Source organism: Pseudomonas sp. TREG-RG-20F-10-E-6-01 (assembly GCF_022662455.1).
In the GTDB taxonomy this organism is placed as follows: domain Bacteria; phylum Pseudomonadota; class Gammaproteobacteria; order Pseudomonadales; family Pseudomonadaceae; genus Aquipseudomonas.
Genome location: NZ_JAKNQP010000011.1, coordinates 1 through 112,662, shown reverse-complemented (window position 1 = coordinate 112,662; position 112,662 = coordinate 1). Strand labels below are relative to the sequence as shown.

Annotated in this window: 110 protein-coding genes and 1 pseudogene (1 of these 111 only partly in view); 54 read left to right on the top strand and 57 right to left on the bottom strand. The window is 60.5% G+C overall.

What is annotated here, in order from left to right; translation table 11 throughout:
• On the top strand, positions 1-123 hold the 3' portion of the coding sequence (gyrB, locus tag L8K08_RS24875; protein ID WP_145158421.1) for a DNA topoisomerase (ATP-hydrolyzing) subunit B. Its footprint begins 2,295 nt before the window's first position; 123 of the gene's 2,418 nt are visible here — the last part of the coding sequence; the start codon falls outside the window, past its left edge; it ends in the stop codon at positions 121-123.
• A gap of 101 nt (positions 124-224) precedes the next feature.
• On the opposite strand, the gene L8K08_RS24870 is transcribed toward gyrB, so the two are convergent.
• Entirely contained in the window at positions 225-950 is a 726-nt protein-coding gene (locus L8K08_RS24870; protein WP_242200576.1) for a response regulator transcription factor, read from the bottom strand.
• Positions 951-1,283: 333 nt separating this feature from the next.
• Here L8K08_RS24870 and L8K08_RS24865 point away from each other — a divergent pair, with 333 nt between their 5' ends.
• Complete coding sequence (locus L8K08_RS24865; protein WP_242200573.1) at positions 1,284-3,545, top strand: CHASE2 domain-containing protein; 2,262 nt, start codon at positions 1,284-1,286, stop codon at positions 3,543-3,545.
• Between the two features lie 182 nt (positions 3,546-3,727).
• Here L8K08_RS24865 and L8K08_RS24860 read toward each other — a convergent pair whose 3' ends face one another.
• The 4 genes from L8K08_RS24860 to glyQ form a co-directional block, all read right to left on the bottom strand.
• Complete coding sequence (locus tag L8K08_RS24860; RefSeq protein ID WP_106575978.1) at positions 3,728-4,498, bottom strand: lysophospholipid acyltransferase family protein; 771 nt, start codon at positions 4,496-4,498, stop codon at positions 3,728-3,730.
• 82 nt (positions 4,499-4,580) lie between these two features.
• Positions 4,581-5,120: a D-glycero-beta-D-manno-heptose 1,7-bisphosphate 7-phosphatase gene (gene gmhB / locus L8K08_RS24855; RefSeq protein WP_177410061.1), complete on the bottom strand. Its 540-nt coding sequence runs from the start codon at positions 5,118-5,120 to the stop codon at positions 4,581-4,583.
• Positions 5,120-7,174: a glycine--tRNA ligase subunit beta gene (gene glyS / locus L8K08_RS24850; protein WP_242200570.1), complete on the bottom strand. Its 2,055-nt coding sequence runs from the start codon at positions 7,172-7,174 to the stop codon at positions 5,120-5,122. Before glyS ends, gmhB begins: the two co-directional genes overlap by 1 nt.
• Positions 7,171-8,124, bottom strand: coding sequence for a glycine--tRNA ligase subunit alpha (glyQ, locus tag L8K08_RS24845; RefSeq protein WP_003187265.1), 954 nt, complete (start codon positions 8,122-8,124; stop codon positions 7,171-7,173). The genes glyS and glyQ overlap by 4 nt, the downstream gene beginning before the upstream one ends.
• Positions 8,125-8,205: 81 nt before the next feature.
• Between glyQ and tag the strand changes: the two genes are divergently transcribed.
• A complete protein-coding gene (tag, locus tag L8K08_RS24840; RefSeq protein WP_106575980.1) occupies positions 8,206-8,763 on the top strand; it encodes a DNA-3-methyladenine glycosylase I in 558 nt (185 codons plus the stop codon).
• A gap of 40 nt (positions 8,764-8,803) precedes the next feature.
• Positions 8,804-9,691 (top strand): lysophospholipid acyltransferase, encoded by an 888-nt coding sequence (locus tag L8K08_RS24835; RefSeq protein WP_242200567.1) that lies wholly within the window; start codon positions 8,804-8,806, stop codon positions 9,689-9,691.
• A 136-nt stretch (positions 9,692-9,827) separates the two neighbouring features.
• Here L8K08_RS24835 and L8K08_RS24830 read toward each other — a convergent pair whose 3' ends face one another.
• The 5 genes from L8K08_RS24830 to def all read right to left on the bottom strand — a co-directional run bounded on the left by L8K08_RS24830 (position 9,828) and on the right by def (position 14,508).
• Positions 9,828-10,139, bottom strand: coding sequence for a hypothetical protein (locus L8K08_RS24830; RefSeq protein WP_242200565.1), 312 nt, complete (start codon positions 10,137-10,139; stop codon positions 9,828-9,830).
• Positions 10,140-10,276: 137 nt separating this feature from the next.
• Positions 10,277-11,650 (bottom strand): Trk system potassium transporter TrkA, encoded by a 1,374-nt coding sequence (trkA, locus tag L8K08_RS24825; protein WP_106575983.1) that lies wholly within the window; start codon positions 11,648-11,650, stop codon positions 10,277-10,279.
• A 21-nt stretch (positions 11,651-11,671) separates the two neighbouring features.
• Complete coding sequence (gene rsmB / locus L8K08_RS24820) at positions 11,672-12,982, bottom strand: 16S rRNA (cytosine(967)-C(5))-methyltransferase RsmB (protein ID WP_242200563.1); 1,311 nt, start codon at positions 12,980-12,982, stop codon at positions 11,672-11,674.
• Entirely contained in the window at positions 12,979-13,932 is a 954-nt protein-coding gene (gene fmt, locus L8K08_RS24815; RefSeq protein WP_242200561.1) for a methionyl-tRNA formyltransferase, read from the bottom strand. Before fmt ends, rsmB begins: the two co-directional genes overlap by 4 nt.
• A 69-nt stretch (positions 13,933-14,001) precedes the next feature.
• Positions 14,002-14,508, bottom strand: coding sequence for a peptide deformylase (gene def / locus L8K08_RS24810; RefSeq protein ID WP_016970668.1), 507 nt, complete (start codon positions 14,506-14,508; stop codon positions 14,002-14,004).
• A 135-nt stretch (positions 14,509-14,643) separates the two neighbouring features.
• Between def and L8K08_RS24805 the strand changes: the two genes are divergently transcribed.
• The 3 genes from L8K08_RS24805 to L8K08_RS24795 all read left to right on the top strand — a co-directional run bounded on the left by L8K08_RS24805 (position 14,644) and on the right by L8K08_RS24795 (position 17,181).
• Positions 14,644-15,411 (top strand): peptidoglycan-binding protein, encoded by a 768-nt coding sequence (locus tag L8K08_RS24805; RefSeq protein ID WP_242200559.1) that lies wholly within the window; start codon positions 14,644-14,646, stop codon positions 15,409-15,411.
• 63 nt (positions 15,412-15,474) lie between these two features.
• Positions 15,475-16,569 carry a DNA-processing protein DprA gene (gene dprA, locus L8K08_RS24800; protein ID WP_242200558.1) on the top strand — a complete coding sequence of 365 codons (1,095 nt, stop codon included), beginning with the start codon at positions 15,475-15,477 and terminating at the stop codon, positions 16,567-16,569.
• Positions 16,570-16,623: 54 nt separating this feature from the next.
• The gene (locus L8K08_RS24795; protein WP_106575988.1) at positions 16,624-17,181 is read left to right on the top strand and encodes an L-threonylcarbamoyladenylate synthase; all 558 of its coding nucleotides are present in this window, start codon (positions 16,624-16,626) and stop codon (positions 17,179-17,181) included.
• Positions 17,182-17,313: 132 nt separating this feature from the next.
• Here the strand turns inward: L8K08_RS24795 and L8K08_RS24790 are convergent, their stop codons facing one another.
• Positions 17,314-18,279, bottom strand: coding sequence for a quinone oxidoreductase (locus tag L8K08_RS24790; protein ID WP_242200592.1), 966 nt, complete (start codon positions 18,277-18,279; stop codon positions 17,314-17,316).
• A gap of 187 nt (positions 18,280-18,466) precedes the next feature.
• Between L8K08_RS24790 and hemF the strand changes: the two genes are divergently transcribed.
• Together hemF and aroE are read left to right on the top strand one after the other, a co-directional pair.
• Positions 18,467-19,399 (top strand): oxygen-dependent coproporphyrinogen oxidase, encoded by a 933-nt coding sequence (hemF, locus tag L8K08_RS24785; protein ID WP_145158446.1) that lies wholly within the window; start codon positions 18,467-18,469, stop codon positions 19,397-19,399.
• Entirely contained in the window at positions 19,399-20,217 is an 819-nt protein-coding gene (gene aroE, locus L8K08_RS24780; protein ID WP_242200555.1) for a shikimate dehydrogenase, read from the top strand. The genes hemF and aroE overlap by 1 nt, the downstream gene beginning before the upstream one ends.
• Before the next feature lie 128 nt (positions 20,218-20,345).
• Here aroE and L8K08_RS24775 read toward each other — a convergent pair whose 3' ends face one another.
• The 3 genes from L8K08_RS24775 to betC form a co-directional block, all read right to left on the bottom strand.
• Positions 20,346-21,914 carry a SulP family inorganic anion transporter gene (locus tag L8K08_RS24775; protein WP_242200553.1) on the bottom strand — a complete coding sequence of 523 codons (1,569 nt, stop codon included), beginning with the start codon at positions 21,912-21,914 and terminating at the stop codon, positions 20,346-20,348.
• 173 nt (positions 21,915-22,087) lie between these two features.
• Positions 22,088-23,002 carry a choline ABC transporter substrate-binding protein gene (choX, locus tag L8K08_RS24770; protein ID WP_242200550.1) on the bottom strand — a complete coding sequence of 305 codons (915 nt, stop codon included), beginning with the start codon at positions 23,000-23,002 and terminating at the stop codon, positions 22,088-22,090.
• 18 nt (positions 23,003-23,020) lie between these two features.
• Positions 23,021-24,535: a choline-sulfatase gene (gene betC, locus L8K08_RS24765; RefSeq protein WP_242200547.1), complete on the bottom strand. Its 1,515-nt coding sequence runs from the start codon at positions 24,533-24,535 to the stop codon at positions 23,021-23,023.
• Between the two features lie 103 nt (positions 24,536-24,638).
• Between betC and L8K08_RS24760 the strand changes: the two genes are divergently transcribed.
• The 6 genes from L8K08_RS24760 (at position 24,639) to L8K08_RS24735 (ending at position 30,377) form a co-directional block, all read left to right on the top strand.
• Positions 24,639-25,589 (top strand): LysR family transcriptional regulator, encoded by a 951-nt coding sequence (locus L8K08_RS24760; protein ID WP_242200535.1) that lies wholly within the window; start codon positions 24,639-24,641, stop codon positions 25,587-25,589.
• Between the two features lie 30 nt (positions 25,590-25,619).
• Positions 25,620-25,946 (top strand): DOPA 4,5-dioxygenase family protein, encoded by a 327-nt coding sequence (locus tag L8K08_RS24755; RefSeq protein ID WP_106575995.1) that lies wholly within the window; start codon positions 25,620-25,622, stop codon positions 25,944-25,946.
• Between the two features lie 162 nt (positions 25,947-26,108).
• The gene (locus L8K08_RS24750) at positions 26,109-27,068 is read left to right on the top strand and encodes a 2-dehydro-3-deoxygalactonokinase (protein WP_242200532.1); all 960 of its coding nucleotides are present in this window, start codon (positions 26,109-26,111) and stop codon (positions 27,066-27,068) included.
• Between the two features lies 1 nt (position 27,069).
• Positions 27,070-27,690, top strand: coding sequence for a 2-dehydro-3-deoxy-6-phosphogalactonate aldolase (locus L8K08_RS24745; RefSeq protein WP_242200530.1), 621 nt, complete (start codon positions 27,070-27,072; stop codon positions 27,688-27,690).
• A gap of 61 nt (positions 27,691-27,751) precedes the next feature.
• On the top strand, positions 27,752-28,900 hold the full coding sequence (gene dgoD, locus L8K08_RS24740) for a galactonate dehydratase (RefSeq protein WP_017137927.1): 1,149 nt from the start codon (positions 27,752-27,754) through the stop codon (positions 28,898-28,900).
• Between the two features lie 166 nt (positions 28,901-29,066).
• Positions 29,067-30,377 carry an MFS transporter gene (locus L8K08_RS24735; RefSeq protein WP_106575998.1) on the top strand — a complete coding sequence of 437 codons (1,311 nt, stop codon included), beginning with the start codon at positions 29,067-29,069 and terminating at the stop codon, positions 30,375-30,377.
• Positions 30,378-30,579: 202 nt separating this feature from the next.
• Here the strand turns inward: L8K08_RS24735 and L8K08_RS24730 are convergent, their stop codons facing one another.
• The 3 genes from L8K08_RS24730 to trpB form a co-directional block, all read right to left on the bottom strand.
• Positions 30,580-31,029 carry an anti-virulence regulator CigR family protein gene (locus tag L8K08_RS24730; protein WP_242200528.1) on the bottom strand — a complete coding sequence of 150 codons (450 nt, stop codon included), beginning with the start codon at positions 31,027-31,029 and terminating at the stop codon, positions 30,580-30,582.
• 138 nt (positions 31,030-31,167) lie between these two features.
• The gene (gene trpA / locus L8K08_RS24725; protein WP_242200526.1) at positions 31,168-31,977 is read right to left on the bottom strand and encodes a tryptophan synthase subunit alpha; all 810 of its coding nucleotides are present in this window, start codon (positions 31,975-31,977) and stop codon (positions 31,168-31,170) included.
• A complete protein-coding gene (trpB, locus tag L8K08_RS24720) occupies positions 31,977-33,203 on the bottom strand; it encodes a tryptophan synthase subunit beta (protein WP_242200524.1) in 1,227 nt (408 codons plus the stop codon). The genes trpA and trpB overlap by 1 nt, the downstream gene beginning before the upstream one ends.
• 109 nt (positions 33,204-33,312) lie before the next feature.
• On the opposite strand from trpB, the gene L8K08_RS24715 reads away from it, so the two are divergent.
• Positions 33,313-34,209, top strand: coding sequence for a LysR family transcriptional regulator (locus tag L8K08_RS24715; protein WP_242200522.1), 897 nt, complete (start codon positions 33,313-33,315; stop codon positions 34,207-34,209).
• Between the two features lie 8 nt (positions 34,210-34,217).
• Here the strand turns inward: L8K08_RS24715 and L8K08_RS24710 are convergent, their stop codons facing one another.
• Positions 34,218-34,544: a DUF883 family protein gene (locus L8K08_RS24710; RefSeq protein ID WP_003170746.1), complete on the bottom strand. Its 327-nt coding sequence runs from the start codon at positions 34,542-34,544 to the stop codon at positions 34,218-34,220.
• 154 nt (positions 34,545-34,698) lie between these two features.
• Here L8K08_RS24710 and L8K08_RS24705 point away from each other — a divergent pair, with 154 nt between their 5' ends.
• Positions 34,699-34,914 (top strand): dodecin, encoded by a 216-nt coding sequence (locus tag L8K08_RS24705; protein ID WP_145158472.1) that lies wholly within the window; start codon positions 34,699-34,701, stop codon positions 34,912-34,914.
• Between the two features lie 115 nt (positions 34,915-35,029).
• Entirely contained in the window at positions 35,030-35,257 is a 228-nt protein-coding gene (locus L8K08_RS24700) for a DUF1161 domain-containing protein (protein WP_145158474.1), read from the top strand.
• Between the two features lie 61 nt (positions 35,258-35,318).
• On the opposite strand, the gene L8K08_RS24695 is transcribed toward L8K08_RS24700, so the two are convergent.
• Positions 35,319-36,320: an LLM class flavin-dependent oxidoreductase gene (locus tag L8K08_RS24695; protein WP_242200520.1), complete on the bottom strand. Its 1,002-nt coding sequence runs from the start codon at positions 36,318-36,320 to the stop codon at positions 35,319-35,321.
• 216 nt (positions 36,321-36,536) lie between these two features.
• Here L8K08_RS24695 and L8K08_RS24690 point away from each other — a divergent pair, with 216 nt between their 5' ends.
• Both L8K08_RS24690 and L8K08_RS24685 read left to right on the top strand, forming a co-directional pair.
• Positions 36,537-36,968, top strand: a complete 432-nt coding sequence (locus tag L8K08_RS24690; protein ID WP_141156381.1) for an OsmC family protein — start codon at positions 36,537-36,539, stop codon at positions 36,966-36,968.
• Positions 36,969-37,217: 249 nt separating this feature from the next.
• Positions 37,218-37,457 carry a DUF1161 domain-containing protein gene (locus tag L8K08_RS24685; RefSeq protein ID WP_010207769.1) on the top strand — a complete coding sequence of 80 codons (240 nt, stop codon included), beginning with the start codon at positions 37,218-37,220 and terminating at the stop codon, positions 37,455-37,457.
• On the opposite strand, the gene L8K08_RS24680 is transcribed toward L8K08_RS24685, so the two are convergent.
• On the bottom strand, positions 37,458-37,880 hold the full coding sequence (locus L8K08_RS24680; RefSeq protein ID WP_106576005.1) for a hypothetical protein: 423 nt from the start codon (positions 37,878-37,880) through the stop codon (positions 37,458-37,460).
• A gap of 142 nt (positions 37,881-38,022) precedes the next feature.
• Between L8K08_RS24680 and L8K08_RS24675 the strand changes: the two genes are divergently transcribed.
• Entirely contained in the window at positions 38,023-39,066 is a 1,044-nt protein-coding gene (locus L8K08_RS24675) for an aminopeptidase (RefSeq protein ID WP_242200517.1), read from the top strand.
• Between the two features lie 95 nt (positions 39,067-39,161).
• Here the strand turns inward: L8K08_RS24675 and L8K08_RS24670 are convergent, their stop codons facing one another.
• A complete protein-coding gene (locus L8K08_RS24670; RefSeq protein WP_242200515.1) occupies positions 39,162-39,821 on the bottom strand; it encodes an HAD family hydrolase in 660 nt (219 codons plus the stop codon).
• Positions 39,818-40,360, bottom strand: coding sequence for a gamma carbonic anhydrase family protein (locus tag L8K08_RS24665; protein WP_145158480.1), 543 nt, complete (start codon positions 40,358-40,360; stop codon positions 39,818-39,820). The genes L8K08_RS24670 and L8K08_RS24665 overlap by 4 nt, the downstream gene beginning before the upstream one ends.
• A gap of 102 nt (positions 40,361-40,462) precedes the next feature.
• On the opposite strand from L8K08_RS24665, the gene prlC reads away from it, so the two are divergent.
• Together prlC and L8K08_RS24655 are read left to right on the top strand one after the other, a co-directional pair.
• Positions 40,463-42,514 carry an oligopeptidase A gene (prlC, locus tag L8K08_RS24660; RefSeq protein WP_242200513.1) on the top strand — a complete coding sequence of 684 codons (2,052 nt, stop codon included), beginning with the start codon at positions 40,463-40,465 and terminating at the stop codon, positions 42,512-42,514.
• Positions 42,511-42,783: a YheV family putative zinc ribbon protein gene (locus L8K08_RS24655; protein WP_065902760.1), complete on the top strand. Its 273-nt coding sequence runs from the start codon at positions 42,511-42,513 to the stop codon at positions 42,781-42,783. Before prlC ends, L8K08_RS24655 begins: the two co-directional genes overlap by 4 nt.
• A 6-nt stretch (positions 42,784-42,789) precedes the next feature.
• Here L8K08_RS24655 and L8K08_RS24650 read toward each other — a convergent pair whose 3' ends face one another.
• A complete protein-coding gene (locus tag L8K08_RS24650) occupies positions 42,790-43,476 on the bottom strand; it encodes a dual specificity protein phosphatase family protein (protein ID WP_242200510.1) in 687 nt (228 codons plus the stop codon).
• Positions 43,477-43,748: 272 nt separating this feature from the next.
• Here L8K08_RS24650 and L8K08_RS24645 point away from each other — a divergent pair, with 272 nt between their 5' ends.
• From L8K08_RS24645 to L8K08_RS24620, 6 genes are all read left to right on the top strand, one after another.
• Positions 43,749-44,501 carry a gluconate 2-dehydrogenase subunit 3 family protein gene (locus L8K08_RS24645; RefSeq protein WP_242200508.1) on the top strand — a complete coding sequence of 251 codons (753 nt, stop codon included), beginning with the start codon at positions 43,749-43,751 and terminating at the stop codon, positions 44,499-44,501.
• Positions 44,502-44,503: 2 nt separating this feature from the next.
• Positions 44,504-46,288 (top strand): GMC family oxidoreductase, encoded by a 1,785-nt coding sequence (locus L8K08_RS24640; RefSeq protein ID WP_145158488.1) that lies wholly within the window; start codon positions 44,504-44,506, stop codon positions 46,286-46,288.
• Positions 46,289-46,300: 12 nt separating this feature from the next.
• Positions 46,301-47,599 (top strand): cytochrome c, encoded by a 1,299-nt coding sequence (locus L8K08_RS24635; protein WP_242200506.1) that lies wholly within the window; start codon positions 46,301-46,303, stop codon positions 47,597-47,599.
• A gap of 70 nt (positions 47,600-47,669) precedes the next feature.
• The gene (locus L8K08_RS24630; protein ID WP_178119645.1) at positions 47,670-48,728 is read left to right on the top strand and encodes a PA0069 family radical SAM protein; all 1,059 of its coding nucleotides are present in this window, start codon (positions 47,670-47,672) and stop codon (positions 48,726-48,728) included.
• A gap of 228 nt (positions 48,729-48,956) precedes the next feature.
• Positions 48,957-49,688, top strand: a complete 732-nt coding sequence (locus L8K08_RS24625; RefSeq protein WP_106576015.1) for a carbonic anhydrase — start codon at positions 48,957-48,959, stop codon at positions 49,686-49,688.
• Positions 49,689-49,773: 85 nt separating this feature from the next.
• Positions 49,774-51,321, top strand: coding sequence for a SulP family inorganic anion transporter (locus tag L8K08_RS24620; protein ID WP_242200504.1), 1,548 nt, complete (start codon positions 49,774-49,776; stop codon positions 51,319-51,321).
• A gap of 130 nt (positions 51,322-51,451) precedes the next feature.
• On the opposite strand, the gene L8K08_RS24615 is transcribed toward L8K08_RS24620, so the two are convergent.
• The gene (locus tag L8K08_RS24615) at positions 51,452-52,099 is read right to left on the bottom strand and encodes a hypothetical protein (protein ID WP_145158496.1); all 648 of its coding nucleotides are present in this window, start codon (positions 52,097-52,099) and stop codon (positions 51,452-51,454) included.
• 369 nt (positions 52,100-52,468) lie between these two features.
• Between L8K08_RS24615 and coxB the strand changes: the two genes are divergently transcribed.
• From coxB to L8K08_RS24595, 4 genes are all read left to right on the top strand, one after another.
• Complete coding sequence (gene coxB, locus L8K08_RS24610) at positions 52,469-53,596, top strand: cytochrome c oxidase subunit II (protein WP_119741308.1); 1,128 nt, start codon at positions 52,469-52,471, stop codon at positions 53,594-53,596.
• A gap of 58 nt (positions 53,597-53,654) precedes the next feature.
• Positions 53,655-55,241: a cytochrome c oxidase subunit I gene (gene ctaD, locus L8K08_RS24605; protein WP_106576019.1), complete on the top strand. Its 1,587-nt coding sequence runs from the start codon at positions 53,655-53,657 to the stop codon at positions 55,239-55,241.
• Between the two features lie 150 nt (positions 55,242-55,391).
• Positions 55,392-55,943, top strand: coding sequence for a cytochrome c oxidase assembly protein (locus tag L8K08_RS24600; protein WP_242200501.1), 552 nt, complete (start codon positions 55,392-55,394; stop codon positions 55,941-55,943).
• A 35-nt stretch (positions 55,944-55,978) separates the two neighbouring features.
• Positions 55,979-56,866: a cytochrome c oxidase subunit 3 gene (locus L8K08_RS24595; RefSeq protein WP_145158502.1), complete on the top strand. Its 888-nt coding sequence runs from the start codon at positions 55,979-55,981 to the stop codon at positions 56,864-56,866.
• Between the two features lie 6 nt (positions 56,867-56,872).
• Here the strand turns inward: L8K08_RS24595 and L8K08_RS24590 are convergent, their stop codons facing one another.
• A complete protein-coding gene (locus L8K08_RS24590; RefSeq protein WP_016969525.1) occupies positions 56,873-57,076 on the bottom strand; it encodes a twin transmembrane helix small protein in 204 nt (67 codons plus the stop codon).
• A gap of 28 nt (positions 57,077-57,104) precedes the next feature.
• On the opposite strand from L8K08_RS24590, the gene L8K08_RS24585 reads away from it, so the two are divergent.
• From L8K08_RS24585 to L8K08_RS24565, 5 genes are read left to right on the top strand one after another with little or no spacing between them, the layout of a single operon-like run.
• A complete protein-coding gene (locus L8K08_RS24585) occupies positions 57,105-57,869 on the top strand; it encodes an SURF1 family protein (RefSeq protein WP_242200499.1) in 765 nt (254 codons plus the stop codon).
• Positions 57,835-58,419, top strand: a complete 585-nt coding sequence (locus L8K08_RS24580) for a hypothetical protein (RefSeq protein WP_145158506.1) — start codon at positions 57,835-57,837, stop codon at positions 58,417-58,419. Before L8K08_RS24585 ends, L8K08_RS24580 begins: the two co-directional genes overlap by 35 nt.
• A 10-nt stretch (positions 58,420-58,429) precedes the next feature.
• A complete protein-coding gene (locus tag L8K08_RS24575) occupies positions 58,430-59,509 on the top strand; it encodes a COX15/CtaA family protein (protein ID WP_242200497.1) in 1,080 nt (359 codons plus the stop codon).
• A complete protein-coding gene (gene cyoE, locus L8K08_RS24570) occupies positions 59,497-60,396 on the top strand; it encodes a heme o synthase (protein WP_242200494.1) in 900 nt (299 codons plus the stop codon). The genes L8K08_RS24575 and cyoE overlap by 13 nt, the downstream gene beginning before the upstream one ends.
• Positions 60,393-61,028, top strand: a complete 636-nt coding sequence (locus L8K08_RS24565) for an SCO family protein (protein WP_145158510.1) — start codon at positions 60,393-60,395, stop codon at positions 61,026-61,028. Before cyoE ends, L8K08_RS24565 begins: the two co-directional genes overlap by 4 nt.
• Positions 61,029-61,673: 645 nt before the next feature.
• On the opposite strand, the gene L8K08_RS24560 is transcribed toward L8K08_RS24565, so the two are convergent.
• From L8K08_RS24560 to L8K08_RS24550, 3 genes are read right to left on the bottom strand one after another with little or no spacing between them, the layout of a single operon-like run.
• Positions 61,674-62,447 (bottom strand): MetQ/NlpA family ABC transporter substrate-binding protein, encoded by a 774-nt coding sequence (locus tag L8K08_RS24560; protein ID WP_242200493.1) that lies wholly within the window; start codon positions 62,445-62,447, stop codon positions 61,674-61,676.
• A 50-nt stretch (positions 62,448-62,497) separates the two neighbouring features.
• Entirely contained in the window at positions 62,498-63,172 is a 675-nt protein-coding gene (locus tag L8K08_RS24555; protein WP_106576027.1) for a methionine ABC transporter permease, read from the bottom strand.
• On the bottom strand, positions 63,172-64,179 hold the full coding sequence (locus L8K08_RS24550; RefSeq protein ID WP_145158580.1) for a methionine ABC transporter ATP-binding protein: 1,008 nt from the start codon (positions 64,177-64,179) through the stop codon (positions 63,172-63,174). The genes L8K08_RS24555 and L8K08_RS24550 overlap by 1 nt, the downstream gene beginning before the upstream one ends.
• 265 nt (positions 64,180-64,444) lie before the next feature.
• Between L8K08_RS24550 and katE the strand changes: the two genes are divergently transcribed.
• The gene (katE, locus tag L8K08_RS24545; protein ID WP_242200491.1) at positions 64,445-66,586 is read left to right on the top strand and encodes a catalase HPII; all 2,142 of its coding nucleotides are present in this window, start codon (positions 64,445-64,447) and stop codon (positions 66,584-66,586) included.
• Positions 66,587-66,687: 101 nt separating this feature from the next.
• On the opposite strand, the gene L8K08_RS24540 is transcribed toward katE, so the two are convergent.
• The 4 genes from L8K08_RS24540 to L8K08_RS24525 are packed head-to-tail and all read right to left on the bottom strand — an operon-like array spanning position 66,688 to position 69,505.
• A complete protein-coding gene (locus tag L8K08_RS24540) occupies positions 66,688-67,407 on the bottom strand; it encodes a PA5502 family lipoprotein (RefSeq protein ID WP_119741320.1) in 720 nt (239 codons plus the stop codon).
• 37 nt (positions 67,408-67,444) lie between these two features.
• Positions 67,445-68,233 (bottom strand): zinc ABC transporter permease subunit ZnuB, encoded by a 789-nt coding sequence (znuB, locus tag L8K08_RS24535; protein ID WP_094949676.1) that lies wholly within the window; start codon positions 68,231-68,233, stop codon positions 67,445-67,447.
• Positions 68,226-69,011, bottom strand: a complete 786-nt coding sequence (gene znuC / locus L8K08_RS24530; protein ID WP_242200489.1) for a zinc ABC transporter ATP-binding protein ZnuC — start codon at positions 69,009-69,011, stop codon at positions 68,226-68,228. Before znuC ends, znuB begins: the two co-directional genes overlap by 8 nt.
• Positions 69,011-69,505: a Fur family transcriptional regulator gene (locus L8K08_RS24525; RefSeq protein WP_177410062.1), complete on the bottom strand. Its 495-nt coding sequence runs from the start codon at positions 69,503-69,505 to the stop codon at positions 69,011-69,013. Before L8K08_RS24525 ends, znuC begins: the two co-directional genes overlap by 1 nt.
• Before the next feature lie 46 nt (positions 69,506-69,551).
• Between L8K08_RS24525 and L8K08_RS24520 the strand changes: the two genes are divergently transcribed.
• The gene (locus L8K08_RS24520) at positions 69,552-70,481 is read left to right on the top strand and encodes a zinc ABC transporter substrate-binding protein (protein ID WP_242200488.1); all 930 of its coding nucleotides are present in this window, start codon (positions 69,552-69,554) and stop codon (positions 70,479-70,481) included.
• 110 nt (positions 70,482-70,591) lie between these two features.
• Here L8K08_RS24520 and L8K08_RS24515 read toward each other — a convergent pair whose 3' ends face one another.
• Complete coding sequence (locus L8K08_RS24515; protein ID WP_242200485.1) at positions 70,592-71,545, bottom strand: homoserine kinase; 954 nt, start codon at positions 71,543-71,545, stop codon at positions 70,592-70,594.
• Positions 71,546-71,601: 56 nt separating this feature from the next.
• Positions 71,602-71,892, bottom strand: a complete 291-nt coding sequence (locus L8K08_RS24510) for a DUF2782 domain-containing protein (RefSeq protein ID WP_145158523.1) — start codon at positions 71,890-71,892, stop codon at positions 71,602-71,604.
• A 74-nt stretch (positions 71,893-71,966) separates the two neighbouring features.
• On the opposite strand from L8K08_RS24510, the gene polA reads away from it, so the two are divergent.
• On the top strand, positions 71,967-74,762 hold the full coding sequence (polA, locus tag L8K08_RS24505; RefSeq protein WP_242200483.1) for a DNA polymerase I: 2,796 nt from the start codon (positions 71,967-71,969) through the stop codon (positions 74,760-74,762).
• 269 nt (positions 74,763-75,031) lie between these two features.
• Here polA and yihA read toward each other — a convergent pair whose 3' ends face one another.
• Complete coding sequence (gene yihA, locus L8K08_RS24500; RefSeq protein ID WP_242200480.1) at positions 75,032-75,673, bottom strand: ribosome biogenesis GTP-binding protein YihA/YsxC; 642 nt, start codon at positions 75,671-75,673, stop codon at positions 75,032-75,034.
• A 192-nt stretch (positions 75,674-75,865) separates the two neighbouring features.
• On the opposite strand from yihA, the pseudogene L8K08_RS24495 reads away from it, so the two are divergent.
• From L8K08_RS24495 to L8K08_RS24470, 6 genes and pseudogenes are all read left to right on the top strand, one after another.
• Positions 75,866-76,167 (top strand): annotated as a pseudogene (locus L8K08_RS24495) (c-type cytochrome).
• A gap of 33 nt (positions 76,168-76,200) precedes the next feature.
• The gene (locus L8K08_RS24490) at positions 76,201-76,827 is read left to right on the top strand and encodes a cytochrome c4 (RefSeq protein ID WP_106576039.1); all 627 of its coding nucleotides are present in this window, start codon (positions 76,201-76,203) and stop codon (positions 76,825-76,827) included.
• Between the two features lie 169 nt (positions 76,828-76,996).
• Complete coding sequence (locus tag L8K08_RS24485) at positions 76,997-77,635, top strand: thiol:disulfide interchange protein DsbA/DsbL (RefSeq protein WP_119741330.1); 639 nt, start codon at positions 76,997-76,999, stop codon at positions 77,633-77,635.
• Positions 77,636-77,645: 10 nt separating this feature from the next.
• Positions 77,646-78,524, top strand: coding sequence for an endonuclease/exonuclease/phosphatase family protein (locus tag L8K08_RS24480; RefSeq protein ID WP_119741332.1), 879 nt, complete (start codon positions 77,646-77,648; stop codon positions 78,522-78,524).
• Positions 78,521-80,578, top strand: a complete 2,058-nt coding sequence (locus L8K08_RS24475) for a GGDEF domain-containing protein (RefSeq protein WP_242200478.1) — start codon at positions 78,521-78,523, stop codon at positions 80,576-80,578. Before L8K08_RS24480 ends, L8K08_RS24475 begins: the two co-directional genes overlap by 4 nt.
• 88 nt (positions 80,579-80,666) lie before the next feature.
• Positions 80,667-81,443, top strand: a complete 777-nt coding sequence (locus tag L8K08_RS24470; protein ID WP_242200476.1) for an N-acetylmuramoyl-L-alanine amidase — start codon at positions 80,667-80,669, stop codon at positions 81,441-81,443.
• Positions 81,444-81,446: 3 nt separating this feature from the next.
• Here L8K08_RS24470 and L8K08_RS24465 read toward each other — a convergent pair whose 3' ends face one another.
• Together L8K08_RS24465 and algB are read right to left on the bottom strand one after the other, a co-directional pair.
• Positions 81,447-83,234 (bottom strand): KinB sensor domain-containing domain, encoded by a 1,788-nt coding sequence (locus L8K08_RS24465; protein ID WP_242200474.1) that lies wholly within the window; start codon positions 83,232-83,234, stop codon positions 81,447-81,449.
• 10 nt (positions 83,235-83,244) lie between these two features.
• The gene (gene algB / locus L8K08_RS24460; RefSeq protein ID WP_145158535.1) at positions 83,245-84,591 is read right to left on the bottom strand and encodes a sigma-54-dependent response regulator transcription factor AlgB; all 1,347 of its coding nucleotides are present in this window, start codon (positions 84,589-84,591) and stop codon (positions 83,245-83,247) included.
• A gap of 392 nt (positions 84,592-84,983) precedes the next feature.
• Here algB and L8K08_RS24455 point away from each other — a divergent pair, with 392 nt between their 5' ends.
• From L8K08_RS24455 to L8K08_RS24435, 5 genes are all read left to right on the top strand, one after another.
• Positions 84,984-85,268, top strand: a complete 285-nt coding sequence (locus L8K08_RS24455) for a hypothetical protein (RefSeq protein ID WP_106576045.1) — start codon at positions 84,984-84,986, stop codon at positions 85,266-85,268.
• A 78-nt stretch (positions 85,269-85,346) separates the two neighbouring features.
• Positions 85,347-85,511, top strand: coding sequence for a DUF1328 domain-containing protein (locus L8K08_RS24450; RefSeq protein ID WP_003170804.1), 165 nt, complete (start codon positions 85,347-85,349; stop codon positions 85,509-85,511).
• A 2-nt stretch (positions 85,512-85,513) separates the two neighbouring features.
• The gene (locus L8K08_RS24445) at positions 85,514-85,981 is read left to right on the top strand and encodes an inhibitor of vertebrate lysozyme family protein (RefSeq protein WP_242200473.1); all 468 of its coding nucleotides are present in this window, start codon (positions 85,514-85,516) and stop codon (positions 85,979-85,981) included.
• 727 nt (positions 85,982-86,708) lie between these two features.
• Entirely contained in the window at positions 86,709-88,040 is a 1,332-nt protein-coding gene (gene gltP, locus L8K08_RS24440) for a glutamate/aspartate:proton symporter GltP (protein ID WP_145158539.1), read from the top strand.
• A 97-nt stretch (positions 88,041-88,137) separates the two neighbouring features.
• Positions 88,138-89,367 (top strand): spore maturation protein, encoded by a 1,230-nt coding sequence (locus L8K08_RS24435; protein ID WP_145158541.1) that lies wholly within the window; start codon positions 88,138-88,140, stop codon positions 89,365-89,367.
• Between the two features lie 94 nt (positions 89,368-89,461).
• Here L8K08_RS24435 and L8K08_RS24430 read toward each other — a convergent pair whose 3' ends face one another.
• The 20 genes from L8K08_RS24430 to L8K08_RS24335 form a co-directional block, all read right to left on the bottom strand.
• A complete protein-coding gene (locus L8K08_RS24430; RefSeq protein ID WP_242200470.1) occupies positions 89,462-90,073 on the bottom strand; it encodes an ABC-type transport auxiliary lipoprotein family protein in 612 nt (203 codons plus the stop codon).
• Positions 90,070-91,008: an MlaD family protein gene (locus tag L8K08_RS24425; protein ID WP_242200469.1), complete on the bottom strand. Its 939-nt coding sequence runs from the start codon at positions 91,006-91,008 to the stop codon at positions 90,070-90,072. Before L8K08_RS24425 ends, L8K08_RS24430 begins: the two co-directional genes overlap by 4 nt.
• A gap of 1 nt (position 91,009) precedes the next feature.
• On the bottom strand, positions 91,010-91,813 hold the full coding sequence (locus L8K08_RS24420; protein WP_242200467.1) for an ABC transporter ATP-binding protein: 804 nt from the start codon (positions 91,811-91,813) through the stop codon (positions 91,010-91,012).
• Positions 91,810-92,958, bottom strand: coding sequence for an ABC transporter permease (locus L8K08_RS24415; protein WP_145158549.1), 1,149 nt, complete (start codon positions 92,956-92,958; stop codon positions 91,810-91,812). The genes L8K08_RS24420 and L8K08_RS24415 overlap by 4 nt, the downstream gene beginning before the upstream one ends.
• Positions 92,959-93,012: 54 nt before the next feature.
• Positions 93,013-94,044 carry a DUF5924 family protein gene (locus tag L8K08_RS24410; RefSeq protein ID WP_106576053.1) on the bottom strand — a complete coding sequence of 344 codons (1,032 nt, stop codon included), beginning with the start codon at positions 94,042-94,044 and terminating at the stop codon, positions 93,013-93,015.
• A gap of 70 nt (positions 94,045-94,114) precedes the next feature.
• A complete protein-coding gene (locus tag L8K08_RS24405) occupies positions 94,115-95,497 on the bottom strand; it encodes a pitrilysin family protein (protein WP_242200465.1) in 1,383 nt (460 codons plus the stop codon).
• A 57-nt stretch (positions 95,498-95,554) separates the two neighbouring features.
• A complete protein-coding gene (locus L8K08_RS24400; protein ID WP_106576055.1) occupies positions 95,555-97,213 on the bottom strand; it encodes a Na/Pi cotransporter family protein in 1,659 nt (552 codons plus the stop codon).
• Positions 97,214-97,423: 210 nt separating this feature from the next.
• A complete protein-coding gene (locus L8K08_RS24395; RefSeq protein WP_106576056.1) occupies positions 97,424-98,191 on the bottom strand; it encodes a TerC family protein in 768 nt (255 codons plus the stop codon).
• Positions 98,192-98,256: 65 nt separating this feature from the next.
• Entirely contained in the window at positions 98,257-99,564 is a 1,308-nt protein-coding gene (locus tag L8K08_RS24390; RefSeq protein ID WP_242200462.1) for a CitMHS family transporter, read from the bottom strand.
• Between the two features lie 274 nt (positions 99,565-99,838).
• Positions 99,839-101,800 (bottom strand): DUF4105 domain-containing protein, encoded by a 1,962-nt coding sequence (locus L8K08_RS24385; RefSeq protein WP_242200460.1) that lies wholly within the window; start codon positions 101,798-101,800, stop codon positions 99,839-99,841.
• Positions 101,797-102,117 carry a DUF2388 domain-containing protein gene (locus L8K08_RS24380; RefSeq protein WP_145158555.1) on the bottom strand — a complete coding sequence of 107 codons (321 nt, stop codon included), beginning with the start codon at positions 102,115-102,117 and terminating at the stop codon, positions 101,797-101,799. The genes L8K08_RS24385 and L8K08_RS24380 overlap by 4 nt, the downstream gene beginning before the upstream one ends.
• 26 nt (positions 102,118-102,143) lie before the next feature.
• On the bottom strand, positions 102,144-102,452 hold the full coding sequence (locus L8K08_RS24375; RefSeq protein ID WP_106576060.1) for a DUF2388 domain-containing protein: 309 nt from the start codon (positions 102,450-102,452) through the stop codon (positions 102,144-102,146).
• Between the two features lie 105 nt (positions 102,453-102,557).
• Entirely contained in the window at positions 102,558-102,878 is a 321-nt protein-coding gene (locus L8K08_RS24370) for a DUF2388 domain-containing protein (protein WP_106576061.1), read from the bottom strand.
• Between the two features lie 157 nt (positions 102,879-103,035).
• Positions 103,036-103,215, bottom strand: a complete 180-nt coding sequence (locus tag L8K08_RS24365; protein WP_145158557.1) for a DUF1127 domain-containing protein — start codon at positions 103,213-103,215, stop codon at positions 103,036-103,038.
• A gap of 262 nt (positions 103,216-103,477) precedes the next feature.
• A complete protein-coding gene (locus L8K08_RS24360; RefSeq protein ID WP_003214752.1) occupies positions 103,478-103,693 on the bottom strand; it encodes a DUF1127 domain-containing protein in 216 nt (71 codons plus the stop codon).
• 318 nt (positions 103,694-104,011) lie between these two features.
• Positions 104,012-105,505 (bottom strand): acetyl-CoA hydrolase/transferase family protein, encoded by a 1,494-nt coding sequence (locus L8K08_RS24355; RefSeq protein WP_145158558.1) that lies wholly within the window; start codon positions 105,503-105,505, stop codon positions 104,012-104,014.
• Between the two features lie 179 nt (positions 105,506-105,684).
• Positions 105,685-107,121 (bottom strand): NAD(P)(+) transhydrogenase (Re/Si-specific) subunit beta, encoded by a 1,437-nt coding sequence (locus L8K08_RS24350; protein ID WP_242200459.1) that lies wholly within the window; start codon positions 107,119-107,121, stop codon positions 105,685-105,687.
• The gene (locus tag L8K08_RS24345) at positions 107,121-107,441 is read right to left on the bottom strand and encodes an NAD(P) transhydrogenase subunit alpha (RefSeq protein WP_003187417.1); all 321 of its coding nucleotides are present in this window, start codon (positions 107,439-107,441) and stop codon (positions 107,121-107,123) included. The genes L8K08_RS24350 and L8K08_RS24345 overlap by 1 nt, the downstream gene beginning before the upstream one ends.
• A 15-nt stretch (positions 107,442-107,456) precedes the next feature.
• The gene (locus L8K08_RS24340) at positions 107,457-108,578 is read right to left on the bottom strand and encodes a Re/Si-specific NAD(P)(+) transhydrogenase subunit alpha (protein ID WP_242200457.1); all 1,122 of its coding nucleotides are present in this window, start codon (positions 108,576-108,578) and stop codon (positions 107,457-107,459) included.
• Positions 108,579-109,030: 452 nt separating this feature from the next.
• The gene (locus L8K08_RS24335) at positions 109,031-109,930 is read right to left on the bottom strand and encodes a LysR family transcriptional regulator (protein WP_242200455.1); all 900 of its coding nucleotides are present in this window, start codon (positions 109,928-109,930) and stop codon (positions 109,031-109,033) included.
• A 157-nt stretch (positions 109,931-110,087) separates the two neighbouring features.
• Between L8K08_RS24335 and L8K08_RS24330 the strand changes: the two genes are divergently transcribed.
• The gene (locus L8K08_RS24330) at positions 110,088-111,269 is read left to right on the top strand and encodes an acyl-CoA dehydrogenase (protein WP_053253703.1); all 1,182 of its coding nucleotides are present in this window, start codon (positions 110,088-110,090) and stop codon (positions 111,267-111,269) included.
• A gap of 12 nt (positions 111,270-111,281) precedes the next feature.
• Positions 111,282-112,502: a CaiB/BaiF CoA-transferase family protein gene (locus L8K08_RS24325; protein WP_242200453.1), complete on the top strand. Its 1,221-nt coding sequence runs from the start codon at positions 111,282-111,284 to the stop codon at positions 112,500-112,502.
• Positions 112,503-112,662 lie beyond the last annotated feature (160 nt).

Here is a 112,662-nt window from a genome sequence, read left to right as displayed (position 1 = left end):
GTGACCATCGAAGACGCCATTGGCGCAGACCAGATCTTCAACACCCTGATGGGTGATGCGGTCGAACCTCGCCGTGACTTCATCGAAAGCAATGCCTTGGCAGTGTCCAACCTGGACTTCTGATCAGGTCAGCCTGCTAAAACAAAAAGGCCAACGCTCAGCGTTGGCCTTTTTATTGGGTCCGAAAAAGCAGTTTTTCCAATGCTCCACGTGGAACATCGAGCTTATTGGCCCGGGTTTACCGCCGCCACACTCTCCAACCGATAACCGTACCCGTAGATCGTCAACAGTTGCCAGCCACGGTCGGCGGTCAGTCCCAGCTTGTTGCGCAGGCGATAGATATGAGTATCCAGCGGGCGCGAGGAGACCATCTCCTCATGAGACCAGAACCGTTCATACAGATATTCACGAGACAACGGACGCGCCAGATTGGCGAACAAGCAACTGGCCAAGCGGTATTCACGCTCAGTCAGGTTGATAGGTTTGCCCGCACGAGTGACGGTCAGCTCAGCATCGTCAAAGGTTAGATCGTTGAAGCTCTGCACTTCATGGGCCGTCGATTTTTGCAGACCATGGCGACGCAGCACGGCCGTGATCCGGGCTTTCAGTTCATTGGGCCGGAAGGGTTTGCTGACGTAATCATCCGCCCCACTGTTCAGCGCCGTGACGATGTCGCTCTCGGCGTCCCGACTGGTGAGCATGATCACGGCGGGCGGTGACTCCATGTGCTCGCGGGTCCAGCGCAGCAGCGCTATACCCGTGATGTCGGGCAGTTGCCAGTCGAGTATCAGCAAGTCAAAGGTTTCCCGGCGCAGCTGGCGTAGCAGGTCTTCACCACGCTCGAAGCAATGCACGGACCACGGCTGTTCCGCGGTGCTGGGAATCTGTCGCAGTGTCTGCTCAACCCGGCGCAACTCAGCGGGCTCGTCATCCAGTATTGCGACACGCATGGGTGGGTCCCTTCTACTAAAAAAACGGCGCAAATGCCGGCCATCGAATCTGAATAATTGTGGTCAGATTCAGCGGACCATGAATCTATCGATACGCTGATATCAAAGAGCCTTTAATCCGTTGGAAGACCTCGATACCTTGGAGGAAAGATACCCACTCCTGCCCGTAAGGAAAAGGTTCAGCATGAATCGCTCAGGAAAGTCTAACAGTGAGACCGATATGAGCTTCACTGGGTTCAGTACACCGCTCATATCGAAAAGGGAGAGGCCGGGGCATATGGCGCGTTCAACTATCCACTCTCGACACCTCTACACGCCTGCGACGGTGGCCCGGTGATGCTGTGGCGCAAATCCGAAAAACGCCAACCCACTCGAGCACAACTGCTGTTCCACGGTTTGATACGCGAGTGGCTATTGATTGGCCTGGTTCTGCTGCCCTTCACTGTTTACCTGTCCTTGAGCCCAGGCCTGGCCCTCAATAACCCGCTGTACGACAGCCTTCGTCGCCTGACCCCATTGCCGGTCGACCCGCGGATTCTGCTGGTGACCATTGATGACCAGAGCCTGAAAAAGCTAGGCCAGTGGCCCTGGCCGCGCAGCGTGCATGCTGACCTGATTGACCGGCTCAGTGCTGCTCGACCGGCAGGCATATTGTTTGATGTGATCTTCAGCGAGCCCGGCGATGCGGCGGATGACCAACGACTGGCCGACGCGGTGTGCAGGGCCGGGAATGTGTTGTTGCCCACGGCGAGTTCCGACGCGGCGGATGAGCAACTGTTGCCACTGCTCAAATGCGCCAAAGGCATGGGCCAGATCAATGTCGAAGCCGATAACGATGGTGTGGTACGCAGCCTGTATATGCGCGAGGGCCCGCCCGGCAACACGCTTGCGCAGCTGGCATGGCTTGCCTATGGGTTGAGTGGGCAAACCTCACCCATGCCGGGGCTCGCCAAGGAACCTGACGGTCAGCATTGGCATCGTGAACACGCGGTTCGTGTTCCTTACACCGCGCAGGGCCACTTTCCCAGCGTGTCCTACGTCAGCGTATTACAGGGCGAGGTACCGCCCGACGTGTTGCGTGGCCGGTTGATATTGGTCGGTGCCACGGCCTATGGAATGGGTGATCGCTTTGTCACGCCCCTCTCCTCCACAGTGGGCTCCACGGCCGGAGTGGAGATCCAGGCCAACATACTCAATGGATTGCTGCTGCGGCGCAGCATCGTCGATCTTCCAGGCTGGCTTGCCGCATTGATGGCCGCATCGCTGGTGGCGTTGCTGCTGGGGCTGCTGTTGTATCGGCCGCGCTATGCGCTGTGGATGACCCTGGCTTGCATGGTCACCGCACTGCTCGGCTCATGGGCCCTGCTGCGCCTGGGGCATTGGTGGTCACCCACAGCGTGTCTGATCGGGCTGCTGCTCAGCTACCTGATCTGGAATTGGCGCCGCCTGAGCGTGATCCTTGCTTACTTCGGCTGGGAACTGGCACGCCTGGATAACGAACCCAAAGTGCTGCCCGAGCGCCGCCGTGCGCCCGCCAGCAAAGGTGACGTGTTGCAGGGGCGGATCTTTGCGCTTGAGCAGGCGGTAAGCCGCACGCGCGACACGCGGCGCTTTATGGCGGACGGGTTGGAGTGCCTGCCGGTGGCTACCCTGATTACCGATCCCCACGGCAGCATCCTGCTGGCCAACCGCGTCGCCCGTGAGGTGTTCGGCAACGATCTGGTGGCCACAAATCTATTGGAGCAACTCGCCGACCTCGGCTACCCGCCGCTGCACAACGGCGTTCGCCCTGCCCTGTCGGCGCTGCAGCTTATCGAGTTCCGTGATATCCACCAGCGCAGCCTGCGCATGGAGCTGGCACCCTTGCTGCCGGCCGAAGGTGATGTCGCCCTTGGCTGGCTGCTGAGCCTTACCGACTTGAGCAAGGAGCGTGAAGCCCAACAACACCGCGAGACGATGTTGCGCTTCCTGTCCCATGACCTGCGTGCGCCGCACTCGGCGATCCTGGCATTGCTGGATGTGCACAACGGCGATTCACCGATATTTGCCCAGATCGAACAACAGGTGAAACGCGCATTGAGCCTCACCGAATCCTTCGTGCAGTTGGCCAAAGCCGAAGCCGACGGCTACCACTTCCAGCCGACGCTATTTGCCATGCTGGTCATGGATGCCTTTGACCAAGTGGCAGTGATCGCGCAGCTCAAGGGCATTCACTTGGTACACGACTTGGATGAGGCGGATGAGGGCATGGTGTCAGCCGATCAATCATTGCTGACACGGGCGCTGTTCAACGTGCTGGAAAACGCCATCAAGTACTCCCCGTCAGGCACCACCGTCACGCTGAGCCACGGCAGCGCGCAAGGTTGGTTGGAATGTCGCATCAGCGATCAGGGGCTGGGCATCGCGCCTGGGGATTTGCCGGAGCTGTTCAGCCAGTACCGACGCTTCGATTCAGCCCAGGGCAGTGAGGGTTTGGGTTTGGGGCTGACCATGGTCAAAGCCGTGATTGAGCGCCATGGCGGCCGTATTCTGTGCGAGAGCGAGTTAGGCAAAGGCTCGACCTTCAGCCTGAAACTGCCCCTGCTCGATACGTGAAAAACCTGGTTTTCTGCTGTGCATAAAAAACCGGTCAAAAAGACCGGTTTTTTAATGCGCAAAAAAACTTATGCACGTTTTTCGCGATTTTATTATCTTGAGAAATATGTAAGTAAATCAGCTTCTTACGAACCAAAACCGGCGATTCGCCAACAAACCGTACACAGGTTATCCACAGAAGCTCAAATCGCCGGCGTCTCTACCACCACAGGCTCGGGAGGCAATGAACCCATGGCCCGTTGCTGCGCTTCATTCCACGCTGCAGCGCGGTCATTCAATGCTGCAATGGCACGTGGCCCTTCGCCTTCTGCGTACATCGGCTCGCCAATCACTACCGTGATGGTGCCTGCGCGTTTGGCCCAACCGGTCTTCGGCCAGAACTTGCCGGCGTTATGCGCAATCGGCAATACCGGCAGGTTGGCATTCACCGCCAAAGCGGTGCCGCCCCGCGAGAATTTGCCTACGGTGCCGTAAGGCACACGCGTACCTTCCGGAAAGATCAGTACCCAAACGCCATCCTTGAGCAACTCATCGCCTTTTTTGGCGACGTGCTTGAGCGCCGCCTTGGGGTTGTCACGATCAATCGCGATCGGGCGCAACATGGCCATGGCCCAGCCGAAGAACGGCACATACAGCAGCTCGCGCTTGAGCACCTGGCTCAACGGCGAAAAGTACGCGGAGAGGAAGAACGTTTCCCAGGTGCTCTGGTGGTTCGACAGAATCACGCAGGGCTGCTCCGGGACGTTTTCAGCGCCCTTCACTTCGAAACGGATGTTCAGGAACACCTTGGTCAGCCACAACGCGCAGCGGCACCAATAAACGTTGATAAAGCGATAGCGCGCCTTGAACGGCAGGAACGGCGCAATAAAAAAGCTCAGGGTGCACCAGAGAAACGAACTGGTGCCCAGCAGCAGGTAAAAGAAAAAGGTTCTGATGGCCTGCAAGATCGACATGGCGGCATTTACCGTTGCGGGACACGGCCCGCCTGTTAAAAGCGCACTCCCGAACAGTCCTTGGTCAGGAAGTCGAGGGCGGCTAGTTGTTGATAAGTTCTGCGGCAACCGCCGCCAGATCGTCAAAAATCAAAGTGCCTACCGGCAGGTCTTTCGCCTGGGTCTTTTCGCCTTTCCCGGTCTTAACCAAAACTGGCTGAGAGTCGACGGCTTTGGCCGCCTCCAGGTCACCGAGGCTGTCCCCGACGAACCATAGCCCAGCCAAGGGCACCTTGTAATGTTCTGCAATGGTTTTCAACATGCCAGGCTTGGGTTTGCGGCAATCGCAGCCCTCATCCGGCCCGTGAGGGCAGTACACCACCAGCCCCACCTCACCGCCCTGCTCGGCCACCAACGTGCGCAAGCGCGCGTGCATGGCGTCCAGGGTGGCGATGTCGTAATAACCACGGGCGATGCCGGACTGGTTGGTGGCGATGGCCACCGTCCAGCCGGCTTTGCTCAACTGCGCGATGGCCTCGATCGAGCCGGGCAGTGGAATCCATTCCGCCACCGACTTGATGTAAGCGTCGGAGTCGTAATTGATCACTCCGTCCCGATCGAGAATCAGCAGTTTCAACATGATCAGCCCAGTACGGAAATGTCAGCGATGTTGATGAACAAACCCCGCAGACGCGCCAGCATGGCGTAGCGGTTTTTCCGCACGCCGGCATCGTCGGCATTGATCATCACGGCTTCGAAGAACGCATCCACCGGCTCACGCAAGGTGGCCAGGCGCGCCAGAGCTTCGGCGTAGTTACGTTCAGCGAGCAGCGGCTTCACTGCGTTTTCGGCCTTGGCGATGGCCGAGTTCAGCGAGAACTCCTTGGCATCGGCAAACAGGGACGGGTCGACTTCGGTATTGCCGAGGTTGTCGGCCTTGCTCAGCAGGTTCGACACGCGCTTGTTCACGGCAGCCAGTGCATCGGCTTCCGGCAGCTTGCGGAAAGCCTGTACGGCCTGCACACGCTGATCGAAGTCCAACGCCGAGCCCGGTTGCAGGGCACGGACCGACAGGTACACCGAAACATCTACGCCTTCGTCTTCGTAACGCGCACGCAGGCGGTCGAACACGAACTCCAGCACTTGCTCGGCCAAACCGGCTTGCTTGACCTTGCCACCGAACTGGCCGACCGCAAACACCACGGCCTGGGTCAGGTCGAGGTCGAGCTTTTTGTCGATCAGGATACGCAGCACGCCCAAGGCAGCACGGCGCAGGGCGTACGGGTCTTTGCTGCCGGTGGGCAACATGCCGATACCGAAGATACCCACCAGGGTATCCAGCTTGTCGGCGATGGCCACGGCCGCACCGGTCAGGGTGGTTGGCAGCTCAGCACCGGCACCGCGCGGCATGTACTGCTCGTTCAGCGCCAGGGCTACATCGTCCGGCTCGCCGTCGTTGAGGGCGTAGTAGTAACCGGCAACGCCTTGCATCTCCGGGAACTCGCCGACCATTTCGGTGGCCAGGTCGCACTTGGACAGCAAGCCAGCGCGGGCAGCCCAGGCAGCATCGCCACCAATGCGTGGCGCAATGTAGGCCGCCAGCTTGGAAACGCGCACGGCTTTGTCGTAGACGCTGCCGAGTTTTTCCTGGAACACCACGTTTTGCAGGCGCAGGTTGAAGTCTTCGAGCTTCTGCTTCTTGTCTTGCTTGAAGAAGAACTCGGCGTCGGTCAGACGCGGGCGCACGACTTTTTCGTTACCGGCGATGATCTGCTGCGGGTCCTTGCTTTCGATGTTGGCCACGGTGATGAAGCGCGGCAGCAACTTGCCGTCCACGTCCAGCAGGCAGAAGTACTTCTGGTTGTCCTGCATGGTGGTGATCAGCGCTTCTTGCGGCACGTCGAGGAAACGCTCTTCGAACGAGCACACCAGCGGCACTGGCCATTCAACCAGCGCGGTCACTTCGTCGAGCAGGCTTGGCGGCACGATGGCAGTGCCTTCCTGCAGGCGGGCCAGCTCTTCGGTGCGCTTGCTGATCAGCTCACGACGCTCATTGGCATCGGCCAGCACGTAAGCGGCGCGCAGGTCGGCGGCATAGTTGGCTGGCGAAGTGATGCGCACGGCTTGTGGATGGTGGAAGCGGTGACCACGGGAATCACGGCCTGCCTTTTGAGCGAGGATCGTGCAGTCGATGACCTGGTCACCGAGCAGCATCACCAGCCATTGGGTTGGGCGTACGAATTCTTCTTTGCGAGCACCCCAGCGCATGCGCTTGGGGATCGGCAGGTCGTTGAGGGAATCTTCAACGATGGTCGGCAACAGGCTCGCCGTCGGTTTGCCGGTGATGACCTGGCTGAAACGCAGTTTCGGGCCGCTCTGGTCGATCTCGCTCAGCTCGACGCCGCACTTCTTGGCAAAACCCAGGGCTGCTTGAGTCGGGTTACCTTCCGCATCGAAAGCGGCTTGGCGCGGCGGGCCGTCGAGGTTGATGCTGCGGTCCGGCTGCTGGGTTTCCAGCGCGGTCAGCAACACAGCCAGGCGACGTGGCGCGGCGTAGACTTTTTTCGCAGCGAACTTCAGGCCGGCTGTGTGCAGGCCTTTTTCGATACCGGCCAGGAACGCGTCGGCCAGGGTGTTGAGTGCCTTGGGCGGCAGCTCTTCGGTGCCCAGTTCAACCAAAAAATCTTGAGCACTCATTGTGCAGCCTCCAGCTTAGCCAACACTTCATCACGCAGATCCGGGGTTGCCATCGGGAAGCCCAGCTTGGCGCGAGCCAGCAGGTAGGCTTGGGCGACGGAACGCGCCAGGGTGCGTACACGCAGGATGTATTGCTGGCGCGCGGTGACCGAGATGGCACGGCGGGCATCCAGCAGGTTGAAGGTATGGGAGGCCTTCAACACCATTTCATAGCTTGGCAACGGCAGCGGCTGGTCGAGTTCGATCAGGCGCTTGGCTTCGCTTTCATAGAAGTCGAACAGCTCGAACAGCTTGTCGACGTTGGCGTGTTCGAAGTTGTAAGTGGACTGCTCCACTTCGTTCTGATGGAACACATCGCCATAGGTGACTTTGCCGAACGGGCCGTCAGCCCACACCAGGTCGTAGACCGAGTCCACGCCTTGCAGGTACATGGCCAGGCGCTCGAGGCCGTAAGTGATCTCGCCGGTCACCGGGTAGCACTCGATGCCGCCCGCTTGCTGGAAGTAAGTGAACTGCGTCACTTCCATGCCGTTGAGCCAGACTTCCCAGCCCAGGCCCCAGGCGCCCAGGGTCGGCGATTCCCAGTTGTCTTCGACGAAACGGATGTCGTGCACCAGTGGGTCCAGGCCGACATGTTTCAGCGAGCCCAGGTACAGCTCCTGGAAGTTGTCCGGGTTGGGCTTGAGTACCACCTGGAACTGGTAGTAGTGCTGCAGGCGGTTCGGATTTTCGCCGTAGCGGCCGTCAGTCGGGCGACGACTGGGCTGCACATAAGCGGCGTTCCAGGTTTCCGGGCCAATGGCCCGCAGGAATGTAGCGGTGTGGAAAGTGCCGGCGCCTACTTCCATATCGTAGGGCTGAAGTACCACACAACCTTGCTCGGCCCAGTATTGCTGGAGGGCGAGGATCAAGTCTTGGAAGGTACGCACGGCTGGCGTAGGCTGGCTCACGAAATTCACCTGTTACTTGGGCTGCGATTTAAAGAGCGGGAGTATACCCGATTCGGCCGCGCCACCATCCCCTGGAGCCTTATGCCACGCTGCTTTTGGTGTTCTGAAGATCCGCTGTACATGGCTTATCACGATCAGGAGTGGGGAACGCCGCTGCGCGATGCGCAGGGTCTGTTCGAGTTGCTTTTGCTCGAAGGGTTCCAGGCGGGCCTGTCCTGGATCACCGTTTTACGCAAACGCGAGCATTATCGAAAGGTCCTGTTCGGCTTCGATGCACAGCGCCTGGCGCGCCTCAGCGATGCCGAGATCGAGGCACTGATGCTCGACCCTGGCATCGTGCGCAATCGCCTCAAGCTCAACGCCACCCGCCGCAATGCCGCGGCCTGGCTGGCGCTGGAAGACCCGGTGGGTTTGCTCTGGTCGTTCGTCGGCGGCGTGCCCAAGGTCAATCACTTCAAGGATCGCAGTGAGGTCCCGGCGATTACGCCCGAGGCTGAAGCCATGAGCCGCGCCCTGAAAAAAGCCGGTTTCACCTTCGTCGGGCCAACCATTTGCTACGCCTTCATGCAGGCCAGCGGAATGGTCATGGACCACACTCAAGACTGCGACCGTTACGCGGACTTGGCCAACGCCGGTTAGAATGCCCGCTTTGCGCACCACACACGATCAGGAGTGACCTGTGGAAAAGTTTAAAGGCGCCTTGCTGGTAGGCGCTCTTCGGTTGTTTGCCTTGTTGCCATGGCGCGCTGTTCAGGCCGTCGGCACGGCAATTGGCTGGATCATGTGGAAAACCCCCAACCGCTCCCGCGAAACAGTGCGGATCAACCTCTCCAAATGCTTCCCGGACATGGACCCCGCCGCCCGCGAGCGCCTGGTCGGTCAGAGCTTGATGGACATCGGCAAGTCCCTGACGGAAAGCGCCTGCGCCTGGATCTGGCCGGCCCAGCGCTCCATCGACCTGGTGCGAGAAGTAGAAGGCCTGGAAGTGCTGCACCAAGCCCTGGCTTCGGGCAAAGGCGTGGTGGGCATCACCAGCCACCTGGGCAACTGGGAAGTGCTCAATCACTTTTATTGCAACCAGTGCAAACCGATCATTTTCTACCGCCCGCCCAAGCTCAAGGCGGTGGATGAACTGCTGCAAAAACAGCGCGTGCAATTGGGCAACCGCGTGGCGGCTTCCACCAAGGAAGGCATTCTCAGCGTGATCAAGGAAGTGCGCAAAGGCGGCCAGGTGGGAATCCCGGCTGACCCCGAGCCGGCGGAGTCGGCCGGGATCTTTGTGCCGTTCTTCGCCACCCAGGCGCTGACCAGCAAGTTTGTACCCAACATGCTTGCGGGCCATAAAGCGGTGGGCGTGTTCCTGCATGCGCTGCGGCTGCCGGACGGTTCGGGTTACAAAGTGATTTTGGAAGCGGCGCCGGAAGACATGTACAGCACCGACACCGCCACGTCCTGCGCGGCGATGAGCAAGGTGGTGGAGCGCTATGTCGGCGCCTACCCGAGCCAGTACATGTGGAGCATGAAGCGCTTCAAGAAACGCCCGCCGGGTGAGGCGCGTTGGTATTGATACCCGACTGACTCAAGGTCGATGCAACACCAATGTGGGAGCGGGCTTGCTCGCGAAGGCGGTTTATCAGCTACACATTCAGTGACTGACACTCCGCCTTCGCGAGCAAGCCCGCTCCCACATTTTTGATCTCCATTCAGGCCTGGCGGTCGAGCTTTTTCAGGAACACCCTCATCTCTTTCTCGGCCTGCTTGTCGCCATGGGCCTGGGCCGCTTCAATGCCCTTCTCCCACGCCAGCCGCGCCGCCGCACTGTCACCCAACCCCGCCTGCGCCTTGCCCAACAACTTCCACGCCGCCGAATACTTCGGATCGAATTCCACGCACTTGTGCAAATGCTCCGCCGCCTTGGCGTTGTCCTTCGCGTCCAGATAACCCTTGCCCAAGCCAAAGCGCAGCAATGAATTATCCACACCCTTGGCGAGCATTTTTTCCAGGGATTCGAGCATGGTGGCGTGTCCTTTTAGCTAGGTAAGGTTTCCAATCGCGTCATCGCGGGCAAGCCCGCTTGCGCGTTAAAAACGCGATCACCTGTGGGAGCGGGCTTGCCCGCGATGACGACGGCAGGCTCACCTGAATGTGTTGATCAGAAAAAGCTCAACCCCACGTGGAACAACTTCTCCACGTCGCGAATATGTTTTTTATCCACCAGAAACAGAATCACATGGTCGCCCGTGACGATCACCGTATCGTCGTGGGCGATGAGTACCTCTTCGTCACGAATGATCGCGCCAATGGTGGTGCCCGGCGGCAAGCCGATATCGCGGATGGCCTTGCCGATCACCTTGCTCGACTTCGAATCGCCATGGGCAATCGCCTCGATGGCTTCCGCCGCGCCCCGGCGCAGGGAGTGCACGCTGACGATATCGCCACGGCGCACGTGAGCAAGCAAGGTGCCGATGGTGGCCAGCTGCGGGCTGATGGCGATGTCGATATCGCCGCCCTGGATCAGGTCAACATAGGCCGGGTTGTTGATGATGGTCATGACCTTCTTCGCCCCCAGCCGCTTGGCCAACAGCGAGGACATGATGTTGGCCTCGTCATCGTTGGTCAGTGCCAGGAAAATATCGGCGTCGGCGATGTTCTCTTCCATTAGCAAGTCGCGGTCCGAGGCGCTGCCTTGCAGTACGACGGTGCTGTCGAGGGTGTCGGACAAATGCCGGCAGCGCGCCGGGTTCATCTCGATGATCTTCACCTGGTAGCGGCTTTCGATGGCCTCGGCCAAGCGCTCGCCGATCTGCCCACCGCCGGCGATGACGATGCGTTTGTAGGTCTCGTCCAGCCGGCGCATTTCGCTCATGACCGCGCGAATATTCGCTTTGGCGGCGATGAAAAATACTTCGTCGTCGGCCTCTATCACGGTATCGCCCTGGGGCAGGATCGGCCGGTCGCGCCGGAAAATCGCCGCCACACGGGTTTCCACATTCGGCATGTGCTCGCGCAGCTGGCGCAGTTGCTGGCCCACCAGCGGGCCGCCGTAATAGGCTTTAACGGCGACCAATTGCGCCTTGCCCTCGGCAAAGTCGATCACCTGCAAGGCGCCCGGAATTTCGATCAGACGCTTGATGTAGTGAGTCACCACTTGTTCAGGGCTGATCAGCACGTCCACTGGAATCGCGTCGTTGTCGAAAAGCCCTGCACGGGTCAGGTAAGCCGCCTCACGGACGCGGGCGATTTTGGTCGGGGTGTGAAACAGGGTGTGGGCGACCTGGCAGGCGACCATATTGGTCTCGTCACTGTTGGTGACGGCGACCAGCATGTCGGCATCGTCGGCACCGGCTTGGCGCAGCACCGTCGGGAATGACGCGCGGCCTTGCACGGTGCGGATGTCGAGGCGGTCGCCGAGGTTGCGCAGGCGCTCGGCATCGGTGTCGACCACCGTGATGTCGTTGGCTTCGCTGGCCAAATGCTCGGCCAGCGTGCCGCCGACCTGCCCTGCCCCAAGGATGATGATTTTCATCCGGTCACTCCCTTAAACCCATTAGCCGCGCGCGGCGGCAATCTTGATCAGTTTGGCGTAGTAGAAGCCATCGTGTCCGCCTTCTTGCGCGAGTAACTGGCGGCCGTGGGGCTGCTTGATGCCGGCCGCCGTGGCGAGGTCCAGTTCGCGCGCGCCGCTGGTGCGGGCGAGGAAGGCTTGAATCACCTCGGTGTTCTCGGTGGGCAAGGTCGAGCACGTGGCGTAGAGCAGGATGCCGCCGACTTCCAGGGTCGGCCACAGGGCGTCGAGCAGTTCGCCTTGCAGCACGGCCAGGGCGGCAATGTCGTCGGGTTGGCGGGTCAGCTTGATGTCCGGGTGACGGCGGATGACGCCGGTGGCGGAGCATGGCGCGTCCAGCAGGATGCGCTGGAAGGGTTTGCCGTCCCACCAAGTGGCGGTGTCGCGGCCGTCAGCGGCGATCAGCTCGGCGTTCAGGCCCAGACGGGCGAGGTTTTCACGCACGCGCACCAGGCGCTTGGCTTCCAGGTCGACGGCGACGACAGCGGCGAGGTCTTTTTCGACTTCCAGAATGTGACAGGTCTTACCGCCCGGCGCGCAACAGGCGTCGAGTACGCGTTGGCCGGGCGCCAGGTCGAGCAGGTCGGCGGCCAGTTGCGCGGCTTCGTCCTGCACGCTGATCCAGCCTTCGGCAAAGCCTGGCAGGCTGCGTACGTCGGTGGCCGCTTCCAGCACGATGCCGTCGACGCTGTACACGCACGGCGTGGCGTGGATGCCGGCGTCGGTGAGCAATTGCAGGTAGGCGTCGCGGCTGTGATGGCGACGGTTGACCCGCAGAATCATTGGCGGGTGCGCATTGTTGGCCGCGCAGATGGCTTCCCATTGCTCAGGCCAGAAGGCTTTCAGGGACTTTTGCAGCCAGCGCGGGTGTGCGGTGCGCACCACCGGGTCGTGTTCCAGCTCGGCCAGCAGCGCCTCGCTCTCACGCTGGGCGCGGCGCAGCACGGCGTTGAGCAGCGCTTTGGCCCAAGGCTTTTTCAGCTTGTCGGCGCACCCAACGGTTTCACCGATGGCGGCGTGGGCCGGCACGCGGGTGTAGAGCAGTTGATAGAGGCCGACCAGCAGCAGCGCTTCCACATCCGCATCCGCCGCTTTGAACGGCTTTTGCAGCAGCTTGGCCGCCAGCGCCGACAAGCGTGGCTGCCAGCGCGCGGTGCCAAAGGCCAGGTCCTGGGTGAAACCGCGATCACGGTCTTCAACCTTATCCAGCTGCGTAGGCAGCGAACTGTTCAGTGAAGCCTTGCCATTCAGGACGGCGGCGAGGGCCTTGGCGGCGGCCAGACGCGGGTTCATTGAGCGACCGCCCCGAGAACCGTGCCCAGGGCAAATTTCTCACGACGGCTGTTGAACAAATCGCTGAAATTAAGCGCTTTACCGCCGGGCAATTGCAGACGCGTCAGGCACAGCGCCTGTTCGCCGCAGGCGACCAACAGGCCTTCTTTGCTGGCGCCGATGATTTCACCGGGGGCGCCCTTGCCTTCAGCCAAGGTGGCGGCCAGCACTTTCAAGGCTTCGCCACTGAGTGTGCTGTGGCCGATTGGCCATGGGTTGAAGGCACGCACCAGGCGTTCCAGCTCTACGGCCGGGCGGCTCCAGTCGATGCGCGCTTCGTCTTTATTGAGTTTGTGGGCGTAGGTGGCCAGGCTGTCGTCCTGCACTTCGCCTTCGAGGGTGCCGGCAGCCAGGCCGGCGATGGCCTGGACCACAGCAGGCGGGCCCAGCTCGGCGAGGCGGTCATGCAGGCTGCCGCCGGTGTCTTGGGCGGTGATCGGGGTGGTGACTTTCAGCAGCATAGGGCCGGTGTCCAGGCCCGCCTCCATGCGCATCACGGTCACACCGCTTTCACGGTCGCCGGCTTCCACGGCGCGCTGGATCGGCGCCGCACCGCGCCAGCGTGGCAACAGCGAAGCGTGGCTGTTGATGCAGCCCAGGCGCGGGATATCCAGCACCGCCTGAGGCAGGATCAAGCCATAGGCCACGACCACCAGCAGGTCTGGCTTCAGCGCCGCCAGTTCCGCCTGGGCCTCGGCGTTGCGCAGGGTTGGCGGTTGCAGCACAGGGAGGTTGTGTTCCAGCGCCAACTGCTTGACCGGGCTTGGCATCAGTTTTTGCCCGCGACCGGCCGGGCGGTCCGGCTGCGTGTACACCGCGACAATGTCATAAGGGCTGGCAAGCAGCGCCTTGAGGTGTTCGGCAGCGAATTCGGGAGTGCCGGCAAAAACAATGCGCAGTGGCTCGGTCATGGGAGGTCTCGGTTAAAAACAGTCACAAAAGAAAAAGGCTTGCCGCAGCAAGCCTTTGGAAGAAGGGCATCAAGCTTGCTGGCGATGCTTTTTTTCCAGCTTCTTCTTGATCCGGTCGCGTTTAAGCGTGGACAGGTAATCGACAAACAGCTTGCCGTTGAGGTGGTCGCACTCGTGCTGGATGCACACGGCCAGCAGGCCATCGGCGATCAGCTCGTAGGGCTTGCCGTCACGGTCCAGTGCCTTGATCTTCACGCGCAGCGGGCGTTCGACGTTCTCGTAGAACTCCGGCACCGAGAGGCAGCCTTCCTGGTATTCGCCCATCTCTTCGGTCAGCGGTTCGAACTCGGGGTTGATAAACACCCGCGGTTCGCTGCGATCTTCCGACAGGTCCATGACCACGACGCGCTGATGCACGTTGACCTGGGTGGCGGCGAGGCCGATGCCCGGGGCTTCATACATTGTTTCAAACATGTCATCGACCAACTGACGAACCTTGTCGTCCACTACGGCCACCGGTTTGGCGATCGTGCGCAGGCGCGAGTCGGGAAATTCGAGGATGTTCAAAATAGCCATAAGCGTAATTGCTGCACATGTGAGGTAGAGGCAAATCGGCGGTGGGATGGACCCAGGCAGCCGGTGTGAAAGGTTCGAAAGCCGCGAAGGCTATGGCATTTCACGCGAACGCACATAATAAAGGAGATTGACCCCATGAGGAAATCGCTACTCGTCTTGCTGCTGTGGGCGCCGCTCACGATGGCTTTGATCCCACCGCCCGGCCAGCGCCTGGAACCAGCAACGCAGCAGGCTATCCAGTCCTTTTTACTGCACAACCGCATTCTCGATACGGCTCACGACCTGGACAGCGCACCTTACATTGTCGCGGCCGATGCTGGCCGGGTGCTGGGCGCCAATGGTGACCGTGTGTATGCAAGGGGCGCCCTGGACCCCACACAGCCCAATTACGGAATTTTTCGCCGCGCCAAGGCCTACACCGACCCCGACACTCAGGAATTGCTGGGCATCAACGCCGACAACATTGGCACCGCGCGCTTCGTAATGGCCGGCGATCTCACCACGCTGGCGGTGCAGCGAGTCACCCAGGAAGTACGTCCCGGCGATCGGCTGCTGCGCGCCGAACCTCCGGTTGAGTCGACCCCCGTGAAGCGTGCGCCCTGTGTTAAGGGGCACATCATCGACATTCCCAAAGGCGTCACCCAGATTGGAGTACTGGACGCCGTCACCCTGAACAAAGGCCGACGCGACGGGCTGGTTGAAGGCCAATTGCTGACCGTGATCAAAGCCGGCGCGCCGATCCGCGACACCCTCACTGGCACGGCAACCCAACTCCCTGATGAGCGCGCCGGCACGCTGCTGGTGTTTCGCACCTATGAAAGGCTCAGCTATGGCCTGGTTCTCAGCGCCTCACGCTCGCTGGCAGTCATGGACCGATTCGAGACTGCCCAACAAACACAATAAATAGCCTGCTAAATAAGTTACCAACAGAGTTATCCACAGCTTGTTCCGGTCAAGGATGATCAAATGTATCCGATAAACAGCAGCGAAATTTCCCCGTCAGAACTGGAAGCTCGACTACGCTTGCACAGGCTGCCGGAACTGGGTTCCAAGCGTTTTCGTGTGTTGCTCGAAGCCTTCGGCTCTGCCTCAAAAGCCATCAGCGCCCCTGCCAGTGCATGGCGTTCCCTCGGGTTGCCTGCCGTCAGCGCCGATGCCCGTCGCAGCCCTGAAATACGTGACGGTGCCAGTGAGGCATTGGCGTGGTTGGCGCAGCCGGCCCAGCATTTGCTGATGTGGGACCAACCTGATTACCCGGCACTCCTCGCCCAGATCGACGATGCCCCGCCGTTATTGTTCGTCGCCGGTGACCCAAAAATCCTGGAAAAACCGCAGTTGGCCATGGTCGGCAGTCGCCGTGCGTCGCACCCCGGCATGGACACCGCAGCGGCCTTTTCCCGCAGCTTGGCGAGCGCCGGTTTTGTCATCACCAGTGGTCTTGCTTTGGGTATAGACGGCGCGGCGCACCAGGCAGCGCTGGATGTCGGCGGCCAGACAATCGGCGTGCTCGGTACCGGGCTTGAAAACTTTTATCCACAGCGCCACCGACAGCTCGCAGCCACGATGATTGCCCAGGGCAGTGCGGTGGTTTCCGAGTTCCCGTTGGACGCCTCGCCACAAGCTGGCAACTTCCCCCGGCGCAACCGGATCATCAGTGGCCTGTCGCTGGGTGTGCTGGTGGTGGAGGCCAGCATGGCCAGTGGCTCGTTGATCACCGCGCGGCTGGCGGCCGAGCAAGGGCGCGAGGTGTATGCGATCCCTGGCTCCATCCATCACCCTGGCGCCAAGGGCTGCCATCAATTGATCCGCGATGGCGCGACGCTGGTGGAATCCATCGAGCACATTCTGGAAGGGTTACGTGGCTGGCAGGCGCTGTCCCGCCCGGCACCCATGCCGGTCACTCATCCGCTGGTGGCGTTGCTGCACGCCGCGCCTCACACCAGTGAAGGCTTGGCCATTGCCAGCGGGCGGCCGTTGTCCCAGGTGCTGGCAACCCTCACCGAGCTTGAGCTCGAAGGCCAGGTGATCTGCGAAAGCGGGCGCTGGCTTGCGCGCTGCTAGGTTTTGTAAAGAAGATCGGTAAACTGCGCAGAGCTTTAGTCCGGAGAGTGAGTAATGGTCAACAGGTGGCGTGTGCTGGAAACCGCACGGGAAATTCGCGCAGGCGCGGTGATTGCCTACCCGACCGAAGCGGTCTGGGGCCTTGGCTGCGATCCGTGGAACGAAGAAGCGGTGGACCGGCTGCTGGCGATCAAGAATCGGTCGGTGGACAAGGGCCTGATCCTGGTGGCGGACAATATTCGCCAGTTCGATTTTCTCTTTGAAGACTTCCCGGACACCTGGATCGAGCGCATGGCCAGCACCTGGCCTGGGCCCAATACCTGGCTGGTGCCCCATCAGGACTTGCTGCCTGAGTGGGTAACGGGTGTGCATGACACGGTGGCGTTGCGGGTGACTGATCATCCGCTGGTGCGCGATCTGTGCTCGCTGGTCGGGCCGCTGATTTCCACCTCGGCGAACCCGCAAGGGCGCCCGGCCGCGCGTACGCGGCTTCGCGTGGAGCAATACTTCCGTGGCCAGGTAGATCGGGTATTGGGCGGCGCCCTGGGTGGGCGCAAGAACCCGAGCCTGATTCGTGATTTGGCGACGGGTGAGGTGGTGCGGCCTTCCTGAGACCGCGGTGCGGCCATCGCGGGCAAGCCCGCTCCCACACTCGACCGCGTTCCTTCAGTTGATATGCGATCAAAATGTGGGAGCCGGGCTTGCCCGCGATGAGGCCCTTACAACCTCAAAAGATCTACCGCCTTATGGCAGCAGAATGGTCGACCCCGTCGTCCGCCGCCCCGACAGCTCAGTCTGCGCCTTCGCCGCGTCCGCCAGCGAAAACCGCTGGTTGATATCAATGCGCACCTTGCCGCTCTTGATCATCGAGAACAAATCATCCGCCATCGCCTGCAAGTCTTTCGGGTTGCTGGCGTAAGTCGCCAAGGTCGGCCGGGTGACATACAGCGAGCCCTTCGCCGCCAGAATCCCCAGGTTCACCCCATCCACCGCGCCCGACGCATTACCAAAACTCACCACCAGCCCACGTGGCGCCACGCTGTCGAGCGAGGTCAGCCAGGTGTCCTTGCCGACGCCGTCGTACACCACCGGGACTTTTTTGCCGTCGGTCAATTCAAGTACGCGTTGTGCGACGTTTTCCTTGCTGTAGTCGATCGTTTCCCAGGCGCCGAGGGATTTGGCCAAGGCGGCCTTTTCCGGTGAACTCACGGTGCCGATCAACTTCACGCCCAAGGCCTTGGCCCATTGGCAGGCCAGTGAACCCACACCACCGGCAGCGGCGTGGAACAGAATGGTTTCGCCGCCCTTCAATTCGTAGGTTTGACGCAGCAGGTATTGCACGGTCAGGCCTTTGAGCATCGCACCGGCAGCCTGTTCGAAGCTGATGTCGTCCGGTAGGTGCACCAGGTTGGCGGCGGGCAGCACGTGCAATTCGCTGTAGGCGCCCAGCGGGCCGCTGCCGTAGGCCACACGGTCGCCGACTTTGAATTGCGTGACCTCGCTGCCCACGGCATCGACCACACCGGCGCCCTCTGCGCCCAGGCCCGATGGCAGGGCCGGCGGCGCGTAAAGGCCGCTGCGGAAGTAGGTGTCGATAAAATTCAGGCCAATGGCTTCATTGCGCACACGAACCTGCTGCGGGCCAGGCGCTGCTGGCGTGTAGTCCACATACTCAAGCACTTCGGGGCCGCCATGGGCGCTGAACTGGATACGTTGGCCATCTGCACTTCTCCTGAGGTCGAATTCGCGTAGCCCTCTATCCCACTCCTATGCTTGATCTTCGTCAACTGCGGCGCACCTAAGTGCAGTGCCACGTAAGCGCAGTGGTATCCTGTGCGCCCATTTGCCGCCGACGCCGCATGGCCTCGCGTAGCTTTGCCCGATTCAAGGTGATGCCATGACTACCCGCACCGAGGCTGTTAAAGCCTACCTGCTCGACCTGCAAGACCGTATTTGCAGCGCCCTGGAAACCTTCGAGACGGACACTCGCTTTATCGAAGACGCCTGGACCCGGCCTGCCGGTGGCGGCGGTCGCACCCGTGTGATCGAAAACGGTACGGTCATCGAAAAAGGCGGCGTTAACTTTTCCCACGTGTTCGGCAGCGGTCTCCCACCGTCCGCCAGCGCGCATCGCCCTGAGCTGGCCGGTCGCGGGTTTGAAGCCTTGGGCGTGTCGTTGGTGATCCACCCGCACAACCCGCATGTGCCGACGTCCCACGCCAATGTGCGCTTTTTCATCGCCGAAAAAGAAGGCGAAGAACCGGTGTGGTGGTTCGGCGGCGGCTTCGACCTTACGCCCTACTACGGCAACGAGGAAGACTGCATCCACTGGCACCGCGTTGCCGAGCAGGCCTGTGCGCGGTTCGGCCCGGACGTGTACTCGCGCTACAAAGCCTGGTGCGATACGTATTTCCATATCAAGCACCGCAACGAACCGCGCGGCATCGGCGGCCTGTTCTTCGACGATTTGAACGAGTGGGACTTCGACACCTGCTTCGCCTTCATCCGCGCCATCGGCGATGCGTACATCGACGCCTACCTGCCGATCGTGCAGCGCCGCAAGGCCTTGGCTTACACCGAACAGCAGCGCCAGTTCCAGGAGTTCCGCCGAGGGCGCTACGTCGAATTCAACCTGGTCTACGACCGTGGCACCCTGTTCGGCCTGCAGTCGGGCGGGCGCACCGAGTCGATCCTGATGTCGCTGCCGCCGCAAGTGCGCTGGAGCTATGACTGGAAGGCCGAGGCCGGTAGCGAAGAAGCGCGTCTCACCGATTACTTCCTGCAAGACCGCGACTGGCTGGGCCTCGCCGCGCCCAAGGCGGCCGTCTGATGGACCGTTATGTGGTGTTCGGCAACCCTATCGGCCACAGCAAGTCGCCGTTGATTCATCGCATGTTCGCCGAGCAGACCGGCGAGCAACTGGACTACAGCACCTTGCTCGCGCCTTTGGAGGATTTCACCGGCTGTGCCCGTGAGTTCTTTCAGCAAGGCCGTGGCGCCAATGTCACGGTGCCCTTCAAGGAAGACGCCTACCGCTTGGCCAACAGCCTGACTGAACGTGCCCAGCGCGCCGGGGCGGTGAACACCCTGAGCAAGCTGGCCGACGGCACCCTGCTGGGTGACAACACTGACGGCGCCGGCCTGGTGCGCGACCTGAAAGTGAACGCCGGGCTGAACCTGCAAGGCCAGCGCATCCTGTTGCTCGGTGCTGGCGGCGCGGTGCGTGGGGCGTTGGAGCCCTTGCTGGCCGAGCAGCCTGCCGCGCTGATCATCGCCAACCGCACGGTGGAAAAGGCCGAGTTGCTTGCCGGGCTGTTTGACGATCTGGGCCCTGTGTCGGCCAGCGGTTTCGACTGGCTGCGTGAGCCGGTGGACCTGATCATAAATGCCACGTCCGCGAGTCTGTCAGGCGATGTACCGCCGATTGCCAGCAGCCTGATCGAGCCGGGCAAGACCTTTTGCTACGACATGATGTACGCCAAGGAACCCACCGCGTTCTGCCGCTGGGCGACAGAGCATGGCGCAGCCGTGGCGATGGATGGTCTGGGCATGCTCGTGGAGCAGGCGGCGGAAGCGTTCTTCCTGTGGCGCGGCGTGCGCCCGGATTCGGCGCCGGTGTTGGCTGAGCTGCGCCGCCAGTTGGCGTAACACAACGCCAACGTGGGCACGGTCAAACTGTGGGAGCTGGCTTGCCTGCGATGCAGACGACTCGGTCGGTCAGTTAGACCGAGGTGATCCTATCGCAGGCAAGCCAGCTCCCACAGTTTCAACCGCATTCAGTCTTCGAAATGGATGGGGCAGTTGTCGACCCCTTCCAGCTTTTTCAATTCTTCCACTACCTGCGGCCGGGCCCTACGCAACGTCAAACTACGCCCCGTTCCCCGCAACCGCCGTGCCTCCTGGTGCAGCATCTCCACCCCGGAATAGTCGATAAAGTTGATCTGCTGCGCCTCGATCACCACCCGCTCACCCTGCAAGCTCTGCAGGCGCACTTGCAGATAATGGCTAGCGCCAAAAAAGATCGAGCCCCCCACCCGCAATACATCCTCATCCCCGTCGCGCCACTGCTGGACACGCGGTTGCGAAGTGCGTTTGAGGTAGAAAAACAGCGACGCCAGCACCCCGGCGTAAATCGCCGTTTGCAGCTCCAGCAGCAAGGTGGCCACACACGTCAGGCTCATCACCACAAATTCTGCGCGGCTCACGCGAAACAGCGCGCGGATGCCGCGATGATCCACCAGGCCCCAGCAAATCAGCAGGATGCTCGCCGCCATGCTGGGGATTGGTATGTGCGCGATCAACGCCGCCCCAAATACGGCAAACAACGCCACCCAGCCGGCGGAAAACACGCCTGCCAACGGTGAGCAAGCGCCCGCCTCGTAACTGAGGCCGGAGCGGGTAAAGGAACCGGCCGACAAGTAGCCGGAGAAAAATCCGCCGACGATATTGGATAAGCCCTGCGCGCGGACTTCTTGATTGGCGTCGAGCAGTTGCTGCGAACGCGCCGACAGCGAGCGCGCAATCGACAAGCTGGTCACCAGCCCGAGCATGCCCACCGCCACCGCGCTCGGCAGCAGGCGCAGGAGCATGTCCAGGTCCATCGGCAATGGGCTGAACGGCGGCAGTGTGCCCACAAACGAACTGACCCGCGCCACATGCCCGAACATCGACGGCCACAGCCACGCCACCAGGCTGCCCAAGGCCAGGGCGATCAACAGTGTTGGCCAACGTGGCACCAGGTACTTGAGCAGCGCGCCCACCAGCAAAGTGCCCAGGCCCAGGGCGAGGGAGGCGTGGGCCCATTCGCCACTGTGATCGATGAGCGCCAGCAAACTCTTGATCGCTGTGGCTTGGCTGGGCAGATCCAGCCCCAGCAGGTTGGGCAACTGCCCCAAGGCGATCACCACGGCAGCGCCGAGGGTGAACCCCAGCACCACCGAATGAGAGACGAAATTGACCAGCGCGCCGAAGCGCAGCATGCCCAGCAGCCACTGGAAAACGCCAGCGAGGACGGTCAGCAGCAGGATCAGCGTGATGTAGTCCTGCGACCCTGGCACGGCCAAGGGGCTGATGCTGGCGTAGAGCACGATGGAAATGGCGGCGGTAGGGCCGCAGATCAGATGCCAGGAGGAACCCCAGAGGCAGGCGATCAATACCGGGATGATGGCGGCGTACAAGCCGTATTCGGGTGGGAGACCGGCGATCAGCGCGTAGGCAATCGACTGCGGCAGCGCGAGCACGGCACCGCTTAAGCCAACCATCGCGTCCCGGCCGACGCTGGCGCGGGTTTGGCGCGGGAGCCAGGCGAGGAAGGGCAAGAGTGTATGGCGGTTGGGCCGGGGCATGAAAGGCTCGGTTCGAAAGGTTTGCATCAGGGTATCAGCACACACAGTCCCCCGTGGGAGCTGGCTTGCCTGCGATAGCATCACCTCTGTCTAACTGACAGACCGAGTTGTTTGCATCGCAGGCAAGCCAGCTCCCACAAAAGCCAGTTCCCAAAAAGGATCGATTTCGGGGGTTAGAGCTTGGCTTTTACCGCAGCCAACGCATCCTGGCCATCCACGGTTTTTACGCCATCCAGCCACTTGTCCAACACCGCCGGATTGGCCTTGATCCAGGCCTTCGCCGCATCAGCATTGCTGACTTTTTTATTCACCACCTCAGCCATGATGCTGTTCTCCATCTCCTGGGTAAAACTCAGGTTGGTCAGCAGTTTTCCGATATTCGGGCAGGCTTGCGCGTAGCCCTTGCGGGTCAAGGTGTAAACACTGCCGGTGTCACCGAAGTACTTCTCGCCGCCCTTGAGGTAATGCATGTTCAACTGCACGTTCATCGGGTGCGGCGTCCAGCCGAGGAAGGTCACGAACTTCTGTTTCTTAACCGCCCGCGACACTTCGGCCAGCATCGCCTGTTCACTCGACTCGATCAGCTTCCACTGACCTAGGTCGAAGTCGTTCTTCTTGATGATCTCCTGCAGCGAGATATTGGCCGGCGCGCCGGAGCCGATGCCGTAGATCTTCTTGTCGAACTTGTCGGCAAATTTGTTCAAGTCGGCAAAGTCATGCACCCCGGCGTCCCACACGTAGTCCGGCACGGCAAGGGTGAATTCGGTGCCGTCGAGGTTTTTCGCCAGTTGCACCACATCGCCATTGGCCACGAACTTGTCATAGAAGCCCTGCTGCGCCGGCATCCAATTGCCCAGAAACACGTCCACCTGGCCGTCCTTGAGCCCGCCAAAGGTGATCGGCACCGCCAGGGTGTCGACCTTGGCCTTGTAGCCCATGCCGTTCAACAGAAAACCGGTGATGGCATTGGTGGCGGCGATATCGCTCCAGCCTGGATCGGCCATCTTCACCGTGTCGCAGCTAGCGTCCGCGTACACATTGGCGCTACTGAGCACCAACATGCCCAGCACTACAGTCAACTTTTGCATGGCCTTCCCTCTGTCTATTTATTGGTTTTGGCAGGGTTGTGGGTAACGTGCCTTGCGCTCCAGGTCGTCGAGGTCGATATGGTTGCGCATGTATTGCTGACTGGCGTCCACCAGTGGCTGGTGATCCCAGCTCTTCAGCTTGCCTTGGGTCAGCGCCTCAAAGACCAGGCGGCGACGGCGTTGGCTGGCGAGTACCTGCTGATGGATCGCCGGGATGTCCCATTTGGCCCGCGCCTCACTCAAAAACGCCTCGAACAGCGGCCGGTGTTCCGGTGACTGGCTGAGGTTTTCCCGCTCGTGCGGGTCGTTGTGCACATCGAACAGTAGACAAGGATCGTCCTCGCTGTAGATGAACTTGTACGCGCCACGGCGAATCATCATCAGCGGGCTGATGGTGCCTTCGGCCATGTATTCGCCAAACACTTCGTCGTGCCCGCCCTGCCCCTGCAAGTGCGGGACCAGCGAGCGACCGTCCAGCGGCAAGCGTGGGTCCAGCTCGCCGCCGGCCAGCTCCACCAACGTCGGCAACAGGTCGGCCGTGGAAACCGCTTTGGTCACGCGGCCCGCCGCGAATTGCCCCGGCGCACTGACCAGCAGCGGCACGCGGGCAGCCATTTCAAACCAGTGCATTTTGTACCAGAGGCCGCGTTCGCCGAGCATGTCGCCGTGGTCGCCGGAGAAGATGATGATCGTGTCATCGGCAAGGCCCGTGTCTTCCAGGGTTTGCAGGAGTTTGCCGACGTTGCTGTCGATGTAGCTGCACGCGCCAAAATAGGCACGGCGCGCATCACGGATTTTGTTCAGCGGCAGCGGCTTGTCCCACAGGTCGTAGACTTTGAGCAGGCGCTGCGAATGCGGGTCGAGGTCGGCCTGGGCCGGCGTCGTAGGCATTGGGATGTCGCTGTCGTCGTACAGGTCCCAAAACGGTTTGGGAATGGTGTACGGGTCGTGTGGGTGAGTCATCGACACGGTCAGGCAGAACGGCTGGCCACCCTCATTGCGGATATGGTCGAACAAATATTGCTGGGCCTTGAACACCACCTCTTCATCGAAATCCAGCTGGTTGGTGCGCACGCACGGGCCGGCTTGCAGCACCGATGCCATGTTGTGATACCAGGTGGGGCGCACGTCCGGCTCATCCCAGTTCACCGCCCAGCCATAGTCGGCGGGGTAAATGTCGCTGGTCAGGCGTTCTTCATAGCCGTGCAACTGGTCGGGCCCGCAGAAGTGCATCTTGCCCGACAGCGCGGTGCGGTAGCCGAGGCGGCGCAGGTAGTGGGCATAGGTCGGCACATCGCCAGGGAAGTCTGCCGCGTTGTCGTAGGCGCCGATCTTGCTCGGCAACTGGCCGCTGACCAGCGTGAACCGCGACGGCGCGCACAGCGGGCTGTTGCAATAGGCGGCGTCAAACACCACACCCTGTTCGGCGAGGCGGCTCAGGTTTGGCAGTTTGATCGGGGAAGGTCCGTAGAACGGAAGCAGCGGCGCGGCCATTTGATCGGCCATGATGAAAAGAATGTTCTTGCGCTTCATGAGTCTTCGGCATTCCATAGGCGGTGTTTATGCAAATGAGCATGCGGCCCATGGAAAATGGGGTAAAGCCCATGAAAAGCAATGTCTAGGATAAGCAAAGCTTATGTATGAAGCCCTTGGCGATCTTTCCCTCGACCTGCTGCGCGCATTCGAGGCGGCGGCACGCCACCGCAGCTTTACCGCTGCCGCCGTGGAACTGGGCACCACCCAGCCGGCCATCAGCCAGCAGATCAAACGCCTCGAAGAACAGCTTGGGCTGCGTCTGTTTGATCGCATCTACCGCGGCATCGAGCTGACCGACGCTGGGGCGCTGTTGTTTGAGCATGCGCAGGGCGGTTTGCAGGCCATCAACCAAGGCCTCAGCGCGATCACCCAGCAAGACCAGCATGAAGTGCTGCAAGTGGCCACCGACTTTGCCTTCGCCGCCTACTGGCTGATGCCGCGCCTGCACCGCTTTCACCAGGCCAACCCGCAGGTTGACGTGAGCCTGGTCACCAGCGAACGCAACCATGCCAGCTTGCGCAGCGATATCGACGTGGCGGTGTTGTTTGGCGATGGCCGTTTCAAACAGGGCGACAGCCTCTGGCTGTTCAACGAGGAAGTGTTCCCGGTGTGCAGCCCGCAATGGCTCAAGGACCAGGCCACGCCGCTGACCGTGCAGACGCTGCCGGACTGTCCGCTGCTGCACCTGCGCCAGGAAAACAACAGCCAGTGGTTCGACTGGAGCGGTGTGTTTCGCGAGCTGGGCATTACCACCGCGCCCACACCCGGCCAACTGCGCTTCGACAACTACACCCTGTTGATCCAGGCCGCGATTGCCGGCCAGGGCGTGGCCATCGGCTGGCGCCACTTGGTGGATAACCTGCTGGAGCAGAACTGGCTGTGCCGGCCGATCAACGACACGGTGATCTCACGCTTCGGTTATTACGTGGTGCAGCCCCAGCGCAAACGCCGGGGGCAGTTGGTCGAGCGCTTTGTCGACTGGCTGGTGGCCGAGCAAGCCAGCAGCGCACAGTCGCTGACCGGGCTGGCCCTGCCGTCGATTGCGGTCTAGGATCGGCGCATATTGGATCCGGATTTCGCCATGCAACGTATCAAGGGCTACCACGCTCACATCTACTTCGACGCCAGCACGATCGACCAGGCGCGCCAGCTCTGCGAGGACGCGGCCAAGCTGTTTCCGTTGCGCATGGGCCGCGTGCATGAACGCCCGGTGGGCCCGCACCCGGACTGGAGTTGCCAGCTGGCGTTCGAGCCGGAATACATCGGTGTGGTGTTGCCATGGCTGGCTTTGCATCGTGAGGGGCTGGTGGTGTTCCTGCACCCTGATACCGGCGATGACCTGAAGGATCACACCGATTACGCGATCTGGATGGGCGCGATGCGCGAGCTGGACCTGTCTATTTTTTAACCAGCGCGTATAAAAATCCCATCCCCTTGTGCAAAGGCGATGGGATTTTTTATGTTTTAACCCAATATGTGGGACTGTTATTTATATATTGAGATACCTCCAGTCATAGGTTTATATTCGCCCATCTGCTTTTTTCAGCACCCACTCATTTCAGGTGAAGCGATGCAGGCGCAATTGATCGCGCTCGACTGGGGGACCAGCTCCCTTCGTGCTTATAAACTCGGCCCGGCCGGCAAGGTGCTCGACCAGCGCGCACTGGCGTTCGGCATCATGCACCTGCCCAGCGAACCCCGTGACATTGCCGGCGTGCGTTGCAGCGATGGCTTCGAGTTGGCGTTCGATGCGGCCTGCGGTGATTGGCTGGAGGCCGAACCGAGCCTGCCGGTGATCGCCTGCGGCATGGTCGGCAGCGCCCAGGGCTGGAGCGAAGCGGCTTATCGCAACACGCCGGTCGATGTCGCCAGCCTGGGCCAGGCGCTGCATTCCGTGCGCAGCCTGCGCGGCGTCGAGGTGCACATCGTGCCCGGCGTGATCGAACAAGTGGGCTTGCCGAATGTGATGCGCGGCGAAGAAACCCAGGTGCTGGGCGTGCTGCAAGGCCTCGCGGCTGAGGTGTTGATCGGCCTGCCGGGCAGCCATTCCAAATGGGTCGAGGTGGTGGAGGGCTGCATCACCCACTTCGACACCTTCATGACCGGCGAGCTGTTTGCGGTGCTGAGCCAGCACAGCATCCTCGGCCGTACGCAAAAGGCTGCCGAACACTTTCAGGCCGAGGCGTTTGATTGCGGCGTGCACGTGGCGCTGTCTGAAGACGGCCAGCGCGGCGTGCTTTCTACATTGTTCAGTGCCCGCACCCTGGGCCTCACCGCCGAGCTGGCACCTGACCAGCAGCCGGATTACCTCTCCGGCCTGCTGATCGGCCATGAACTGGCCGGCCTGCCGGCGCACGCAAAACATAAGCCTATTGTCCTGGTCGGCACCGCAGCGCTCTGCGCCCGTTACCAGCGCGCCCTCGCCCTCTGCGGCTTCGCCCACGTCAGCCTGGCGCAAGCGGCCACCGAACGCGGCCTGTGGCAATTGGCCGTGGCGGCCGGGCTCACTCAACCGGTCCTGGAGGCCTGACATGCTCAAGCAAGCACTCGCACACAACGGTTTGATCGCAATCCTGCGCGGTGTACGACCGCATGAAGCTGAAGCGGTCGGCCAAGTGCTCTATCAGGCCGGCTTTCGTGTGATCGAAGTTCCGCTCAATTCGCCGGACCCTTACACCAGCATCCGCACGCTGCGCGACAGCCTGCCCGCCGATTGCCTGATCGGCGCGGGCACCGTGTTGACGCCCGAGCAGGTCGAGCACGTCAAAGCCGCCGGTGGCCAAGTGATCGTCATGCCCCACAGCGATGCCAAGGTGCTACGCGCCGCGAAAGCGGCGGGCTTGTACCTGTCGCCGGGTGTGGCCACGCCCACCGAAGCCTTCGCCGCGTTGGCCGAAGGCGCCGACGTACTGAAGCTGTTCCCGGCCGAGCAAATGGGCCCGGCCGTGATCAAAGCGTGGTTGGCGGTACTGCCGGCGGGCACGTTGCTGCTGCCGGTCGGCGGCGTGACCCCGGACAACATGCAGGTGTATTTCGACGCAGGCGCCAAGGGCTTCGGCCTGGGGTCCGGGTTGTTCAAGCCGGGCATGTCTGTGGATCAAGTGGCGAGCAGTGCCCAGGCGTATGTCGCCGCCTGGAATGCGCTGAATTGATGGCCTGAATAGAACGCAAGTTTTGCGCCCTCGGCGCTGCATCGACAAGAGAGATAAGAAGATGAAAATCACCAAACTGACCACCTTCATCGTTCCGCCGCGCTGGTGCTTCCTCAAGGTCGAAACCGACCAGGGCGTGACCGGCTGGGGTGAACCTGTGGTCGAGGGCCGCGCGCACACGGTGGCGGCGGCTGTTGAAGAACTTTCCGACTACCTGATCGGCAAAGACCCACGCAATATCGAAGACATCTGGACGGTGCTCTATCGCGGCGGCTTCTACCGAGGCGGTGCCGTGCACATGAGCGCCCTCGCCGGTATCGACCAGGCGCTGTGGGACATCAAGGGCAAGGCGCTCGGTGTGTCGGTCAGCGACCTGTTGGGCGGCCAGGTGCGCGACAAGATTCGCGTGTATTCATGGATCGGCGGCGACCGCCCCGCCGATACCGCGCGTGCCGCCAAAGAGGCCGTGGCCCGTGGCTTCACTGCCGTGAAAATGAACGGCACCGAGGAGCTGCAGTTTGTCGACAGTTTCGAAAAAGTCGACCTGGCCCTGGCCAACGTTGCCGCCGTGCGCGATGCGGTGGGCCCGAACGTCGGCATTGGCGTCGACTTCCATGGCCGGGTGCACAAGCCCATGGCCAAGGTGCTGATGAAAGAACTCGACCCTTACAAACTGATGTTTATCGAAGAGCCGGTGCTCAGCGAAAACTACGAAGCGCTCAAAGAACTGGCGCCGTTGACCAGCACGCCGATTGCGCTGGGCGAGCGCCTGTTCTCACGGTGGGACTTCAAGCGCGTGCTCAGCGAAGGTTACGTCGACATCATCCAGCCGGACGCCTCCCACGCCGGCGGCATCACCGAAACCCGCAAGATCGCCAACATGGCCGAAGCCTACGACGTGGCCCTGGCCCTGCACTGCCCGCTGGGCCCGATTGCATTGGCGGCCTGTCTGCAATTGGACGCGGTTTGCTACAACGCGTTTATCCAGGAGCAAAGCCTGGGCATTCACTACAACGAGAGTAACGACCTGCTCGACTATGTACGCGACCCGGGCGTGTTCGACTATGACAAAGGCTTTGTGAAAATCCCCAACGGGCCAGGCCTGGGCATCGAGATCAACGAGGAATACGTGATCGAGCGCGCGGCTATCGGCCACCGCTGGCGCAACCCGATCTGGCGGCATGCCGACGGCAGCTTTGCCGAGTGGTGATCAGCCCCTGACGAAATCGGATCAAAATGTGGGAGGGGGCGTGCCCCCGATAGCGGTGTATCAGTTGATGCATTCGGTGACTGGCACTCCTCATCGGGGGCAAGCCCCCTCCTACCTTTGGTCCAGTGAGACCTGTCCTCAATAAACATAAGAAGAGGCAACCCCCATGCACCCTGAATCCTTCACCGGGCAGGCTTCTCTCGTCACGCCCAGCAGAAAGCGTTTCTTCATCATGGTGCTGCTGTTTATCACCGTGGTGATCAACTACCTCGACCGCAGCAACCTGTCGATTGCCGCCCCGGCGCTGACCAGCGAGCTGGGCATCGACCCGGTGCATGTCGGGCTGATCTTCTCGGCGTTCGGCTGGACCTACGCCGCCATGCAGATCCCGGGCGGCTGGTTGGTGGACCGCGTGCCGCCGCGCATTCTCTACACCGTGGCCTTGCTGCTGTGGTCGATTGCCACCGTGATGCTTGGTTTTGCCGCCAGCTTTATCGCGCTGTTTGTGCTGCGCATGGCGGTCGGCGCGCTGGAAGCGCCGGCCTATCCGATCAACAGTCGCGTGGTCACCACCTGGTTTCCCGAGCGCGAGCGGGCCACGGCGATTGGCGTTTATACCTCCGGACAGTTTGTCGGGCTGGCGTTTCTCACGCCGGTACTGGCCTGGCTGCAACACGCGTTCGGCTGGCACATGGTGTTTGTCGCCACCGGTGGCGTGGGCATTGTGTGGGCGTTGATCTGGTACGCGGTGTACCGCGAGCCGAAGGACTTCAAAGGCGCCAATGCGGCTGAAATCGAGCTGATCCGCGAAGGCGGCGGGCTGGTGGATATGCAGGCCAAGGCGGTCAAGGCGCCATTCAGTTGGGTCGACCTCGGGATCGTACTGAGCAAGCGCAAGCTGTGGGGCATCTACCTGGGGCAGTTTTGCCTGAACTCCACGTTGTGGTTTTTTCTGACGTGGTTCCCGACCTACCTGGTGAAATATCGCGGCATGGACTTCATCAAGTCGGGCTTGCTGGCGTCGCTGCCGTTTCTGGCGGCGTTTGTCGGCGTACTGTGTTCGGGGCTGTTTTCTGACTGGCTGATTCGACGCGGCACGTCGGTAGGCTTTGCGCGCAAGTTGCCGATTATTGGCGGGCTGCTGATTTCCACGGCGATCATTGGCGCCAACTATGTGGATTCGACGACGTGGGTGATTGCGTTTCTGGCGGTGGCGTTCTTTGGGAATGGCCTGGCGTCGATCACCTGGTCGCTGGTGTCGACCTTGGCGCCTGCGCGGCTGCTGGGGTTGACCGGTGGGGTGTTTAACTTTATCGGTAACTTGTCGGCGATTACGACGCCGATTGTGATTGGCTTTTTGGCCAGTGGTGATTCGTTTGCGCCGGCGATTACCTACATTGCGGTGCTGGCGCTGCTGGGCGCGCTGTCCTACGTGTTGCTTGTAGGCAAAGTCGAACGTATAGAACTGAAGGAATAGCCTGTGGCGAGTGACCCCTGTGGCGAGCGGGCGTCCTGTGCTGAGCGGGCCTCCCGTGGCGAGCGGGCTTGCCCCGCGTTGGGCTGCGCAGCAGCCCCATCAGGGCCACTGCGGTGTCTCAGGGAAACCGCGTTATCCGGTTTGGGGGCGCTTCGCACCCCAACGCGGGGCAAGCCCGCTCGCCACAGGGTAGTGCGAGGGATTAGTTAAGTACGCCGTCCAGAATCTCGTAGACGATGCCTGTGCCGACTGCAATCAAGACCACGTCCGGGCCGGAACGGCGCCATTCATAACCCGGGTAAACCGGCAGGCGTGCCAGGGCGCGGTTGTCCAGGCGTTCGCCGTAGTAGCCGCGTGGCAGTGGCTGGCCGCGGACCAGGCGTACATTCGGTGGCGGCGGTGCGCCACGGGCGAACTGGCCGTGGTTGTCGTGGATGATCTGGCGCACCGGGCCGAAGTCCTGAGGCGGGCCACGACGGTTGTTCTGCGGGCCACGATGGTCATCGCCGCGTTGCTCGTGCTGGCCTTGCGGGCCGCCACGGCCAGGGCCATTGTCATCGCCCCGTTGGTCAGGTGGCGCGGCCTGCACCAAGGCACTCGCGCCGAGCATCAGCACGCCGAGACCAGCGATCAAGCGTTTAGGCATTTTCATGGGGTGTTTCCTCAGTACTGCACGAACAAAAAAGGGATTTCGAACCGGGTTCGAAATCCCTTGGTCTTGTCAGTTTAGGTACTGATTCGACAGTATGATTCCTCTGTATCAGGAACTTTACCTACTGCTACACGGCGTTTACTTACGGGCGTTGCGAACGCCTTCCGAAAGCGCCGCGCACAAGGTCAACACGCCATCAATCGCCTGCTGATCATTTTTGGCAGTGGCGATGTGATCAATCAGCGCCGAACCGACCACCACACCGTCTGCCAGGCGCGCGATAGCGGCTGCCTGTTCCGGCGTGCGGATACCAAAGCCGATGCTGATCGGCAGGTCGGTATGCCGACGCAGGCGAGTCACGGCTTCTTCAACGTGCTCCAGGGTGGCCGCCCCGGCACCCGTCACACCGGCCACCGACACGTAGTACACAAAGCCGGAGCTGCCATTGAGCACGGTCGGCAGGCGCACGTCATCGGTGGTTGGCGTGGTCAGGCGGATAAAGTCGATGCCTGCTGCCTGGGCCGGATCGCACAGCTCGCCGTTATGCTCAGGCGGCATGTCGACCACGATCAGGCCGTCTACGCCGGCTTGCTTGGCGTCGGTGATGAACTGCGGCACGCCATATTTGTGGATCGGGTTGAAGTAGCCCATCAGCACCAGCGGCGTGTCGTTGTTGTCTTTGCGGAACTCGCGAACCATTTGCAGGGTTTTCGCCAGGTTCTGCTTGGCTTCCAGCGCGCGGATGTTAGCCAGTTGAATCGCCGGGCCGTCGGCCATCGGGTCGGTGAAGGGCATGCCCAGCTCGATCACGTCGGCGCCAGCTGCCGGCAAGCCTTTGAGGATCGCCAGCGAGGTGTCATAACCCGGGTCGCCGGCGGTGACGAAGGTCACCAGGGCGGCGCGGTTTTGTTCTTTGAGTTGCGCAAAACGGGTTTGCAGGCGGCTCATCAGTGTTTCTCCTGCTTCGACTGTTGCATATGGTGCATCACGGTTTGCATGTCTTTGTCACCACGGCCGGAGAGGTTGACCACCATCAGGTGATCTTTCGGCAGGTTCGGTGCGCGTTTGAACACTTCAGCCAGGGCGTGGGCGCTTTCCAGTGCAGGAATAATCCCTTCCAGGCGGCAGCATTTGTGGAACGCCTCGAGGGCTTCGTCGTCGGTCACCGAGGTGTACTGGACGCGGCCGATGTCATGCAACCAGGCGTGTTCAGGGCCGATGCCCGGGTAGTCGAGGCCGGCGGAAATCGAGTGGGCGTCAATGATCTGGCCGTCGTCATCCTGCAGCAGGAAGGTGCGGTTGCCGTGCAGTACGCCGGGCACGCCGCCGTTGAGGCTGGCGGCATGTTTGCCGGTTTCGATACCGTGGCCGGCCGCTTCAACGCCGATGATCTCGACGCTGGTGTCATCCAGGAACGGGTGGAACAGGCCCATGGCGTTGGAACCGCCGCCGATGCACGCCACCAGGCTGTCCGGCAGGCGGCCTTCCTGGGCTTGCAGTTGGTCGCGGGTTTCTTTGCCGATCACGGCCTGGAAGTCGCGCACCATCGCCGGGTAGGGGTGTGGGCCGGCGACGGTGCCGATCAGGTAGAAGGTATCGTCGACGTTGGTCACCCAGTCACGCAGGGCTTCGTTCATCGCGTCTTTGAGGGTGCCGGTGCCGGCGACCACCGGGATCACTTCGGCGCCCAGCAGCTTCATGCGGAACACGTTGGCCTGCTGGCGCTCGATGTCGGTGGTGCCCATGTAGATCACGCAGTCGAGGCCAAAACGCGCGGCCACGGTGGCGGTGGCCACGCCGTGCATGCCGGCGCCGGTCTCGGCGATGATGCGTTTCTTGCCCATGCGCCGCGCCAGCAGGATCTGGCCGATGCAGTTGTTGATCTTGTGCGCGCCGGTGTGGTTGAGCTCTTCGCGCTTGAGGTAAATCTTGGCGCCGCCGCAGAATTCGGTCAGGCGCTCAGCGAAATACAGCGGGCTTGGACGTCCGACGTAGTCGCGCTGGAAGTAGGCCAATTCTTCGTTGAATGCCGGATCGATCTTGGCGGCTTCGTATTCGCGGGCCAGGTCGAGGATCAACGGCATCAGGGTTTCAGCGACGTAGCGGCCGCCGAACGCGCCAAACAAGCCGTTGGCGTCTGGGCCGTTGCGTAGATCGGTCTGGGACTGAGTCATGGGGCGCTCCGGTAAAGAATGTGAGGAGAGGCAATGAGGCCCACTCTACCCCTGACGCGCTACGCTGAAAACCGATAAGATCGCCGCAACCTGTCAGGAAAACTCACATATGAGCCGAGACCTTCCACCCCTCAATGCCTTGCGTGCATTTGAAGCCACCGCCCGGCTCAACAGTGTCAGCCAGGCTGCCGAGCAGCTCCATGTGACCCACGGCGCCGTCAGCCGCCAGTTGAAGGTGCTCGAAGAGCATTTGGGTGTCAGCCTGTTCGCCAAAGATGGGCGCGGCCTTAAACTCACAGATGCCGGTGTTCGGCTACGCGATGCCAGCGCAGAGGCGTTCGAACGTTTGAGGGATGTGTGCGCCGAGCTGACCCAGGCCAGCGCCGACGCGCCGTTCGTGCTGGGCTGCTCGGGCAGCTTGTTGGCGCGTTGGTTGATCCCGCGCCTGGGCCGCTTGAACGCCGACCTGCCGGACTTGCGCCTGCACCTGTCAGCAGGTGACGGCGACCTGGACCCCAGGCGTCCCGGCCTCGACGCCCTGCTGGTGTTCGCTGAGCCGCCGTGGCCGGCGGACATGCAAGTGTACGAGTTGACCAGCGAGCGCATTGGCCCGGTAATGAGTCCGCGCTTTGCCGGTTACGAGCGTTTGCGCCAGGCCCCGGCGCAAGCCTTGTGTGGCGAAGCCTTGTTGCACACCACCTCGCGCCCGCAAGCCTGGCCCAGTTGGGCGCAGCAATACGGCATTGCACCCGGCGCGTTGAAACACGGCCAGGGGTTTGAGCATTTGTATTATTTGCTGGAGGCGGCGGTGGCAGGGCTTGGGGTGGCAATTGCGCCAGAACCGCTGGTGGCAGAGGATCTGCGCGCGGGTCGCCTGGTGGCGCCGTGGGGTTTCAGCGAAACCCCGGCGCACCTGGCGCTGTGGCTACCCAAGCGCGCCGCAGACGGGCGCGCGGGTCAACTGGCGCAGTGGCTCAAGGCAGAGCTGTTGCGCCAGCCGGTGTAGCCGGTGTTTCAGTCGCCGCGTTTGCACAGCAGGTAAGCCGCCAGCAGACCCAGCGCGCCAACGGCGACGCCGGCGGTAGTCCATGGGTGCTCTTGTGCGTAGTCCCGGGTTGCAACACCGGTTTCGCGGATTTTGACTTTGCTTTCTTCGTAGGCATCGCTGATCAGATGACGGGAGTGCTTGAGGGCATTCTCGGCATTGCTTTTCAGGGCCTTCAGCGTTTTGCGCGACTCGTCGGACGCATCGTCCTTAAGGCTCTCAAGGGACTTGAGAAGGCTCGAAATCTCGGCTTCCATGCTTTCCAGCGACGCTTTGCGTAAAGAAGTGTTGGCCATGTGGACTCTCCTGAAGTGATTGAGTGGAATGTGTAGATACCGACTCCAGCGTTTTCAGAAAGTGCAGTAAATCTGAACTTTTGAGTGGGAATAGTCGCCAGAAGCAGTACGAACATTGACTGCTACGCTCACTAAAGACCTCAGGAGAAACGCTATGTCTGATCATCACACGTACAAGAAAGTCGAATTGGTGGGTTCGTCGGCGACCAGCATCGAAGACGCCATCAACAACGCCATCGCCGAAGCGAACAAAAGCATCAAGCACCTGGAATGGTTCGAAGTGACTGAAACCCGTGGTCACATCAAGGACGGCAAGGCCGCACACTTCCAAGTCACGCTCAAGGTGGGGTTCCGAATCGCCAGTAGTTGATCACGTCGGTTGAACTTTGCCGACTGGCCGATTGCCATAACCTGCGCTACAACCAATGGGTGCCGATGCGAAAGCGTCGGCACGCTCTTTTCGATCAGCGCAAGGAAAGTAACGGATGAAGAAGTTCCTGTTAGCGGTAGGTTTGTTGAGCATTGCGGGCACAGCCCTGGCGGCGGGCAAGCCTTGTGAAGAGCTGAAAAGCGAAATCGCAGCGAAAATCGACGCCAAGGGCGCCTCGGGTTACTCGCTGGAGGTGGTAGACAAAGGCGCGGCACCCAGCGACCACACAGTCGTCGGTAGCTGCGAAGCCGGCACCAAGGAAATCGTCTACAAGCGCGGTTAACCCCTTGCTCCAGACATAAAAAACGACGCACAGGTGCGTCGTTTTTTTTTGCCTGCGGATGTTAGCCCTTCATCAACTGCGCCAGCAGCTCGTAGGAATGAATCCGGTCGGCATGCTCGTACAGGTCGCAGGTAAAGATCAGCTCATCGGCACCGGTCTGCTCAACCAGCACGTCCAGTTTTGCGCGGATCTTCGCCGGGCTGCCGACCATGGCCAGGCCGAGGAAGCTGCCGACCGCCTCTTTTTCATGGGGCAGCCACAGGCCGTCCATGGTCTTGACCGGCGGACGTTGCACCAGGCTTTGCCCGCGCATCAGCGCGAGGATGCGCTGGTACACCGAGGTGGCCAGGTAATCGGCCTGCTCGTCGGTATCGGCGGCCACCAGCGGGATGCCAAGCATCACGTAGGGCTTGTCCAATACGGCTGAAGGCTTGAAGTGATTGCGGTACACGCGAATAGCTTCATGCATCAGGCGCGGTGCGAAATGCGAGGCGAAGGCGTAGGGCAAACCGCGCTCACCGGCCAATTGCGCGCTGAACAAACTGGAGCCGAGCAACCACACGGGCACATTGGTACCGGTGCCCGGCACGGCAATAACCCGTTGATCCGGCGTGCGTGGGCCCAGGTAAGCCATCAGCTCGGCCACATCATCAGGGAAGTCGTCGGCGCTGCCCGAGCGTTCGCGACGCAGGGCGCGGGCGGTCATCTGATCAGAACCCGGCGCGCGGCCCAGGCCCAGGTCGATCCGGCCCGGATACAGGCTTTCCAGGGTGCCGAACTGCTCAGCGATCACCAAAGGTGCATGGTTGGGCAGCATTACGCCGCCGGAGCCGACACGGATGGTCGAGGTGCCACCGGCCAGGTAGCCGAGCAATACCGAGGTGGCAGAGCTGGCGATGCCGTCCATGTTGTGGTGTTCGGCCACCCAGAAACGGTTGTAGCCAAACTTTTCCACGTGCTGGGCCAAGTCCAGGGAATTGCGCAACGACTGCGCCGGGCTGCCATTGGCGCGCACGGGCACCAGGTCCAGGGTCGAGAATTTCACGTCGGACAGCGATTTCATAAGCCTGCTTCTCCAATAGGTGCGCAGGCTTATAGACGAACCAAAACCTGCCGCTTCATGTGCATGTTCTATGCAATGAGGGCATATACCCGAGATTCAATAGCAGCTAGGGAAATTTCCTACTGGAACGCTAGGTTTCTCCGACAAGATGAACTTTGCCAGAGCTTCTATCCTCAGAACCTTACTGAAGCAAAACCACCGTTCGAGGAGACCGCTATGAGTATCGTTAAAAAAGCATCCGCGCATTGGGAAGGTGATCTGAAGACAGGCCTGGGTTCCATTTCCACTGAAACCGGCGTACTGCGCGAAGCGCCCTACGGCTTCAAGGCCCGTTTCGAAGGCGGCAAGGGCACAAACCCTGAGGAGCTGATTGGTGCGGCGCACGCCGGCTGTTTCTCCATGGCGTTTTCGATGATTCTGGGCGACGCCGGCCTCAAGGCTGACAGCATCGACACTCAGGCTGAAGTGACGCTGGACCAAGTGGAAGGCGGCTTCGCAATTACTGCTGTGCATTTGGTATTGAAAGCCAAGATCCCGGGCGCAAGCCAGGCGCAGTTCGACGAACTGAGCAAAAAGGCTAAGGAAGGCTGCCCGGTGTCCAAAGTGCTGAACGCCAAGATCAGCCTGGATGCCACGCTCGTCAGCTAATGCGGTCTGCGTAACCGCGTAGATCCATTGTGGGAGTGTGTTTGTGTAGGAGCTGGGCTTGCCCGCGATAGGACACCTCGGTTTTGCAGTTGCACCGAGGCGCTGCCATCGCAGGCGAGCCAGCTCCCACACACGCCCGCTCCCATATTTAGTTCTGCTTTAAATCAGAACTCGTGTTTCCCCTATGTGGTCCTATAGCCTATGCAGCTAGGCGCACACTCGTGCGCATGCATTCAGGGAGCTTCACACATGAAACGTTTTGCCTTGGCGATCATCTGCGGTGTTTTGGCCACTTCGGCCGTGGCCGCTCCAAAAGATTGTGAAGAGCTTAGAAAAGAGATCGAGGTCAAGATCCAGGCTAACGCCGTGCCGTCCTACACCTTGGAAATCGTCAGCAAGGAAGAAGCCGACAAGCATGACAGCGCCATGGTCGTCGGCAGCTGTGAAAACGGCACCAAAGCCATCGTTTATCAGAAGAACAACGACTGATCAGATGCAGTTCACGCTGCGCTCCTGCGCCAGCAACTGACGCGCTGAGTTATACAGCCGAATGTTGGGCGTGAAGGCCAGCGAGCGACCCTCCAGCACATAGCGCTGGCCTGCCTGGAAATTGTCGTACTGCAGGGTCATGAAACAGGTGCGGTCGTGCGTCTGGTCCAGCCCGCCAAAGCCTGTACCCGTGTTCACCTCGAAATCAAAGCGCACCATCAGCTCGTGGCTGCCGGGTGGCACTTGGAAAAAACGCCCGTCATTCAGATTCTTGCCGTCCAGGCGCTGGGCCATCACCAGTTTGGCGCCGGGTGTCGGGGTGGCGAAGTCGACCCAGGCCTGATGCGGATCCACTGGGGGAATCGGCGTAGAAGCACAGGCGCTGAGAAACAGGACGGTGACAGGTAGCAGGAGCTGGCGCATGGCAGGCACTCAACGGTAGGAAGGAATTGAGCCCGGCGCCGATGGCAGCAGACTCCTCATGAGTATAAACACGCCAGGCCATGGAAAAATTCCGTGCAGGCAGGATAGGCTGGCGAGCAAATTACCCAGGAGCAGTCGGAGCATGTTGAGGCGTTTTCTTCCAGGGTTAATGGTGGTGCTGCTCAGCGGCTGCTCAAGTGTCAGTTATTACAGCCAGCTCGCCAGCGGCCAATGGCAATTGCTGCGGGCCCGTGAGCCGGTTGCCGAGGTGATCGCCGACCCTTCTCGCCCACAGGTATTGCGTGAGCACTTGGTGCAGTCGCAAAAAGCCCGCACGTTCGCCAGTGAGCACCTGCACTTGCCCGACAACCAGAGTTACAGGTTGTACGCGGACATTGGCCGGCCATACGTAGTCTGGAATGTATTCGCCACGACGGAATTTTCCCTCTCTCCCGAAACCCATTGCTTCCCGATTGCCGGATGCGTCGCCTATCGCGGTTATTACAACCAGGGCGCGGCGCGCGGTGAGGCGGCGTTGCTGCAGCAACAAGGCATGGACGTGTCGATTGGTGGTGTCGAGGCCTATTCCACCTTGGGCTGGTTCAACGACCCGATCATGAATTCAATGATGAACTGGGGCGATGAGCGCCTGGCTACGCTGATTTTTCATGAGCTGGCGCACCAGCGTTTTTATGTGAAGGACGACACCGAGTTCAACGAGTCGTATGCCAACTTCGTCGAGCAGGAAGGCACTCGTCAATGGCGTGCGGCGCGGGGCTTGGCGCCTCTGAGCGATGCGGCGTTGCAGCAGCGTGATCAATTTATCCGACTGGTGCTGGATACCCGTAAACGCCTGGAAAAGCTTTACGCACAGCCCTTGGCAGTTGACGTGATGCGCCAGGCCAAGGCGGCGGAATTCGAGCGTTTGCGCAGCGATTACCGGCAAATGCGCGATAGCCAGTGGGGAGGTGATAAACGTTACGACGTGTGGATCAACCAGCCGATGAACAACGCGCGGTTGCTGCCGTTTGGGCTGTATGACCAATGGGTGCCGGCGTTTGCGGCGTTGTTTGCGCAGGAAGGTGGGGACTGGGTGAAGTTCTTTGCGGCGGTGGAGAAGATGGGTGGCTTGCCGGTGGAGCAGCGTAAAGCGGCGCTGCGGCAGTTGGAGGGTGGTGGCCACTAGGGCCTCATCGCAGGCAAGCCAGCTCCCACATTCGACCGCATTCTCATGTTGAAACTCGGTCAAGTGTGGGAGCGGGCTTGCTCGCGAAAGCGGTATCAAGCGCGCTGCAAAAACGCCTGATGCATCTCATCCAACGTCTCAAAATGCCAAGTCGGCGCCTCGGCATTCAGCTCTTCAAAACTGCCAAACCCATACCCCACCGCCGCGGAGTCAAGCCCATTGCTGCGCGCGCCGATCAGGTCATGCTTGCGGTCCCCGATCATCAACGTGGTCGCCGGGTCCAGGCCCTCTTCATTCATCAAGTGCGCAATCAACTCAACCTTGTTGGTGCGCGTGCCGTCCAGTTCGCTGCCGTAGATCACCTTGAAGTGCTTGGCAAAATCAAAGTGCCGGGCAATCTCGCGGGCGAATACCCAAGGCTTGGACGTGGCCACATACAGCTGGCGGCCTTGGCCATTCAGTTCCTCAAGCAACGGCATGACGCCGTCGAATACGCGGTTTTCATACAGGCCGGTGACCTTGAAGCGTTCGCGATAAAAATTCACCGCCTCCCAGGCCTTGGCCTCATCGAACCCATAGAACTGCATGAAGGCTTGCAGCAATGGCGGGCCGATAAAGTGTTCCAGCTTGGTCAAGTCGGGTTCATCAATGCCGAGTTTGCCGAGGGCGTACTGGATCGAACGGGTGATGCCCTCGCGCGGGTCGGTCAGGGTGCCGTCCAGGTCGAACAGCACGGTGGAGTAGTTCAGGGTCATCGGTCGAATCCTTGCGCCAGGTGCAGGTCTTTGAGCTTCACGTAGTTCGCGGCGCTGTAGGTGAAAAAGGCACGCTCTTTGTCAGTCAATGGGCGGATCTGTTTAACCGGGCTGCCCACGTACAAAAAACCGCTCTCCAGTTTCTTGCCCGGCGGCACCAGGCTGCCAGCGCCGATGATCACGTCGTCCTCCACCACGGCGCCGTCCATCACGATGCTGCCCATGCCGATCAGGATGCGGTTGCCCACCGTGCAGCCATGCAGCATGACCTTGTGGGCGATGGTTACGTCATCGCCGATCAGCAGCGGGAAGCCGTCCGGGTTGAACGGCCCGGCATGGGTGATGTGCAACACGCAGCCGTCCTGCACGCTGGTGCGCGCACCGATGCGGATGCGGTGCATGTCGCCGCGAATCACCGTCAGCGGCCAAACCGAGCTGTCGGCGCCGATTTCGACATCGCCGATCACCACCGCCGAAATATCGACAAAAGCCCCGGCGCCCAGGGTTGGCGTGTGGTTCTGATAGGTGCGAAGGGTCACGATAGCCTCTCTCTCTTCTGCTGATAGCTGCGGTGGGTGTTGATTGTAATTAAGATGGCCCCATCTTTGTTCTTACATGTTTCTTCAGCCAAGGTGCCCACCGTGAGCGCGAACAACCCTCTTCTGCAGTCCTACGACCTGCCGCCGTTCTCGGCGATCCGTGCCGAGCACGTGCAACCGGCCATCGAACAGATCCTCGCCGACAACCGTGTTGCCATCGAAGGCATCCTGCAAAGCCAGGGTAAAAATCCTACATGGGCCGGCCTGGTGCTGGCGATGGACGAACTGAATGACCGCCTGGGCGCCGCCTGGAGCCCGGTCAGCCACCTCAATGCCGTATGCAACAGCGCTGAACTGCGCGAAGCCTACGAGGCTTGCCTGCCGGCATTGAGCGCCTACTCCACCGAAATGGGCCAGAACCGCGCACTGTTCCAGGCCTTCGAAGCCTTGGCCAACAGCCCCGAAGCGGCCGGTTTCGACGTGGCGCAAAAAACCATCCTCGAGCACTCGCTGCGCGACTTCCGCTTGTCGGGTATCGATTTGCCGCCTGAGCAGCAAAAGCGCTACGCCGAAGTGCAGAGCAAGCTCTCCGAGCTGGGCAGCAAATTTTCCAACCAACTGTTGGATGCCACCCAGGCCTGGACCAAGCACGTTACCGATGAAGCCACCCTCGCCGGCTTGACCGATTCGGCCAAGGCGCAAATGGCCGCCGCCGCCCAGGCCAAAGGCCTCGATGGCTGGCTGATCACCCTGGAATTCCCCAGCTACTACGCGGTGATGACCTACGCCCACGACCGCGCCCTGCGCGAAGAGGTCTACGCGGCCTACTGCACCCGCGCGTCGGACCAAGGCCCGAATGCCGGTAAGAATGATAACGGCCCGGTGATGGAACAGATCCTCGACCTGCGTCAGGAGCTGGCCCAACTGCTGGGCTATGCGTCGTTCTCCGAGCTGAGCCTGGCGACCAAAATGGCCGAGTCCAGCGACCAGGTGCTGAGCTTCCTGCGCGACCTGGCCAAGCGCAGCAAGCCGTTTGCCGCCCAGGACCTGCAACAGCTCAAGGCATATGCCGCCGAACAAGGCTGTGCGGATCTGCAAAGCTGGGACAGTGGTTTCTACGGCGAAAAACTCCGCGAGCAGCGCTACAGCGTGTCCCAGGAAGCCCTGCGCGCCTACTTCCCGATCGACAAAGTATTGGGCGGCCTGTTTGCCATCGTCCAGCGCCTGTACGGCATCGAGATCGCCGAGCAAAAAGGTTTCGACACTTGGCACCCGGACGTTCGCCTGTTCGAAATCAAGGAAAACGGCCAGCACGTGGGCCGCTTCTTCTTCGACCTGTACGCCCGCGCCAACAAGCGTGGCGGCGCCTGGATGGACGGCGCGCGTGACCGTCGCCGCACGGTTGACGGCGTGCTGCAAAGCCCGGTGGCTAACCTGGTGTGCAACTTCACCCCGGCCGACAGCGGCAAGCCTGCCCTGCTGACCCACGATGAAGTGACCACGTTGTTCCACGAATTCGGCCATGGCCTGCATCACCTGCTGACCCGTGTCGAACACGCCGGCGTCTCCGGCATCAACGGCGTGGCCTGGGATGCGGTGGAATTGCCGAGCCAGTTCATGGAGAACTGGTGCTGGGAGCCGGAAGGCCTGGCACTGATCTCCGGCCACTATGAAACCGGCGAGCCGCTGCCCCAGGGCCTGCTGGAAAAAATGCTCGCGGCGAAGAACTTCCAGTCTGGCCTGATGATGGTGCGCCAGCTTGAGTTCTCGCTGTTCGACTTCGAACTGCATGCCACCCATGGCGATGGCCGCAGCGTTGCGCAAGTGCTTGAAGGCGTGCGCGATGAGGTCTCGGTGATGCGCCCACCGGCGTACAACCGCTTCCCTAACAGCTTCGCGCACATCTTTGCCGGCGGGTACGCGGCGGGTTACTACAGCTACAAGTGGGCGGAAGTGCTGTCGGCGGATGCCTTCTCCAAGTTTGAAGAAGACGGCGTGCTGAACGCCGAGACCGGCCGTGCCTTCCGCGAAGCCATTCTGGCGCGCGGCGGTTCGCAGGCACCGATGGTGCTGTTCGTCGACTTCCGCGGACGTGCGCCGTCGATTGACGCACTCTTGCGCCACAGCGGCCTGAGTGAGGACGCGGCAGCATGAGCGAAGGGCCTGTGATTACCAAAAAGCAATTTATCGCCGGGGCGGTCTGCCCGGCGTGCAGCGAGCCGGACAAGTTGAAGATGTGGACCGAAGACAACGTGCCGCACCGCGAATGCGTGGCCTGCGGTTATACCGACACGTTGAATGACCAAGGTCTGTCGGTGCCCAAGGAATTGGGCACGCGGGTGAATACATCGGCATTGAAAGCGCCGGACCCGAAGGTGCAGGCCGTGCAGTTTTTTCCCAATCCGAAGCTGAAAAAAGACTGACGCCCATCAGGGTGTCAGCACCAGTTCAGCGTCTTTTTTGGTGTCGACACGGCTGCTATTGGCCGTGTTGAGCCAACTGTTCATCGAGCACAGGGCAAACGCACTGGTGCTGCAATCGCCATTCGCCAAGGCCGTACGCAACTTGTCGACATCGGCTTTCATCATGTAGCGAACGCTGTCCCTGAAACCGTTGCTGGTACCAAAACCGCCCAAGGTCATTTCGTTCAGCGCATCTTCCTTGCTCCAGCCCTGGATCACCACGCGATACATCGCCGCCATCAAACCTGTGCGGTCCGAGCCGTGTTTGCAGTGCATCAGCACCGGGCCTTTGGTTTCTGCATCCTGGATGGCCCTTAACGCCGCGAGTACGTCCGAATCGTCAACGTGATTGGTGCGATAAGTCAGCTGTACCTGTTTGATATCAGATGTCTTCAGCCACGTTGCATCAGATTCCGGCAGAAAGTTGATCACTGTGGCGATCTTCAGATTTTCCAATATGGGGAGCGCATTGTCGTTGGGCAGCGCGCTGCGATACAGCGTGGGCGTCATTTGGTGCAGATTGAACTGGTCGCCCACAGGCTGGGCCCACTCCGGTGAGCGTAGGGAGGAGGCGCCGTCCGCCTGGGCGTGCGCGGTGGCGAACAGGGCCAGAAGCGCCATGCCGAGGGCAGGCAGCAATCGAATCTCGAACATGCGCGTTGTAACCGAATAGGGAAATGGCTGATGGGCCAAAGATTCGCCTACGCGGGGTCAATGCGGCGTGAGGTACTCGTCAAAGAATCGTGAATACCGACCTGATCTGCTGTTTTTCTCGCTGAACCGATTTTCTCAATTCTTAGCCTGCTATCATTTGTAACTATTGTTTGCCACTGTGTTCTATCCCTTTGGATCCAATTTCCTGGCAAGCCTTCACGCTGCTCCCAGAAGCGGCTGATAAACCCGTGACCACATGATGAGGTGCACCCATGTCTGATCAAGATCAAGACAACCCCCGGCGTGATTTTTTGCGCAAATCCTTGACCTTGATCCCGGTGGTCACGGTTGCCAGCACCGGCTTTGGTGGTTCGATGCTGATGGCCACGCCGGAACCGGTGCAGGCTGCCGAGGCTAAGCCGCCGGTCAGCGACAACGCCTACGAGCCGAGCTATTTCACGGCTGAAGAGTGGGCGTTTCTCAACGCCGCCGTCGCGCGTTTGATTCCTGCTGATGCCCAAGGCCCTGGCGCCCTGGAGGCTGGTGCGCCGGAATACATCGACCGCCAGATGAACACGCCTTACGCCGCGGGCGCGCTGTGGTTCATGCAGGGCCCGTTCAACGCCGATGCGGCCCCGGAGATGGGCTGGCAGAGCAAGCTGGTGCCCAAGGACATTTATCGCCTGGGCATTGCAGCGACGGATGCGTGGTCGAAGGCGTTTAACGGCAAGGCCTTTGCCGCGCAAGACAGCGCTACCCAGGACGATATGCTGCGTCGCCTTGAAGCCGGCGGCAGCGAAGTGACTGCGCACTTTGAGACGGTGCCCGCAAAGATGTTCTTCAACCTGCTGCTGCAAAACACCAAGGAAGGGTTCTTCTGCGACCCGATCCACGGCGGCAACAAAGGCATGGTCGGCTGGACCATGATCGGCTTCCCCGGCGCCCGCGCCGACTTTATGGACTGGGTTGAACGCAACGAGCAATACCCCTTCCCGGCTGTTTCCATTCGCGGCGAGAGGGCATAAACGTGGCGACCATCATGAAGAAAGTGGACGCGGTGATCGTGGGCTTCGGCTGGACCGGCGCGATTATGGCCAAGGAGCTCACGGAAGCTGGCCTCAACGTGGTAGCGCTGGAGCGCGGCCCGATGCAGGACACCTACCCGGACGGCAACTATCCGCAGGTCATCGACGAATTGACCTACAGCGTGCGTAAAAAACTCTTCCAGGACATCTCCAAAGAAACGGTGACCATTCGCCATAGCGTGAATGACGTCGCCCTGCCCAACCGCCAGCTGGGTGCGTTTCTGCCGGGCAATGGCGTGGGCGGCGCGGGCCTGCACTGGTCGGGCGTGCACTTTCGTGTGGACCCTATCGAGTTGCGCATGCGCAGCCACTACGAAGAGCGCTACGGCAAAAACTTCATTCCCAAGGACATGACCATCCAGGACTTCGGCGTCAGCTACGAAGAGCTGGAACCGTTTTTCGACTACGCGGAAAAAGTCTTCGGCACCTCCGGCCAGGCCTGGACCGTAAAAGGTCAGGTGGTGGGCGAAGGCCGTGGTGGCAACCCGTATGCGCCGGATCGCTCCAACCCGTTCCCGTTGGAGTCGCAGAAAAACACCGTCTCCGCACAGCTGTTTCAGAAAGCGGCCGCCGAGGTTGGTTACAAACCCTACAACCTGCCGTCGGCCAATACGTCGGGGCCGTACACCAACCCCTACGGCGCACAGATGGGCCCGTGCAACTTCTGCGGTTTCTGCAGCGGCTACGTGTGCTACATGTACTCCAAGGCCTCGCCGAATGTGAACATCCTGCCGGCGCTGCGTCAGGTACCGAACTTTGAGCTGCGGGCCAATTCCCACGTGCTCAAGGTCAACCTGGACAGCACCAAGAGCAAGGCCACCGGCGTGACCTATATCGACGCCCAGGGTCGCGAATGCGAACAGCCGGCTGACCTGGTGATCATCGGCTCTTTCCAGTTCAACAATGTGCGCCTCATGTTGCTCTCGGGTATCGGTAAACCTTACGACCCGATTACCAATGAGGGCGTGGTGGGCCGCAACTTCGCCTACCAGAACATGGGCACCATCAAAGCCTTCTTCGACAAGGACACCCACACCAATAACTTCATCGGTGCGGGCGGCAATGGCGTGGCCATTGATGATTTCAACGCGGATAACTTCGACCATGGGCCGCACGGCTTTGTCGGCGGTTCGCCGATGTGGGTCAACCAGGCCGGCAGCCGGCCGATTGCCGGTACGTCCAACCCGCCAGGCACGCCAGCGTGGGGCAGTGCCTGGAAGCGCGCGACCGCCGATTACTACACCCACCAGGTGTCGATGGACGCCCACGGTGCGCATCAATCCTACCGGGGCAACTACCTGGATCTGGACCCGGTGTACCGCGATGCCTACGGCCTGCCACTGCTGCGGATGACATTCGACTGGCAGGAAAACGACATCAAGATGAACCGCTTCATGATGGAGAAAATGGGCAAGGTCGCCGAAGCGATGAACCCCAAGGCCATTGCTGTGCTCGGCAAAAAGGTCGGTGAGCACTTCAACACTGCGGCCTACCAGACCACCCACCTCAACGGCGGCGCGATCATGGGCACCGACCCGAAAACCAGTGCGTTGAACCGCTACCTGCAGAGCTGGGACGTACACAACGTATTTGTCCCAGGCGCGTCAGCTTTCCCACAGGGCTTGGGCTATAACCCTACCGGCCTGGTGGCGGCACTGACCTATTGGTCGGCGCGGGCGATCCGCGAGCAGTACCTGAAGAACCCCGGCCCACTGGTTCAGGCATAAGGAGCGATGACCATGAAAGCACTTGTTATCGCCTCCCTGGCACTCTTGAGCAGCTGTTCGGTAAGCGCCGCTGAGACCGACCTGGTCAAGCAGGGCGAATACCTGGCCCGCGCCGGTGACTGCGTGGCCTGCCACACCGCCAAGGGTGGCAAACCCTTTGCCGGCGGGCTGCCGATGGAAACCCCGATCGGCGTGATCTACTCCACCAACATCACCCCGGACAAGACCGGCCTGGGCGACTACAGCTTCGAAGATTTCGACAAGGCCGTGCGCCATGGCGTCGCCAAGAACGGTAGTACGCTTTACCCGGCGATGCCCTACCCGTCTTACGCGCGTATCAGCGACAGCGACATGCAGGCGTTGTATGCCTACTTCATGAAGGGTGTAGAGCCGGTCGCCCAAGAGAACAAAGACAGCGATATTCCTTGGCCCTTGAGCATGCGCTGGCCGTTGGCGGCCTGGCGCTGGATGTTTGCGCCGGCCGTTGAGGAGCATCCGGCACAACCGGCCGCCGACCCGGTGGTCAGCCGTGGCGGGTACCTGGTTGAAGGCTTGGGACACTGTGGCGCCTGCCATACGCCGCGCGCCCTGACCATGCAGGAAAAAGCCCTCAGCGCCACTGACGGCAACGCCTTCTTGTCCGGCAGCGCGCCGTTGGAAGGCTGGATCGCGAAAAGCCTGCGCGGCGATCACAAGGACGGCCTCGGCAGCTGGAGCGAGGACGAACTGGTGCAATTTCTCAAGACCGGCCGCAGTGATCGCAGCGCCGTGTTTGGCGGCATGAGCGATGTGGTGGTGCACAGCATGCAGTACATGTCGCAGGATGACCTGACCGCTATCGCCCGCTACCTCAAGAGCCTGCCGGCGGTGGATCCCAAGGATCAGCCGCATCAGTACGACAAACAGGTGGCCGAGGCGTTGTGGAAAGGTGACGACAGCAAGCCGGGCGCGTCGGTGTACATCGACAACTGCGCGGCGTGCCACCGTACCGACGGCCATGGCTATACGCGGGTGTTCCCGGCGCTGGCGGGTAACCCGGTGTTGCAGACGGCAGATGCCACGTCGCTGATCAACATTGTGTTGAATGGCGGCACCTTGCCGGCTACGCACACGGCACCGTCGACGTTCACCATGCCGGCGTTTGCCTGGAGGTTGTCGGACCAGGAAGTGGCGGATGTGGTCAGTTTCGTCCGCGGCAGCTGGGGCAACAAAGGCGCGCCGGTAAAAGCCAGCGACGTGGCGGACCTGCGCAAGAGCGATATGCGCACCACCTCGGGCGATGACTTGGGGCAAGTGACGCAAAAGCACTGACCGCCAGACGGCACTGGTCATAACCATCACGCCCCATTACTGTATATAAAAACAGTATTGGGGCGTTTTCATGTCTACACCTTTACCGCCCCGTGGCCGGGGCACGGCCACCAACCTGCACAATCGCTTTGCGCCTACGGTCAGTGTGGCCGAGGACGACGGCTGGTTTCAGGAGGTGCCGCCGACCCAGGGCACCGAAGTGCGTATCGAAACGGCCAAAAGCATCATCACCCGCAATAACTCGCCGGACCTGCCGTTTGATCGCTCGATCAACCCCTATCGCGGCTGCGAGCACGGTTGCATCTACTGCTACGCGCGGCCCAGTCACGCCTACTGGGACATGTCGCCGGGGCTGGATTTCGAAACCAAACTGATCGCCAAGACCAATGCCGCCCAGGTGCTGGAGCAACAGCTGTCGAAGCCGGGTTATGTGTGTGCGCCGATCAATCTGGGCTCCAATACTGACCCCTACCAGCCCATCGAGCGCGAGTACAGGATCACCCGGCAGACCCTCGAAGTGCTGCTGCGCTACCGCCACCCGGTGACCATCATCACCAAGGGCTCGCTGATTTTGCGTGACCTCGACCTGCTGACCGAGCTGGCACGGCAGCGGCTGGTGGCAGTGATGATCAGCCTCACGAGCCTGGACGATGAGCTCAAGCGCATTCTGGAACCGCGCACGGCGGCGCCCAAGGCGCGGTTGCGGGCGATTCGGGTGATGCGCGAGGCCGGCATCCCGGTGGGCGTGTTGTGTTCACCGATGATTCCGATGATCAACGACAGCGAGCTCGAGAGCCTGCTGACCGAAGCGCACGCGGCGGGTGCGCAAAGTGCGGCCTACATGATGCTGCGTTTGCCGCTGGAGGTGGCGCCGTTGTTCGAGGAGTGGCTGGCGGCGCATTACCCGCAGCGCGCGGCCCATGTGATGAGCCTGGTGCGCCAGGTGCGCGGCGGTGAGGTGTACGACAGCCGCTTCGGTGTGCGCATGCGGGGTGAGGGGCCGTTCGCCGATCTGCTGGCGCAGCGCTTCAGCAAGGCGATCAAGCGCCTGGGGCTTAATCGTCGGGAAGGGTTTAATCTGGATTGCACGGCGTTCTGCCCACCGGGCAGGCAGATGGCATTGTTGTAAACTGACCAAGAGGGGCGCGACATGCCTGTAGGAGTAGTCGCGTTTTGATATCACTGAAACCCGCGATCTAGAGCGGTTCATTCAGTTTGAGTTAAGTTTCGGCGGTTACCTTGTTCAGCGAGTGACTGGTGGGTCGGAACCTTGGTCTTCAGCGTTTTACAACTAATCCACTGGCCCAGCGTCGAAATGACCTGAACACTCTCCCTGCATTAATCAAGAGGATGAATCATGAGTGACAAGGATAAACAGCCGTTGGCTGCGTCGGCTTCAGCCCCTCAGGTGGCCGAGTCCGCCGATGCAGCGCTAAAGCACATCGTTGACGGCTTTTTGCATTTCCATCACGACGTCTTCCCCCAGCAGGAAGAACTTTTCAAAAAACTCGCCACGGCCCAGAGCCCGCGGGCGATGTTTATCACTTGTGCCGATTCGCGGATCGTGCCCGAGCTGATCACCCAAAGCTCCCCTGGCGACCTGTTCGTCACGCGTAACGTCGGCAACGTGGTGCCACCCTACGGACAGATGAACGGCGGCGTTTCCACGGCCATCGAGTACGCGGTTCTCGCTCTGGGCGTGCAGCACATTATCGTGTGCGGGCATTCCGACTGCGGCGCCATGCGCGCGGTACTCAACCCCCAGAGCCTGGAAAAAATGCCGACAGTCCGGGCTTGGCTGCGTCATGCCGAGGTCGCCAAGTCGATGGTTGAGGACAACTGCGACTGCGCCAATGAAGGCGAAAGCATGAAGGTGCTGACCGAAGAAAACGTCATCGCCCAGTTGCAGCATTTGCGCACCCACCCTTCCGTGGCCTCACGCATGGCCAATGGTCATTTGTTTATCCATGGCTGGATCTACAACATCGAGACCAGCGAAATCCGAGCCTACGATGCAGATCAAGCGGCATTTCGACCGCTGAGCGGCGACGGACCAATCCCTTGCGCGACGCCTAAAGCGCGCTTCTAAAACACTTCCCTGCCGGGTAATGCGGTGGCTGCCATGGATGCAGCCAGGCATTGCCGCGCCCGGCGAATGCCTTGGGAGAGTCAATATGCGTGCTGCTCAATTGAAAGCTGTATTGCCTCGGGAGCTGCTCGCGTCCGTGGTTGTGTTTCTGGTCGCCCTGCCCTTGTGCATGGGCATCGCGATTGCGTCTGGCATGCCGCCGGCCAAAGGGCTGATCACCGGGATCATCGGTGGCCTGGTGGTGGGTTGGCTGGCTGGATCGCCGCTGCAGGTCAGCGGGCCCGCCGCAGGTTTGGCAGTGTTGGTGTTCGAACTGGTGCGCCAGCACGGCATGATGATGCTCGGCCCCATCCTGTTGCTGGCGGGGTTCCTGCAATTGGTGGCCGGGCGATTGCGTCTGGGCTGCTGGTTTCGCGTCACGGCGCCGGCGGTGGTGTACGGCATGCTGGCGGGGATCGGCGTGCTGATTGTGCTCTCGCAGGTCCATGTGATGCTCGACGGCGCGCCCAAGCCTTCCGGGCTGGATAACCTGGCGGGCTTCCCGGCCGCGGTGGTTGAGGCGATACCAACCCTGGGCGCAGGCCTTGGCTGGCAAGCGGGTTTGCTGGGGCTGTCGACGATGCTGGTGATGTACCTGTGGGATAAATTGCGCCCGCAAAAACTGCGGTTTGTGCCAGGCGCCTTGTTGGGCGTGGGCTTGGCGACGGTCACCAGCCTGGTGCTGGCGTTGCAGGTCAAGCGTGTGGAAGTCCCGGAAAACCTTGCCGATGCCATCGACTGGCTACGCCCCAGCGACTTGCTGAACCTGGCCGATCCGCAACTGTTGATCGCCGCGTTCGCCGTGGCCTTTATCGCCAGCGCCGAAACCCTGCTGTCGGCTGCTGCGGTTGACCGCATGCACAGCGGCCAGCGCTCGGATTTCGACAAGGAATTGTCCGCTCAAGGTGTAGGCAACATGCTTTGTGGCCTGGTCGGCGCGCTGCCGATGACCGGCGTAATCGTGCGCAGCTCGGCCAATGTGCAGGCCGGTGCGACCACGCGCTTGTCGGCGATGTTCCACGGTGTATGGCTGCTGGGGTTCGTGCTGCTGCTGTCGAGCGTGCTGCAAAGCATCCCGGTGGCGAGCCTGGCGGGCGTGCTGGTGTACACCGGGATCAAGCTGGTGGACGTGAAAGCATTTCGCGCATTGGGCCGATACGGGCGGATGCCGATGTTCACCTATGCCGCGACGGCGCTGGCGATCATCTTTACCGACTTGCTGACCGGTGTACTGGTGGGCTTCGGGCTGACGTTGGTCAAGTTGGCCTTCAAGGCGTCGCGACTGAAAATCAGCCTGATCGACCTGCCCCAGGACGGTGAGATGGAGTTGCGCCTGACCGGTGCGGCGACCTTCCTGAAAGTGCCGGCACTGACCCAAGTGCTGTCGACGGTGCCCGCAGGGACCACGTTGCATGTGCCGCTGAGCAACTTGAGTTACATCGACCATTCCTGCCTGGAGTTGCTGGAGGAATGGGGCCGGGCCAATGCGGCCAAGGGCTCTACGCTTGTGATCGAGGCGCGCGGCTTGAAGCGCAGGCTTGAAGGCCGGGTGCGCACGACCGTGGGAATAGGTTCGGCGCCGTCCACTAGCTGACGGAACCCAATCAAAAATGTGGGAGCGGGCTTGCTCGCGAAAGCGGTGTATCAGTCAAAGCAATGTCGACTGATCTACCGCATTCGCGAGCAAGCCCGCTCCCACATGGGTTTTGCATCATATTGAAGAGTTAAGCCGGCTGATCCAGCGCCAACTCAACCCCCAGCTGCCGCGACAGGCAAGGCCAGCGCTTCCACGCCGCTTCCGTGTTCGGGCTCTTGAGCGTCTCGCGGTAAGCCTCGACCGACTCCAGCGCAAAGCTGTCTTCGTTGAGCATTTCATCCACCGCCAAATGCACGGCTTCGTCCAACTGATTGGCAAATGCTTCGCCGATCAACTGATGAGCGATCAAGTTGGCCACGGTGGTGTCCGCCGGAATCAACGGCTGACCGAAGTGCGTGATGTACAGATCGTTGACTTCTTCTACAAGGCGATGGGCCAGGTAGGCCTCGTCCAGCAGGCCGTCGAGGCCTTCGTGGCCGGCAAGAATCGCGGGCGGTTGCAGGAAGAAATGCTCGGCGATTTTCAGTACCGGTTTGATCTGGCTTTCGATGCCAGCTTCGCGCGCCACGTCATTGGCGGCTTCCAGCAAGTCAGGAACAAGCTCGATGTAGGCAGTAACAAAACGGGTCATGACAATGTTGCGATCACCGTCAGCCAGGGAAATGGCCGAATGCAGGTGCGGCAATTGTTTTTCCAGTTGCTGGGCAAGCTGGCCAGTGCTGGCTTCGTGTTGATGGGCACGGGAAATCTGCTCGCGCAATGCGGCGGTGTTCATGAAAGCTCCATTGAAACAGGCGTAGGAAAAGGGAAAGAACAAGGTAGCTCGTTTATACGAGGGCCTAAGACGCGTTTGTCATAATTATTTCATGGTTATGCGCATGCGTTATATCGAATCGCCATCGTTCGTCGGATAAACGTTTGCGCCCCCGTATTTATTGGGCCCGCCCGTCTGTTTGTGCTCATTTGCCCCTACACATTGCGGGGTTGCCCCGGCTGTCTATACTCGATTTTGTACGCAATTAGCTGATGACGCCCAACTGCATGAAGCAGGCAAGGCTTGGCGGTTGTAAGCAGTATGGAAGCCGCTCCCTTCGCCGCAGGTGCAAACCGGCGGGATAACAAGAAACATAAAGGGGAACCCGCAATGACGCGACATCCACACGTTTGGATGGGCCTACTGTTGTGGTCGGTATTCGGCCAGGCGCACGCCGCCTGGACAACGAATATGGCGCCAGGGGCTACTGAAGTCAGTCACGCCGTGTTTGACCTGCACATGACCATCTTCTGGATTTGTGTGGTGATCGGCATTGTCGTGTTTGGCGCGATGTTCTGGTCGATGATCCTGCACCGCCGGTCCACGGGCCAGGTGGCTGCCAAATTTCACGAGAGCACGACCGTGGAAATCCTCTGGACCGTGGTGCCGTTGCTGATCCTGGTAGCGATGGCCATCCCGGCGACCAAGACCCTGATCAACATCTACGACAGCACCGAGTCGGATATCGATATCCAGGTCACCGGTTATCAGTGGAAGTGGCATTACAAATACCTGGGCCAGGACGTGGAATTCTTCAGCAACCTGGCCACCCCTGCCGAGCAGATCCATAACCAGGCCACCAAGGGCGAGCACTATCTGCTCGAAGTCGACCAGCCCCTGGTGCTGCCGGTAGGCGCCAAAGTGCGCTTTCTGGTGACTGCCGCCGACGTGATTCATTCGTGGTGGGTGCCGGCCTTTGCGGTCAAGCGCGACGCCATTCCCGGCTTCGTCAACGAGGCCTGGACGCGCATCGAGAAGCCCGGCATCTACCGTGGCCAGTGCGCTGAATTGTGCGGCAAGGACCACGGCTTCATGCCGATAGTGGTCGAGGTCAAATCCCAGGCCGACTACGACACTTGGCTCGGCGAGCGCAAGGCAGAAGCGGCCAAGCTCAAGGAGCTGACCTCCAAAGAGTGGACGCTTGAAGAGCTGGTGGCGCGTGGCGACAAGGTTTACCACACCACCTGCGTGGCCTGTCACCAGGCTGAGGGCCAAGGCCTGCCGCCGATGTTCCCGGCGCTCAAAGGCTCGCCGATCGCCACCGGGCCTAAGGAAGATCACCTGCACCGCGTGTATTTCGGCAAGCCTGGCACCGCCATGGCCGCCTTCGGCAAACAGCTGTCGGAGGTGGACATCGCCGCCGTGGTGACCTACGAACGCAACGCCTGGGGCAACAACAAAGGCGACATGGTCACGCCCAAAGACGTGCTGGCTTTGAAACAGGCGGAAAGCAAATGACGGCCTCAACTGCGTATGCCCTGAACCGCACAGCCCATTCCTTTGCAGGAGAACGGCCATGAGCACTGTGATCGATGACCATGGTCACGCCGACCATGCCCATGGCCCCGCCAAAGGCCTGATGCGCTGGGTGCTGACCACCAACCACAAAGACATCGGCACGATGTACCTGTGGTTCGCCTTCACCATGTTCCTGCTCGGCGGCTCGTTCGCCATGGTGATCCGCGCCGAGCTGTTCCAGCCCGGCCTGCAGATCGTGCAGCCGGCGTTCTTCAACCAGATGACCACCATGCACGGCCTGATCATGGTGTTCGGCGCGGTGATGCCGGCCTTTGTCGGCCTGGCCAACTGGATGATCCCGCTGATGATCGGCGCGCCGGACATGGCCCTGCCGCGCATGAACAACTTCAGTTTCTGGCTGCTGCCAGCGGCGTTCCTGTTGCTGGTTTCCACGTTGTTCACACCCGGCGGCGGGCCGAATTTCGGCTGGACCTTCTACGCCCCGCTGTCCACCACCTACGCGCCGGAAAGTGTGACGTTCTTTATTTTTGCCATCCACCTGATGGGCATCAGTTCGATCATGGGCGCGATCAACGTGGTCGCGACCATTCTCAACCTGCGCGCCCCTGGCATGACCCTGATGAAGATGCCGCTGTTTGTCTGGACCTGGCTGATCACCGCGTTCCTGTTGATCGCGGTGATGCCGGTGCTGGCCGGCTGCGTGACCATGATGCTGATGGACATCCACTTCGGCACCAGCTTCTTCAGCGCCGCCGGTGGCGGTGACCCGGTGCTGTTCCAGCACGTGTTCTGGTTCTTCGGCCACCCCGAGGTGTACATCATGATCCTGCCGGCCTTCGGCGCCGTCAGCTCGATCATCCCGACCTTCTCGCGCAAGCCGCTGTTCGGCTACACCTCGATGGTCTACGCCACGGCGAGCATCGCGTTCCTGTCGTTCATTGTGTGGGCGCACCACATGTTCGTGGTGGGCATTCCGCTGGTGGGCGAGCTGTTCTTCATGTACGCCACGCTGCTGATCGCCGTGCCGACGGGCGTGAAGGTGTTCAACTGGGTCAGCACCATGTGGCAAGGCTCGCTGACCTTCGAGACGCCGATGCTGTTTGCCGTGGCCTTCGTGATCCTGTTCACCATTGGCGGCTTCTCCGGTCTGATGCTGGCGATTGCCCCAGCGGACTTCCAGTACCACGACACCTACTTTGTGGTGGCGCATTTCCATTACGTACTGGTGCCTGGCGCGATCTTCGGCATCTTCGCCTCGGCGTACTACTGGCTGCCCAAATGGACTGGGCACATGTACGACGAAACCCTGGGCAAGCTGCACTTTTGGCTGTCCTTCATCGGCATGAACATGGCGTTTTTCCCGATGCATTTCGTGGGACTGGCCGGCATGCCGCGCCGGGTGCCGGACTACAACCTGCAGTTCGCCGACTTCAACATGGTCTCCTCGATTGGCGCCTTCATGTTTGGCGCCACGCAGATCTTCTTCCTGTTTATCGTCATCAAGTGCATCCGCGGCGGCCCGCCGGCGCCGGCCAAGCCGTGGGATGGCGCCGAAGGTTTGGAATGGAGCATCCCCTCGCCCGCGCCGTATCACACGTTCACCACGCCGCCGGAGGTCAAGTGAATACCCGGTTCGCCATGCCTATACAAATCCCCTGTGGGAGCGGGCTTGCTCGCGAAAGCGGTGTTTCAGTCGCCGCAAATAGTGCCTGGCCTACCGCATTCGCGAGCAAGCCCGCTCCCACATTGACCGCGTTCGGTTCAGGTGATCGCCATGCTTGATTCCATCCCCATCAAGCGCCTGGTCACCCGTCTGCTGATTCTGGTGGTGGCGATGTTCGCCTTCGGCTTCGCCCTGGTGCCGATTTACGACGTGATGTGCAAGGCGTTCGGCATCAACGGCAAGACCGCCGGGCAGTACGAAGGTGAGCAAGTCGTCGACCCCACGCGCCAGGTGCGAGTGCAGTTCCTGTCGACCAATGCCATCGACATGGTCTGGGAGTTTCACTCCAAGGCTGACGAAGTGGTGGTCAACCCCGGTGCGGTCACCGAGATGCTGTTCGTCGCCTATAACCCCACCGACAAGGTCATGAAAGCCCAGGCAGTGCCGAGCATTTCTCCGGCCGAAGCGGCGATGTACTTCCACAAGACCGAGTGCTTTTGCTTCACCCAGCAAGTGCTGCAGCCCGGTCAGCGCATTGAAATGCCGGTGCGTTTTATCGTCGACCGCGACATGCCCAAGGATGTGAAGCATTTGACCCTGGCATACACGCTGTTTGACATCACTGCGCGCCAACCGCCGGTGGCCGTCCATACCGGCGGCTAGCTACTGTTTGCCCCCTCAATCAGGAGAGCGAATACATGTCGTCTCATGATACGTACTACGTACCAGCGCAAAGCAAATGGCCAATAATTGCCACCCTGGGCATGCTCACCACCGTGTACGGTTTGGCTGTGTGGTTTAACGATCTGAAGGCGGCGCGCCCGGAATCCCACGGGCCGTGGATCTTTTTCGTCGGTGGGCTGTTGCTGGCCTATATGCTGTTCGGCTGGTTTGGCGCGGTGATCAAGGAAAGCCGCGCCGGTTTGTACAGCCCGCAGATGGACCGCTCGTTTCGCTGGGGCATGACCTGGTTCATCTTTTCCGAGGTGATGTTCTTCGTCGCGTTCTTTGGCGCCCTGTTTTATGTGCGGCACATGTCGGGGCCATGGCTGGGCGGTGAAGGGCACAAGGGCATCGCGCACATGCTGTGGCCGAATTTTCAGTTCACCTGGCCGCTGCTCAACAACCCTGACCCAAAAATGTACCCGCCACCGGAGGGCACCATCAGCCCCTGGGGCTTGCCGCTGATCAATACGATCTTGCTGGTCAGCTCCAGCGTGACCATCACCCTCGCCCACCATGCCTTGCGCAAGGGCCACCGCGGCGCACTGAAAATCTGGCTGGCGCTGACCGTGCTGCTGGGCTGGGCGTTCCTGGCCTTCCAGGCCGAGGAGTACATGCACGCCTACAAAGAACTGGGCCTGACCCTCGGCTCGGGCGTGTACGGCGCGACCTTCTTCATGCTCACGGGCTTTCACGGCGCTCACGTAACCATCGGCACCATCATTCTGTTCGTGATGCTGATGCGCATCCTGCGCGGGCATTTCAATGCCGAGCACCAGTTTGGTTTCGAGGCAGCCAGCTGGTATTGGCACTTTGTGGATGTGGTGTGGATCGGCCTGTTCTTCTTCGTGTATGTGCTGTGAGGCGCCTTACCACGGCGCATGAGACACCAGCTGGCCGCTGAAAAAGCCCCAGGCGATCAAGCCCACGGTGATCGCGGCCAGTACGACACGCACGGTCAAGGCAGTGACGAGGCGGTTGGAGTTGCCCTCGTCCTTGACCAGAAAGAACAAACCACTGAACAGGCTCACGACAGTTGCGATCAGCATCAGGGCAATGGCTGCTTTGAGCATGGTCAGGTTCCCTTCGGATGGGCGGGCAATGAAAACAAGTATAGCCAGCGCCATAAAAGACTTTCGCCCAGGGCTCGCACCCACGCTGGTGGTGCTGGTGCTGCTGCCGTTGATGGTGGGCCTGGGGTTCTGGCAACTGGCGCGCGGCCATGAAAAACAGTTGCTGGTGGACAGTTACGCCGAGCGGCGCGTGGCCGATCCCATCAGCAGTGTTCAGCTCAATGAGATGCCCGACCCCGCCTTTCGCCGCGTGCGCCTGCGCGGCCAGTTCGACGCCGAGCACAGCGTGTTGCTCGACAACCGCATGCGCGACGGCAAGGCCGGCGTCGAGTTGCTGCAACCCTTTCATGATCAGGCCAGCGGCCAGTGGCTGTTGCTCAATCGCGGCTGGCTGCCGTGGCCGGACCGGCGCACGCCACCGGTCTTCACCACACCCGATCAACCGTTGAATCTCGACGCCTGGGTATACGTCGCCCCCGGCGAAACCTTCCAACTGCACGCCGACCCAGCCACCACGCAATGGCCGCGCTTGCTCACAGCGCTGCACCCCGCCGCCCTGTGGAGTGAGTTGGGCCGTGGCGGTTTTGCCTACGAACTGCGCGCCGAACCCGGCCCGGGCACGTATGACACCACGTGGCCGGTAGTCGCCATGGGCCCGGAAAAACATTTGGGGTACGCCGTGCAGTGGTTCGCCATGGCCTTGGCGCTGCTGGCGCTGTACCTCTACCTCGGATGGCACAACAAAAAGGAGAAGTCCCATGGGAGCGGCCATGAATCCACCCAGCATGTCTGAGGCGCCCGACCGGCGCAAAGGCCGTTGGCAGCTGATTTTGATCCTGATGATGGTGATAGGCCCGATGGCGCTGGCCACTTTCATGTACAAGTTGCAATTCTGGGTGCCGGACAGCCGCAGCTACCACGGCGAACTGATCGGCAACGGCCAGACCCGCGCCGACATTGGCGTGCAGGCCGATGAAGATCGCTGGCAACTGCTGGTCACCGCGCCCACCGCCTGCGCCGCTGAGTGCCAGCAGTTGGTATACCTGGCGCGCCAACTGCAAATCAGCCTGGGCCGTGATGCCTCGCGCGCCAGCCATGCCTTGGCCAGTGCGCAGCCAGTGAGCAGCGCCTACGCGGCCAAGCTCAAAGCCGAATACCCGCAACTGCACCGCTACCCGCTGGACCTGTCGACCTTCACCAAGGACGCCGCCGCACCCGGCGATGCGCAACTGTGGATCGTCGACCCGCACGGCAATCTGGTGCTGCGCTACGACGCCAAGGTCAAGGGCAAGGACCTGCTCAACGACCTGCGCTTGCTGCTGAAACTGTCGAACATCGGATAAGGGCATCGTCATGGCCAAACCTGGATTTCGCCTCGCGTTGTTTGCCACCTTGCTCGCGCTGATCGTCGTGCTGCTCGGCGCCTATACGCGCCTGACCCATGCCGGCCTCGGTTGCCCGGACTGGCCCGGCTGTTACGGTTTTATCAGCGTGCCGCAGAGCGAAGCCCAACTGGCGCACGCCGAGCTGCACTTCCCCGATACGCCGGTGCAGGCCGACAAGGGCTGGGCCGAGATGACCCATCGCTACTTTGCCGGCACCTTGGGGTTGCTCATCGTGCTGTTGGCGGCGCGTTCGTGGAGCCATCGGGGTGATCCAGGCCAGCCGGTGAAATTGCCGCTGTTTGTGTTGGCGGTGGTGTTCGCCCAGGCCGCTTTTGGCATGTGGACGGTGACATTGAAGCTGTGGCCGCAAGTTGTAACCGGCCATCTGCTCGGCGGTTTTGCCACCTTGAGCTTATTGTTTCTGCTGACCCTGCGACTGTCCGGCGTGCTGCCCGCGTTGATCGTGCCCAAGCGCCTGCAATACTGGGCGACTGCCGGGTTGGTGTTGGTAATCGGGCAAATTGCGCTGGGCGGCTGGGTGAGTTCCAACTATGCGGCGGTGGCCTGTATCGACCTGCCCACGTGCCATGGCCAGTGGTGGCCGGCGGCGGACTTTGCCAACGGCTTTCATCTCACTCAGCACATCGGCCCCAATTACCTCGGTGGCCAGCTCGACAGCGAAGCGCGTACCGCTATCCACCTGACCCATCGCCTTGGCGCGATGCTGGTGACACTGGTGCTGTTGGGGCTGGCCTGGCAATTGCGCGCAGTGGGCATGACGCGACTGGCGGGCTTGTTGCTGATCGCCCTGGCGGTGCAAATCAGCCTGGGCGTGAGCAATGTGGCGTTCGGCCTGCCGCTGTCGGTGGCGGTCGGCCATAACGCAGGCGGCGCGGCGTTGCTGCTGACGTTGGTGCTGGTCAATTACCACGCGCGCACCAGCCTGGTCCGGGTGCGCCATCAGCTGCCGTTCGGCTGGCGCTTTATTCCACGCAAACACGTTTCGGGCCTCATCACCCTTAAAGGAGAGACGCCATGGCGACCTTGATCGACGAGCGCCGCGATCAGGCGATCTGGCGAGATTACCTGGAGCTGACCAAGCCAAAGGTGGTGGTGCTGATGCTCATCACCTCCTTGGTGGGTATGTTCCTCGCGACCCGCGCCGGGGTGCCATGGGCGGTGCTGATTTTTGGCAACCTGGGCATTGCGCTGTGTGCCGGTGGTGCGGCAGCAGTCAACCATGTGGTGGATCGGCGCATCGATGCGGTGATGGCGCGCACGCACAAACGGCCGATGGCCGAAGGGCGGGTGTCGCCGGTGGCGGCATTGGCCTTTGCTTTGTTTCTGGCTGTTGCAGGCTTGGCCTTGCTGCTGGCGTTCACCAATCCATTGGCCGCCTGGCTGACGCTGGCCTCGCTGCTCGGCTACGCGGTGATCTACACCGGCTTCCTCAAGCGCGCAACGCCACAAAACATCGTCATCGGCGGCCTCGCTGGCGCGGCGCCGCCGCTGTTGGGCTGGGTTGCGGTTACCGGGCATGTCAGCGCCGAGCCGCTGCTGCTGGTGTTGATCATCTTCGCCTGGACCCCACCGCACTTCTGGGCCCTGGCCATTCACCGCAAGGAGGAATACGCCAAGGCCGATATCCCGATGCTGCCGGTCACCCACGGCGAGCACTACACCAAGGTGCACATCCTGCTCTACACCTTCGCCCTGCTGGCGGTGAGCCTGATGCCGTATGTGATTCACATGAGTGGCCTGCTGTACCTGGCGTGTGCGCTGGTGTTGGGCGCACGCTTTCTGCAATGGGCCTGGGTGCTGTACCGTGGCAGCCAGCCGCACGCGGCGATCAACACCTTCAAGTACTCTATCTGGTACCTGTTTGTGCTGTTTATCGCCCTGCTCGTAGACCACTACTTACTGTTGAACCTATGACTCGAACTCAAAAAACCGTCTTTATCCTGGTGGCCATCGTCGCGTTGATCATGGGCCTGACCGTCAACAAAGTGCTCAGCGGCAAAGGCCAGGGCGACCCTACTGCGCTGATCGACGCGGGCATCATCCTGCTGCCGCAAAGCCGCCAGCTGCCGCCGGTGACCATGACAGACCAGAACGGCCAGCCGGTGGTGGTCAACGAGTTGAAAGGCAAATGGAGCCTGCTGTTTTTCGGCTACACCTTCTGCCCCGACATCTGCCCCACCACCCTCGCCCAACTGCGCCAGATCAAGAGCGAGCTGCCCAAAGAGGCGGTGGATAAGTTGCAGGTGATTCTGGTCAGCGTCGACCCGAACCGCGACACGCCGGCTCAGCTCAAGCAATACCTGGGCTACTTCGACCCGCAATTCGAAGGCCTGACCGGCGCGAATGTGGACGATGTGCAGAAGGTCTCGAATGCGGTGAGCATCCCGTTTATTCCAGCGGATACCAGCAAGCCCAACTACACCGTCGACCACAGCGGCAACCTGGCGCTGATCGGGCCGGACGGCACGCAGCGCGGGTTTATTCGTGCGCCGCTGAACAATCAAAAGCTGGTGGCGCAGTTGCCGGGGTTGCTGCAGCGTAAATAACAGGCAGCGCACCGTACATGTGGGAGCTGGCGTGCCTGCGAGGGCGGTGGATCAGAGGCTAATAGGCTGACTGACCCACCGCCATCGCAGGCAAGCCAGCTCCCACAGTGCTTTGTGCAAGGTTTGAACAACGCGTAAGCAGGCAAGTGCGCCGGCCTGATCTTCCAAACAACACAAAACCAAATGTGGGAGGGGGCTTGCCCGCGAAGGCGGTGGTTCAGTCGATAAATTCGGTGACTGACACTGCGCCTTCGCGAGCAAGCCCGCTCCCACAGGGGTTTTGTGCAAGGTTTGAACAATGCGTAAGCAGGCAAGTGCGCCGGCCTGATCTTCCAAACAACACAAAAACAAATGTGGGAGGGGGCTTGCCCCCGAAGGCGGTGGTTCAGTCGATAAATTCGGTGACTGACACAGCGCCTTCGCGGGCAAGCCCGCTCCCACAGGGGGGTTGTGCAAGGTTTGAACAATGCGTAAGCAGGCAAGTGCGCCGGCCTGATCTTCCAGACAACACAAAAACAAATGTGGGAGGGGGCTTGCCCCCGAAGACGGTGGTTCAGTCGATAAATTCGGTGACTGACACAGCGCCTTCGCGAGCAAGCCCGCTCCCACATTTTTGATCTTCAGAGTTTTGAAGATCGGGGCAGATCAGAACGCCGGCAGGATCGCGCCTTTGTACTTCTCAAGAATGAACGCTTTCACTTCCGGCGTGTGCAGGGCTGCAACCAGCTTCTTCACGGCGTCCGAGTCTTTGTTGTCTTCGCGGGTCACTAGGATGTTCACGTAAGGCGAGTCGTTGCCTTCGATCACCAGGGCGTCCTTGGATGGGTCCAGTTTGGCTTCCAGGGCGTAGTTGGTGTTGATCAGAGCCAGGTCGACCTGGGTCAGCACGCGCGGCAGTGTGGCGGCTTCCAGTTCGCGGAATTTGAGGTTTTTCGGGTTACCGGAGATGTCCTTGATGGTCGACAGGATGTTGGTCGGGTCCTTCAGGGTGATCAGGTTGTGCTTGGCCAGCAGCAGCAACGCGCGGCCACCGTTGGTGGCGTCGTTCGGGATCACGACATTGGCGCCATCCGGCAGGTCTTCGAGTTTTTTGTACTTGCTGGAGTAGGCGCCCAAGGGCTCCAGGTGCACGGCACCGACGCTCACCAGGTGAGTGCCTTTGGCCTTGTTGAACTCATCCAGGTACGGCTGGTGCTGGAAGAAGTTGGCGTCCAGGCGCTTTTCAGCCACTTGTACGTTCGGCTGCACGTAGTCGGTGAAGACTTTGACCTGCAGGTCCACGCCTTCTTTGGCGAGTGCGGGCTTCACAAACTCCAGGATTTCCGCGTGCGGCACTGGCGACGCGGCGACCGTGAGGGGCTCGGCAGCGTGGGCGGAAAACGCGGCAACGGCAGCGAAAGCAACCAGTAGTTTTTTCATCCAGCAAGCTCCTTGTTCGGGCATGCGCCGGCGGGGGCCGGCCACGGCCGTTATTTTCGAGAAAAGTGCACCACCAGCTTATCGCCGACGGTTTGCAGAATTTGCACCAGGATCAGCAGCATCACCACAGTGACAACCATCACGTCAGTCTGAAAGCGCTGGTAACCAAAGCGGATCGCCAGGTCGCCCAAACCGCCGGCGCCGACAACACCGGCCATGGCCGTGTAGGAAACCAGTGTAATGGCCGTCACCGTAATCGCAGCGAAAATACCGGGGCGCGCTTCGGGCAGCAGTGCATTGATGATGATCTGACGCGTGCTGGCGCCCATGGACTGCGTGGCTTCGATGATGCCGCGGTCCACTTCACGCAGGGCGGTTTCCACCAGGCGCGCGAAGAACGGCGTCGCGCCTACGACCAGTGGCGGAATCGCACCGGCCACGCCCAGCGAGGTGCCGGTGATCAGTATGGTGAACGGGATCATCACGATCAGCAGAATGATGAACGGTAGCGAACGCAGGATGTTCACGATCAGCGACAGCAGCGCGTACAGGCCTTTTTGTTCGAACAGTTGGCGCGGGCTGGTCAGAAACAGCAGCACACCCAGTGGCAGGCCGAGCAGGATGGTAAAGAACAGCGAACCGAGCAGCATGGTCATGGTGTCGCCGGTGGCGAGCCAGATCTCGGACCAGTCGATATTGGCGAAGAAACTCAACAGGATTTCCATTAGCGCAGAACCTCCATGTGGACGTCTGCCGCGGTAAAGCGGGCGAAAGCGGCGTCCATGTCCCCACCGGTCACGGCGAGGGTCAGTTGGCCGTAGGGAATGTCTTTGATGCGGTCAATACGACCGGCGAGGATGCTGTAGTCCACGCCGGTTTCGCGGGCGACGGTACCCAGCAGCGGCGCGTAGGTTGCTTCGCCCTGGAACGTCAGACGCACGATACGGCCTGGCACGTGAGCAAAGTCATCGCGCTGCTCGCTTTCGTCGACCTGATCCGCTTCTTGCACAAAGCGCTTGGTGGTCGGGTGCTTGGGGTGCAGGAACACATCGGCCACCGAACCTTGCTCGACGATCACGCCAGCATCCATCACCGCCACTTGGTCGCATACGCGGCGGATCACGTCCATCTCGTGGGTGATCAGTACGATGGTCAGCTTCAACTCGCGGTTGATCTCGGCCAGCAATTGCAGCACCGAGGCGGTGGTTTGTGGGTCGAGGGCGCTGGTGGCTTCGTCGCACAGCAGAATTTTTGGCTTGGTTGCCAGGGCGCGGGCGATGCCGACGCGCTGCTTCTGGCCACCGGACAACTGCGCCGGGTATTTCTTGGCGTGGTCCGACAGGCCGACACGGGCGAGCAGCTCAGCCACGCGCTGGTCGATTTCCTTGCGCGACAGTTCGCCAGCCAGCGTCAGCGGCAGCGCCACGTTGTCGGCAACGGTCTTGGAGGCCAGCAGGTTGAAGTGCTGGAAGATCATCCCGACTTGCTGGCGGAAACGGCGCAGGCCATTGGCGTCCAGGGCGGTGACTTCTTCGCCGTCGACATTGATCTGGCCACCGCTGGGTTGCTCCAGGCGGTTGATCAGACGCAACAGGGTACTTTTTCCCGCACCGGAGTGGCCAATCAGGCCGAACACCTGGCCGTTTTCGACACGCAGGCTGGTGGGGTGCAGCGCGGGGATTTCCTTACCGGCGACGCGGTAGGTTTTATGGACGTTATGAAACTCGATCACGTAGCGAACCTTGTGGGGCGCATGGAAAAGGGATCAGCGGTTAGCCGGGCGCGCATTTTAGCCTGTCCGTATAGTGTTTCTTAGCATTTATTTCGCATTCAACCAGCGATTTGGCAATAACGCGATCAAAGGTCATAAAAAAGGAACGGTGCAAATCCGTGTCAGTCACTACTTAAGCAACTCAATTTCCCAGGTGCCGTGCCTGGGGGTTTGCTCAAACGAGCCGGGGACCGCTCTGGCCAATTTGAATAAGGAGTTTTGACTGATGAGTACCAAGAAGCCAGCTACCCCGCCGAAGAGTGAACTCGCGGGCACCGATACCCTGGACCGTGGCAACACCAACGCCAAGCTGCAGGCCCTGGAAGCGTTCCGTTCCGACGCAACCGGCCAGGCGCTGCGCACCAATCAAGGCGTAAAGATTTCTGACAACCAGAACACCCTGAAAGTCGGTGCCCGTGGCCCATCGCTGCTGGAAGACTTCATCATGCGTGAAAAAATCACGCACTTTGACCATGAGCGTATCCCGGAGCGCATCGTGCATGCTCGCGGCACTGGCGCCCACGGCTATTTCCAGACCTATGAGAACCATTCGGCGCTGAGCAAGGCCGGGTTCCTGCGCAACCCCGAGCATAAAACCCCGGTGTTTGTGCGGTTCTCCACCGTGCAGGGCCCGCGTGGCTCGGGCGATACGGTGCGTGACGTGCGTGGTTTTGCTGTGAAGTTCTTCACCGACGAAGGTAACTTCGACCTGGTGGGCAACAACATGCCGGTGTTCTTTATTCAGGACGCGATCAAGTTTCCTGACTTCGTGCACGCGGTCAAACCTGAGCCGCATAACGAGATTCCCACCGGCGGCTCTGCCCACGACACGTTCTGGGATTTCGTCTCGCTGCAGCCAGAATCCGCGCACATGGTGCTGTGGGCCATGTCCGACCGTGCCATCCCCAAAAGCCTGCGCGCCATGCAGGGCTTCGGCATTCACACCTTCCGCTTGATCAATACCGAAGGTAAGTCGAGCTTTGTGAAATTCCACTGGCATCCAAAGGTGGGCACCTGCTCGCTGGTGTGGGACGAAGCGCAAAAGCTTGCCGGTAAAGATACCGATTACCACCGTCGCGACCTGTGGGAAGCGATTGAAAGCGGCGACTACCCTGAGTGGGAATTGGGCGTGCAAATCGTTGCGGAAGAAGACGAGCACAAGTTCGACTTCGACCTGCTCGACCCGACCAAGATCATCCCTGAAGAATTGGTGCCGATTACGCCGCTGGGCAAGATGGTGCTTAACCGTAACCCGGATAACTTCTTCGCTGAGGTTGAGCAGGTGGCTTTTTGCCCGGGCCATATCGTGCCGGGTATCGACTTCACCAACGACCCACTGCTGCAAGGCCGTCTGTTTTCCTACACGGATACTCAGATCAGCCGTCTCGGTGGCCCGAACTTTCATGAGCTGCCGATCAATCGGCCGGTCACGCCGTTCCATAACGGCCAGCGCGACGCTCAGCATCGCACCGTGATCGACAAGGGTCGCGCGGCCTACGAGCCGAACTCGATTGACGGCGGCTGGCCGAAAGAAACGTCACCGGCTGCGCAGGATGGCGGTTTCGAGACCTATTACGAACGTGTCGACGCCAACAAAGTGCGTGAGCGCAGCGAGTCGTTTGGCGATCACTTCTCGCAAGCCACGCTGTTTTTCCACAGCATGAGCCACCACGAGAAAGAGCACATCATCGCGGCGTACAGCTTCGAGTTGGGCAAGGTGGAGCGTGAGTTTATCCGCGCCCGTCAGGTCAACGAGATTCTGGCCAACATCGACCTGGAGCTGGCCAAGCGCGTAGCACAGAACCTCGGTTTGCCGGCGCCAACCAAAGGCACCGTGCCACCGCGTGAGTCGTCGCTCAAAGAGTCGCCGGCGTTGAGCCAGGTGAACCTGCTGTCGGGCGATATCAAAACGCGCAAAGTTGCGATCCTCGCGGCTAACGGCGTGGACGGCGCGGCAATTGCTGCGTTGAAGAAAGCGCTGGAGGCTGAAGGTGCACACGCCAAGCTGCTGGGGCCAACTTCGGCGCCGGTGACCACTGCCGATGGCAAGAGCCTGAAGGTGGATGCGTCGATGGAAGGCATGCCGTCGATTGCCTTTGACGCGGTGTTCGTACCGGGCGGCGCCAAGTCGGTGCAGGCATTGAGCGGTGATGGTGTGGCGTTGCACTTCCTGCTGGAGGCGTACAAGCACCTGAAGGCGATCACGGTTGCCAATGATGCCAAGCCGTTGCTGGATCTGCTGAAGCTTGAAGTGGATGCGGGGCTGATCGTGGGGTCGGATGCGAAAGCGTTCAAGGCGTTCTTTGCCGCGATTGCACAGCACCGGGTTTGGGATCGTGAGTCGAAGGCTAAGGCTATTCCGGCTTAAGTGATCGGCTGTTTGTTAGATCGCCATCGCGGGCAAGCCTGCTCCCACATTTGAATATATTCACAGTTCAAAATGTGGGAGCGGGCTTGCCCGCGATGCTTTTATTGCGCCTTGCGCGGAATCAGCACTACCTGCGCCGGGATGTGTTTCACAATCTGCCGGTGTATCTTCAGGTCATACCCCGAATCAATTCGCTTCACCCGTTTGGTCAGCAATGTGGCCAGCCACGGGTAGTCCTGCGTGCGCGGCGCTTGAATGGTCACGTCGCACTGGTAGTTCACTACGTCGGTAGCGATAGCGTCCAGTTGATGGCGAAGTTCTTCGATATCGACGAGGTTCAGCGCCACAGTGGTGCTTTCAGCGGCCGGGTCGATGACCTTGGCAGGCGGCTTGGCTTCAGCGGCTTTCAAGGCGGCTTCGGCTTTATCCAGCTCGGCTTTGCGCGCATGGCTGATGGCGCTGTTGACGCCACCGGTCAGTGCCGGGGCCTTGGGCATCAGCGCACGGGCCCGGCTCAGGGCCGTGGCGGCAGCGTTGACATCGCCTTTTTGCAGCACAATCTGGCTGCGCTGCAAGTAGGCTTCGGCCAATTGACGCTGGTAAGGCTCGAGGGCCGGGTCGTTGGGCGACTGGGCCTGTAACGCGGCCAATTCGTCTTCGGCAGTGGCAAGCTCGCTGCTGGCCAGGTTTTGCTCCAGCTGCGCGATGGCCGCAGCGCGTGCGTCCGGTACCTCGGGGGCGGCGGGCGGCGTACTTTGACAGGCGCCCAGCAGCAGGGAAAATGCGGCAAGGAGCAGATAACGGGCGTTGAACAGCTTCATTCCTGCGACTCTCTAGTTGCGCAAAAAGCGAGCAAGTCTACACCCCTCGACGGGGCAGGACAAAACTCAGCAGAAAGAGGGCGGCTGCCGTGACGACAATCGACGGGCCGGCTGGCGTGTCCTTGAACCACGACAGCGCCAGGCCCCCGCACACTGCAAGCATGCCCAACAGGCTGGCGCCGATCGCCATTTGCTCGGGTGAGCGCGCATGGCGTTGGGCGGCGGCTGCGGGAATGATCAGCAGCGAGGTGATCAACAATACGCCGACAATCTTCATCGCGACAGCAATCACCACCGCGATCAACAGCATCAGGGTCATGCGCAGGGCGGGCACGGGCAAACCTTCCACCGTGGCCAGCTCTTCATGCACGGTGATCGCCAGCAACGGACGCCACAGAGCCACCAGCAAGAGCAGCACGGCGGCGCTGCCACCGAGGATCCACGCAAGGTCTGTAGGGCTGATCGCCAGCAGGTCGCCGAACAGGTAGGCCATCAGGTCGATGCGCACTTCATGCATGAAGCTCAGCACCACCAGGCCCAGGGACAGGGTGCTCGGCGCCAGGATCCCCAGCAGTGTGTCGGAGGCCAGCGGTTGGCGCTGTTGCAGGGTCACCAGCAGCACCGCCAGCAGCAGGCAGCCCACGGTGACGGCGATGGTCGGGCTCACGTCCAGCAAAAAGCCCATGGCCACGCCCAGCAGCGCGGCATGCGACAACGTGTCGCCAAAATAGGCCATGCGCCGCCAGACCACGAACGAGCCCAAAGGGCCCGCCACCAGCGCCAGAGCCAAGCCTGCCAGCAGGGCGTAGAGCAGAAAATCAGCCATGCTTGCAGCTATCTCCATGAACATGTGTATGAGGGGCGGCGGGATCGTCAACCACGGCGCCGTGCAAATCATGGGCGTGGTCGTGATGGTGGTGATAGATCGCCAGGCTCGGGGCATTCTTGCCGAACAGCTCGACAAACGCCGGGTCGCTACTGACCTGCTCCGGGTGGCCGGAGCAGCAAACGTGGCGGTTGAGACACACCACCTGATCGGTGGTGCTCATGACCAGGTGCAGGTCGTGGGAGACCATCAACACGCCACAGCCGTGGCGGTCACGCAGGCGGGTAATCAGGCTGTACAGCTCGGCCTGGCCGGCAACGTCAACGCCTTGCACGGGTTCATCGAGCACCAGCAGTTCAGGCTCGCGCAGCAAGGCGCGGGCCAGCAGCACGCGCTGTATTTCGCCGCCGGAGATGCTTTGCACCGGGCTGTCGATCACCTGTTCGGCACCGACCTCCTTGAGCGCAGCCTGCGCGCGGGCGCGGTCTACACCGGGCACCAGGCGCAAAAAGCGCAGCACGGACAGCGGCAGTGTCGGGTCGACGTGCAATTTTTGCGGCATGTAACCGACGCGCAGCTTGGGCTTGCGCCATACGCTGCCACTGTCCGGCTTCAACAAACCGAGTACTGCGCGCACCAGCGTGGTCTTGCCGGCGCCATTGGGGCCGATCAGCGTGACGATCTGGCCCGGCTCGACGCTCAGCCCGATGTTATCCAGCACGTTTTGCCCGGCGAACGTGACACCAACCCCTTCGAGGCGGATTAACGCATTGCTCATCAAGCCCCCTGGCAACCCGAGCAGAGCCCGACCACTTCGACCGTTTGCCCTTCAACCCTGAAGCCGACGTCGGCCGAGCTTTTGATGATGGCGTCGCTGATGCTTTTTTGTTCAAGCTCGATGGCCGCATGGCACTCGCGGCAGATCAGGAACTGGCCCTGATGCGCGTGTTCCGGGTGGTTGCAGCCAACAAAGGCATTGAGCGAGGCGATGCGGTGCACCAGGCCGTTTTCCAGTAGGAAATCCAGCGCGCGGTACACCGTCGGCGGCGCGGCGCGGCGGCCGTCCTGCTCGCTGAGCACGCCAAGAATGTCGTAGGCGCCCAGCGGCTTGTGGCTTTGCCACACCAGTTCCAGCACCCGACGACGCAGCGCGGTCAGGCGCAGGCCCTTCTGTGCGCACAGGGTATCGGCCTCCGACAGCGCGGTATGCACGCAGTGAGAGTGGTCGTGGGGGCGGCTGGCAATGGGTGTTTTAGGCATGAGCGGCGACAGACATTTGATAGAGACGTTATTATGTTACCCGTTCCTACGTCATTGAGTGGTCATCGTGTCCCGACTTTTTCCCGTTTTTGTCGTATTTGTCACCAGTTTGTTCATTGCCGGGGCCGCTCAGGCCGAGGTCAAGGTGCTAACGAGCATCAAGCCGTTACAGTTGATTGCCGCGGCTGTGCAGGACGGTGTGGCCATTCCCGAGGTGTTGTTGCCGCCCGGCGCTTCGCCGCACAACTACGCCCTGCGTCCATCCGACGTACGGCGCGTGCAGTCGGTGGACCTGCTTTATTGGATCGGCCCGGACATGGAAAGCTTTCTGCCGCGCGTGCTTAAAGGCCGAAGCCTGCCAACCGTGGCGGTGCAGGATCTTGCGGGGATGAAGTTGCGGCGTTTCGCCGAAGATAGCCACTCGCACGCCGATGATGCTGACGAACATGACCATGATCACCGCCCAGGCAGCCTGGATGCGCATTTGTGGTTGTCGACGGTCAACGCTCGGGTGATTGCGGCGCGCATGGCGGCTGACCTGAGCACTGCCGACCCGGCCAATGCTGCGCGGTATCAGAGCAACGTGCAGGCATTCGATGAGCGTCTGGATGCGTTGGATGCCCGTTTGAAGGCGCGCTTGGCGAGTGTGGGCGACAAGCCTTACTTCGTGTTCCACGAGGCCTTTGATTACTTCGAAGACGCTTACGGGCTCAAGCACACTGGCGTGTTCAGCGTGGCCGCCGAAGTGCAGCCCGGAGCCCAGCACGTGGCAGCAATGCGTACGCGGTTGCAGGAAGTCGGCAAGACCTGTGTGTTCAGCGAGCCGCCGTTGCGTCCGCGCTTGGCTGAGACGTTGGTGGCGGGGTTGCCGGTGAAGTTGGCGGAGTTGGATGCGTTGGGCGGTTACACCCCGGCCACAGCGCAGGGTTACGAGCAGGTGCTGGAGAAGTTGGGGAATGACCTGGCTGGGTGCCTGGAGTCGTTATAACAACCAACACAGAACTACTGTGGGAGCGGGCTTGCCCGCGATGGCGATGTGTCAGTCGAGACCGCTATCGCAGGCAAGCCAGCTCCCACATTTTTTGACCGAGCAGGTCTTTAGAGTGCGAACGGCAGATGGAGCGTGACCTGCTGACGCTGCGCCAGCCGATGCTCGAACTCCGCAGGGTCATGAATCAACACGTCCTGCCCGGCAAACGACTCCGCGGCGATCAGGCGTGACAGCCAGAAGCGCACACACGCCACCCGCAGCATCGTTGGCCACAACTCCGCTTCCTTGGCCGTGAACGGCCGCAGGCCCGCGTAGGCACCTAGCAGTGCACGGGCGCGTTGCCCATCAATCGCGCCCTCTGCGTCCGAACACCAGTCATTCAAGGCGATCGCCACGTCGTACAGCATCGGGCCTGAGCAAGCGTTGTAAAAGTCGATCAGCCCGGTCAGGTGCGTGCCTTCGAACATCGCGTTATCGCGGAACAGATCGGCGTGAACGTTGGCGCGTGGCAGCGCGAGAATGTGAGCCTTGTGGGTTTCGATCTCGCTCAGCGCATCTTGCAGCAGGCGCTGCTGCGCGTCGTTAAGGTGCGAAATCAGCTGCGCACCTTCGGTGAGCATCCAGTCCAGCCCGCGATCAGTCTTGCGCTCCAGCACTTTCTCGCCCTGAGTGGCCAGGTGCAAATGGCCGAGCAGGTCGCCAACCTGGGCGCAATGCTGCGCGTTGGCTTCCTTGATATGTTTGCCGGCCAGGCGTGGTTGCAGCAGCGCCGGTTTGCCCTTCAATTCGCGCAAGGCCACGCCGTCGGTGGTGCGCAGCGCATAGGGCACCGGCAAGTCAGCGTCATGGAGCACGTCGAGCAGTTCGATGAAAAACGGCATTTCTGCGACTGGGCCGCGCTCAACCAGGGTCAGGACGAATTCGCCCTGTTCCAGGCTGACAAAGAAGTTGGTGTTTTCGCTACCGGCGGCAATCCCCTGGAAATCAAGCAGGCGGCCGAGCCCGTAAGGGGCGAGAAAGGTTTCCAGCTCGGGCCGAGCCAGCGGGGTGAACACAGACATGGTTAAAACTGCCAGTACGGGCGCCGCGAGGGGCGGCGCCAATTTAAGTTAAGAAATCATTTCCATTCGAAGATCTTCCATGACGGAATCAGCATATCCGGCTGGTCAGAACGGATGAAGTTCGCATCGGTTCCGTCCGCGCGCACCAGGAAATACGGCGGCGCGCCCTTTACGGTGACCTTGATCGCGTACAGGAAACCGTTTTGGCGGTACTCCTGGATGGTTCTGTCACCTTCGGTGCGGATCGTGACTTCCGGGTCTGCCGAGGGTGCGCTGTCAGCTGCCGTGGCGGCCAGCGGCAAGAACGCAATCAAACCGGTCAACAACAGGCGATTTACTGTACGCATGATAACCTTGTCCCTTTGTCGTCATTGGTCCGGCTATTCTAGCGCCTGACCCGCCGAAAAGGTTGATCCTGCTCATGAGCCAAGCCCCCCTCGTCCTGGTGGACGGTTCTTCTTATCTGTACCGCGCCTTTCACGCGCTGCCACCGCTGACCACTTCCAAAGGCCTGCCGACCGGTGCGGTCAAGGGCGTGTTGAACATGCTCAAAAGCCTGCGCAGGCAGTACCCGGACAGCCCGTTTGCCGTTGTTTTCGACGCCAAGGGTGGGACCTTTCGCGATGAAATGTTCGCCGAATACAAGGCCAACCGCCCGAGCATGCCCGATGACATGCGCCTGCAAATCGAGCCGCTGCACCAAAGCGTCATCGCGCTGGGCTTCCCGCTGCTGTGCGTCGAAGGCGTCGAGGCCGATGACGTCATCGGCACTTTGGCCCGCAGCAGTGCGGCGGCAGACCGCCCGGTAGTGATTTCTACCGGCGACAAGGATATGGCGCAGTTGGTCGACGGGCACATTACCTTGGTCAACACCATGACCGGTAGCGCGATGGACATTGAGGGCGTGAAGGAGAAATTCGGTGTCGCTCCCGAGCAGATCATCGATTACCTGGCGCTGATGGGCGATTCGTCCGACAACATCCCGGGCGTTCCGGGCATTGGCCCGAAGACTGCGTCCGGCTTGCTCGTAGGCGTGAATGGCGGCCTCAAAGAGCTTTATGAGCAGCTGGATATCGTGCCGACCCTGCCGATACGCGGGGCCAAGAACCTGCCGGCCAAGCTGGAAGAGCACAAGGAGATGGCGTTCCTGTCCTATCAACTGGCGACGATCAAAATCGACGTACCGCTGGATGTAGGCCTGGAAGATCTGCACCTGATCGAGCCTGACCGTGAAAAGCTGCTGGAGCTGTACACGCTGCTGGAGTTCAAGAGCTGGATTGATGAGATTCAGCGCGACGCCAAGCGTGTCGAGCTCAAGGCTTCGACCGAGGCGGCGCCGTCTGCCGAAGCCGTGGCTGAGGTAGTAGCGGCCGCGCCGGTGGAGGCGTCCTACACGACCATCCTGGACCAGGCGACTTTCGATAGCTGGCTGAAGAAGCTCAACGACGCCAAGCTGTTCGCATTCGATACCGAAACCACCGGGATCGACGCGCAAAAAGCGCAGTTGGTTGGGGTTTCCTTCGCCGTGCAGCCGCATGAAGCCGCCTACATCCCGTTGACCCATTCCTATGTCGGTGCGCCCGAGCAGTTGGATCGCGACACGGTTCTGTTGGCGTTGAAGCCGCTGCTCGAAGACCCGACCAAACTCAAGGTCGGCCAGCACGCCAAGTTCGACATGAACATCCTGGCCAATTGCGCCATCGGTGGTGACCCTGCGCACGGCATCACCGTGCGCGGCATCGCCTTCGACACCATGCTTGAATCCTACGTGTTGAATTCCACCGCGACCCGGCACGACATGGACAGCTTGGCCAAGAAGTACCTGGACTACGACACTGTCAGCTTCCAGGACATCGCCGGCAGAGGCGTCAAGCAACTGACATTCGACCAGATCGCGCTTGAGCAGGCCGGCCCGTACGCGGCTGAAGATGCGGATATAACCCTGCGCCTGCACCAGGCGTTGCATGCACAGCTATCAGCCATACCGAGCCTGGCCAGTGTGCTGACGGATATCGAAATCCCGTTGGTGCCGGTGCTGGCGCGTATCGAGCGCCAGGGCGCGTTCGTGGATAAGGACCTGCTGGGCATCCAGAGCATCGAGCTGGGTAACAAGATGGTTGAGCTGGAGCGCCAGGCGTTCGAGATCGCCGGTGAAGAATTCAACCTGGGTTCGCCCAAACAGCTCGGGGCGATTCTCTACGAGAAGCTTGGGCTGCCGGTGTTGAAAAAGACGGGCAAGGGGCAGGCGTCCACGGCCGAGGAAGTGCTGGCCAAGTTGGCCGAAGACGACTTCCTGCTGCCCAAAGTGCTGATGCAGTACCGCAGCATGAGTAAGCTGAAAAGCACCTACACCGACCGGTTGCCCGAGCAGATCAACCCGCGTACCGGGCGTATTCACACCTCTTATCATCAGGCTGTGGCGGCGACCGGGCGATTGTCTTCGAGCGATCCGAACCTGCAGAACATTCCGGTGCGCACCGCTGAAGGGCGGCGGATTCGTCAGGCGTTTGTCGCGCCCAAGGGCTACAAGCTGCTGGCGGCGGACTATTCGCAGATCGAGCTGCGGATCATGGCGCACTTGTCCAAGGACGAGGGCTTGATGAACGCGTTCCGTAACGACTTGGACGTGCACACCGCTACAGCGGCCGAGGTGTTCAAGGTTGAGTTGGCTGAGGTCAGTTCCAACCAGCGTCGCAGTGCCAAAGCGATCAACTTTGGCCTGATCTACGGCATGGGCGCGCAGAAGCTGGGCAAGGATATCGGCGTCGATACCAAGACCGCCAAGGCGTATATCGACGTGTATTTCGCGCGCTACCCTGGCGTTCGCGAGTACATGGAGCGCACGCGTGCTCAAGCGGCCGATCAGGGCTATGTAGAAACCTTCTTCGGGCGTCGGCTGTACTTGCCGGATATCAATTCCAACAAGCCTCAGGAGCGAGCAGCTGCAGAGCGCACGGCGATCAACGCGCCGATGCAGGGCACCGCGGCGGACATCATCAAGAAGGCCATGGTGTTGGTGGATAACTGGCTGACGGAGTCGGGCCTGGATGCCAAGGTCATCCTGCAAGTGCACGATGAACTGGTGCTTGAGGTGCGCGAGGACTTGGTTGCGCACGTCAGCGAGAAGGTCCGCGAGTACATGAGCGCAGCGGCCAAGCTGGATGTACCGTTGGTGGTGGACGTAGGTGTGGGCGATAACTGGGACGAGGCGCACTGATTTCGCGGCTCTGCCACTGCCGGGGGTGGTGGCAGAGCGCTTTAGATCGGAAAACGGTGTCAGTTATTTCCAATAGTTTTTTTAACCTGCCGGAACTTAACCTGTGAACTGCTACTCAGAGTTACTGAATGGGTGGTGAAGCCCTTCAATGCTCCTATGTTGTGTTAAGTGTTGGCAGATATCTGGACCCCGCCCTAGCGGTCCGGAACTTGGACCCCGAACTTCCCCTCCCCATACGAAGTCCGGGGTTTTTTTTGCCTGCAGAAAAGTTATTCCGCGACTTCCGCGCCCTTGTCCGCCAATTCCATCCAACCGGCCAACACAGTGTAGGCGTCTTCAAGGCCCATGCGCTTGGGCGCCGAGAACAGCTGGATGGTGATCGCATCACCCCAACCCTTACGGATCTCGGACTGCACTTTGAGCAGGGTGTTCTTGGCTGCGCCGTAGGTCAGTTTGTCTGCCTTGGTCAGCAGGATATGCATCGGCATGCCGCTGGCGACGGCCCAATCGAGCATCAGCAGGTCGAAGTCGGTCATTGGATGACGGATGTCCATCATCAAAATCAAACCCTTCAAACTCTCCCGGCCACCCAAGTAAGCCTCCAGGTGACGCTGCCAGTGCAGCTTCAACGGGATAGGTACTTTTGCGTAACCGTAGCCCGGCAGGTCGACCAGACGCCGATCATCGTCTAGCTTGAAGAAATTGAGAAGTTGCGTGCGGCCCGGGGTTTTCGAGGTGCGTGCCAGGCTGGCATGGGTCAGGGTGTTCAACGCGCTGGACTTGCCGGCGTTGGAACGACCGGCAAAGGCGACTTCAAAGCCTTCGTCATCGGGGCATTGGTCTACTTTGGCGGCGCTGAGCATAAACGTGGACTGTTGGCACAGGCCGAGGATGGGATTCTTGAGTTGCATGAGATTTCCGATGTGGGCGGTGCCGAAAAAGGGTGCGGCAAGCGGTGTCGTTTCCGTTTCAGTAGCGCCAGTATATAATGCCGCAGATTTTGTGTGTGCTTTGTCCCAGCGAAGGATGAGGTTCACGGGAGCGAAAGACCTTCATTGCGCATTAGAACGCAAAACGCTCTCAAACCCTGAAAAGGTCGATGTATGACCCGATGGTTGCTCGCTTTTGGTGTCCTGATGCCGCTTTACGGCGCTCAGGCTACACAGGATCCGGAGGCGGTGTACAACCGAGTTTGCGTAGCTTGCCATGCCGGCCAGCTGCCTAACGCCCCAAACGGGGTGACCAGGCAGCCTGGCAGCCAAGACGGGCTAAGGGCATGGACACGTTGGTGCAACACGTGACCCAGGGTTTCAAGGCAATGCCGCCGCGTGGTTTGTGCATGGACTGCAGTACTGAGGATTACCAGGCCATCATTGAATTGATGGTGAGTAAACCCGGTAGATAACTCTTAAACCCTTAGCCGTAGTTGGATTAGCTGATGAACAAACTGATCGTGAGTCTGCTGTTGACCTTGGGCATCACCGGTGTTGCCCATGCTGCAGGCGACGCTACAGCGGGTCAGGCGAAAGCCGCCGTGTGTGGTGCTTGCCATGGACCGGATGGCAATAGCCCGGCGCCGAACTTCCCCAAACTCGCCGGCCAGGGTGAACGTTACCTGACCAAGCAGATGCACGACATCAAGGACGGCAAGCGCACGGTGCTGGAAATGACCGGCTTGCTGACCAACCTCAGCGATCAAGACCTGGCGGACATCGCGGCGTATTTTGCCAGCCAGAAAGGCAGTGTGGGAGCTGCCGACCCGAAACTGGTCGAAAAAGGCCAAGCGTTGTTCCGTGGCGGCAAACTCGCCGAAGACCAGCCTATCGGCGGCATGCCGGCGTGCAAGGCTTGCCACATTCCGGACGGCGGCGGTGTCGCAGCGGCGGGCTTCCCTCACCTGAGTGGTCAACATGCTCAGTACACGGCCAAGCAATTGAAGGATTTTCGCGAGAAGGTTCGCTATATCGATGGCGACGCGGGTAACAAAATGATGACTGATATTGCGGCCAAGCTGTCGGATAAAGACATCGAAGCGCTGTCCAGCTACATCCAGGGTCTGCACTGATCCGGGCAGGACGTTAACGCTCGATTAATCCATCGATGCAAGCATAAAAAGGGTGGCTTAGGCCGCCCTTTTTTGTGGCCGGTGCCGTTACACTAACGAACTCATGCCCGCGTAGACCTGTCACACCTAAAGGTCGCGTGAGGCGACTTTATTTGTCCAGGAGTAAAGCATGCGTAATCTGATCCTCAGCGCCGCTCTCGTCACTGCCAGCCTCTTCGGCATGACCGCACAAGCTGCCGATAATGTGCCGCTTGAAGCCGGTAAAACCTACGTTGAATTGGCCAACCCGGTGCCGGTTTCGGTGCCAGGCAAGATCGAAGTCGTGGAGCTGTTCTGGTATGGCTGCCCGCATTGCTATGCTTTTGAGCCGGTCATCAATCCATGGGTCGAGAAGCTGCCTGAGGATGTGAATTTCAAACGCGTCCCAGCGCTGTTCGGCGGCCCATGGGATGCTCATGGTCAACTCTTCATCACGCTGGACACCATGGGTGTAGAGCACAAAGTGCACGCAGCGGTGTTCAATGCCATTCAGAAAGAAGGCAAGCGCCTGGTCAAACCTGAAGACATGGCTGATTTCGTCGCCACTCAGGGCGTCGATAAAACCAAATTCCTTGAAACGTTCAACTCGTTCGCTGTGAAGGGCAAGATGGCCCAATACAAAGAGCTTGCCCAGAAGTACGGCGTACAAGGCGTACCTACGCTGATCGTTAACGGTAAATACCGTTTCGACATCGGCAGTGCTGGTGGCGAAGAGCAAGCGCTGAACGTTGCCGACCAACTGATCGCCAAAGAGCGCGCAGCCAAGTAAGGGGCCTACCATGCGCCGCTGGGGTACTGAACGTGTCGTTGGCCTGCATGATGCGAAGGTCAACGAGCATCACCTGGAATCCACAGGCCTTCCGGCAGATAGCCGCCTGCGCTTGCTCAGCTTCAATATTCAGGTGGGCATCAGCACCGAAAAGTATCGGCACTACCTCACCCGTGGCTGGCAGCATTTGCTGCCCCACAATGGGCGTGCCGTTAACTTGCAAAAAATCGGCAACCTGCTGAACGACTTCGATTTGGTCGCCCTGCAGGAAGCTGACGGCGGCAGCATACGCTCCGGTTACATCAACCAGGTGGAACACCTGGCGCAGCTCGGCGCGTTCCCGTACTGGTATCAGCAACTCAACCGCAACCTCGGGCGTCTGGCGCAGCACAGTAATGGTGTGCTCAGCCGCTTGAAACCGACCGCCATCGAAGATCACCCCTTGCCAGGCCCCAAAGGGCGCGGGGCGATCCTCGTGCGTTTCGGCGAAGGCCCCGAAGCCTTGGTGGTGGTGATGATGCACCTGGCGCTCGGGGGGCGTACGCGCAACCTGCAGCTCGCCTACATTCGTGAATTAATTGGCAACTACAAGCACCAGGTACTGATGGGTGACATGAACACCCATGCCAACGACCTGCTGCAGAATTCCCCGTTGCGGGACCTCGGGTTACTGGCGCCGCAAGTCGAAGCCACGTTCCCCAGTTGGCGCCCGCAACGCTGTCTCGACCATATCCTGCTCAGTCCGACACTCACACTCGAAAGTGTGCAAGTACTGGCGCAGCCCATCTCCGATCACCTGCCGGTCGCGGTAGAGATTCGTCTGCCGGGTTCGCTTACGGCTGATGCATTACCCGCGTTGAGCCCAGGCCCTCGCGGACCCCTTGCATGAGCGACGACGCCCAGCGCTGGAAAGAGAAATACCTGAAAAGCGTCGAGCAGCAAGACAAGCTCGAACGTCGCTGGGCTTCCCGTCTCGACCTGTTACGTCGAGGCCTGGTGCGCAGCACGCTGGCGGCTGAGGGCACCGATCGCGCGGTTGACCAGTGCATGAAAGAGATGCGCGACGTCGTGCGTACCGACGACATGGACGCCGCCCTCGCAGCCCTGCTGCCGCGCCTTGAAAAGGCCGTGCTGGATTCGGAACAGCGCCGCGAAACCCGGGTTGACCAGATCAGCACTGCGCTCACGGCCCTGGTTGCGCAGCTGCAAAAACTGCCGCTGCCGCGTGAAGTGGCACGCCCGCTGAAAACCTTTGCCAAGCAACTCGATGGTCGAGTCGGCCAGGCACGCGAGATTCCTTTGTTGCTCAGCGAGCTGAGCAGCCTGCAAGGTCAGGCGCTGAATAACCTGGACCCGGATGGCGAAACCCCGCGCTCTGGGCCGGGTTTGCTGCAACGCCTGTTTGGCGCGAAAGAGGGTTCGAATGAAGCGCCGGTGGCTGAAGCTGTACCCGCGCCGGCTGCGCCAAAATCCGCTGCGCCCAAGCCCACCCCTGAGCCTCAGGAGCCGGAGCAATCCGAAGAACTGACACAAGCCTTGCGCGCCTTTGCGCCACTGCCGCAAACGCCGGCAGCGTCACAACCCGAACACGTTGTGCCTGTCAAAGTAGCGGAGGTTGCCGGCGAAACCTTTGTCTTCGAGGCGCCGGCTGCAGAGGAGCCTGTCGTTCTGCCCGCCGAGGTACCTGAACCTGAAGCAGTGGAGGCGCTGGTTGAAGAAACCGCTCCAGAAAGCGCACTTGCCGCCTTTATCGAAGAAGCGCAGGTCGAGGTCGACACTCCGAACGAAACCGCCATTGGCAGCTTGTCTCTCCCGCCTGTGCTGGAAAGTCCCGAGCCTGACCCGGATGCGTTGGAATCGGATGGCGTCTACGCACTGCCGGACTCGCCGGAGCCTTCGTACAGCTCGGTTGCCAAGCACATCGAAGACACCTTGCTTGGCCTGCTGGAAGACCTGTCACTGCCCGAGCGTCACCGTCCTCAGGCTGAAGCCATGCGCGAGCGCCTGGCTCATGGCTTGAACTGGTACGAACTGTTGCCGATTCTTGATGACCTGGCGGTGTTGATGCTGGCGATCACCGACAGTGGCCAGCACGAGTTCGAGGCTTACCTCAAACAGCTCAATGAGCGCCTCGAAGCGTTCCAGGGCCATCTGCAAGTGGCCAGTGATGGCCACGCTGACAGCCGCTCGGCCGCGCGCGAGCTGGACACGCAGATTCGCGAGCAGGTCGACGGCCTGCAAAGCAGCGTGCAGGAGGCGGCCGACCTGGACAGCCTCAAGCACGTGCTGGAGAGCCACCTTGAAGGCCTGCTCGGCACCATGGATCAACATCAGCAGCAGCGTGATCAGCGAGAGCAGGAAGTGGCGGCGCGCCTCAAGGGGCTGGCTGAGCGGGTGGCGAATATGGAACAGGAAGCGCAGGGGTATCGCGAGCATCTGGAAGTCCAGCGCCAGAAGGCGTTGATCGATCCGCTCACCGGCCTGCCCAACCGGGCGGCCTGGAGCGAGCGTCTGGACCACGAAGTCAACGCCTGGCACCAGCGCGGCAACAGCCTGTCGCTGGCCATGCTGGACCTTGATCACTTCAAGCGCGTCAACGACGGCTATGGGCACTTGGCGGGCGACAAAGTGTTGAAGATCATCGCCAATGTGCTGCGCAAGTACCTGCGCCCGACTGACTTTATTGCGCGGTTTGGCGGTGAAGAGTTTGTGTTGCTGATGCCTGACTCCGCCTTGGCGGATGCGTTGGGCGTGGGCGAGGTGCTGCGCGCGGCCATCGAAGCGTGCCCTTTCCATTTCAAGGGCGAGCCGGTGACGATTACGGTGTCCATGGGCGTGGCGCAGTTCCAGCCGGGTGAGCGCAGTGACTTGGCGCTAAAGCGTGCCGACGAAGCACTTTATCGAGCGAAGGCCGCGGGACGTAATCAGGTGCAGGCGGCGTAAAAGATGTTCCATTTTGTAATTTGACCGCTCAAGCACAATCCGTACGTTACACTGTTGCATTATCGTCTTCAGCGTAATGTCTTCTGCCATGAAATCCTTTTACTTCGCCTTCGTACTGCTCCTGCTCGCCGGCTGCGCGAGCGGCCCTCGCCTGAACACCAACCATCCTTCGCTCAATCACGACAATCGTGTGCAATTCGTTGTCGTCCATTACACCTCCACCAACCTTGAACGCTCCCTGGCGCTATTGACGCATGGCCAGGTCAGCAGTCATTACCTGATCGGCGATGATGCTTCAGGCACCATCTATAAGCTGGTGGATGAGAGCCAGCGTGCCTGGCACGCCGGGGAAAGCGAGTGGATGGGCCGCACCTGGCTCAACTCCAGCTCGATTGGTATCGAGATCGTCAACCCGGGTTATCGCGACACGCCGACTGGCCGCGTCTGGTACCCGTATTCCGAGGCGCAGGTGCAGTCGTTGGTGGTGTTGCTCAAGGACATCGGCAAGCGCAATGGCATCGATCCCAAGAACATCATTGGCCATAGCGATATCGCGCCGTTGCGCAAGCTCGATCCGGGCCCGTTGTTCCCGTGGAAGCGCTTGGCGGCTGAAGGGCTGGGAGCCTGGCCGAATGCGCAGGCCGTCGCTCGATTCCAGATGCAGTACGCCGCTAACCTGCCGAGCATCACCTGGTTCCAGGAAGAATTGGCACGGTTGGGCTATCAGACACCACAGACCGGCGAGCTGGATGTTGCCACGCGGCATGTGATCGCGGCGTTCCAGATGCATTTCCGGCCGTCGCTGTTTGATGGCACGCCGGATGCCGAAAGCGCCGCGATCCTGCGCGCATTGAACCGGAGTTAGGCGCTAAAGCGGCAGCGCCATGTAGAACTGCGTGCCCTGCCCCGGCCTCGAGTAGACGCCCATGCGCCCGCCGTGCAGTTGCACGATTTCCTTGCACAGCGCCAGCCCCAGGCCGGCGCCGCCTTTCTTGCGTCCAACCTGCACGAAAGGTTCGAAGATGCGTCCCTGCTGGCCATAGGCGATCCCTTCGCCGTTATCCTCGACGCTGATAATCACCCGCTCGCCATGCCGGCGCGCCTGCAGGCGAATTTGCCCGCCATCGGCGGTATGGCGCAATGCGTTGCCTAAAAGGTTGTCGAGTACGCGCTCAAGCTGGGCCTGGTCTGCGTACAGCCTGGGCAACCCGGATTGGGCTTCGACCAGCAATTCGACGTGCTGAGCATTTGCCAGCTCAGTAAAGCGTGCCCGTGCGTGTTCCAGCAGGTCGGTGACATCGCACGGCCCTAGCGTGAGTTTTTGCAGGCCGTTCTGGTAGCGCGAGAAGTTGAGCAAGTCGTTGATCAACTGCATCAAGCGCTGCATTTCTTCATTAACCGTATCCAGCAGGTCCGCTTCACGGGATTCTGCGGGAAACTTCGCACGCTCGCGAAACAGCCCGAAGGCCATGTGCATGCCGGTGACGGGCGTGCGCAGTTCGTGGGAGGCCCGCAAGACGAATTCGCTACGCACGCGCTCGAAAGCGCGCTGCTCGGTCACGTCGTGCAGCACCATCACCGCCCCAAGAATATGCCCTTGGGTATGACTGACTGGCGTCAGGCTGTAGGTCAGCAGGCGCAGTTCGCCCTCGACCTCCACTTCCAAGTCCTCAGGTGCCCGCTCCAGGTTGCCGCCGCGCAGCACCAGTTGCAGTTGCTCATCCATTTCCGGGCGACCCAATGCTTCGCCCAAGCCCTGCCCCAAGCGTGCCTCGTCCCAGCCCAGCTGGCGCTGTGCCACAGGGTTGAGGTGTTCGAGGCGACCTTGGCGGTCGATCATCAGCAGGCCATCGTCGATGCTGTCGAGCACCGCTTGCAGACGCTGCTGGCCGGCCAGCAGTTCGTCGACATTGGTTGCCTGATGTTGGCGCAACGCTTCGGCCATGATGCCGAAGCGGCGGGTCAGCTGGTTCATTTCCGCGGCCGACGAGATGGGCAGCGTCACTTCGAAATCACCCTGCCCGATCTTGTCGGCGGCCTTGGCCAAGGCTTCGATGGGGCCACCAAAGCGTCGGGCGATACCGTGTGCCGTAATGAAGCCGATGATCAACACTGCCAGCCCGACCAGGCCCAGAAGACCGGCAATCAACAGCGCCCGGTCGCGGGATTTGTGTTCACTCTCGTTGATATTATCCAGCGCGTGCTTGTGCTCGGCGATCAGGCCATTGCGCAAGGCGTTAAAGGTTTCGGTCAGCTTCGGGTTGTTGCTATTTGCCACTGAGCTTTGCTGGGCTTCATCAAATGCCTTGAGGAAGTTCAGGTAGTCAACGCGTGCCTGGCTGAACCCGCTGAGCTTGCCGTCTTGCTGTTCATGGGCGATGCCCTCATCCAGCAAGGCGAAATACTGCTCTTTTGAGGTTTTCAGTACCTCGGGGTCCGGTTGCTCCTGCAGCATCAGGATCAACTGGTCACCCAAGGTCTGACGCAGCTTGAGGCCAAGGTCCAGCGTGATGAAGTTGCTGCGGATCAGCGACTCCTGGCTCTTGGCCATTTGCATGACACTGACCAGTCCCAGGACCAGTCCCAGCAGGGCGACGGTGATCAGCGCTGAGATACTCAGGAACAAACGAGTGCGCAGTTTCATCGCTAGCTTCATAGGGTACAGCTCACAGGTTGTACTGTTTACGTTTGCGGTACAGGGTCGACGCGTCGATACCGAGAGTGCGGGCCGCCTGGTCCAGCGTGTCACTGGTGGCGAGTACCGCGCCGATGTGGGCCTTCTCCAGCTCATCCAGGCTCAGCGCCGCACCGATGCGCGGCGCATTGTTGGTCGGCTGCTCGGCCATCCCGAGGTGGCTGATTTCAACCTTTTCCTGGGGGCAGATGATGCTGGCTCGCTCCACAACGTTTCGCAGTTCTCGGATATTCCCCGGCCAGCGGTAATTGAGCAGTGCTTCGCGTGCTTCATCGCTGAAGCCGCGTGCCGGTCGGGCATATTCCTTGACGAAGCGCGCCAGGAAGCGGTCGGCCAAGGTCAGAATGTCTTCACTGCGCTCACGCAACGGTGGCAAGTGCAAGGTGATGACATTCAGGCGGTAGAGCAAGTCTTCACGGAAGCGGCCTTCGCGCACCATGTCTTCCAGGTTCAGGTTGGTCGCCGCGAGAATGCGTACATCAGCGCGTCGGGTGACCGGGTCGCCCACGCGTTCATATTCCTTATCCTGAATGAAGCGCAGTAATTTTGGTTGCAAGGTGAGTGGAAAATCGCCGATCTCGTCGAGAAACAGCGTGCCGCCATCCGCTTGGTTGACTCGGCCCAAGGTGCTTTCGCTGGCGCCGGTAAAGGCGCCACGGCTGTGACCGAACAGTTCGCTTTCCATCAGCTCTGCCGTCAGTGACGGGCAGTTGATGGTCACGCAGGACTTCTTCGAGCGCTTGCTCCAGCCGTGAATGGCGCGCGCCAATTCACCCTTGCCCGTGCCTGACTCGCCGAGGATCAAGATGTTGGCGTCGGTGCCCGCGACTTGGCGCGCGGTTTCCAGCACTACCATCATGGCCGGGCTGTGGGAGTCGAGGCCGTCCTTGGGCTGACGAACTTCGCCTTCCAGGGCTTCGAGGCGAGCGGAGAGTTGGCGCACTTCCAATTGCTTGGCGGTAGCGAGGCGCAGTTGGTCTGGGCTGCATGGCTTCACCAGGTAGTCGGCGGCGCCAGCCTGGATCGCGTCGACTGCGGTATCCACGGCGGAGTGTGCGGTCACAATCACCACGCGCATCCACGGCGCCTGGATGCGCATCTGCGCCAACACGTCCAGGCCATTGTCCTCGCCCAGGCGCAGGTCCAGGAAGCACAGGTCAAACACCTGGCGCTGCATCAGCGCATCCGCCTGCGCGGCGCTGTTGGCGGTGGCTACGGTGTAGCCTTCATCTTCCAGGCAGTAACGGAAGGTGCGAAGGATCGCGGATTCGTCATCCACTAAAAGAATGCGGCCTTGAAGTTCCTTGGCTGATTCCATCTGTCCCGCGCTCCCCTTAACTATGAATGATGGTGTTTAGTCCCGGAATAATCGGGCAAGTTGCATGGTTTATTCTGATCGATAAAAGCCGTCTTCGCGCAGGTATCTGCACAACCTCCTACAAACGCGCGATTTGCTGGCCTTTTCATGCCTCGTAGCCACTTCGGCAATGCTATTTCTCTTTTCGATCCCCTGACCCGACCACTGACCATCGTGCATTTCGCACGGCCTGGATAGGGGCATCGTGCAGGATGCTGGGCTATAGATTCGAGATGTATTGTTAACTAATTGATTTTGTTGAGTTTTATTTTGTAAAAAAACTGGCACGCGCCCTGCAATATCCCTCTCAACAGTGTCATGACCGAATAATCAGAATGCGGGAGAAATGCAGCATGACTCGCCAAAGCCTCAGCCAATTGCGTGTATCGCCACTGCGCTTGCAGCAAGGTCTGTTTGCCAGCTTGGCCTTGATGGTCACGTTGATTGCGGGCCAGCAATTCCAGCATTGGCAGCAGAGTCAGCAGCAAACCCTGCAATTTGAACGTCCGGTGATGACCCAGCACCATTTCAGTTCCGTCAGCAGCGTGGCTGCCGACGTTACCGCCCCGCAATTGAGAGTGGCAGACCAGGATTCGACTCTTGGCGAGTTGCCTGCTCAAGAACGTTGGGTGTTCTAGGCAACAAAAAGCCGCTTGTGTTGAGCGGCTGCACGGCACTACCGCTGTTACCCCTATAAAAGCGTAAGGAGAATCACCATGTTGAGTTGGGCAATCACATTTCTGATCATCGCCATTGTGGCTGCAGTCCTGGGCTTCGGTGGTATCGCGGGCACCGCCACGGGTATCGCAAAAATTCTGTTTGTGGTCTTTCTGGTGATGTTCATCGCTTCGTTCTTCTTTGGTCGTCGCGGCCGAGGCTGAATATGACCACTTTGTTTATCAAAGCCTGTGCTGCCGCCCTGATTCTGGGCGGTAGCGGCTTGGCGATGGCCGCCAATGACGGTCAATCCCGGGCTAACGAATTGCTCAGTGCGGACAAGCAGTACCGCGAAACCTGGCAAAGCGTGGTGAAGAAAGAACAACGCCTGCCGGAATGGGTGATGAACCTGTCCGGTACGGCCGAACAAATGAATGCCGTGGAAGAAGATGGCGATAAGTACCTGGTCGGGCCACTCTGCGAGACTGCAGACACCTGCCTGAACAAGCGCCTGATCGTGGCCTTCAGCTACGACAAGGAAGACGCCTACGCCATGTTGGTGGAAGTCCCGGCCGGTTTGCCGGCAGACAAATCCCCGACGCGGCACGCCGATTACCGTTTTATCGGTAAGCCGAGCGAAGGCATGAAACAACTGCTGATGGAACAGCTTAAGAAAGATCCGAATTGGTACTAGGTTCCGTCTGACGCATCTGTCGTCAACGGAGCCGGCGTCCATAGAAAGAAGCCCTTTGCTTCTTTCTGTCTGCACCACTCGCCAAGGGTGGTGCATGACCAGGGGGCCGGGTTGCTCTGATCGAGTCGGATCGGCGTGACCTACGGGTACAGGGAGTGCCTGCGCAAGGGCCGGGTCAGGCGAAAAGCTGCGACGCAAGTTCACAAGTCCTCAAGCTTGCTGAACTTGCGGCGGGCTTATCGCGCATTAATCCTCTTGTATGTCGCCCATAGTCGCTATTTTCTATCTCGCTTCCTCCCAACCGTTACCTGGTGTGTCGGTGCGACCTTCTATCTAGAAAATTATGCTCGCGCTATAGGACTCTTCGGACGCCAACCCCATCTAATTCCAGGCATTTTTGCCGGTGACTCACAGACGTCCAACCTCTCTGAGCGAGCCGCTCGTGGCCGGTTCACGGCATATTCACCGGACGGAATGGCGGAATCGAACTGACCGTTCAGACAACTATTTTCAAAAAAAGCCATGCCGATTCGGCATAGGGTAGGCGTTTACGGCATTAGACGTCGCCCCCTTGCATGGGAATAGTTGCGCCTTTTTTCGCCTGCCAGTAAGCCATTTCGGCCACGCTGCGGTGACCTTCTACGGAGGCAGATGCACACACTTTTTCGCTTCCGAGCGTTCCAGATGGCGCATGTGCCTTAAGTCCACTTGAAGTAAGGGTAATGACATGAAGAAGGCAAAGCTAAGCCTCGCCTGGCAGATCCTCATCGGTTTGGTGCTGGGGATCGCAATCGGTGCAGTGCTCAACCATTTCAGTGCTGAAAAAGCCTGGTGGATCAGCAATGTGTTGCAGCCGGCGGGCGATATCTTTATCCGCCTGATCAAGATGATCGTGATCCCGATTGTGATTTCCTCGCTGATCGTTGGCATCGCCGGCGTGGGTGACGCGAAGAAGCTCGGTCGCATCGGCGTCAAAACCATCCTTTACTTCGAAGTGGTCACCACCATCGCCATTGTGGTCGGTCTGTTGCTGGCCAACCTGTTCCACCCAGGCGCTGGCATCGACATGAGTACCCTGGGTACCGTCGATATCTCCAAGTACACCGCCACCGCTGCCGAAGTGCAGCATGAGCATGCGTTCATCGAGACCATCCTCAACCTGATTCCCTCGAACATCTTCGCCGCCGTCGCCCGTGGCGACATGCTGCCGATAATCTTCTTCTCGGTGCTGTTCGGCCTCGGCCTGTCGAGCCTCAAGCCGGAACTGCGTGAGCCTCTGGTCACTATGTTCCAGGGCGTTTCCGAGAGCATGTTCAAAGTCACCCACATGATCATGAAGTACGCCCCGATCGGCGTATTCGCGTTGATCGCGGTGACCGTCGCCAACTTCGGCTTCGCCTCGCTGCTGCCGCTGGCCAAGCTGGTGATTCTGGTTTACGTCGCCATCCTGTTCTTCGCCTTCGTGGTGCTGGGCCTGATCGCTCGCCTGTTCGGCTTCTCGGTGATCAAGCTGATGCGCATCTTCAAGGATGAGCTGGTGCTGGCCTACTCCACCGCCAGTTCCGAAACCGTGCTGCCGCGCGTCATCGAGAAGATGGAAGCCTACGGCGCGCCGAAGGCCATCTGCAGCTTCGTGGTACCGACCGGCTACTCGTTCAACCTCGACGGTTCGACTCTGTATCAGAGCATCGCGGCGATCTTCATCGCCCAGCTGTACGGCATTGACCTGTCGATCGGCCAGCAGCTGATGCTGGTGCTGACCCTGATGGTAACCTCCAAAGGCATCGCCGGCGTACCGGGTGTGTCCTTCGTCGTATTGCTGGCTACCCTGGGCAGCGTGGGCATTCCGCTGGAAGGCCTGGCGTTCATCGCCGGTGTCGACCGTGTGATGGACATGGCGCGTACCGCACTCAACGTGATCGGCAACGCCTTGGCCGTATTGGTCATCTCCCGTTGGGAAGGCATGTACGACGACGCCAAAGGCGAGCGCTACTGGAACTCCCTGCCGCACTGGCGCAGCAAACAGGCCTCGCCAACCGCCCAAGCCACTCGCGGCTGATAGCCCGCGGCGTGAACACAAACCCCGGAAAATTCCGGGGTTTGTCGTTTCTGCCAGCCCCGCTATCATTCGCCCCATCTTTCGGGGGATTCAACAGATGCTCAATGGCCTGTGGCTTGGCTTCTTTGTCGTGGCAATGGTGTCAGCACTGGCGCAATGGCTGATTGGCGGTAATGCCGGGATTTTTGCGGCGATGGTGGAAAGTATTTTCGCCATGGCCAAATTGTCGGTGGAAGTCATGGTGCTGCTGTTCGGCACCCTGACCTTATGGCTGGGCTTTTTGCGCATCGCCGAAAAAGCCGGGATCGTCGACTGGTTGGCCAAGGCCCTTGGCCCGCTGTTTCGCCGCCTGATGCCGGAAGTGCCGGCCGGCCACCCCGCTATCGGCTTGATTACCCTCAACTTCGCCGCCAATGGCCTTGGGCTGGACAACGCCGCCACCCCGATTGGCCTGAAAGCCATGAAGGCGCTGCAGGAACTCAACCCGATCCCCAACACCGCCAGTAACGCGCAGATTCTGTTCCTGGTGCTTAACGCGTCGTCGCTGACGCTGTTGCCGGTGACCATCTTCATGTACCGCGCCCAGCAAGGCGCAGCGGACCCGACGCTGGTGTTTCTGCCGATCCTGCTGGCAACCAGCGCCTCGACCCTGGTCGGCTTGTTGTCGGTGGCGGTGATGCAGCGCCTGCGGCTGTGGGATCCGGTGGTGCTGGCCTACCTGATTCCCGGCGCATTGATCCTCGGTGGCTTTATGGCGTTGCTGGCGACCTTGTCCGCCACGGCGCTGGCCGGTTTGTCATCGATCCTTGGCAACCTGACGCTGTTCGGGTTGATCATGCTGTTTTTGCTGATCGGTGCGCTGCGCAAGGTCAAGGTGTACGAGGCGTTCGTCGAAGGCGCCAAAGAGGGTTTCGACGTTGCCAAGAACCTGCTGCCGTATCTGGTGGCGATGCTGTGCGCGGTGGGCGTGTTACGCGCCTCGGGAGCCTTGGACTTTGGCCTTGAAGGCATTCGCCACCTGGTGGCCTGGACGGGTTTGGACACGCGTTTTGTCGACGCGTTGCCGACCGCCATGGTCAAGCCCTTCTCCGGCAGTGCCGCGCGGGCGCTGCTGATCGAGACCATGCAAACCAAAGGCGTGGACAGTTTCCCGGCGTTGGTGGCGGCGACGATTCAGGGCAGTACGGAAACCACCTTCTACGTGTTGGCGGTGTACTTCGGCTCGGTGGGGATCCAGCGGGCGCGGCATGCGGTGGGATGTGCGTTGCTGGCAGAGTTTGCCGGTGTCGTGGCGGCGATTTCGGTGTGCTACTGGTTCTTCGGTTAAGGCTTAAATGGCTATCGCAGGCAAGCCAGCTCCCACATGTTGATGTGTAAATACATTCAAAAATGTGGGAGCTGGCTTGCCTGCGATGAGGCCCTTAGCCTTTCGGTGTCGCATTGCCCTGCGCCACTACCCAATCCACCACCTGCTTATTCAACTGATCCCCCGCCCGCCCAAACGCGGCCACCACCGCCGGCACCTGGGTGGCACCCACCGGCTGCTTCACCTCAAACCGCCGGCTGGCAATAATGCGCTGATCACTGCCACGCACCAGCCTTGCGTCCAGTCGGACGACTACCTCTACAGCACTGCCGTGGTACTCGCTCTGAAACGCCTGCAATTGCCCGCCCAGCTCGTAATCGGCCTGTAAGTTGGTCTCGTCGGTACTCAACAGCGTCACCCGCCCATCGCGCTGGAAACCGTCCATGAACCGGTTGCGCAGCAACACGGGCGTCGGGTCGCTCCAGCGTGAGTTCGCATAGCTGCTGATCAGGTCACCGTTGGGCACCACAGCAATGCGCGGGCTGTCGAGAAACTCGCTGCTCTGCGGCTTGCTCACGCGCAGCGACCAGCTCACCGGCGCGCCTTGGGTGGTCGTCTGGGCCGAAGCCAGGCGGTACACGTCCGAAGGGTCGGGCTTGGGCAGGATCGAGCAGGCGCTGACCAGCACCAGGGCCACAGGGGCGATCATGTGATAAGCGCGCTTCATGGCGTGAACTCCTTATTCTTGTCGCTGCCCAGCAGGTAGCCGCTGGGGTTGGCTTCCAGGCGGCGGGAGATTGCGCGCAGCGAACCCAGGGTTTCGCGCAGTTCGCGCACGGCCGGCGCCAGTTCATTGAGGCCCTGCATGCCGCTGTTCACCGAGTCCTTGTTATTGGTGAGCAAGGTGTTGATGGTTGCGGTGCTTTGTTCGAGCGACCTCATTGCCTGCTCGGCGCTGCCGAAGGCTTGCTTGCCTTGATCGTTGAGCAGGCCGTTGGCGTTGCGCATCAGCACGGTGGTTTGCTCCAGGGCGGCCGTCGCCTTTTTGCTCACCTGCATCAGTTGCTGCATCACCAGCTTGATGTCACCGCGTTGCTCGGCGATGGCGCCAGTGGTTTGTTGCAGGTTGTCCAGGGTGTTGCTCAGGCGCTCGACGTTCTCCCGGGAGAACATGTGGTTGGCGTTGTGCAGCAGCAGGTTGATGCTGGTCATCAGGTCGTTGCTGTTATTGAGCAGGCGCGCGATCGGCGATGGCGAGGCGATGATTTCCGGCAGGTTGCCGTCCTTGCCCTTGAGTTCCGGGCTTTGCGGGGTGCCGCCGCTGAGCTGGATGATCGAGGTGCCGGTGATGCCGGTCAGAGCCAGCTTGGCCTGCGTGTCTTCCTTGATCGGCGTCTGCCCGGCCAGGCGGATACGTGCCAGTACGCGGCGCGGGTCGTTGGGGTCCAGGCGCAGGCTGGTGACGTCACCCACCTTGATCCCGCTGTACTGCACCGAGCTGCCTTGCGACAGGCCGCTGACCGCCTCGTTGAACACCACTTCATAATCCTGGAAGGCACTGTCGACGCTGGACTTGGCCAGCCACAGGCCAAACAGCATCGCGCCGACCACCACGATTACGCTGAACAGACCGATCATCACATGATGGGCTCGGGTTTCCATGTCATACCTCGTTGAGCGATTGAGCGGCATCCAATGCCGCGCGGCCGCGGGGGCCGTGGAAATATTCGTGAATCCAGGGGTCGTTCGTTTCCGAGACGACATCAATGGCATCGGCCACCAGCACTTTCTTCTGCGCCAGCACCGCCACACGGTCGGTGATGGTGTACAGCGTGTCGAGGTCGTGGGTGACCAGGAACACGCTCAGCCCCAGCGCGTCGCGCAAGGTCAGGATCAGTTGGTCGAATTGCGCCGCGCCAATCGGGTCGAGGCCGGCGGTGGGTTCGTCGAGAAACAGGATGTCCGGGTCCAGCGCCAAGGCTCGGGCCAGAGCCGCACGCTTGATCATGCCGCCGGAGAGTGACGCCGGGTACTTGTCGGCCGCCGACAGCGGCAACCCCGCCAGGGCAAGCTTGACCGCGGCCAAGTGCTCGGCGTCGGCGCGGCTGAGGCCCGCGTGCTCGATTAGCGGCAGGGCGACGTTTTCGGTGACGGTCAGCGAGGAAAACAGCGCGCCCTTCTGAAACAGCACGCCAAAGCGTCGTTCCACCAGTGAGCGTTGCTGTTCCGGCAGGCTCGGCAGGTTCTTGCCGAACACCCGCACCTCGCCTTCGCTGGGGCGGCGCAGGCCGACGATGCTGCGCAGCAACACCGACTTGCCGCTGCCGGAGCCGCCCACCACCGCGAGGATCTCGCCCTTGTACAAATCCAGATTGAGGTTCTCGTGCACGCTCTGGCTGCCAAAGCGGTTGCACAGGCCCCGCACTTCGATCACCGCCTCGGTGGGCGCACGGTGTAGACGACTCACCAGCCCATCTCCATAAAGAACAGCGCGGCAACTGCGTCCAGCACGATCACCACAAAAATCGATTGCACCACGCTGGAGGTGGTGTGGGCGCCGACCGATTCGGCGCTGCCACTGACCTTGAAGCCTTCGAGGCAGCCAATCGCGGCGATCAGGAAGGCAAAGATCGGCGCTTTCACCATGCCCACCAGAAAATGTTGTACACCGATGTCCGATTGCAGCAGCGAGAGAAACATCGCCGGTGAAATATCCAGTGCCACCGCACACACCACGCCGCCGCCGACGATCCCGGAGAGCATCGCCAGAAAGGTCAGCATCGGCAGCGACACCAGCAGCGCCATCACGCGCGGCAGCACCAGCAGCTCCATCGGGTCCAGGCCCAGGGTGCGGATGGCGTCGATTTCTTCGTTGGCTTTCATCGAGCCGATTTGCGCGGTGAAGGCGCTGGCGGTGCGGCCGGCGATCAGGATCGCAGTGAGCAGCACGCCAAATTCACGCAGGAAAGAGAACGCCACCAAGTCCACGGTAAAAATGGTCGCGCCGAAACTCTTGAGCACCGTAGCGCCGAGAAATGCCACCACTGCGCCAACCAGGAAGGTCAGCAAGGCCACGATGGGGGCGGCGTCGAGGCCGGTCTGTTCGATATGCGCAACCATGGGCGTAATGCGCCAGCGCTTGGGGCGCAAGATGCCGCGGGCGAAGGTTTCCAGGATCAGGCCGATAAAGCCGAGCAGCTTCTTGCTGTCTTGCCACACGGTGTCCACCGCGCGACCGATGCGCGCCAGCACCTGGATGCCGGCGGCCTCTTCCGGGGCTTTGTCCGGCACACAAAAATCATTCAGCGAGCGGTAGACGGTTTTCAGCAGCGCGCGGTCGGCGGCGGACAGGCTGCAATCGGTCTGTTCGGCCGATTGCTCGATACGGTGCGGCCCCAGCAGCTCTACCAGCAGCGACGCGCCCGCGGTATCCAGGGCGCCCAAGCCATTGAGGTCGATGCGTGCGCCGGCGTCGTATTGGCCGTCGAGTGTGTCCGACAGCTTCTTCAGGTTTGCGTAGTGGGCAAGCGTCCAGTCCCCCGTAATCCTGAGTAACGGAGGAGCGGTAGTCGTGTCGAGATGGGCGGCGCCCGCCGTGGTACTGGTGGTCATAAGCTCCGAGCTTGTTTGGCTATCCAGAATTCCTACGTAATAGCACGATACGGCCTACTTTGGCGTGTCCGTTTGTGCTGTGTCAGTGACTTTGAATCGCAGCACGCCAATGACCTGGCCGTCCTCCGTCAGCACCCGCACTTGCCAGCGGCCTACCGCGTCGGCGGGGAAGTTCTGCTTGTGCGTCCAGGCGCGGTAGCCTTCGTCGCGCCCGCCGTGGATATCCAGGGCAATGCGGTCGACCTCTTTGCCGTTGAATTTCCACACATGGTAAATCCGCTCATCCAGCCCGCGCGGCGCGTTGATCGCGGTGTAGGCGTACAGCCCGCCGCTGCGCAGTTGGGCGGCGGTGACTTCCTTGAGGTCGTCACCGGGCGTACGGTCCTGCAGTTGGGTGCTGATCGCCACTTCGGTCATCCACAGCGTGGCCGGCGGCACCCACGTGCGCAGGAACCAGCCGGCACAGCCAATGGCGGCCGTCACCCCCAGCAGCATCGCCCAACCTTTGAAGCTGCGCAGCGGCAAGCTGACCGCCAGGCTCGGGATCGACAGCGCCATGGCCACACCCAGCGCCAATTTGTAACTTTCGGCGGTGGTCAGGTGCAGGATGATCGGCAGCGCGGTGAGCAGCGCGGCGAACAAGGTCAGTGTGTGCAGCGCCAGGAACAGCGAGCGTTTCGGCGCCAGCCATTTGTAGTACAGCGGGTCGGTGATCGACACCAGTGCCGCCGCGCCGAGCAGGCCGGTGAAAACCGACTGGCCGCTGTTCCAGGTGGTGGTGACGAAAAAGAAAGGCAACACAAAAAACAGACTTTCCTGGTGGATCATCTGGGTGGCGTAGCGCAGCAGGGGTTCGGGGATTTCGCGCTTGAAGACCTTGGCGAACAGCTGGGTGAAGCTGTTTTCCAGCATCAGCCACAGCCAGCTCACCAGCATGATCACGGCGATCCAGCTGGCCATGCCCTGCTGGCGATCCACCAGCATGAAGCTGCACACACCCGAGATAAAGCCGCCGAGTGCGATGACCCCAGGGTAGCGCTTGATCAGGACGAGAATGCGCTGGATAAGGGGCGGCAGCTTTGGCATGAGCGATCCACAATGTGTGTAGGAAAAAACCCGGACAGAATAACGTCTTAGTCCTGTGTTCGGTGCCTCATTACGCGATCCGTTTGCGATAAAGCCGCAGGCCGCCCAACACAATGGCGATCAGCCCGAGCACGCCCGCGCCGATCCAGGTCAGGCTGTCGTAGCTCAACAGCGGTTTTTCGATACGCCAATAGCCCGCCTGGTCAAACACTTGGCGCATGGCCTGGTTGGCCTGTTTCAGGTTGACGGCCTTGATGCGTTTGACCGGGTCGCTGAAGTGGCCGTCGGCGTAGTCGCCGGATGCACTCCAGTAGTAATCGGCCAGCGCACTGTTGCCCTGCACGGCCCACGCCTGGCGCGCGATAGCAGCTTGCTGCAGGCGGGCGAAGGTGGCCGCGTCGAGGCCGTCCTTGAGCAGTTGCGCCTTGAGCGCTTGCAGCACCTGTTCGGCTTGCGGCAGGTTTTCGCGCTCAAGGTCGGCATTCAGGCTCAGGAAACCGACGCCGCCGAGCACTTCACGCTCGCTCCACGGGCCGTAGGACAAACCGTGCTTGAGGCGCAGTTGGCGGTACAACGCCCAGTCGAGGTAGTCCTTGAGCAGGTCGTAGGTTTCATCATGCTGGTCGTCGAGTACCGGTTCCGGGAACAGCCAGTGCAGTTTGGCGCTGTCACCGATCCAGCCGTGTATCAGGTCGCGATGGTTGGCGGCGGCGTGTTGAATTTCCGGAAGCGGCAAATGCTCGCTCGGCTCGATGGGATCAAGTTGGCCGTAGGTGCGTTCCAGGTAGGCCGGCAGCAGTTTGTCGAGGTCGCCGACGATGATCAGGGTCATGTTGTTGGGCGCGTACCAGTTTTTGCGCAGCGCTTGCAATTGATCGCGGGTCAAGTGGTCGACCTCGGCGCGTTCAGCGCACTTGAGCCCCAGCTCAACGGCCAATTGGTTGCTGGCGGTGTGGCCAAGGTCCTGGCGGTCGAGCAGGCGTTGCAGGTGCGAGTAATGCCCGCCGTCTTCGCGTTCGACCACGCGCTTGGCCGCAGAGATGTTGGCGTCGGTCAGTTCTGTGCGAGTGATGATGGCCAACAGCAAATCCAGCACTTTGCGCTGGTTTTGCGCGGGCGCTTCAATCACGAAAGTGGTGTCGGCGTTACTGGTGTAGGCGTTCCAGTCGCCGCCCAAGGCCTGCATGCGTTCTTCGAGGTCGCCTTCGCCGCCGCCGTCGATGCCACTGAACAACAAGTGTTCGAGCAGGTGCGGCAGCTCTTTTTCTTCACAAGGGAAGTCATCCAGGCCTACGCCTACCACCAGGCGGATAGCCACGTGCCCGCGCTCGGTGCCCGGTTTGAGCAGCAGCTGCAGGCCGTTGGGCAAGGTGTAGCCCTCGACTTGCAGGCGGTCAAAGGCAAAGGTATGTGCCGAGCCCATGAGCAGGCAGGCGAATAGCAGGCGACGCATAACAGCTTCCTGGCGAGTGAGGTCCACTGTTAACTGACTTCACTCACCGTCGTACGTTCAGGGTGAATGGGTGATGTCGGCGATATCTTCGGCCGAGAGTGCGCCGGTGTCGGACGTTTCGAGCACGACGTAGGCGCTGCTGCAGAACAGCGAGTTGAGGCGTTTCATGTCGGCAATCAGCTCCAGGTGCAGGGAACTGGTTTCCAGGCTCTGTACGATCTTGCGTTGCAGACGGCTGACGTGGGCGTGAGCCAAGCGGCGTTCCTGAGCGCGGAAGCGGCGCTTCTCGCGCAGCAGTTGGCGGGCGCTTTCCGGGTCGGCACTGAGGAACACCGACAGGCCCAGACGCAGGTTGGCAATCAGCTGGGTGTGCAGGCCGGCCAACTCCTCCAGGCCTACTTCGGAGAACTGCCGGCGTTGCGAGGTTTTCTGCTGCTGGACTTTGCGCAGCATGCGCTCGATCAGGTCGCCAGCCAGTTTCAGGTTGATCGACAGCTCGATGATCTCGGCCCAACGACGGCTGTCCTGTTCGCTGAGGTCTTCACGCGGCATTTGCGCCAGGTAAAGCTTGATCGCGCTGTACAAGGCTTCAACGTCGTCACTGAGGCTGCGCATTTCCTGAGTGATGGCGGTTTGTTTACCGCGCAACACTTCGAGCATTGCGGTGAGCATGTTGTCGATCAGGTCGCCCAGGCGCAGGGTTTCGCGCGCGGCGTTGGCCAATGCCAGGCTTGGGGTGTCGAGCGCGGCAAGGTCGAGGTGGCGCGGTTTGGCTTTGCCGTTGGTCTCGGCCTGTTCCGGCAGCAACCAGGCGCACAGGCGCGCCATTGGGCCGATCGTCGGCAGCAGGATGAGGCAGCGGCTGACGTTGTAGAGCAGGTGGAAGGTAATGACCATGCCTTGGGCGCTGTAGTCCAGGCCGTCCATCCAGCCTACGAGCGGGTCGAGCACCGGGATGATCAGCAGTAAGCCGATCAGTTTGTACAGCAGGCTGCCCAGTGCCACTTGTCGACCGGCCGCGTTCTGCATGCTGGTGCTGAGAAACGCCAGCACGCCACTGCCGATGTTGGCACCGATCACCAGGCCGATGGCCACGTGCAGGCCGATCACGCCCGCCCCGGCCAGGGTTGCCGTGAGCAGTACGGCAGCCAGGCTGGAGTAGGAAATCATCGCGAACAATGCACCGACCAAGGCATCCAGCAGGATGTCGCCGGTCAGCGAGGCAAACAGCACTTTGACGCCTTGGGCGTGGGTAATGGGCCCGGCGGCTTCGACAATCAGTTGCAGTGCCAGAATGATCAGGCCCAGGCCGATGCCGACGCGGCCCATCTGCCCTGCTCGCGTCTGTTTGCGCGACAGGAAGAAAATCACCCCGAGAAAAATCAGCAGCGGCGACAGCCAGGACAAGTCAAAGGTCAGCACGCGCGCCATCAGCGCTGTACCGACGTCGGCACCGAGCATGGTCGCCAAGGCAGGCGTGAGCCCCATCAGGCCCTGGCCGACAAAAGATGTCACCAGCATCGCCGTGGCGTTACTGCTTTGCACCATGGCCGTCACCAGGATACCGGCGACAAACGCCAGCCAGCGCTTGGACATGTTCTGCCCGATGACTTGGCGCAAGTTAGAGCCGTAAACCCGCAAGATGCCGGTACGGACGATATGCGTGCCCCAGATAAGCAGGGTCACGGCGGAAAGCAGATTGAGCAAGGTCAGCATGCTCGGCCCCCCGTGTGGGTTAGCTCAAAAAGAGCAAATAAGAATTGCCGCGTGCCGCTCTACGTCTTGTACTTAAGCTGTAGTTGGCGAATGGGCTGCGCGCCAGCATCGCATAGCTAAAGTCGTGTTTGAAATAAAACTGTCATGAAATCAGTTTTTTGCAGATGAAAAAAAGGGGCTCGAAAGCCCCTTTTCAGCAGCGGGTCGGTGTTATTGACCCGGAATATCCTTGCGCAGTTTCACTGGATCCTGCTGTTTCTTCTTTTTCGCGATAGCGGTGCGCATCTTGATATTGATCGCTTCCACCGCCAGCGAGAACGCCATGGCGAAGTAGACGTAGCCTTTTGGCACGTGCACGTCGAAGGATTCGGCAATCAGCACCGTACCCACCACCAGCAGGAACGACAGCGCGAGCATCTTGAGCGACGGGTGCTTGTCGATGAACTCGCTGATGGTGCCGGCAGCCAGCATCATCACCAGAACGGCCACCACGATCGCCGCCACCATCACCGGCACGTGAGAAACCATGCCGACCGCAGTGATCACCGAGTCCAGCGAGAACACGATGTCGATGATGGCGATCTGAATGATGGTGTAGATGAACTTGCCGCCGGCGCCTTTTGGCTCGTCGTGGGTTTCGTCTTCGCCTTCCAGTGCGTGGTACATCTCCTGGGAGCTTTTCCAGAGCAGGAACAGGCCACCGAAGAACAGGATCAGGTCGCGGCCGGAAATGCCTTGGCCGAAGACCACGAACAGGTCGGCGGTCAATTGCATGACCCAGGTGATCGACAGCAGCAGCAGGATTCGCGTGACCATGGCCAGGGCCAGGCCGAAGATCCGGGTGCGCGCCTGCATATGCTTGGGCATGCGGCTGACCAGGATCGAAATCATGATGATGTTATCGATGCCCAGGACGATCTCGAGGGCCGTCAGGGTGAAGAAGGCAATCCAGATTTCCGGATTGGTCAGCCATTCCATGTGTATTCCTTTGAGCAAATGTTAAACCGCGCAAGCTGCAGCGCCGCGCGGGTGAGTGGGTACGATTATAGAGTGCTGAACAGCGGAAAAATCCCCATCAGCAAAGCGGCGAACATTATGCACAGGCACACCAGCACTGCCCACTTGAGGGTAAAGCGTTGGTGATCGCCAAATTCGATACCGGCCAGGGCTACCAGCAGGTAGGTCGAAGGGACCAGCGGGCTGAGCAAATGCACGGGTTGGCCGACGATAGACGCGCGGGCCATTTCCACGGCGGTGATGCCATAGTGGCTGGCGGCTTCGGCGAGTACCGGCAGTACGCCGTAGTAAAACGCATCGTTGGACATGAAGAAAGTAAACGGCATGCTCACCAGCGCGGTGATCACCGCCAGGTAAGGGCCCATGGCTTCAGGGATGACTGCCAGCAGGCTTTTGGACATGGCGTCGACCATGCCGGTGCCCGACAGGATGCCGGTGAAAATACCGGCGGCGAAGATCAGCCCCACCACCGCCAGTACGCTGCCTGCGTGGGCAGCGACGCGGTCCTTCTGCTGTTGCAGACACGGGTAGTTGACGATCATCGCGATGCTGAACGCCACCATGAACAGCACTGGCAGCGGCAACAAGCCGGCGATCAGGGTGCACATCAGGGCAAAGGTCAGGGCGCCGTTGAACCAGATCAGCTTCGGACGGCGAGCATCCGGGAACTGCGACACGCTGATCTCGCTGTGGTCGATCTCGTCACCCTGCAGGTGCAGTTCGCCCAGGCGCGCTCGTTCGCGTTTGCCGTACATATAAGCAATCGCCAGGATTGCTATTACGCCGGCGGCCATGGCCGGGATCATCGGTACGAAAATATCCGAAGGGTCTACGTGCAGCGCACTGGCGGCGCGGGCGGTCGGGCCGCCCCATGGCGTCATGTTCATCACGCCACCGGCGAGGATGATCAGGCCGGCCATGATCCGTGGGCTCATGCCGATGCGCTGGTACAGCGGCAGCATGGCGGCGACGCAGATCATGTAGGTAGTCGCGCCGTCACCGTCGAGGGACACCACCAGCGCCAGCACGGCGGTACCGACCGACACTTTCAGCGGGTCGCCCTTGACCATCTTGAGGATCTTGCGCACGGCCGGGTCGAACAGGCCGGAGTCGATCATCAGGGCAAAGTAGAGAATGGCGAACATCAGCATCACGCCGGTCGGCGCAAGCTTGGTGATGCCCGCAAGCATCATCGGCCCGATCTCGGGTGCAAAGCCACCAAACAGGGCGAACAGGATGGGCACGATGATCAAGGCAATCAGCGCGGAAAGGCGCTTGGTCATGATCAGGAACATGAACGTGATGACCATGGCAAAGCCAAGGAAAGTCAGCATAGGAATACTCCAGGCGTAGCGCGGCTAGGGAATGGCGAACCGGTTTGGGGTCAGCGCAGTACGAAAGGCACGTGGCGTACGGGTGGAGTTGGAGCGAAAGGGCAAGGACGAGCAGACATCGGGAATCACCATTGTTGTTGTTAACAGCCGGTCTGTTGCCGACAGTGGGGGCGATCCTAGACGTGGAAGCTTTCAGCCAGCTTTCGCTGTGTAATCAGGTGATGAGAGGTTTTTCTGTTTCTTCTGTAGGGCGAGTCAGCTTGTGTGGGGCGAATTATGGAAGCTCCAGGCCGCCCGCCGCTTTGTGCAGCGCCCGCAGGTGCTCGCCCACCTGTTTGAGATTGGCTTCACACGCAGCAATTTCGGCGGCGCGGGAAGGCTCGAGCAGCACCCTCACCTCTTTATCCAGATCGCCGGTCAACGATTGCAGCTGCTTCTGGCGCTCGGCGCTTTCCGATTCCAGGCGTTTGGACTCCGAAGGTTGCGGCAGGCCGTAGCCACTACTGCCCAGTAGTTCCGCCGGGCGGCTGAGGAAACCGCTGTTGGCGAGGATCTGTTGCAGTGTGTTGTTAGCTTTTTCCATGCCGCCGTTTTTCAGCTCGCGGGCACCGAGGTAGCGTTGTTTGACTTCATCCTGGGCCAGCATCAGCTGTTTGCGATAGCTGGCCTGTTCCAGCAGCAACAGCGCGGCGCTGGTGCGCAGGTCGGCCTGGCTGAACCATTGGCGGCGCTCTTCTGCGCTGAGCGACAGCCAGTCTTCGACCTCGGTCTGCTTGATCGGCAAGTGTTTGCGCAGGACATCGAACATCGCCTGGTAACGCTCGCGGAACGAGTCGAAGTGATAACCCCGGCGCAATGCCTCGCGTTTATCCTTGAGGACGCTGGTGTCGGCCAGGCCGCGTGCGCTGAGCACTTCCAGCAGGCCGTTGGGGGTGATGTTGTCGAGCCCAGTCAGCTGTGGATTGGCGCTGCCACTGCGCAGGAGTTTCAGGCTTTCGACCGCGCAGTTGTTGGAGATGAAGAAATAGTTGCCGTCGTAGCTCCAATGCATTTCGGCGGCATGCTCGACGGTGTCGTTGATCTCTCGGCGGGTGAGTTTCAGCGGTACGGAGGCCAGCCCGCGCAGCTCGGTCTTGGTGTATTCGTCGATGACCTGGGCCAGTGGCAGCACGAACAGGCGTGACGGGTATTTGCCCACCAGGCCATCCCAGCTCGACAGCTGTACGTCACCGACAAAGGCGCGGTAGGACAGGACCAGGTGTTGGTCCAGGTCCAGGCGGCAATCCGGGCCGCGCGGGCGACCGGGTGCGCAGATCACCAGGCGCAACATGCTATGGCCCCAGCGGCTGACCAGGTTCTGGTTGGCTTCGGCCAGCAGGTAGTCGATTTCGTACACGCGCTCCGGATCGATCTGGCCCAGAGGCGTCTTGGCGAAATCGTTGCCTGCGTTCAGGAATGCGTAGGTTTTGGCGCAGGTGTCTTGCGCAGGCGGCGCCCAGCCGAAGTGTTCCTTGTAGTAGCGAAACAGCGCGGGGCGACGGCAGGCGTAGCTCGGGTCGAGGAGGAAGTACTCCATGTTGACTGCCACAAACTCCAGCGGGCTGGTGGTTTCGTAGATGTCCGGGCTACGGGCAACCTGGTGGTTGTGTTGTTCACGTTCGCCGCGACGGCCCACGTATTGCGGCCAGCCGGCGAGGTCCAGCAGGCGCGGGTCGTCACTCAAGGTAAAGCGGCGGTCATTCTGGCCACGGCATTGATCGGGCAGGCCGATCAGGCCGGTGATGTTGTTTTGGCGGCTGCACCGCTGGATGAGCGTGCGGTCGTCTTTGGACCACAGGCGCGCACGGTCATAGATGTGGGTCAGCTCATGCAGCACGGTGGCGAGCATTTCGCGGCGCACAGTGCCGTGTGGGCGATTGGTTTTTTGGGTGGCGGCGCTGCCGTCGGTCAGGCTGGCGAGCAGGTTCTGATTCAGATCAAGCTCAGACACCAGTGAGGCCTGACCATAGGCGTTTTCAGGCATTTTGTCGGTCCAGCCGACATCGATACGTCGGTCCAGTTGCTCGACAAAGCGCGGCGGCAAAGCGCGCATCGCTTCATCGAGCAATGCCTGGCTGGCCTGCTGTTCGGCCGGGCTCAACCCATCGGACTTGAGCCGCAGTTGCAGGCTGGCCTGGGCTGCGCCTGCACAGAGCAGCACAGTCCCGGCCAATAGCCAGGCGACCAGGCGCCTCACAGAGCGAGGATGGCTTCGGCGAGCGTCTGGTCACTGGCATCGCGAGCTTCCGGCACGCGGGTTCGCAGGGTGTCGAAGGCGGCTTCCAATTGGGCGCCACGGATCTCGCCATTGGTGGCGACGAAACTGGCGGCATCGTCGTGGGCTTCGCGCACAACTTTGGAGTCGCGTATGGAGGTGGTGGTGTCCGAGGTGAAGTCGATGGTGCGGGCCGAGGCACGCACGACGATGTTACTGGTGGCCTTCAAGGTTTGCGCGTGGGCAACATCGGCCAACAACAGCAGGCCGAGAGCGGCGGCGATCAGCGGGCTACGCATGAAATAACTCCAAAATACAAAGATGATTATTGGACGAGAATTGCTTGCGCCAGTTCAAGGTCGCTTGCATGAAGTTTTGGCTGGGTGCGGCGCAGATAATCCAGCGCGGATTCCAGACGAGCGCCCCGCCATTGGCCATCAGTGGCGATAAAAGCGGCAGCGTCATCCTGGGCGGCCATTACCAACTTTCTGTCAAAGGGCGCTGACGTCACCTTGCTGGTGGCGTACGCACTGATGACGGTGCTCTGGGTGGACACATCAAAGGCCGAAGCCAAGGGTGACCAGCAGACGGAAAATAATACGGGAACGATCAACAGGCGGTATGAAAAAACCATAAGACTCGACAACTGAAAGCGAGCGCCAAGGCTAGCGCAACGCCCGGGCGAGAGCCAGCGCTGACACATGAGGTAGCAGCTGGCGCCCTTCTATGTCGATCTGCGTCAGATAGCCAGGATCGCTTGAGCGAGCTGCGTGTCACTCGCCGCATTCAGTTGGGGGGCTTGTTGGCGGATCTGGGCCAAGGCGCTTTCCAGCTTCACGCCACGGATGGCGCCTTCGCTGGCCACAAAGCTGGCGGCGTCATCGCGAGCGGCCTGGACGACCTTGTTGTCACGCAGGGAGGACGTGGCATCCGAGCTGGCATCGGAGGTGGCTTTCAGCGCGCCGACGATCGAATCGGTGGTCACGATAAGGCTGCTTGCGTTGGCATTGGCAGCTACGGCCAACAGGGCTGCAGCACTCAGCAGGCGAAGACGGGACATGGAATGACTCCTGTAGATGAACAAATAAAGCGGCGCAAAGCGGCCACTGTGAAACCGACGTTGTTGCAATTGAGCATCAGACGTCGGTTCTACAAGGTTCGCCACGTGATGACGCGATCTTAAGCTGCCGTTTATCTATTCGGAAAGCCCCACCGTTTTAGTCGCGCCAGAACGGTTTGGACAGCTCGGCGATTCGGTCGCCCTGGCTGATGCCAGCGTCGGACAGCTCGCGAGCGTCGAGTTGTGCCAGTTGTTGGCGCTCATGGGCCTGTTTCGCCCATCGAGCCAGGGCACTGGCGGTGCGAATAATCAGTTGTTTACTGGACGAGGCTCGCATGGGGATGGCCTTTCATGAGGTAGTGGAACTCCATGTTGGGCGTGTCTCTGACACCAATACAGATACACCAAGTCTAAATTGTACTGCTTAACTGTAGTGTTTTTTAAACTGTACTGGTTGCGAAGCAGCTCATCTGTTTGCGATCTAAAAAGATGAATCCCAGAAACAGCAAAGCCCGCCTTCGGTTACCCGGGGCGGGCTTTGCTTTGACAAATCTGGATGCTGGCGGTGGACCCGGCGGGTCAGGGCCAGCGGGCGCCAATTAGCGCCAGAACGGCTTGCTCAGCTCTTCGTAGCGTTGAGCTTCGCTGATACCGGCGTCAGCCAGCAGACGCGAATCCAGACGAGCCAGTTGATGGCGGCTGGAGATGCGGCGCTGCCACAACATCAGGTTGGCGAGAACGCGCAAAGGCAGGGAAGCCTGGGTGTTTACAGCTTTTTCTTCGAAGAACAGATCGGAACTGAGTGTACGTTCCATGATGACATCCTTCCGCTTGTGGCGGGATTAGGTAGTGGTTTAACTGATGCCAATGATCCTCCTCCGACGCAAGACTCTGTAGATACAGTTCACCTGTATTGTGAAGGGCCAGTTAACTGTTTATACCCGCTGTACTGTACGGAAATGGGGCAACTGTACCTGTCCGCACTGAAACAGTGCGAAATGAGCAATTTCGATGATATATGTAGGAATATACGGCGGGAAATGACCGGTACAGCAGTACAGTTTTTTGCAGATCTGATTCTGATGCATTCGAGCTGATGCAACTGTATGAGCATCAGCTCGAATCTGTATCAATCACGCCTTGAGCATGTGACCAGTTTCTTCCAGGTTAATGTGCCAACTCAGTGCCTCGCGCAGGATATGCGGGGTATGCCCGCCGATAGCACAGGCCGCATTGAAGTAGCTGTTCAGCGCATCGCGGTACGCCGGGTGCACACAGTTGTCGATGATCACCCGAGCCCGTTCCCGTGGCGCCAGACCGCGCAAGTCGGCAAGGCCCACTTCGGTGACCAGAATGTCGACATCATGCTCAGTGTGGTCCACATGGCTGACCATCGGCACGACGCTGGAAATGGCGCCGCCCTTGGCGATCGACTTGGTCACGAAGATGGCCAGGTGCGCATTGCGCGCGAAGTCCCCGGAGCCGCCAATACCGTTCATCATCCGCGTGCCACACACATGGGTGGAATTGACGTTGCCGTAGATGTCGAATTCCAGCGCGGTATTGATGCCGATAATGCCCAGGCGACGCACCACCTCAGGGTGGTTGGAGATTTCCTGTGGGCGCAGCACCAGCTTGTCCTTATAGTGCTCCAGGTTGCCGAACACGTCGGCGTTGCGCCGTTCCGACAAGGTAATCGAGCTGCCGGAGGCGAAACTCAGCTTGCCCGCATCGATCAGGTCGAAGGTCGAATCCTGCAGGACTTCCGAATACATCGTCAGGTCTTCGAACGGCGATTCGATCAAACCGCACATCACGGCGTTGGCGATGTTGCCAATCCCGGCCTGCAGCGGGCCGAGCTTGTTGGTCATGCGACCGGCGTCCACTTCCTGCTTGAGGAAATTGATCAGGTGATTGGCGATGCCTTGGGTATCGGCGTCCGGCGGCGTCACGGTGGACGCGGAATCAGACTGGTTGGTGATTACGATGGCGACAATCTTTTCCGGCGGGATCGGAATCGCGGTGCTACCGATGCGGTCGTCGACCTTGACCAGCGGGATCGGCGTGCGCGTCGGCCGGTAGGTTGGAATATAGATGTCGTGCAACCCTTCCAGGTTTGGGTTGTGCGCCAGGTTGATCTCAACGATCACGTGCTTGGCGAAAATCGCAAAGCTCGCCGAGTTGCCCACAGAGGTGGTCGGCACAATATGGCCTTGCTCGGTGATCGCGACGGCTTCGATCACGGCAATATCCGGCAGCTTGAGCTGGTTGTTGCGCAGTTGTTCGACGGTTTCGGACAAATGCTGGTCGATGAACATCACCTCGCCGGCATTGATCGCCTTGCGCAGGGTGCTGTCGACCTGAAATGGCATGCGTCGGGACAGCACGCCGGCTTCTGTCAGTTGCTTGTCCAGGTCATTGCCCAGGCTGGCGCCGGTCATCAAGGTGATTTTCAGCGGCGAAGTCTTGGCGCGTTCGGCCAGGGCGTGAGGGACGGCCTTGGCTTCACCGGCGCGGGTGAAGCCGCTCATGCCGACGGTCATGCCGTCCTCGATCAGTGCGGCGGCGTCTGCCGCGCTCATGACCTTGTTCAACAACGAAGGCAAGCGGATACGATCACGGTACATGAATTGTTATCTCAGGCTACGGAAGCAAGGTGGGCAGTGTAGTGATTTCAAAAAATTTCGGCCCGCTACCATGGTCGAATGCCAGGCGGCGATTTAGAGCCTTTGGTCGGTTTTAATCCAGCAATAAAAAACCCCAGCCTACTGCAGGCCAGGGTTTCGGGTATTGCGCTGGCGCAGTGTTATTCGACGGCTTTGACCATGTCTTCGATGACCTTCTTGGCATCACCGAAGACCATCATGGTCTTGTCCAGGTAGAACAATTCGTTGTCCAGGCCCGCGTAGCCGCTGGCCATCGAGCGCTTGTTGACGATGATGGTCTTGGCCTTGAACGCCTCAAGGATCGGCATGCCGGCGATCGGCGAATTAGGGTCGTTCTTGGCGGCCGGGTTGACCACGTCGTTCGCGCCCAGCACCAGCACCACGTCGGCCTGGCCGAACTCGGAGTTGATGTCTTCCATCTCGAACACCTGGTCATAAGGCACTTCGGCCTCGGCCAGCAGCACGTTCATATGACCAGGCATACGGCCCGCCACCGGGTGGATCGCATACTTCACGGTCACGCCGCGGTGGGTCAGCTTCTCGGTCAGCTCTTTAAGCGCATGTTGCGCACGTGCCACCGCCAAGCCATAGCCCGGCACGATGATCACGGTGTCGGCATTGGTCAGCAGGAAAGTGGCGTCGTCGGCAGAGCCGGATTTGACCGGGCGCGCTTCTTTCGAGCCCGCTGGGCCCGCCGCATCGGCTGTGTTGCCAAAGCCGCCGAGCAGTACATTAAAGAACGAGCGATTCATCGCCTTGCACATGATGTACGACAGGATCGCGCCGCTGGAGCCCACCAGCGAGCCGGCGATGGTCAGCATCGAGTTGTTCAGCGAGAAGCCGATACCCGCCGCTGCCCAGCCGGAGTAGCTGTTGAGCATCGACACGACGACCGGCATGTCGGCGCCACCAATCGGGATGATGATCAGCACGCCAAGCACGAACGCCAGGGCCAGCATCAATGCGAAGGCGCTGAGGTTGCCAGTGAACATGAACGCCAGGCCCAGACCCAGGGTTGCAAGGCCCAGCACCAGGTTCAGCTTGTGCTGGCCGCCGAACTGTACCGGTGCGCCTTGGAACAGGCGGAACTTGTACTTTCCCGACAGTTTGCCGAACGCGATCACCGAACCGGAGAAGGTGATGGCACCGATGGCCGCGCCAAGGAACAGTTCCAGGCGGTTACCGGCAGGGATCGAGTCGCCCAAGTGTTTGACGATGCCCAGGGATTGCGGCTCGACCACGGCGGCGATGGCGATAAACACCGCGGCCAGGCCGATCATGCTGTGCATGAATGCCACCAGCTCAGGCATCTTGGTCATTTCTACGCGCTTGGCCATGATTGAACCGGCGGTGCCGCCGATCAACAGGCCGACAATCACGTAACCAATGCCAGCAGTGGCCAGCTCAGCGCCCAGCTTATAGATCAGGCCCACGGTGGTAAGCACCGCCAGCGCCATGCCGAGCATGCCGAACAGGTTGCCGCGTCGCGACGTGGTGGGGTGTGACAAGCCTTTGAGGGCCTGGATAAAGCAGATCGACGCGATCAGGTAGAGCGTCGTTACAAGATTCATGCTCATTACTTTGGCGCCTCTTCTTTTACTTTCGGGGCTTTTTTCTTGAACATCTCGAGCATCCTGCGCGTTACCAGGAAGCCGCCGAACACGTTGACTGCCGCCAGAGCCACGGCCAGGGTGCCCATGGTCTTGCCCAAGGGGGTAACGGTAAGGGCCGCCGCCAGCATGGCGCCGACGATCACAATCGCCGAGATCGCGTTGGTCACGGCCATCAATGGCGTGTGCAGCGCGGGTGTGACGTTCCAAACCACGTGGTAACCGACGTAAATCGCCAGCACAAAGATGATCAGGTTGTAGATACCGGGGGAGATAAGCTCTTCCATCGTCTGAATCCCTGCTTAGGCGTTTTTACGGATGACTTGGCCGTCGCGGCACATCAGGCACGCGGCGACGATGTCGTCTTCGAGGTTGATTTCAAACTGCCCTTCCTTGGTGAAGACCAGCTTCAGGAAGTCCAGCAGGTTGCGCGCATACAGAGCAGAAGCATCAGCAGCGACTGCGCCAGCCAGGTTGGTCGGGCCGCAGATGGTCACGCCGTTTTCCACGATCACCTGATCGGCGACCGTCAGCGGGCAGTTACCGCCCTGGGCGGCGGCGAGGTCGATGACCACAGAGCCGGGTTTCATTTGTGCGACGGTTTCAGCACTCAACAGCGTCGGTGCCTTGCGGCCCGGGATCAGCGCGGTGGTGATAACAATGTCGGCTTGCTTGGCGCGTTCGTGCACGGCCAGGGCCTGGCGTTGCATCCAGCTGGAAGGCATGGGGCGCGCATAACCGCCGACGCCGACGGCGCATTCGCGTTCTTCATCGGTTTCGTAGGGCACGTCGACGAACTTGGCACCCAGGGATTCGATCTGCTCTTTTACTGCCGGGCGCACGTCGGACGCTTCGATCACTGCACCCAGGCGTTTCGCCGTGGCAATGGCCTGCAAGCCTGCAACGCCGGCGCCGAGGATCAGCACGCGCGCGGCTTTGACGGTGCCGGCGGCAGTCATCAGCATTGGCATGAAGCGTGGGTAGTGATGGGCTGCCAGCAATACCGCTTTATAGCCGGCGATGTTCGCTTGCGATGAAAGCACGTCAAGGCTCTGGGCCCGCGAGGTGCGCGGTGCAGCTTCAAGGGCGAAGGCCGTAATGCCGCGCTCGGCAAGCTTGGCGATGGTTTCGTTGCTGAACGGGTTGAGCATGCCCACCAACACGGTGCCGCTTTTGATCAGCGCCAGTTCGCTGTCGCTGGGGGCAACCACCTTGAGAATCAGCTCGGCACCCAACGCATCCTCGGCACTGCCAATGGTTGCGCCTGCGGTTTCATAGGCGCTGTCCAGGACACTGGCTTTAATGCCTGCACCGCTTTGAACAGTGACCTTATGGCCCTGGCCGATCAGCTTCTTGATGGTTTCCGGGGTGGCAGCCACCCGCGTTTCACCGGTCTGGGTTTCGAGAGGAACACCAATGTGCACGTCAAATCTCCTGCATGATCTTTTTGCTTTTGATCTTTTTGTAAAAAGGCCAGTGCACCGCGAGTGGCGCAACTGGGGCGGCCGATCAGCACGATCCCGCCGAAATGACAGCGGGGCGCGGCATTTTGCAGGCGAACTTTACGGCCATCAAGGGATTATGACGGGTGACGAAAAATTAACTACAAGTCACCCTGTGACTGATTGTCGCAATGCGCCCCAATAACCGTTTTAAATACAGGTGTTTAGAGGGGTTCAGGCTTTTTTGAGGCTTTTTCCAATCGTCGCTGTGAATGGGCGGGCATTGGCCGCATATGGTCGCTGCAAGCCATGTGGATCATAGCTTTGAGCTTGATTTCTGGCTGGCAAGTACAGTCTGTGTAAATGCGACATATCCGTACATCTGTAGGATTTTGAATATCTTGACTACAGGGTCAGTAACTAGCGTAGGGCCTTTAAACATCGGGGCTATAACGCTGTGATTGATCAATTAACCAGTCTCTGAAGGCGTGCAGTGAGGCGGATTCGACTTTTCGTTCGGGAATCATCAGGTAATACGCCTTCGAACTGCTGAGGGCTTCGGGGCTTGCGATCACTAATTGCTTCTCCTCAAGCTCGCGCTGGATAAGGAATGGCGGAATCAGCGCAATGCCCATGTCATGCATGGCGGCTTGAGACAACATCGAGAATAGCTCGTAACGAGGGCCTGTCATGTCACGGGGTATGTTCAGTTGTTGCGCGCTGAACCATTGGCGCCAGGCGTATGGCCGAGTGGTTTGCTGCAGTAGCGGCAATTGCGCGATCTGCTGAGGGCTGAAGTGGTCACGGTCACCCAACAAGCGCGGGCTGCACACCGGGAGCGGATTTTCCCCCATCAGACGGTGAGACTCGGTGCCGGACCAGTCGGCATCGCCGAAGTAGATCGCCGCATCGAATTCGGTATCGGCAAATAGAAAGGGGCGCGTCCGGTTGGTGAGATTGACGGTCACCTCTGGGTGGTGTCGTTGAAAATCTTTGAGGCGAGGGATCAGCCATTGGGTACCGAAGGTTGGCACCACGGCCAATTCAATGACGTTGGCGCCCTGCTGTCCCATTACTGACAAGGTGTCGCGCTCTACAGCGTCCAGTTGCATGGCGACGCGCCGGCTATAGGACAGGCCCGCTTCCGTCAGTTTTACCCCGCGCCGGGAGCGCCGAAATAGCTCGACACTCAAAAACTCCTCAAGGCTGGCGATCTGTCGACAGATGGCGCCTTGGGTGATGGAAAGCTCGTGCGCCGCCTTGGTAAAGCTCTCGTGGCGGGCCGCAGCCTCAAAGCTGACCAGAGCAGTCGTACTGGGAATTTTTCTGCGCATGTACGGAGTACTCACTTATAAAGCGCGTCTGCGCCCTTCTCAGTCGTTTCGGAGTGAGAAATTAGCACAACCCTATGCAGAAACCTCGTTTGCCCTCTGCGTCTGCCCAGCCTAGGCTGCACCCACGACTTCTGATTTTTTCCGCGAGGGCTTATTCATGGCTGGTAAGGCAAGCTTCAACTGGATCGATCCGCTGCTGCTGGATCAACAGCTCACCGAAGAAGAGCGCATGGTGCGTGACAGTGCTGAGCAGTTCGCCCAGGACAAGCTGGCGCCGCGTGTGCTCGAAGCCTTCCGCCATGAAAAGACCGACCCCGCGATTTTTCGCGAGATGGGCGAAACCGGCCTGCTCGGTGCGATGATCCCTGAGCAGTACGGTGGCAGTGGCTTGAATTACGTCAGTTATGGGCTGATCGCCCGTGAGGTCGAGCGTGTCGACTCCGGCTATCGCTCGATGATGAGTGTGCAGTCGTCACTGGTCATGGTGCCCATCAACGAATTTGGTACCGAGGCGCAGAAGCAGAAGTACCTGCCGAAGTTGGCATCCGGGGAATGGATCGGCTGCTTCGGCCTGACCGAGCCTAACCATGGTTCTGATCCGGGCGCGATGATTACGCGGGCGCGCAAGGTGGACGGCGGCTATAGCCTGACTGGCGCCAAGATGTGGATCACCAATAGCCCGATCGCCGATGTGTTTGTGGTGTGGGGCAAGGACGATGCCGGGGATATCCGCGGTTTTGTCCTTGAGAAGGGCTGGAAAGGTCTGAGCGCTCCGGCGATTCACGGCAAGGTCGGCCTGCGGGCTTCCATTACCGGTGAAATTGTCATGGATAACGTCTTTGTGCCGGAAGAAAACATTTTCCCGGATGTGCGTGGTTTGAAAGGGCCTTTCACCTGCCTTAACTCGGCGCGCTACGGCATCTCCTGGGGTGCGCTGGGTGCCGCCGAGTTCTGCTGGCATACCGCTCGCCAGTACACCCTGGATCGTCATCAGTTCGGGCGTCCATTGGCGGCAACCCAATTGATCCAGAAGAAGCTGGCCGATATGCAGACCGAGATCACGCTGGCGCTGCAAGGGTGCCTGCGTCTGGGGCGCATGAAGGATGAAGGAACGGCGGCGGTTGAGATCACTTCGATCATGAAGCGCAACTCGTGCGGCAAGTCCCTGGACATCGCCCGTATGGCGCGTGACATGTTGGGTGGCAACGGTATTTCCGATGAGTTCGGGGTGGCGCGCCACTTGGTCAACCTGGAGGTGGTCAACACCTATGAAGGAACGCACGACGTGCATGCCTTGATTCTTGGGCGTGCGCAAACCGGTCTTCAGGCGTTCTATTAATAGGAGCACGGTATGGGCGCGCTTTCACATCTGCGGGTACTGGATTTATCGCGAGTGCTGGCGGGCCCCTGGTCCGGGCAGATCCTTGCGGACCTTGGGGCTGAAGTGATCAAGGTCGAGCGGCCAGGTAATGGCGATGACACGCGTGCATGGGGGCCGCCCTTTCTTAAGGATGCATTTGGCGAGAACACCAGTGAAGCCGCGTATTACTTGTCGGCCAACCGTAACAAGGAGTCGGTGACTATCGACTTCACGCGACCAGAGGGGCAGAAGCTGGTGCGTGACCTGGCGGCCAAGTCCGACATCCTGATCGAGAACTTCAAGGTGGGTGGTCTGGCGGCATATGGGCTGGACTATGAATCGCTGAAGGAGATCAATCCCGAGTTGATCTATTGCTCGATCACGGGCTTTGGTCAGACGGGGCCTTATGCGACACGCGCCGGTTATGACTTCATGATCCAGGGGCTGGGTGGCCTTATGAGCCTGACCGGTCGGCCAGAGGGTGATGAAGGGGCTGGGCCTGTGAAGGTGGGCGTGGCGTTGACCGACATCCTGACCGGGCTCTACTCGACGGTGGCCATTCTGGCAGCGCTGGCCCATCGCGATCATGACGGTGGCGGGCAGCACATTGATATGGCGTTGCTGGATGTGCAGGTGGCGTGCTTGGCTAACCAGGCGATGAATTACCTCACGACGGGTGTTTCGCCAAAGCGTTTGGGCAATGCTCACCCCAATATCGTGCCTTATCAGGATTTCCCCACGGCTGATGGTGACTTCATCCTCACGGTGGGTAACGACGGGCAGTTTCGCAAGTTCGCTGAGGTGGCGGGGCAGCCTCAATGGGCAGAGGATCCGCGCTTTGCTACTAATAAGCTGCGGGTGGCTAATCGCGCGGAGCTGATTCCGTTGATTCGCCAGGCTACCGTCTTCAAGACCACCGCTGAGTGGGTATCGCAGCTGGAGCGAGTGGGTGTGCCGTGCGGGCCTATCAATGACTTGGCACAGGTGTTCGCCGACCCACAGGTCAAGGCGCGGGGGTTGGCGATGGCATTGCCGCATGCGTTGGCGGGGATGGTGCCTCAGGTAGCGAGTCCGATAAGGCTGTCCAAGACGCCGGTGGAGTACCGTAGCGCGCCTCCTCTATTGGGAGAGCACACGGTTCAGGTGCTGCAAGGTGTGCTTGGGCTGGGGCCGGCGAGTGTAGCTGCTTTAAAGGAGGCGGGGGTTATATGAGCGTTTCCCTCTATATAGAGTGTGTGAAGGGCTCAATGTCGGTTGTTTTTTAATCAATCCTAACTAATTGATAGAAAAGCAAAATTAAGGGTTGACGGCAGATTCTGGAAGTCTATAATTCGCCCCACTTCCGGCGCAGTCGAAACGGAAAACTCCTTGA

Bases quoted from the DNA above. Each gene is read 5' to 3' on its own strand.
- L8K08_RS24870 (WP_242200576.1), bottom strand. From the start codon at position 950: ATGCGTGTCGCAATACTGGATGACGAGCCCGCTGAGTTGCGCCGGGTT.
- L8K08_RS24860 (WP_106575978.1), bottom strand. From the start codon at position 4,498: ATGTCGATCTTGCAGGCCATCAGAACCTTTTTCTTTTACCTGCTGCTG.
- glyS (WP_242200570.1), bottom strand. From the start codon at position 7,174: ATGAGTGCTCAAGATTTTTTGGTTGAACTGGGCACCGAAGAGCTGCCG.
- tag (WP_106575980.1), top strand. From the start codon at position 8,206: ATGCCACGCTGCTTTTGGTGTTCTGAAGATCCGCTGTACATGGCTTAT.
- L8K08_RS24830 (WP_242200565.1), bottom strand. From the start codon at position 10,139: ATGCTCGAATCCCTGGAAAAAATGCTCGCCAAGGGTGTGGATAATTCA.
- trkA (WP_106575983.1), bottom strand. From the start codon at position 11,650: ATGAAAATCATCATCCTTGGGGCAGGGCAGGTCGGCGGCACGCTGGCC.
- rsmB (WP_242200563.1), bottom strand. From the start codon at position 12,982: ATGAACCCGCGTCTGGCCGCCGCCAAGGCCCTCGCCGCCGTCCTGAAT.
- fmt (WP_242200561.1), bottom strand. From the start codon at position 13,932: ATGACCGAGCCACTGCGCATTGTTTTTGCCGGCACTCCCGAATTCGCT.
- def (WP_016970668.1), bottom strand. From the start codon at position 14,508: ATGGCTATTTTGAACATCCTCGAATTTCCCGACTCGCGCCTGCGCACG.
- L8K08_RS24805 (WP_242200559.1), top strand. From the start codon at position 14,644: ATGAGGAAATCGCTACTCGTCTTGCTGCTGTGGGCGCCGCTCACGATG.
- dprA (WP_242200558.1), top strand. From the start codon at position 15,475: ATGTATCCGATAAACAGCAGCGAAATTTCCCCGTCAGAACTGGAAGCT.
- L8K08_RS24795 (WP_106575988.1), top strand. From the start codon at position 16,624: ATGGTCAACAGGTGGCGTGTGCTGGAAACCGCACGGGAAATTCGCGCA.
- hemF (WP_145158446.1), top strand. From the start codon at position 18,467: ATGACTACCCGCACCGAGGCTGTTAAAGCCTACCTGCTCGACCTGCAA.
- aroE (WP_242200555.1), top strand. From the start codon at position 19,399: ATGGACCGTTATGTGGTGTTCGGCAACCCTATCGGCCACAGCAAGTCG.
- L8K08_RS24775 (WP_242200553.1), bottom strand. From the start codon at position 21,914: ATGCCCCGGCCCAACCGCCATACACTCTTGCCCTTCCTCGCCTGGCTC.
- choX (WP_242200550.1), bottom strand. From the start codon at position 23,002: ATGCAAAAGTTGACTGTAGTGCTGGGCATGTTGGTGCTCAGTAGCGCC.
- betC (WP_242200547.1), bottom strand. From the start codon at position 24,535: ATGAAGCGCAAGAACATTCTTTTCATCATGGCCGATCAAATGGCCGCG.
- L8K08_RS24760 (WP_242200535.1), top strand. From the start codon at position 24,639: ATGTATGAAGCCCTTGGCGATCTTTCCCTCGACCTGCTGCGCGCATTC.
- L8K08_RS24755 (WP_106575995.1), top strand. From the start codon at position 25,620: ATGCAACGTATCAAGGGCTACCACGCTCACATCTACTTCGACGCCAGC.
- L8K08_RS24750 (WP_242200532.1), top strand. From the start codon at position 26,109: ATGCAGGCGCAATTGATCGCGCTCGACTGGGGGACCAGCTCCCTTCGT.
- L8K08_RS24745 (WP_242200530.1), top strand. From the start codon at position 27,070: ATGCTCAAGCAAGCACTCGCACACAACGGTTTGATCGCAATCCTGCGC.
- dgoD (WP_017137927.1), top strand. From the start codon at position 27,752: ATGAAAATCACCAAACTGACCACCTTCATCGTTCCGCCGCGCTGGTGC.
- L8K08_RS24735 (WP_106575998.1), top strand. From the start codon at position 29,067: ATGCACCCTGAATCCTTCACCGGGCAGGCTTCTCTCGTCACGCCCAGC.
- L8K08_RS24730 (WP_242200528.1), bottom strand. From the start codon at position 31,029: ATGAAAATGCCTAAACGCTTGATCGCTGGTCTCGGCGTGCTGATGCTC.
- trpA (WP_242200526.1), bottom strand. From the start codon at position 31,977: ATGAGCCGCCTGCAAACCCGTTTTGCGCAACTCAAAGAACAAAACCGC.
- trpB (WP_242200524.1), bottom strand. From the start codon at position 33,203: ATGACTCAGTCCCAGACCGATCTACGCAACGGCCCAGACGCCAACGGC.
- L8K08_RS24715 (WP_242200522.1), top strand. From the start codon at position 33,313: ATGAGCCGAGACCTTCCACCCCTCAATGCCTTGCGTGCATTTGAAGCC.
- L8K08_RS24710 (WP_003170746.1), bottom strand. From the start codon at position 34,544: ATGGCCAACACTTCTTTACGCAAAGCGTCGCTGGAAAGCATGGAAGCC.
- L8K08_RS24705 (WP_145158472.1), top strand. From the start codon at position 34,699: ATGTCTGATCATCACACGTACAAGAAAGTCGAATTGGTGGGTTCGTCG.
- L8K08_RS24700 (WP_145158474.1), top strand. From the start codon at position 35,030: ATGAAGAAGTTCCTGTTAGCGGTAGGTTTGTTGAGCATTGCGGGCACA.
- L8K08_RS24695 (WP_242200520.1), bottom strand. From the start codon at position 36,320: ATGAAATCGCTGTCCGACGTGAAATTCTCGACCCTGGACCTGGTGCCC.
- L8K08_RS24690 (WP_141156381.1), top strand. From the start codon at position 36,537: ATGAGTATCGTTAAAAAAGCATCCGCGCATTGGGAAGGTGATCTGAAG.
- L8K08_RS24685 (WP_010207769.1), top strand. From the start codon at position 37,218: ATGAAACGTTTTGCCTTGGCGATCATCTGCGGTGTTTTGGCCACTTCG.
- L8K08_RS24680 (WP_106576005.1), bottom strand. From the start codon at position 37,880: ATGCGCCAGCTCCTGCTACCTGTCACCGTCCTGTTTCTCAGCGCCTGT.
- L8K08_RS24675 (WP_242200517.1), top strand. From the start codon at position 38,023: ATGTTGAGGCGTTTTCTTCCAGGGTTAATGGTGGTGCTGCTCAGCGGC.
- L8K08_RS24670 (WP_242200515.1), bottom strand. From the start codon at position 39,821: ATGACCCTGAACTACTCCACCGTGCTGTTCGACCTGGACGGCACCCTG.
- L8K08_RS24655 (WP_065902760.1), top strand. From the start codon at position 42,511: ATGAGCGAAGGGCCTGTGATTACCAAAAAGCAATTTATCGCCGGGGCG.
- L8K08_RS24650 (WP_242200510.1), bottom strand. From the start codon at position 43,476: ATGTTCGAGATTCGATTGCTGCCTGCCCTCGGCATGGCGCTTCTGGCC.
- L8K08_RS24645 (WP_242200508.1), top strand. From the start codon at position 43,749: ATGTCTGATCAAGATCAAGACAACCCCCGGCGTGATTTTTTGCGCAAA.
- L8K08_RS24635 (WP_242200506.1), top strand. From the start codon at position 46,301: ATGAAAGCACTTGTTATCGCCTCCCTGGCACTCTTGAGCAGCTGTTCG.
- L8K08_RS24630 (WP_178119645.1), top strand. From the start codon at position 47,670: ATGTCTACACCTTTACCGCCCCGTGGCCGGGGCACGGCCACCAACCTG.
- L8K08_RS24625 (WP_106576015.1), top strand. From the start codon at position 48,957: ATGAGTGACAAGGATAAACAGCCGTTGGCTGCGTCGGCTTCAGCCCCT.
- L8K08_RS24620 (WP_242200504.1), top strand. From the start codon at position 49,774: ATGCGTGCTGCTCAATTGAAAGCTGTATTGCCTCGGGAGCTGCTCGCG.
- L8K08_RS24615 (WP_145158496.1), bottom strand. From the start codon at position 52,099: ATGAACACCGCCGCATTGCGCGAGCAGATTTCCCGTGCCCATCAACAC.
- coxB (WP_119741308.1), top strand. From the start codon at position 52,469: ATGACGCGACATCCACACGTTTGGATGGGCCTACTGTTGTGGTCGGTA.
- ctaD (WP_106576019.1), top strand. From the start codon at position 53,655: ATGAGCACTGTGATCGATGACCATGGTCACGCCGACCATGCCCATGGC.
- L8K08_RS24600 (WP_242200501.1), top strand. From the start codon at position 55,392: ATGCTTGATTCCATCCCCATCAAGCGCCTGGTCACCCGTCTGCTGATT.
- L8K08_RS24595 (WP_145158502.1), top strand. From the start codon at position 55,979: ATGTCGTCTCATGATACGTACTACGTACCAGCGCAAAGCAAATGGCCA.
- L8K08_RS24590 (WP_016969525.1), bottom strand. From the start codon at position 57,076: ATGCTCAAAGCAGCCATTGCCCTGATGCTGATCGCAACTGTCGTGAGC.
- L8K08_RS24585 (WP_242200499.1), top strand. From the start codon at position 57,105: ATGAAAACAAGTATAGCCAGCGCCATAAAAGACTTTCGCCCAGGGCTC.
- L8K08_RS24580 (WP_145158506.1), top strand. From the start codon at position 57,835: ATGGGAGCGGCCATGAATCCACCCAGCATGTCTGAGGCGCCCGACCGG.
- L8K08_RS24575 (WP_242200497.1), top strand. From the start codon at position 58,430: ATGGCCAAACCTGGATTTCGCCTCGCGTTGTTTGCCACCTTGCTCGCG.
- cyoE (WP_242200494.1), top strand. From the start codon at position 59,497: ATGGCGACCTTGATCGACGAGCGCCGCGATCAGGCGATCTGGCGAGAT.
- L8K08_RS24565 (WP_145158510.1), top strand. From the start codon at position 60,393: ATGACTCGAACTCAAAAAACCGTCTTTATCCTGGTGGCCATCGTCGCG.
- L8K08_RS24560 (WP_242200493.1), bottom strand. From the start codon at position 62,447: ATGAAAAAACTACTGGTTGCTTTCGCTGCCGTTGCCGCGTTTTCCGCC.
- L8K08_RS24555 (WP_106576027.1), bottom strand. From the start codon at position 63,172: ATGGAAATCCTGTTGAGTTTCTTCGCCAATATCGACTGGTCCGAGATC.
- katE (WP_242200491.1), top strand. From the start codon at position 64,445: ATGAGTACCAAGAAGCCAGCTACCCCGCCGAAGAGTGAACTCGCGGGC.
- L8K08_RS24540 (WP_119741320.1), bottom strand. From the start codon at position 67,407: ATGAAGCTGTTCAACGCCCGTTATCTGCTCCTTGCCGCATTTTCCCTG.
- znuB (WP_094949676.1), bottom strand. From the start codon at position 68,233: ATGGCTGATTTTCTGCTCTACGCCCTGCTGGCAGGCTTGGCTCTGGCG.
- znuC (WP_242200489.1), bottom strand. From the start codon at position 69,011: ATGAGCAATGCGTTAATCCGCCTCGAAGGGGTTGGTGTCACGTTCGCC.
- L8K08_RS24515 (WP_242200485.1), bottom strand. From the start codon at position 71,545: ATGTCTGTGTTCACCCCGCTGGCTCGGCCCGAGCTGGAAACCTTTCTC.
- L8K08_RS24510 (WP_145158523.1), bottom strand. From the start codon at position 71,892: ATGCGTACAGTAAATCGCCTGTTGTTGACCGGTTTGATTGCGTTCTTG.
- polA (WP_242200483.1), top strand. From the start codon at position 71,967: ATGAGCCAAGCCCCCCTCGTCCTGGTGGACGGTTCTTCTTATCTGTAC.
- yihA (WP_242200480.1), bottom strand. From the start codon at position 75,673: ATGCAACTCAAGAATCCCATCCTCGGCCTGTGCCAACAGTCCACGTTT.
- L8K08_RS24490 (WP_106576039.1), top strand. From the start codon at position 76,201: ATGAACAAACTGATCGTGAGTCTGCTGTTGACCTTGGGCATCACCGGT.
- L8K08_RS24485 (WP_119741330.1), top strand. From the start codon at position 76,997: ATGCGTAATCTGATCCTCAGCGCCGCTCTCGTCACTGCCAGCCTCTTC.
- L8K08_RS24480 (WP_119741332.1), top strand. From the start codon at position 77,646: ATGCGCCGCTGGGGTACTGAACGTGTCGTTGGCCTGCATGATGCGAAG.
- L8K08_RS24475 (WP_242200478.1), top strand. From the start codon at position 78,521: ATGAGCGACGACGCCCAGCGCTGGAAAGAGAAATACCTGAAAAGCGTC.
- L8K08_RS24470 (WP_242200476.1), top strand. From the start codon at position 80,667: ATGAAATCCTTTTACTTCGCCTTCGTACTGCTCCTGCTCGCCGGCTGC.
- L8K08_RS24465 (WP_242200474.1), bottom strand. From the start codon at position 83,234: ATGAAGCTAGCGATGAAACTGCGCACTCGTTTGTTCCTGAGTATCTCA.
- algB (WP_145158535.1), bottom strand. From the start codon at position 84,591: ATGGAATCAGCCAAGGAACTTCAAGGCCGCATTCTTTTAGTGGATGAC.
- L8K08_RS24455 (WP_106576045.1), top strand. From the start codon at position 84,984: ATGACTCGCCAAAGCCTCAGCCAATTGCGTGTATCGCCACTGCGCTTG.
- L8K08_RS24450 (WP_003170804.1), top strand. From the start codon at position 85,347: ATGTTGAGTTGGGCAATCACATTTCTGATCATCGCCATTGTGGCTGCA.
- L8K08_RS24445 (WP_242200473.1), top strand. From the start codon at position 85,514: ATGACCACTTTGTTTATCAAAGCCTGTGCTGCCGCCCTGATTCTGGGC.
- gltP (WP_145158539.1), top strand. From the start codon at position 86,709: ATGAAGAAGGCAAAGCTAAGCCTCGCCTGGCAGATCCTCATCGGTTTG.
- L8K08_RS24435 (WP_145158541.1), top strand. From the start codon at position 88,138: ATGCTCAATGGCCTGTGGCTTGGCTTCTTTGTCGTGGCAATGGTGTCA.
- L8K08_RS24430 (WP_242200470.1), bottom strand. From the start codon at position 90,073: ATGAAGCGCGCTTATCACATGATCGCCCCTGTGGCCCTGGTGCTGGTC.
- L8K08_RS24425 (WP_242200469.1), bottom strand. From the start codon at position 91,008: ATGGAAACCCGAGCCCATCATGTGATGATCGGTCTGTTCAGCGTAATC.
- L8K08_RS24415 (WP_145158549.1), bottom strand. From the start codon at position 92,958: ATGACCACCAGTACCACGGCGGGCGCCGCCCATCTCGACACGACTACC.
- L8K08_RS24410 (WP_106576053.1), bottom strand. From the start codon at position 94,044: ATGCCAAAGCTGCCGCCCCTTATCCAGCGCATTCTCGTCCTGATCAAG.
- L8K08_RS24405 (WP_242200465.1), bottom strand. From the start codon at position 95,497: ATGCGTCGCCTGCTATTCGCCTGCCTGCTCATGGGCTCGGCACATACC.
- L8K08_RS24400 (WP_106576055.1), bottom strand. From the start codon at position 97,213: ATGCTGACCTTGCTCAATCTGCTTTCCGCCGTGACCCTGCTTATCTGG.
- L8K08_RS24395 (WP_106576056.1), bottom strand. From the start codon at position 98,191: ATGGAATGGCTGACCAATCCGGAAATCTGGATTGCCTTCTTCACCCTG.
- L8K08_RS24390 (WP_242200462.1), bottom strand. From the start codon at position 99,564: ATGCTGACTTTCCTTGGCTTTGCCATGGTCATCACGTTCATGTTCCTG.
- L8K08_RS24380 (WP_145158555.1), bottom strand. From the start codon at position 102,117: ATGCGTAGCCCGCTGATCGCCGCCGCTCTCGGCCTGCTGTTGTTGGCC.
- L8K08_RS24375 (WP_106576060.1), bottom strand. From the start codon at position 102,452: ATGGTTTTTTCATACCGCCTGTTGATCGTTCCCGTATTATTTTCCGTC.
- L8K08_RS24370 (WP_106576061.1), bottom strand. From the start codon at position 102,878: ATGTCCCGTCTTCGCCTGCTGAGTGCTGCAGCCCTGTTGGCCGTAGCT.
- L8K08_RS24365 (WP_145158557.1), bottom strand. From the start codon at position 103,215: ATGCGAGCCTCGTCCAGTAAACAACTGATTATTCGCACCGCCAGTGCC.
- L8K08_RS24360 (WP_003214752.1), bottom strand. From the start codon at position 103,693: ATGGAACGTACACTCAGTTCCGATCTGTTCTTCGAAGAAAAAGCTGTA.
- L8K08_RS24355 (WP_145158558.1), bottom strand. From the start codon at position 105,505: ATGTACCGTGATCGTATCCGCTTGCCTTCGTTGTTGAACAAGGTCATG.
- L8K08_RS24350 (WP_242200459.1), bottom strand. From the start codon at position 107,121: ATGAGCATGAATCTTGTAACGACGCTCTACCTGATCGCGTCGATCTGC.
- L8K08_RS24345 (WP_003187417.1), bottom strand. From the start codon at position 107,441: ATGGAAGAGCTTATCTCCCCCGGTATCTACAACCTGATCATCTTTGTG.
- L8K08_RS24335 (WP_242200455.1), bottom strand. From the start codon at position 109,930: ATGCGCAGAAAAATTCCCAGTACGACTGCTCTGGTCAGCTTTGAGGCT.
- L8K08_RS24330 (WP_053253703.1), top strand. From the start codon at position 110,088: ATGGCTGGTAAGGCAAGCTTCAACTGGATCGATCCGCTGCTGCTGGAT.
- L8K08_RS24325 (WP_242200453.1), top strand. From the start codon at position 111,282: ATGGGCGCGCTTTCACATCTGCGGGTACTGGATTTATCGCGAGTGCTG.